Genomic DNA, 113,969 nt, shown 5'->3' on the forward strand with positions numbered 1-113,969 from the left:
CGCCGGTCGCGGGCGAGCCGGCGGTGGGCGCCGATGGCGCAACGCGGCGCGAGTCCGCCCCCGAAGAGATCACCGTCACCGGATCGCGTATCCGGCTTCCGAACGTCGAAGGCACCGTGCCGATCACGGTGATCAACAATCAGTATCTGTCCAATCGCGGCCTGACCAATGCTGCCGATGCGCTGAACGAGACGCCGGGCATTCGCGGCAGCATCACCCCCGCAGGCGCGCAGGGTTCGTTTGGCCAAGGCGTCAATTTCATCAACGGACTTGGCCTGGGTTCGAACCGGACGCTCACGCTGATCAACGGCCGCCGCTCGGTATCGTCCAACGTGACGACGATCTTCAACCAGGGCGGCGCGGGGACGCAGGTCGACGTCAACGTCATTCCGACGCTGTTGCTCGACCGTATCGAACAGATCTCGACGGTCGGGGCGACCACCTATGGTTCAGACGCGATTGCCTCAACGGTCAATTTCATTCTCGACACCCGCCTGAAGGGCGTCCGCTACACCGCATTGAGCGGTATCACGGAAGAAGGGGACGCATTCCGTTACAACCTAGCGCTGGCGGGCGGCTTCGACTTTGACGATGGCCGCGGTAACATCACGCTGGCCTATACGCGCGACTATCAGAAGGGTTTGCTGTACAATTCACGGGGATTTCTGCGCGACAATATCGGATCGGCCGACAATCCCTCGACAGCGCAGTCCGCACAGCTCGGCCGCCCTGCTGGTACGACCGCCGCAAATGACGGCCGGGTGAATACGGGAATCGGTTTCAATGATTCCGGAACTGACGGATTTCCCGGATCGATCCTGGTACGCGACCGGACGTTGCCGTTGCTGACCGGTGGAGGTCTGATCACGTCGGCCTTCGCCAACGCGAACGGGACCGGCTCAGTCGCGGCGGCAGTGCAGAATTATCAGTTCGACCGCAGCGGCAATCTCGTGCCCTTCAACCGGGGTATCCGGTTCGTGAGCGTCCAGCAGGGCAGCGGCGGCGACGGGTTCCGCTTCAACGATTATTCGCAGATCACCAGCGATCTGCGGCGCAACGTGTTCAACGGCTTTGCCGGTTACGACTTTTCCGATGCGTTCAAGGTCTTCATCGAGGCAACCTATTTCCAGTCGCGCGGTGACGAACTGGTTCAGCAGCCAACCTTCAACAGCAGCCTGTTCGGCGGTCTCAGCGGCGCGTTGACGTTCACGACCGCAAGCCCGTTCCTGACGGATCAGGCGCGTGCGCAGCTGACGGCGCTCGGCGTCCAGCGGTTCCAGGTCTCGCGTGCGTCGCTCGATCTGGCCGACCTGACGGGCTTTTCGACCAACAAGCAATATCGTGCCGTCGCGGGCGTCCGCGGCAATTTCAATGTTGGTGGTCGTCGTTTCAACTATGAAGCCAGCAGCAACATCGGTCGGGTCGATATTCGCGATACCCGACAGGACATCAACGCGCAGCGGTTCATCAATGCGGTGAACGTCACGCGGAACGCTGCGGGGCAGATCGTGTGCACGGCAACCCCGTTGGTGCAGGCCGCACCTGGCGGTACGCCAGTCGCAGACGCCGCCTGCGTGCCGCTCAACCTGTTGGGTGAAGGTCTTTCGAGCCCGGAGGCACGGTCGTACATCGTATCCGAGAACATCACGAGGAGCCGGCTCGAACAGATCGTTTACAACGTCAATGTCGGCGGCAGCCCGTTCGACCTGTTCGGCAACGAGACCGGCTTGAACCTGGGCTATGAGCATCGCGAGGAGCGCGGCAGCTTCACCCCCAGCACCTTCGAGCAACTGGGGCAGGGGCGTGCTGTCGCCATTCTTCCGGTCGCGGGACGATACAATGTCGACGAGGTGTTCGGCGAAGTCATCCTTCCGATCGTCACGGCGCAGAACGGGTTGTCGTTCCTGCATTCGCTTCAGCTGAATGCCAGCGGCCGTCACGTCAACAACACCGTCAATGGCGGTTTCACGGCCTATGCAGGCGGCGTGTCGTTCGCGCCGATCCGGGATATCGCGCTGCGCGGCAATTATACGAAGTCGTTCCGCGCGCCTGCCATCACCGAGTTGTTCTCCCCCGTTGCGAACGTGTTCACCACGGTTCCCGACCTGTGTTCGCCTGCCAACATCAATGCCGGTGCCGCGCCCGAAAACCGTGCCCGCAACTGCGCGGCCTTCCTGTCGGCATTCCCGAATGCCACGCCACTGGATGCCGCAGCCGCCACCGTCCCGGGACGCAACGGGGGCAATGTCGGGCTTGCGAATGAAGTGGCGAAGAGCTTCACCTACGGTGTCGTTCTACAGCCGCGTTTCATTCCCAACCTGACGCTGACGGTCGATTATGTGAACATCAAGATCTCGGATCCGATTGCCAGCCTGACGGTCGCGCAGATCGCATCGGCGTGTTTCGACAATTCGACGTTCAACGCCGCCGATCCGGCGAACGGCAATGCGTTCTGCTCACAGATCCGACGCTATGCACAGGGACAAGGCGGCGCATCGGCGAACGGTGGCAACAATGGTGGCCAGGTGGTCAACGACCCCCTAAACCCGGGTGTCGGAAGTGGTTTCGTCAACGGAAACAAGATCAAGTTCGAAGGGATCCAGTCCGAACTCACTTATAATCGTCCGCTGTCGGGTCTGGGCATTCCTGGCTCGGTCGGGATGCGGGGAAATCTTTTCGTCTCGCTCAAGCGCGTCAACGACATCACCGGCGTTGCCCCCGTGCGGACCGACGGAACGCTGGGCGATCCGACGTTTCAGGGCCAGTACAACCTCTCCTATTTTCATGACGACTTCGGCATCTCCACCTCGTTCAACTATACCGGCGAGCAGCTTTTCTCTCGCGTCAGCCGTGGTGCCGATCTTCGCGAAATCGACAAGCTCAAGGATTTCGTGACGGTCAATCCGAGCGTCTACATAAACGCAAGCGATCGTTTCCGGGTTACCTTTGCCGTGACCAACCTGTTCAACAGGGTCGGCGAAAAGTATAACGGGATCATCATCCCGGCCAGCTATAGTGATCTGATCGGTCGCCGGTTCGCGGTGAGCGTTGCCGGTAAGTTCTGACCGAGCGATAATATGAAAAAGGGGGCCGCTCGTCTTACCGAGCGGCCCCCTTTATTCGTTTGAGGCTTATAAGTGCGGCAACGGCAGTCTCACCGTTCGAGGCACATGGCGATTCCCATGCCGCCGCCGATGCAGAGCGTCGCGAGACCCTTGCGGGCGTCACGCTTCTCCATTTCGTAGATCAGCGTCGTCAGCACACGCGCGCCGCTCGCGCCGATGGGGTGGCCGATCGCGATCGCGCCGCCATTGACGTTGACCTTGTCGGCATCCCAGCCGAGCTCCTTGCCGACCGACAAGGCCTGGGCGGCAAATGCCTCGTTCGCCTCGATCAGGTCGAGATCGGCGATCGTCCAGCCGGCCTTCTCCAGCGCGCGGCGCGTGGCGGGGACGGGGCCGATGCCCATGATCGACGGATCGACGCCGGCCGAGGCCCAGCTGCGGATGGTTGCGAGCACCGGACTGCCGCGGCGCTCGGCCTCGTCACGGCGCATCAACACCAGCGCGGCGGCGCCGTCGTTTAGCCCGCTCGCATTCGCCGCGGTGACGGTGCCGTCCTTCTTGAACGCCGGCCGGACGCCCGACACGCTCTCGATCGTCGCGCCCGCGCGGATATATTCGTCATCGCTGACGATCGTGTCGCCCTTGCGGCCCTTGATCGTTACCGCGGCGATCTCGTCCTTGAATCGGCCCGATCCGCGGGCGGCCTCCGCCTTGTTCTGCGAGCCGACCGAGAAGGCGTCCTGTTCGCTGCGCGTCACCTGATATTGCTCGGCGAGATTTTCGGCGGTGATGCCCATGTGATAGCCGTTGAACACGTCGGTCAGACCGTCGCTGACCATCGTGTCGACAAGGCTGAGATTGCCCATCTTCTGCCCGCCGCGGATCGACTGGGCATGCGCGGACAGCGACATGGATTCCTGCCCGCCGGCGACGACGATCGTCGCATCACCGGTCTGGATCGCCTGGCACGCCAGCGCGACTGCGCGCAGCCCGGAGCCGCAGACCTGGTTGACGCCCCAGGCGGGCACTTCCTTGGGAACGCCCGCCGCCATCGACGCCTGACGCGCGGGATTCTGTCCCTGCGCAGCGGTCAGTACCTGGCCGAGGATCACTTCGGAGACATCGGCACCGTCGACACCCGCCTGCGCGAGTGCCGCCTCGATCGCGGTCCGGCCGAGTTCATGCGCGGGGACGGTGGCGAAGGCGCCTAGAAAGCTGCCGACCGGCGTGCGCTTGGCGGCGGTGATGACGATGTCGCTGGGGTGGGTGGCGGTCATGACGGGTCCTCTCGTTTTGCGGATCCAATACGCTAGCCGAGCGAATCTATCCAGTTCGCGAGCGGCTCCCAGAGCTGGGCGCGGGCACGGCTGCCGACGATCATGCCGACATGGCCGGCATCGACGTCGCGCCGGTCCGCCAGCCCGATCGCGGTGGCGGCGGGCACGATCCGGTCGTTGCGCGCGACGAACTCGACCGCGGGGCAGGACAACGCCCGCGGGGCGATCGGGCGACCGGCAATCTGCCACAGACCGCGTCCGGGGAGGTCCCGGGCGATCATGTCCCCGAACAGTCCGGCGGCGGCGGCAGCGGGGAGCGGCGCACCCGCATTCGCCCAGTCCTCCAGCCTGACGAACGCGCGCGCGCCGGGGCTGGTCGGATCGCGGTCGGCAAACCCCTCGTATTTCGCGATCGTCTGCGCGGGCGCGAGCTGCCAGAATCCACTTTGCAGCACTTCCATCGGCAACAGCCCCGTCTGGCGCGCAAACGGCGCACCGGCGCGCCAAAGTCGCGCCATCTCGGCACGCGCGGTCTCGCCATAGCCGGCGAAATGCCAAGGCGCCGCGATCGTCGCCAGCCCCGCGACCCGCGTCAAGGCGGCAGCGGCGACGGCGAGGGTGCCGCCCAGGCAATAGCCCACCAGGATCGGCGGGGTGGCAAACCCTTGCAGCAGGGGCAGGAGGATGCGCGCGACATGCGCGTCGAGGTCGAGGTCCCGATCCTCGGGCCCCGGCGTTCCCCAGTCGAGCAGGTGCGCATGATAGCCCCGCGTGGCCAGCCACTGCATCAGCGACGTGTCCGCGGAAAGATCGAGGATCGCCGCCGGGTTGATCAGCGAGGGTATAACGATGACCGCCGGCTTGCCCGTAGTGCCACCGCCATAGTCGCGCAGGACCGCCCGGCCGGCCGACGCGCGGATCGGGCGGGGCGGCAAAGGCAGGTCCCGGGGCGCGGCCTGATAGCGGTCGAGCCCGGCCAGCGCCCGTGCCCGGCGGTCGGGCGATGCTGCGGTTTCGTTGCGCAACATGGCGAGGAACAGCGGCAACGGCCGTGGACCATGTTGCGGCGCAATGTCAAAGCGCGTAGCGTTTGCCCCGGTCACGTGGAGGGGCTGCATATGAAGAAGCAAAGCACGGTCGACGGGCTTGTCATCATCAAGAAGTACGCCAACAGGCGGCTTTATAATACCGAAACATCATCCTACATCACGCTCGATCATCTCGCGACGATGACTCGCGAGGGCCGTGACTTCAAGGTCGTCGATGCGAAGACCGAAGAGGATATCACGCACAACGTCCTCACCCAGATCATCATGGAGGAGGAAAGCCGTGGCGAGACGATGCTGCCGGTCAATTTCCTGCGCCAGCTGATCTCGATGTACGGCGATTCGATGCAGAAGATGGTGCCCGGCTATCTCGAGGCATCGATGGACAGCTTCCGCCGCAATCAGGAACAGTTCAAGACCGCGGTCGAAGGGGCGTTTGCCCATTCACCCTTCGCCGACATTGCCAAGCGTAATCTGGCGATGTTCGACGTTGCAGCGCAGGCCTTTGCCCCCGGCAATGCTGCGGGTGCAGCATCCCCCGCACCAGCCGCCAGGCCGGCGGCAACGAAGGACGAGGAGATCGCTGCCCTGCGCACCGAACTCGCCAGCCTTCAGGACAAGGTGGAAAAGCTCGGGAGCTGACATGGCACCGTTGCTGTGGACGGTGAGCGGCGGCTTTGCGGCGCTCGCGATCGCATCGGGTCTGGGCGCCCGCCGTCGCCATCGGCGGCGCGATCCCGACGCGGTCGGCTGGGTCGACTGGCCGACCGTCCAGATGCTTTCGCTGATCGGGCTGGCGGTGACGATCGGGCTGGCGTTCAAGACCTAGCTGGCGGGGCGGCGCCGAGCCGCGGCCTCGACGTTCGGCCGTGCGCGGGCTAATATCCGCGCCAACCGTCAGGAGGGCAGGGCATGGACACGCTGGTGAGCACCGAATGGTTGGCGAACGCGCTCGAGACCAGCGTCCCGGGCGCTGGCGATCTGCGGGTCGTCGACGCGACCTATGCCGAGGGTCGCGACGCCGCGGCGGACTATGCGGCGGCGCATATCCCGGGCGCGGTGTTCATGAACCTCGCCGAGCTTCGCGACACCGACAGTGACCTGCCCAACATGCTGCCGTCGCCCGCCAAGTTCGCCAGCCGGATGCAGTCGCTCGGGCTCGGTGACGGCAGCCGCATCGTGCTGTACGACAGCTCGCCCTGGCGCACGGCGGCGCGCGCCTGGTGGATGCTGCGGACCTTTGGTGCGCACAATGTCGCGATCCTCGACGGCGGTCTGGCCAAATGGCAGGCCGAAGGGCGCGAGACGGAGTCGGGCAAGCAGGCGGTGCGGCATCGCCACTTCACCATCTGGGCCGACGACAAGGCTGTTCGCACGAAGGACCAGATGACCGCGAACCTGTCGAGCGGCGCCGAGCAGGTCGTCGATGCACGCTCCGCCGCCCGGTTCACCGGTGCCGAGGCAGATCCGCGACCCGGCACCGCGTCGGGGCATATCCCCGGATCCAAATCGCTGCCCTATGCCACGCTGTTCAACGCGGACGGCACGTGGAAGACCGGCGACGCGCTGCGATCGGCATTCGAGGGCGCGGGCATCGATCTGGCAAGGCCGATCATCACGACCTGTGGATCGGGAATCACCGCGGCGGTGCTGGCGTTCGGCGCGCATCTGCTGGGCAACGAGGCCGCGCTGTACGACGGCAGCTGGTCGGAATGGGGCGGCGATCCGTCGACTCCGAAGGCACTGGGTGCGAAGGCGACAGGAACGCAATGACCGAAACGACAAGGCCGGTCGGCGACGGCACCAAGGTGGTGCTCGCCGGTCGTCGCGCAGAATGGACTCGTGGTGTCGGGGAAGGGGCGATCGTCAGTCCGCCGGTCTGGCGGGCGTCGACGATCCTGTATGATTCCGTTGGCCATCTTCGCGACAGCGCGACCCGCGATACGCATCACCGGCTGTTCTACGGTCGCAAGGGCACGCCGACGCAGTGGAGCCTTGCGGATGCGCTGACCACGCTCGAACCCGGGGCGGAGGGCACGTTCCTCTATGGATCGGGCGTCGCGGCGATCGCGGCGGCTTTGCTCTCGGTACTGTCGCCGGGCGACGAACTACTGCTGGTCGACAGCGCTTATGACCCGACGCGCGGGATGGCGAACGGCCTGCTCAAGCGCTTCGGCATCACGACCCGCTTCTACGACCCGCTGATCGGTGCGGGGATCGCCGACCTGATCGGCGAGAAGACCCGCGCGATCTTCATGGAAAGTCCCGGCTCGCTCAGTTTCGAGGTGCAGGACATCCCCGCCATTGTCGCGGCGGCGCGCGCGCGCGGCGTGACGACCCTGCTCGACAATACCTGGGCCACGCCGCTGTTCTTTCCGGCGATCGGCCACGGAGTCGATCTGACGATCCTGGCGTGCACCAAATATGTCGTCGGCCATTCGGACGCGATGCTCGGGTCGGTGACGGCAGGGCCCGGCCATTTCAAGGCGCTGCGCGAGACGAGCTTCCAGCTGGGGCAGATCGCCAGTCCCGACGATTGCTGGCTCGGCAGCCGGGGGCTGCGGACGATGGCGGTCCGCCTCGCCCAGCACCAGTCGAGCGCGCTGGCGATCGCGCAGTGGCTGGAGGCGCGTCCGGAGGTGGCGAAGGTGCTGCATCCGGCCCTGCCCGGATGCCCGGGGCACGACCTGTTCGTGCGCGATTTCAAGGGATCGAGCGGGCTGTTCTCGTTCGTGCTGGACGGCGGTGACGAGGCGTCGCGGGCCGCGCTGATCGACACGCTCGAGCTGTTCGGAATCGGCTATAGCTGGGGCGGGTTCGAAAGCCTGGCGCTGCCGGTCGATCCGCACCGCTATCGCAGTGTCACCCGCCGCGAGGTTGCCGGGCCGATGATCCGTCTGCAGATCGGGCTCGAGGATCCGGCGGACCTGATCGCCGATCTCGACGCGGGGCTTGCTGCCTTTCGGGCGGTGCGCGGCTAGCGACCTTGCTCGCCGGCCGTGAGCGGGTACAGCGTGGCGATCATGCAGACAGAACCGCCCGACGCTGAAGGCCCGGTCTTTGGTACGGTGTTTCAGGCCAGGCTCGATATGCTGTTCCGCTGGCGCCGTGATGTCCGCCGGTTCCGGCGCGACGCGCTGCCCGCGGGCGCGGTCGACGCGCTGCTCGCGGTCGCCGACGCCGCGCCGTCGGTCGGGCTCAGCCAACCCTGGCGGTTCGTGACGATCGACGACTCCGCGCGACGCGACGCGATCCGCGCGGACTTTGCCGCCTGCAACGCCGCCGCGCTGGCCGGCCAAGACGAGACGCGTGCCGCGCTCTACGCCCGGTTGAAGCTCGCCGGGCTTGAGCAGGCGCCCGTTCACATCGCGGTTTTCGTCGAACCCGATCCGAGCCAGGGTCACGGCTTGGGGCGTCAGACTATGCCGGAAAGCGTCGCCTATTCCGCCGTGATCGCGATCCACACGCTGTGGCTGGCGGCGCGCGCGCAGGGGATCGGGCTCGGCTGGGTCTCGATCCTCGACCCCGCGCGGATCGCGCACATTGCGGGCGTGCCGGAGGGATGGCGGTTCGTCGGCTATCTCTGCCTCGGTTATCCAGAACGCGAGGCGGACATGCCCGAATTGGCGCGCGAGGGCTGGGAAGCGCCGCGTCGCACGCCGATCCTGCGTCGATAGGCCGGCGCGCACCAGAGCGTTGCAACCGAGACGGTGTGGCCGGTGCGCAACATCCATGGCGTCAACACCGCGCTTGGCGCAATAATCGCTTGTGCAGTGCATCAACGACTGTCATTCATTTGTCACCGCAGGAAAGACCGCGCTCGGAGGCCATGCCTCGATAGATGCGGCGTCCGCGGGTGCAGGCGGGGACATCGAATTTCCAGTTTCGAAAGGGAAACGATGCGCTTCTCCACTATCCTCTTCGGCGGCCTCGCGCTGGCTGCCGCACCCCCTGCGTTCGCGCAGGATACGGCGCCACCCAAGGACGTCACGGTCAGCGGATCGGTCGGACTTGTCAGTGACTATCGCTTTCGCGGCGTGTCGCAGTCGGACGAAAATCTCGCGGTCCAGGGCGGCATCACGATCGCGCACAAGAGCGGCGTCTATATCGGCACCTGGGGGTCGAACCTCGCCGGCTGGGGTACTTTCGGCGGCGCCAACATGGAGCTCGACCTGATCGCCGGGTACAAGCTTCCCGTCGGTGGCGGCACGCTCGACGTCGGCGCGACGTGGTACATGTACCCGTCGGGCTTCGACAATACCGACTTCATCGAGCCCTATGCCAAGCTCTCGGGCACCGCCGGCCCGGTCGCGCTGACCGCGGGCGTCGCCTATGCGCCCAAGCAGCAGGCACTGGGCCCCTGGTATTCGAACGGCACCTCGGCCGCCAACGGGGTCTATGACCGCGTCAACGCCAAGGATTCGAACCTGTATTTGTGGGGCGATGTCAGCAGCGGCATTCCTGATACCGGCCTGACCGTGAAGGCGCATGTCGGCTATTCGAACGGCAACAAGGGGCTCGGGCCATTCGCCACCAGCGTGTCGCCGACCGGCGAATATTTCGACTGGCTGGTGGGTGCCGATTACGTGATTCCGGGCACACCGCTGACCTTGGGCGTCGCCTATGTCGATACCGACATCAGCAAGGCGGAGTCGGCGTATCTCCAGCCGAGCTTCAGCCGCGGACAGGACGGCGTCGGTTCGATCGCCAACGGAAAGGTGCTGGCGTCGCTGACCGCCGCGTTCTGACGTAGCGCGGGTGCTGTCGTCGTCCTGGCGCTTGGCTGGGACGGCGGGAGCGCGCGCTTGCGGCATTTTGCACGGTCGCTTCCTGCCTCCCTCTCGTCACCCCAGCGGAAGCTGAGGTATCCTACGGAGCAGGGCGGGCGGGGTGGCCATCGACTGAACACGAAAAAGGGCGGCCCCCCTGCGGGAGCCGCCCTTTTTACGTCTTGCGGCAGCCGCTCAGTTGGCGGTGGCGCGCGCATCCTGGCCGTCGCCTTCGGGGGCGGCGACGATGTCGCGCGTGGTCGAGCCCTTGTCGATCACGGTCGTGCCGGGATCGCCCGCGCTCGACCGGATGCCGGGATCGGCGGCACTGGGGCCAGCTTCGCTCAGCACGCCGGCTTCGGCAGGGCTGCGCGCGGCGGTGCCGCCGAACAGCGCGTCGAGCGTCTGGGCGTTCGCGGCGGTATCCTGCGGCCGTGCGGCACCCGGCTGCGGCGGGACCAGCGCGAAATCGGGGGGAATGACCAGCGGAGCCTGGCGGGCGACGGCGAACTCGTCCGGCCGCGCACGATCGAGGCTCTTGCCGGCGCCACAGCCGGACAGCAACGCGACGCTCGCCAGACCGGCAGCCAGGGGCACAAACTTACGCATGGGAATTCTCCACAGGGGGCTTCTCGCGCACGAGCAGCGCCCGGACAAGCAGGACGAGCACGCCGACAGTAATCGCTGCGTCCGCGACATTGAAGACCAAAAACGGGCGCCACTCGCCGATATGCAGGTCGGCGAAATCGACGACATAACCGAGCCGGATCCGGTCGAGAATATTGCCGACCGCACCGCCGAGCACGAAGCCCAGCGCGATCTGATCCGCCCTGTTCTTCTCGCGCGTCATCCAGATTGCGACCCCGACCGAGATCGCCCCCGTCAGCAGCACCAGCGCCCAGCGCGTCAGATGGCCATCGGCGGGCAGCAACCCGAGCGAGATGCCGATATTGGGCACGAAGCGCAGGTCGAAGAACGACGTGATCGTCTGCGCATCGCCGAGCGAGTCGATCCCGAGCGGGCGCGTCACCGCCCATTTGCTGAGCTGGTCGGCGAGGAACAGCGCGATCGCCGCCCCGAAGCCGGCCTTTGGCAGGTTACGCATGCGCCACCACCTCTTCGCACCGGTCGCAGAGCTCGCCGTCGGTGGTCACCTCGGGAAGGTGACGCCAGCAGCGGCCGCATTTGTGGAAGTCGGTGCGCGTCACGGTGACCGCATCGCCCGGCGTGACCTTGGCGACGATGAACGCCTCGGCCAGCGCGGTGGCGTCGAGCAGCATCGCCGGGACGGTGATCTCGGCCTCGAGGCTGGACCGCACGGTCTTCTCGCGGCGCAACGGCTCGATCGCCTCGGTGACCGCGACGCGCAGCGCGCGGATTTCCTGCCACTTGGCGCCGACGACGTCGTCCGCGTCGAGCGACGGGAGCGACGGCCATTCGAGATAGTGGACCGAACTGTCGTCGCTCGGGAAGCGCGACTGCCAGACTTCCTCCGCGGTGAAGCACAGCACCGGCGCGGCGTAGCGGACCAGCGCGTGGAACAGCACGTCGAGGACGGTGCGGTACGCGCGGCGCTTCACGTCGCCGGGCGCGTCGCAGTAAAGCGAGTCCTTGCGGATATCGAAGAAGAACGCGGACAGGTCCTCGTTCGCGAAGTCCGTCAGCAGCCGCGTGTAGCGGTTGAACTCATAGCCTTCCGCCGCCTGGCGCAGCTCGGTGTCGATCATGCCGAGACGGTGGAGCACATAGCGCTCGAGCTCGGGCATGTCGGACACCGCGACGCGCTCGGACTCGTCGAAGCCTTCGAGCGCGCCGAGCATGTAGCGGAACGTGTTGCGCAGCTTGCGGTAGGAATCCGACGCGGTGGCGAGCACCTCCTTGCCGATCTTCACGTCGTCGAAATAGTCGGTCGAGGCGACCCACATGCGCAGGATGTCCGCGCCGCTCTCGCCGATGATCTTCAAGGGATCGACAACGTTGCCGAGCGACTTCGACATCTTGCGGCCCTGGCCGTCGAGCGCGAAGCCGTGGGTGAGGACCGCGTCATAGGGCGCGCGACCGCGAGTGCCGCAGCTTTCGAGCATGCTCGACTGGAACCAGCCGCGATGCTGGTCCGACCCTTCGAGATACAGGTTGGCGCGGGTGCCTTCGCCATAGCGTGCCTCGACGGTGAAGACGTGCGTGCAGCCCGAATCGAACCAGACGTCGAGGATGTCCTTAACCACCTCATAGTCGGCGAGCGCATAGTCGGGGCCGAGCAGCGCCTGGTGGCCGTCGGCGTACCACGCATCCGCGCCGTTCTGGCGGAAGGCTTCGACGATGCGCGCGTTGACCGCGGGGTCGTTCAGATACTGGCCGGTGGCGCGGTTGACGAACAGCGCGATCGGCACGCCCCAGGCGCGCTGGCGCGAGATGACCCAGTCGGGGCGGCCCTGCACCATAGACGTGATCCGGTTTTCCGAGCGTGCGGGGATCCAGGTGGTCGCGGCGATCGCGTCGAGCGCGATCTCGCGGAGGGTTGCGCCGTTGCTCGATCCAGGCCCTTCGACTTCGCTCAGGGCGAACGGGGGTGCGGCCGCATCCCCAACCCCGTTCGTGCTGAGCGAAGTCGAAGCGCCCTGGGTGCCGACCGACGTCGCCGCATCCATCGGGATGAACCATTGCGGCGTCGCGCGGAAGATCACCTTGGCCTTGGAGCGCCACGAATGCGGGTAGCTGTGCTTGAAGTCGTCGCTCGCCGCGAGCAGAGCGCCGGTCGCGCGCAGGTCCGTGCAGATCGGGCCGTCGGCGGCCACGAACTTCTTGTTGATGACGGACCCTTGCCCGCCGAGCCACGCCCAGTCGGCGCGGTACATGCCTGCGCCGTCGACCGCGAAGACGGGGTCGATGCCGTACTGCTTGCAGAGCTCGAAATCGTCCTCGCCGTGATCCGGCGACATGTGGACGAGCCCGGTGCCCGCGTCGGTGGTGACGAAGTCGCCGGGGAGGAACGGGCGGGGTTTTGCGAAGAAGCCGCCGAGTGCGTGCATCGGGTGGCGTGCGGTGGCGCCTTCGAGTTGCGAGCCCTTGCCTTGCCAGATCGCCCCGGCAAATTCCCACCCCATTCGATCGGCGAACTGCTCTACGAGCGGAAGGGCAATTAAAAGCGTGCGACTTTCGGGAAGTGATCCACCCTGCTCACCGGGCTGGACGAACGGCGCCATGCCCTTCGTTATAAACCGACCGACGACATACTCGATCTCAGGCCCATAGCTCAGCGCCTGGTTCACCGGGATCGTCCACGGCGTCGTCGTCCAGATCACCGCATGCGCGCCGACCAGTTCGGGCGCGTTCGGCGCGTCGACGATCTCGAACGCGACGTCGATCTGCGTCGAGACGATGTCCTCATACTCCACCTCGGCCTCGGCGAGCGCGGTCTTTTCGACCGGCGACCACATCACGGGCTTCGCGCCGCGATACAGCTGGCCGCTCTCGGCGAACTTGAGCAGTTCGCCGACGATCGTCGCCTCGGCATCGTATTTCATCGTCAGGTACGGATCGGCCCAGTCGCCCATCACGCCGAGCCGCTCGAACTCGCCCTTCTGCACGGCGACCCATTTTTCGGCATAGGCGCGGCATTCGGCGCGGAACTGGTCGACGGGGACGTCGTCCTTGTTCAGCTTCTTCGCGCGATACGCTTCCTCGACCTTCCACTCGATCGGCAGGCCGTGACAGTCCCAGCCGGGGACATAGGGCGCGTCCTTGCCCATCAGCGATTGCGAGCGGACGATGATGTCCTTCAGGACCTTGTTCATCGCATGGCCCATGTGGATGTCGCCGTTCGCGTACGGGGGGCCGTCGTGCAGGATGAACCGCTCGCGCCCGAGCCGCTGTTCGCGCAGCCGGTCGTAGATGCCGAGCTTTGCCCAGCGCTCGAGGATCGCCGGCTCCTTGGCGGCGAGACCGGCCTTCATCGGGAAGTCGGTCTTCGGCAGGAAGACGGTGTCGCGATAATCGCGCGCGGCGGGGGCGGTTGCGTCGGTCATAGGTGGGGCGGGCTGTAGCCGAGCCGGGGGCCCGTTGCCATCCCCCCTCCCGCACGCACCAGCAGTGGCGCAGTCAGCCCAGAATGGTGCGCGCGCGGTCGCAGTCGATGTCCATCTGCGCGATCAGCGCGTCGAGGCTGTCGAACTTCGCCTCGGGGCGCAGATAGTCGATCAGCGCGACCTCGATTGTCTGCCCGTACAGGTTCTCGGCGAAATCGAAGAAATGCGGCTCGAGCAGTTCCTTCGGCGGATCGAAGCTCGGGCGGATGCCGAGGTTCGCCGCGCCCTTGAGCACGCGGCCGTCCTCCAACCGCCCGGTCACCGCGTAGATTCCGTAGGCAGGGCGCAGATAGTTGCCCATGTCGAGATTGGCGGTCGGATAGCCGATCGTGCGGCCAAGCTTGTCGCCATGCTGCACCACGCCCTCGATCGCGAACGGACGCGTGAGCAGCCGCGTCGCGGTCGCCATGTCGCCGGCACGCAGCGCCTCGCGGATCCGGGTCGAGGACACCGTCTCGCCATCCAGCGCGACCGCGCCGACGGTTTCCGCGCGGAAGCCGTGGACCGGGCCGCGCGCGGCGAGCGTGTGGACCGTGCCGCTCTTGGCATGGCCGAAGGTGAAGTCCTCGCCCGTCACCACGCCGCCGATCCGCAGATTGCGTTCGAGCCGGTCGGCGACGAACTGCTCGGCGGTCAGCGCGGCGAGATCGCCGTCGAAGTGGAACACCACCATCGCATCGGCGCCAGCGTCTGCGAACAGCCGCTCGCGCTGGTCGAGCGTGGTGAGGCGGAAGGGGGGCGTATCGGGGCGGAAATGGCGGACCGGATGCGGATCGAACGTCGCCACCAGCGCGGGGCGACCCTCCGCCTTGGCCCACGCGATCGCGCGCGCGACCACCGCCTGGTGACCGAGATGAAATCCGTCGAAATTACCCAGCGCCACGATCCCGTCCGCCAGATGCGAAGGGATGGATGCGCCACCGTCAAGCCGTTGCATGCACGGGTCAGTACCCAGACGCCGCGGATGACGATAGTCCTTCCGTGTCGTTGTCTCCCGCGCCTCCTTGTTCTTCCGCGAAGGCGGGAGCCGGGTCCGAGCTCCCGCCTCCGCGGGGGGAACGGTCTTTACCGGCGGGTTAGGGTGACGAAGCTGTAGGGTGGACGCTGCTTTTCGCCCGGATGGTCTTCGCGGGCGATCTCGTGCCAGCCGTCAAACGCGGGGACGATGGCGTCGCCTTCGGGTTCGTCATGGACTTCGGTGAGCTCGATCCGGTCTGCATGGGGGAGCAGCTGCGCATAGATTTGCGCGCCGCCGATTACCGCGACGTCGTCGCCGGCCATCCCGAGCGCCTCGTCGATCGAATGCGCCACTTCCGCGCCGTCGGCGTGCCAGTGACCGCGGGTGAGGACGATGTGGCGGCGGCCGGGAAGGGGGCTCGGGAAGCTCTCGAACGTTTTTCGGCCCATCACCATCGGCTTGCCCATCGTCAGCGCCTTGAAGCGCTTGAGATCGGCAGGGAGGCGCCAGGGGAGCTGGCCGTCGCGGCCGATGACGCCGTTGCTGGCGCGGGCGAGGTAGAAGGTGATCATGCGGGTATCATGGCGGATATGGGGGCGGGGGGCTATGCTTGTATCACCACCCCGGCGAAGGCCGGGGCCCAGTTGGGGGACGTCGGTGGTGAAAGACGGCGCTCCGTTACGACCACCTTTCCACCTGGACCCCGGCCTTCGCCGGGGTGGTATAAAGCGGGTCAATCAGTTCGGGGCGTGTTCCTTGACGTACGCCTCGGGATCCTTCTCGACGACCTTCACGCCGTTCAGGTGGTTCGCCTCGAACGCCGCGAACCGGACGCCCAGCTCGTGCCGCTCTTCCAGCGTCGCATGCTTGCGGAAGTCGGTCAGGCCCTGGCGCTCTTCCTCGGCGAGGTGATCGCTGTTCGCCTTGTTGCATTCGCCGACCGCTTCGAACCACGCGTCCGAGCCGACCGGGTGCTTGTCGACCGCTTCGCCGGTTTCGCGGATGTCGTTGTGATCCTCGATTGCGTCCTCGGTCTCCTCGGCGGCCGAGTCGGCGTCGTTGCCGCCGGTGCCGATCTTCATCAGCCGCGGGTAGAAGAAGCGCTCCTCCGCCTCGGCATGCGCGTCGAGCAGGTTCTTGAGGCGGGTCCACAGTGCCGAAAGCGCCTCGGTGTCCTTGGCGTCGATGCTGTCGATCTGGGCGAACAGCGCGCGCTGCTGCGCGTGTTCGTCGAGGATGAGCTGGGTGATGTCCATGATGGCCTTCCGAATGGGTTCGGACGGTCAACCGCGCGGACGGCACCCGGTTCCTATTGCGATTCGCTCTCTGTTCAGACCGCGACGGGCGCCTTGATGTGCGGCTGCGCGACGTAATCGTGGAGCACGAAATCCTCATACTCATATGCGTCGATCGAGTCGGGCGTGCGCACGATCTCGAGCCGCGGGAGCGGGCCGGGGGTGCGGCCGAGTTGCAGTCGCGCCTGCTCGAGATGATTCGAATAGAGGTGGCAGTCGCCGCCGGTCCAGATGAACTCGCCGACCTCGAGTCCGCATTGCTGCGCGAGCATGTGCGTCAGCAGTGCGTAGCTGGCGATGTTGAACGGCACGCCGAGGAAGATGTCGCCCGAGCGCTGGTAGAGCTGGAGCGAGAGCTTGCCGTTGGCGACATGCGTCTGGAACAGGCAGTGGCAGGGGGCCAGCGCCATGGCGTGCAGATCGCCCGGGTTCCACGCGCAGACGATCTGACGTCGCGAGGCGGGGTTGGTCTTGATCTGGTCGACCAGCTCGGCGATCTGATCGATATGGCGACCGTCGCCGGCCACCCAGTCGCGCCATTGCTTGCCATAGACGGGGCCGAGATCGCCGCTCTCGTCCGCCCATTCGTCCCAGATCGCGACCTTGCGGTCCTGCAGCCAGCGAACATTGGTGTCGCCGCGCAGGAACCACAGGAGTTCGACGATGATCGAGCGCAGGTGAAGCTTCTTTGTCGTCAGCACGGGAAAGCCCTGCGCCAGATCGAAGCGCATCTGCGCACCGAAGACGCTGAGCGTGCCCGTGCCGGTGCGGTCCATCGTCTCGACTCCGGTCGAGAGCACGCGGTCCATGAGGTCTAGATATTGGCGCATCGCGACGGCCTAGCGGTGCGGGACGGATCGCTCAAGCGGATGCAGTTGTGGATGCGACAGGGGCGGCGATGCGACAGTCGAGGTGGTGCCCGCCTCGCCCGCCTCCGCTCCGATCATTGCCGACCTTGCAGCGGCGTGCGCGCTGTTCGCAAGGCTTGGGCATGCAGCGACCGAGGCGGTGGCGGTCGCCTATCTTGATCCGAATCGGAGGCTTTTGGGCATGCGGCATGTGGCGGGCGGGCGCGATCAGGTGCGGATCGCGGTACGCAGTATCGCTGCCGATGCGCTGGCGTTCGCGGCGCAGGGGGTGGTGATCGCGCACAATCATCCGAGCGGGGACGTGACCCCGAGTACCCGCGACGTGGCGTTTACCCGTGCGCTGGCGGCCGGGTTGCGGACCGTGGAGGTCGTGCTGCTCGATCACGTGGTGATCGCTGGCGACCGGGTGGCGAGCCTGCGCGCGATGGGGGTGGTCTGACGGTCCGGAGCAACACTTGCTCCACCCGGTGGCGCTATTTCGTCCGGCAGGCGCGGATCGCCTCGGGCGCGGGGCGCGGGCCGGTCGCACGGAACATGGCCATATAGCCGCCCGCCGACGGCATATCGTCCCTGTCGACCTGCGTATAGCCGACCGCCGCGAACTCGCATTTGAGCAGTGCGGGCGGCGTGCCGTGGTTGCGCGTCTCGCGATCGGCGTCGACGACGACGACCAGTCCGTCGGGTTTCAGCGAAGGACGAAGCCGCCACAGGAATTCATAGGGCTGCTCGATCTCGTGATACATGTGCACCATCAGCACGCGGTCGAAACTCGCCGGGGGCAGCTTCGGATCATTGGCTTCACCGAGTCGCACGCTGACATTGGTAAGATCCTCGCGCGCGACGCGCTCCGCCAGCTGGTCGCGCACGCTCGCGACGATGTCCTCTGCGAGAACGCGACCGTCCTTGCCGACCCGCGCGGCGGCGCGGATCGTGTAATAGCCCTCGCCTGCGCCGATATCGGCGACGGTCATGCCCTTGCGGATATCCGCCTTGGTCATGACCTCGCCCGCCTCGTTCAGCCGGTCGCGCGCCTCCTCGTTCGACCAGCGCGCGGAGACGATCGACGCGACCGGCCGGTCGGCGGCGGGGAAGGGGCCCGCATCCTTGGGTTCACGCTGGATCAGCGGTTTGCTGCCATCGCATGCCGCTAGCAGCCAGATCGGGGACAGCAGCAGGGCCAGGACGAGCGTCATCTTCAATCGACGTCCTCCACCTCGACCGCCTCGCCGGTCACACGCTGCGACAGCGCCGCGGCCATGAACGCCTCGAGATCGCCGTCGAGCACGTCCGACGGACTGGTCGAGACCACGCCGGTCCGCAGGTCCTTCACCATCTGGTACGGCTGCAGCACATAGGACCGGATCTGGTGGCCCCAGCCGATATCGGTCTTCGACGCATTCTCGGCATTGGCTGCCTGCTCGCGGATCGCGAGCTCGCGTTCATAGAGCCGCGCGCGGAGCTGATTATAGGCCTCGGCCTTGTTCTTATGCTGCGATCGCTGGTTCTGACACTGGACGACGATGCCGGTCGGGACGTGCGTGATGCGCACCGCCGAGTCGGTCGTGTTGATGTGCTGGCCGCCTGCGCCCGATGCGCGATACGTATCGATGCGCAGGTCGCTCTCGTTATACTCGACCTCGATATTGTCATCGACGACCGGATAGACCCAGACGCTGGCGAACGACGTATGCCGGCGTGCTGCCGAATCGTAGGGGCTGATGCGCACCAGCCGGTGCACGCCGCTCTCGGTCTTGGCATAGCCATAGGCGTTCTCGCCCTTCAGCAGCAGCGTCGCGGACTTGATCCCCGCCTGCTCGCCCGAATGCTGGTCGACCAGTTCGACCTTCAGCCCGTGGCGTTCGCCCCAGCGCGAATACATGCGGCTGAGCATGCCCGCCCAATCCTGGCTCTCGGTCCCGCCGGCACCGGCATTGACCTCGATATAGGTGTCGTTGGCATCGGCCTCGCCCGCGAGCAGCGCCTTGATCTTGTCCTTGTCCGCGCGGGCGGCGAGTTCGGCGAGCGCGGCGACGCCGTCCGCTTCCATCGCGGTGTCGCCCTCGGCCTCGGCCATTTCGATCAGCTCGGACGTGTCGCTGAGCTCGCTCTCGATCGCGCGCGTCGCGCTGATCGCCTCGTCGAGACGACGACGCTCGCGCATCACCTCCTGCGCAGCCTTGGGATCCGACCAGAGCGCCTGATCCTCGACGCGCGCGTTCAGCTCGTCGAGACGACGCAGTGCGCGGTCCCAGTCGAGAAAACGGCGCAACAACGCCAGCGCGTCCTTGATGGTGTCAACGTGAGCCTGCGCTTCGGCGCGCATGGGTATTCTCCAGTGTTGGGGTCGGCATGAACAGCCAGCCCCGGAATATGGGGACGGCTAGTAGATTCCGCCCTGTCTTTGCAAGAAATCGCTGTCGCGCGGAGCCTCTGCCTTGGGGGCGGCGGTCGGCGCGGTCGTGGTGGTGGTGGCGGGGCCGGCACGGCGCGCGGCACGCCGCGGTTCGCTTTCGGGCTTGAACGCTTCCCAAATGACGCCCGGCTTGGGATCATCGGTGTTCGGCCATGTCCCATAGACCGGGCGGCCGCTCCCCCGGTCGATCCGGACCATCCGGATGCCCGCGGGTGCGCGGAATGGCAGCTTGGGCAGATCGGCATAGGCCTTGACCGCGAACTGCTTGAAGATCGGCGCGGCCAGCGTGCCGCCCTGCGCTGCGCTGCCAAGGTTCCGCGGCGTATCGAAGCCGATATACAGGCCGCCGACATATTGCGGGGTTCCGCCGATGAACCAGACGTCGGTCGGGCCATTGTTCGTGCCCGTCTTGCCGAACATCGGCCGATCGAGATCGCGCAGCGTCACCGCGGTGCCGCGCTGGACGACCCCTTCGGTGATGTGGACCATCTGATAGGCGGTCATCGCGTCGAGCACCTGGCGCTGGCGCGCGACCGGACGCGGCATCGGCTTGCCGTCCCAGTCGGGGGCGTTGCACCGGTCGCAGGCGCGCCAGTTCTCGGGCCAGATCACCTTGCCGTGCCGATCCTGGACGAAGTCGATCAGCGACGGCGGCCCGCCCTTGCCGTTGTTCGCGAGGATCGAATAGGCGTTGACCATCCGCCCCACGGTCGTCTCGCCGGCACCCAGCGCGAAGGAAAGATAGGGCGCGTAATCGCCTACCCCCATCTTCTTGATGGTGGCAACGACCTTGGGCATGCCGGTCTGCGCGGCGGCGCGGACCGTCATCAGGTTGCGCGACTGTTCGATGCCCCAGCGCATCGTGTGCGGCCCGGCGCCGCGCGAATTGCCGAAGTTGCGGAAGCATTTCTGCCCCAGCCGCGCGCCCTGATAAACACAGAACGGCCCGTCGACGATGATCGAGGCGGGCGTCATGCCGTTGTCGAGCGCGGCGGAATAGACGATCGGCTTGATCGTCGATCCGGGCTGGCGCATCGCCTGGGTCGCGCGGTTGAACGCCTGCAACCGGTCGTCGAAGCCGCCCTGCATCGCAAGCACGCGGCCGCTGGCAGGCTCCTCGACGACGAACGCACCTGAAACCTTCGGGATCGCCCGGAGCGCGAACTCGCCGCCTTCGGGCGCGACCGCGATGATGTCGCCGGTCTTGATCGCCCCGAACGCATTGCCGCCCTTGCCGCGCACCGCCATCTGCGCGGCATAGCGCGGCAGCGTGCCGGTCTTTCCGGTGCGGAAGCCCAGGTTCCAGCTATTGCCGTCCTTGCCGGTCACGATCGCCGCGACCCAGTTGCGGTAATCGAGCGCGATATTGCTGTTGAGCAACGGCTGGAGCCAGTTGTCGTCCTCGATCTCGACATGGCGGATCGGCCCGTTCCAGCCGCGCCCGCTGTCGAAGCGGACCAGGCCATCACGCAAGGCTTGCTGCGCCAGATCCTGCAACCGCGTGTCGAACGAGGTCCGCACCCAGAGGCCGCCCGAGTAGACGCTGTAGGGACCGTCCTTCGCGCTTTCGCCAAACTTGGCCATAAGCTGGCGACGGACTTCCTCGACGAAATAGCCGCCGACGCTTTCAAACCGGGGCGTGCGTCGCAGCACGACGCCGAGCGGTTCGGCGTTCGCCGCGTCGAACTGCGTGCGATTGATGAAGCCGTTCTCGAGCATCCGGTCGAGCACATAGTTGCGCCGCGTCATCGCGCGGTCGTGAAAGCGCACCGGATCGTAATTTGACGGACCCTTGGGCAGGATCGCGAGATAGGCGATCTGTGCGAGATCGAGCTGGTCGAGGTCCTTGTCGAAATAGGCGTGGCTGGCGGCTTCGACGCCGAACGCGTTCCGGCCAAGCGCGATCTGGTTCAGATAGAGTTCGAGAATCTGAGGCTTGGTCAGCGTATCCTCGATCTTATACGCCAGCACCGCTTCGCGCAGCTTGCGCGTCGGCGAATATTCGTTGCCGATCAGAAGGTTCTTGGCGACCTGCTGCGTGATCGTCGATCCGCCGCGGGCGCGTCGGCCGCTGCCGATCTTCGAGACATAGTCAAAGACCGCGCCGGCAAGCCCCGGAAAGTCGACGCCGTGATGCTCGAAGAACGACTTGTCCTCCGCCGCCAGGAACGCATTGATCAGCATCGGCGGATATTCGGCGAAGCTGAGCTCGACGCGACGTTCGCGCGCATAGCTGTGGATCGGGGCCCCATCGATCCCGCGCACATTGGTCGGCAAGGGCGGTTCGTAGGTGCGCAGCGTATCGACCGAAGGAAGGTCGCGGACGACGATCAGCCAGAAGCCGAACAGCGCGATCAGCCCGAGGCCGAACAACGCGAGCGCCGCCTTGGTCCAGCGGCTCGCCCAGACGCGCGCGACACTGCCGCGCAGCCTGTCGGTGGTCCGGCGGGTCGCCGTCAAAGAGTTTGGGGAAGGATCGGACGCCATATTCGTGCCCCGCGTCTAGCAGGTTCGCGCGTCCTTGCCAGCCGCGTTCGGCGGGGTGGGGGATGGGCACGACGGTCGCGGTGGTGCGCGGACCTCTGAAAAGCGGTTGCGCCACGATCGATCTGTGGCAGCAGGCGGCGATGACCCCGCCGCCGCTACCGATCCTTGCCGTCCTGCCCGAACTGCTTACCGCGCTGCGTACGCGGTCCTCCGCCGTGCTCGTCGCGCCGCCGGGCGCGGGCAAGACGACCGCGGTCGCGCCTGCGCTGCTCGAGCAAGCCTGGTGCACCGGCGAGATCCTGCTGCTCTCACCCCGCCGACTGGCGGCGCGCGCCGCGGCGGAGCGCATGGCGGCGACGGCGGGCGAGCCGGTCGGGCGCACCTATGGCTATGCGACGCGGATGGACAGCAAGCGATCCGCGGCGACGCGCGTCACGGTCGTCACCGAGGGCATCTTCGTCGCGCGGATCCAGTCCGACCCGGAACTGGCGGGGGTGTCCGCGGTGCTGTTCGACGAGGTGCACGAACGCAGCCTCGACGGCGATTTCGGGCTCGCGCTCGCACTCGATGTGCAGGCGGGCTTCCGTCCCGACCTGCGACTGGTCGCGATGTCGGCCACGCTCGACGGCGCGCGGTTCGCAGCGGTGATGGACGACGCGCCGGTGATCGAGAGCGAGGGGCGGAGCTATCCGCTGACGCTGCGGCATATCGGTCGCTCGGCAGAGGCGCGGATCGAGGATGGCATGGCGGCAGCGATCCGCCGCGCACTCGGCGAGGAGCAGGGGGGCGTGCTCGCCTTCCTGCCCGGCGTCGCGGAGATCGAACGGACCGCGGACCGGCTTGCGAACCTGCCCGACGACATCGTGGTGCACGAACTTCATGGCAGCCTCGATCCGGCGGCGCAGCGTGCGGCGATCCTTCCCGAACCCGATGGCCGTCGCAAGGTCGTGCTGGCGACCAGCATCGCCGAGACCAGCCTGACGCTCGACGGGATCCGGATCGTCATCGATTCCGGTCTCGCGCGGCGCCCGCGGTACGACCGCGCGGCGGGCATGACCCGCCTCGTCACCGAACGCGCGAGCCAGGCCGCGGTCACGCAGCGCGCCGGCCGGGCCGCGCGTCTGGGCCCCGGCACCGCCTACCGGTTGTGGGAAGAGGCCGCGACCGCTGGGCTGCCGCGCTATGATCCGCCCGAGATCCTCGAGGCTGATCTGTCCGCGCTGGTGCTCGCCTGTGCCTTGTGGGGTGTCGCCGATCCCCGCGACCTGCGCTGGATCGATGCGCCGCCCGCTGCGGCGATCGACGAGGCGCTGCGCCGGCTGTCGACGCTCGAGGCGATCGATGCAGACGGTCGTCCGACGGCGCATGGCCGTGCGATCGCGAAGCTGCCGATGCCGCCGCGCCTTGCCCATATGCTGTTGCGCGCCGGGGAGCGGGGGCTGGCAGAGGTCGCCGCGCAGGTCGCGGTGCTGCTCGGCGAACGCGGGATCGGCGGCCAGGATGTCGATGTCGAAACCCGCCTGCGCCGCTGGAAGACCGAACGCGGCGCGAAGGCGCAGGCCACGCGCGGGATGGCCGAGCGGTGGGCCCGCCTCGCACCGTCGCGCAGGTCTCTCTCGCCGGCAGACGGGGGCGTCGCCACGTGCATCGCGCTTGGCTATCCCGACCGCGTCGCCCGGCGGCGTGACCCGTCCGGCGAAACCTGGGCATCGGTCGGCGGACGCGGGTTCAGGCTCGATCCGACCTCGCCGCTCGCCCGCGCGGAATGGCTCGCGGTCGCCGATACGCAGGGATCGGCGGCGGGCGCGCGGATCCTGTCGGCTGTCGTGATCGACCAGCCGACGGTCGAGGCGCTGTTCGCCGATCGAATCGAATCGCGCCGCACGGTCAGCTTCGACCCAGCGACCGGCGGCATCCAGGCGCTGCGCGACCGGCGGCTCGGCGCGATCCGGCTGTCGAGCGGTCCGGACAGCGGCGCCGATCCCGACGCGATCCTCGCCGCGCTGCTGGAGGCGGTTCGCGAGCACGGTCTTTCGCTGCTGCCGTGGAGCGACGGCGGGCAGGCGTTGCGCGACCGCGCCGCCTATGCAGGCGTGCCGCTCGACGATGCGGCGTTGCTCGACCGCATGGACGAATGGCTCGCGCCGATGCTCGTCGGAAAGCGCCGACTCGATGCGATCGCCCCGGGGGCACTCGTCGAGGCGTTGCGCAACCTGCTCGGCTGGGATGCAATGCAGACGATCAACCGCCTCGCGCCGCCCGATTTCACGAGTCCGGCGGGGAGCACGCACGCGATCGACTATGCCGCCGAGGGAGGGCCCCGTGTCGAACTGCGCGTCCAGGCGCTGTTCGGGCTCGGCGTGCATCCGACCATCGGCGAAGCGCGCGTTCCACTGGTGCTGAGCCTCACGTCGCCGGCCGGACGCCCGATCCAGACGACGCGCGATCTGCCCGGTTTCTGGGCGGGAAGCTGGGTCGCGGTCGCCAAGGAAATGCGCGGTCGCTACCCCAAGCATCCCTGGCCCGACGATCCCGCCGCGGCATCGGCGACGCTGCGCACGAAAAAGGCGGATGCAAGGGGCGCAACTTCGCGATAAGGGGAGCCCATGCCAACCGCCCGTATCTTCCAGCGCCCCAAGAACGCCATGCAGTCCGGCAAGCACCGGACCGACAGCTGGCAGCTCGAATTCGAACCCTCGGAGCCCAAGCGCCCCGACCCGCTGACCGGCTGGGCCGGCAGCGGCGACACGCGCGACCAGCTCCGCCTGTTCTTCCCGACCGCCGAGGCCGCGATCGCGCATTGCGAGCGTGAAGGGTTCGGCTACACGGTCGTACCGGCGCCGCAGAAGACGCTGAAGCTGCAGAGCTACGCGGACAACTTCAAATAAGCGACTACCCGACGCCGTTCCGGCAACGGCGTTGAAAACGGCTCAGCGCGAGCGTCGCTAGAGGATCGATCCCGCGAGGATCAGCAGCATCTTCGCGTCGATCGCAACGCCCGCCTCACGCTTTGCCGCGACGAAGGCGGGAATGTCGGCGAGTGGTACCCGGTGCACGGTGATGTTCTCGTCACCATCGCCGCCGCCATCGCCGACCCTGGTCAGCCCGGTCGCACGGACCAGCGTGAAGCATTCGGACGTCATCCCCGGCGACGAATAGAAGAGCCCCAGATTCTCGATCGCGGCCGCGCGGTAGCCGGTTTCCTCCTCGAGCTCGCGCCCGGCGGCGACCGCGACGCTCTCGCCTTCGGTCTCGTCACCCACCAGCCCGGCGGGCAGTTCGAGGCAGGCGCGGCCCAGCGGTACGCGAAACTGTTCGACCAGGATGACGTCGCCCGCGTCGATCGCAACGATCACGGCTGCCGCGATCTGCCCGCGACGTTCCACATATTCCCAGGTGCCTTCGGTCTGCACGGTCAGGAACTTGCCCGCCCATACGGTCGTGCTCATAATTCGATCAGCCTGTCGGGAAGTTCGTTGTTCGCCGCACCGGTTCGCGGGAAATGCTCGGCGAGCACCGTGCCGATCTGCGCGACGGCATCGGCCATGCCGTCCGCCGGCCGGTCGTCGCGCACCGCGGTGAGCACGGCCGCCATTGCCGCACCCCAGATCTCGTTCGGCACGCGCGAATGGATGCCCGAGTCCGCGACGATCTCCGCGCGGTGCTCGGCAAGCGACAGGTACAGCAACACGCCCGTCGCGCCCCGCGTGCGCTTTTCCGCGCCCGCCCGGAACAGCATCACCGCACGCCTGCGCACCCGCCGCGATTTCGTCGCGCCCGGCGTCAGCGCGAGTCGCAACGCGGGGATAGTGAGCAGCAGGCGCATGCCCAGGAACACCAGCGTCATCAGGACGAGCGCGATCGCGAACAACGCGCCCTGTGGTGCCGACTGCGCCCACGGATCGACGAGCCGCGCATAGATCTGGTCGGCCGCCACCGGGTGCAGCGCGAGCACCGCAAGGCTCAGCAGCATGGCAAGCACGGACCATTGCAGCGAGACGTCGTGATAGGCGTCGGACTGGCGCGCGACGATCGTGACGATCTCGCCCGTCGTCGTGGTTTCGGCCTGCGTCACAGCGGCGGTGACGCGGCCGTGATCGGCTTCGCTCAACCGCATGTCACCAACTCCCCGATGCGCCGCCACCGCCGGCAGAGCCGCCGCCGCCGCCGCCAAAACCGCCGCCCATCCAGCCGCCGCCGCCGCTGTCGCCGCCACCGCCGCCCCAGCTGCTACCGCCGCCGCCGCCGCGCCGTGACATCTCGTTGGCGATGCTCCACAGCACGATCGGCAGTGTCCCGTTGCCGCCGCCACCGCTTGAATAGCGGGTGCCACCGGCACGCCGCGAGATCATCGGAATGACGATCGCGGCGGCCACGATCCCGAAGATGATCAACCCGATCGGCACGCCGCCACCGTTGCCGGACGGCGCGCGGCGATGCGTCTTGTCATATTCCGCCGCCGCCGCGCCGACCTTCGCGCGGGCCTCGGCGTCGGGCAAAGCGAGCTGGTCCGCGACCGCATTCGTGCCCGCGACGATACCGCCGGTCATGTCCCCGGCCTTGAAGCGCGGCAGGATCTGCTGGTTGATCACGACGCTCGAAAACGCGTCGGTCAGGACCGGTTCCAGCCCATAGCCGACCTCGATCCGTAACTTGCGGTCGTTCGGCGCGACGAGCAGGATCGCGCCGTTATTGGCGTCCTTCAGCCCGACCCCCCAGTTCCGCAGCAGGCGATAGCCATAATCCTCGATCGGATAGCCCTGCAGATCGGCGATGGTCGCGACGACCAGCTGGTTGCCGGTCGCTTGTTGGAGATCGTCGAGTCGTTTGGTGAGCGCAGCCTCCTGCTCGGGCGGGATCACGTTTGCCGCGTCGACGACGAAGCCGGTGAATTTCGGAAAGGTCTGGGCGCCTGCGGTGCCGCTGCCGAGCAGCACCGCGAAGAGGAGCGCCGCGAGGACGCGGATCATGCCGCCGGCCCCGCGATCAGCTCGCGTTGCCGAAGTTCACCGTCGGTGCCGTCTCGGCCCCCGGCGTGGTCGCGGCAAACGGCACCATCGGCTTTGCGCCATAGAAGATCTTCGCGCCGACCGCGTCGGGGAAGGTGCGGATCTTGGTGTTATAGGCCTGGACCGCGCCGTTATAGTCGCGCCGTGCGATCGTGATGCGGTTCTCGGTGCCTTCGAGCTGGCTCATCAGCGTGGTGTAATTGGCCTGGCTCTTCAGCTCGGGATAGGCCTCCTGCAGTCGCTGCAGCGACAGCCCGACAGCACCCTGGACGCGCGAGAACTGCTCGATCTTCGCAGGGTCGGTCAGGTCGTCGCCAGAGACCTGCACCGTGCTCGCCGCGGCGCGCGCCTGCGTCACCTCGACCAGGATGCTCTTTTCCTGCGCGCCGGCCGCCTTGACCGTCGCGACGAGGTTGGGGATCAGGTCGGCGCGGCGCTGATAGTCGTTCTGCACATCGGCCCAGCGCGCCTTCACATTTTCCTCGGCGGTCGGGATGCTGTTGATCCCGCAGCCGCCAAGCGTCGCCGCGAGCGCAACGACGGCGGATCCGCGAAGAATCTGGGCATAGGACGACATCGGGGCTCTCCTGCTGGTCTGTATCACCCCCATAGGACAGCGGACCGGCTTGGCGAAACCGAAATCGATGGCTAGCGTGCGGGGGACTGGAAAAGGGGGCGCAAATGCTCAAGGAATTCAAAGCGTTCATCATGCGCGGCAACGTGCTCGATCTGGCTATTGCGGTGATCATCGGGGCGGCGTTCAGCAAGATCGTCACCTCGCTGACCGACGACGTGCTGATGCCGGTGATCGGCAAGATTTTCGGCGGGCTCGACTTTTCGAGCTATTTCTGGCGGATGGGGCCTGTCCCTGCAAACTATGCCGGTTCGCTCAGCGACTATGCGGCGCTGAAGAAGGCGGGGGTGCCGTTGCTCGGCTATGGCGCGTTCGCGACGCAGCTCGTCAACTTCGTGATCGTCGCCTTCATCATCTTCATGATCCTGCGCGTCGTGAACCGCGCGGCGGCGCTGATCGAGCGTGAAACCGCGCGGCTCAAGCGTGAGGAAGAAGCGACTCCGGTCGCGCCGGCGCCCGAGCCGGTCGAGATCGCGCTGCTGCGGGAGATCCGTGACGAGCTCAAGGCACGCGGCTGACCGTCCTGCCCCTCTCCCACGGGGGGAGGGGGAGATCAGGCTGCGGCCAGATCCTCGGCGTTGGCATCCGCCAGGCTCGTGCCGTCGAGGATCCGCGCAGTCTCGTCGCGGACGCGCATCATCGCAAAGCGGATCGCGCAGTCCGCCTCGCTCTTGCAGTCGAGGCAGGGCCGATAGGCCGTGCGGCTGACGCAGGGCACCAGCGCGAGCGGGCCCTCGATAATCCGGATGATCTCGCCGAGCGAGATCAGGTGGCTGGGGCGCGACAGGCGATAGCCGCCCATCTTGCCGCGATGGCTGTGCAGCAAGCCGGACTCGCGCAGGTCCGCAAGGATCAGCTCGAGAAACTTGCGCGGGACATTAGCCTCGGCCGCGATGCGGGTCATCGGGATCGGTGGACCACCGACCGGGGCGCCGCCAAGGAAGATCATCGCGCGAAGCGCGTAGCGAGAGCGCTGCGTCAACATAATACAGATTTCTATGCACGCGGTTTGTGGCGAGCGAAAGGCCGCAAAGGGCAAAATCACAGGCTTTTAATCGGCCGACCGCCGCTCTATATCACAAGCGTCATCGGGGGAATTCTCTCCTGGTGACTATGGCGATAAACCGTGGCGTGTCATAGACACAGCGGACCCGGGGGCAGTACCCGGCGACTCCACCACCGCCCTCTTCGCAAGAGGGGGACGATGACGGGGTCGAACTAGGATCGACGTGTGTTCAACGACGCTATGTTTCGCTCGGAATGGGACCACCGCAACGGCCCATACACAAGTGCCAACGATAACGAAGCACTCGCAATTGCCGCATAACTGACGGTCTAACGACCTAAGTTATACGGACGAAAGCGCGGTTCGGGCCACACCGGGCAACAGAAGTGGAAACCGGCGGTACGGGGGGCACCGAGCAACAGAAGCTCCCCACTCAAATTCTACTCAAGCGCGTGCCCGCCGTTAGGCGGCAAGTTGCGCGACCAGCTTGTCGAGCCGCGGGCTGAACCCGACGATGCCGATCAGCAGCTGGACGAGGGTCAGCATTCCCGCGCCCCACCAATAGGCTAGGTGCACCCGCCCGCGCAGTTGCGCATCGAACAGCATCGCAGCCCCCAGATAGACCATGGTGGCGACGAATATCGCCCATGTGCCGGACGGGCCCATGAGCGGCATCGGCAGAATGCGCCCCAGCGCCGGCGACATGATCAGAATCGTCGCGCACAGCATCAGGCGCTTGTGCCAGTCGGACCGGTGTCTCAACTGGATCGCCCAGCCCGCCAGGATCGCAAAGCCGATGATCTGAAGATCGAGCGCGAGGAAAAGGCCCGGCGTGAAGAAGGGCGGGACGCGGTTTAGCCGGACGGCCATGACCGTCGTCGCGACGCCCACCACGACCATGACCGGGACCAGACATGCGGTCGCGACGCCCAGTCGCCGGTGCATCGCGATCGATCCCCGGTCGACCAGCCAGTTCTGCGCGACGTAGAGGATGATCCAGCCGAAGAAAACGGCAGCGTGCAGATGGACCTGGGCGGGAAGCCCGACGATATTCCAGTCCGTCCGCTGCAGGTCCAGCCCGAACCCTGCGAAGACGGTGACCGCGATGATCGCAGCCAGCATGAGATAGAAACGCCGCTCGGCGGTGATCGCCGACACGCTGGTCGCCAAGGTTGCCATGATGCCCCCGCATCTCTGCTGCCTTGGCCGAGAATGCGCATGCAGGCTGGACCCCGCAAGCCGATAGCAACGTGTCCGGCCGTCATTCTCGTACAAATTGTAGAACGCGGATCCCGCGGCATCGCGCCTCTGGCTTCCGCAATCGCGATTACCACGAAAAAGGGGACCCGGTTGCCCGGATCCCCTTTCGCTAGTTGCCAGTCGGCAAGCTCGCTTAGTCGCGATCGCCCGTCAGGAACGCCGGAGCGAACTCGGGGGCCTTGTCGCCGTCCGAGCGCTCGGTGCGGGGAGCGCGCTCGCCGCCCTGGCCACCGCCGTCGCGACGCGGGCCACGGCCACCGCCGTTGCCGCCATCACGACCGCCATCGCCGTCACGACGCGGGCCACGGGGACCACGATCACCGCCGCCGCCTTCGCCGCGCGGGCCACGACCGCCACCGTTGTTACCGGCATCACGACCACCATCGCCATCGCGACGCGGACCGCGCGGACCACGGTCACCGCCTTCGCGCGGCTCACGGGCAGGACGCGTGTCCTCCAGCTCTTCGCCGGTCGTCTGGTCGACGACGCGCATCGACAGGCGAACCTTGCCGCGCGGATCGATCTCGAGGACCTTGACCTTGACTTCCTGGCCTTCGCTCAGCGCGTCCGAGACCTTCTCGACGCGCTCGTTCTTGATTTCGGACACGTGGACGAGACCGTCCTTGCCACCCATGAAGTTCACGAACGCACCGAAGTCCACCAGGTTGACGACCTTGCCGTCATAGACCTTGCCGACTTCGGCTTCCTCGACCAGGCCCTTGATCCACTTGATCGCGGCTTCGATCTGCGCAGGGTCGGACGACGACACCTTGATCACGCCCTCGTCGTCGATGTCGACCTTGGCGCCGGTCTGCGCCACGATCTCGCGGATCACCTTGCCGCCGGTGCCGATGACTTCACGGATCTTCGACTTCTCGATCGTGAAGGTCTCGATACGCGGTGCGTGTGCCGACAGCTCCTCACGCGTGTGGTCGAGCGCCTTGGCCATTTCGCCCAGGATGTGCGCACGGCCTTCCTTGGCCTGTGCCAGCGCCTTGCCCATGATCTCTTCGGTGATGCCGGCGATCTTGATGTCCATCTGCATCGTGGTGATGCCCTCGGACGTGCCGGCGACCTTGAAGTCCATGTCGCCGAGGTGATCCTCGTCGCCCAGGATGTCCGACAGAACCGCGAAGTTCTTGCCCTCGAGGATCAGGCCCATCGCGATGCCGGAGACGGGACGCTTGAGCGGAACGCCCGCATCCATCATCGACAGCGAACCGCCGCAGACCGTCGCCATCGACGACGAGCCGTTCGACTCGGTGATGTCCGACAGAACGCGGATCGTGTACGGGAACTCTTCCTTCGACGGCAGCACCGGGTGCAGCGCGCGCCAGGCAAGCTTGCCGTGGCCAACTTCGCGACGACCCGGCGCACCGAAGCGACCGACTTCACCGACCGAGTAGGGCGGGAAGTTGTAGTGGAGCATGAAGTTTTCGTACGACAGGCCGTTGAGGCCGTCGATCATCTGCTCTGCGTCGCGCGTGCCGAGCGTGGTGGTGCAGATCGACTGAGTCTCGCCGCGCGTGAACAGGGCCGAGCCGTGCGTACGCGGCAGGAAGTGGACCATCGCCTCGATCGGACGGATCTGCGTGGTGGTGCGGCCGTCGATGCGGGTGCCGTCCTTGAGGATGGCGCCGCGGACGATCTCCGCCTCCAGCTTCTTCATCAGCTTGCCGGCAGCCATCTGGTCCTGCGGGGTCGCATCGGCAAAGGCGGTCTTGCCCTTTGCGCGTGCGGCGTTCAGCAGGTCCGAACGCTTGGACTTGTCGGTCACCTTGTAGGCGGCCGCAATGTCCTTGCCGATCAGCTTCTTCAGCTTGTCCTTGGCGGTCGACAGGTCGGCCTGCTCGGCCATTTCCCAAGGATCCTTGGCAGCCTGCTCGGCCAGATCGATGATCAGGTTGGCGGCTTCGCGGCATGCCTTGTGCGCGAACTGGACCGCGCCGAGCATGATCTCTTCCGAAAGCTCCTTGGCTTCCGACTCGACCATCATCACGGCCTGGCCGGTGGCGGCGACGACGAGGTCGAGGTCACCCGCCTTGGCTTCGTCGAGCGTCGGGTTGAGGATGTAGGCGCCATCGACATAGCCGACGCGTGCTGCGCCGATCGGACCCATGAACGGCACGCCCGAGATCGTCAGCGCCGCCGATGCCGCGACCATCGCGAGGATGTCCGGCTCGTTCTCGCCGTCATACGACAGAACCTGGCAGATCACGTTGATCTCGTTGTAGAAACCCTCTGGGAAGAGGGGACGGATCGGGCGATCGATAAGACGGCTGGTCAGCGTCTCCTTTTCGGTCGCGCCGCGCTCACGCTTGAAGAAGCCACCGGGAATGCGGCCGCTTGCGGAGAACTTCTCCTGGTAATGGACGGTGAGCGGGAAGAAATCCTGCCCTTCCTTGACGGTCCGTGCAGCCGTGACGGCGCACAGAACGACGGTCTCGCCGAGGGTGGCGAGCACGGCGCCGTTTGCCTGACGGGCCACGCGGCCGGTCTCGAGCGTCAGCGTCTTGCCGCCCCACTGGGCGCTTACGGTTTTGGTATCGAACATTTCGTTTCCTTCACTCCGGCGGCCAGATGCCGACCGGGGCCTATGTGCGAGCTAAGCCGGCTCGCGGCGGTGTGGAGCGAGTTGTCGCTCCTTGCCAGTCCACCGAATTGCGTCCTGGCGTTTGCCTCCGCGCGCGATGGCGCGGAATCAAAGTCGTATATACAAAAACGGCCCCCCGAAGGGAGCCGTTCGTTTTACTTGCGGAGACCGAGCTTCGCGATCAGATCCAGATAGCGCTGGCCGTCCTTGTGACGGAGATAGTCCAGCAGCGACCGGCGCTTGTTGACCATCATCAGGAGACCACGACGCGAGTGGTTGTCCTTCTTGTGGCCCTTGAAGTGCTCGGTCAGGTTCTTGATCCGCTCGGTCAGGATCGCGACCTGGACTTCGGGCGAACCCGTGTCGCCGTCCTGGCGTGCGTGGATCTTGACCAGCTCGGTCTTGCGTTCAGCGGTAATCGTCATGAATTCTCAGTCCTTCGACATCACAGATTGAAACCGCGAACGACCCGGACGTCTCCGTCCTCGACCTCGACCAGCGCGACCGGGACAGCGTCCAGCTCGGCGAAGTATTGGCCATCGTCTGCGGCGATCCCGGCCAAGATACGCCCCTGTCGGAGCGCCCCTGCCTGGTCGGGGGTGAGGGAGAGAGCCGGGATGTCGTCCAGCGCCACCCTCAAGGGCAGTAGTACATCTTCAAGCGCGGAGGCCTTAGCGAGTTCGTCCAGTTTGTCCAGCGATATCGCCGATAAGAGGTCGAACGGACCGGCCTTGACGCGCCGCAGCATGGTGACGTGGCCGACGGTTCCGAGCGCCAGCGCGATGTCGCGTGCGAGGGAGCGGATATAGGTGCCTTTGGAGACGTGCGCGGTGAGGGTGACTGCCTCCAGTTCCTCCCCGACCTCGTCATCCAAAAGACGGGTGGGGTGGGTGGTGAGCGTGTGGATCGTCACGTTCCGGCTGGCGAGCACCACGTCCTGCCCGGCGCGGGCGAGGTCGTAGGCGCGCTCGCCATCAATCTTGAGTGCGGAATAGGCGGGGGGCACCTGCGCGATCGGGCCGGTGAACTGCGCCAGCACCGCCTCGACCGCTGCCATCGTCGGGCGCACGTCGGAGGTGGCGATGCTCACGCCCTCGGCGTCGAGCGTGTCGGTCTGGACCCCGAACATGATGGTGAAATCATAGATCTTGTCGCTGTCGAGCATCCGCCCGGCAAGCTTGGTCGCCTCGCCGACCGCAATCGGCAGCACGCCGGTCGCGAGCGGATCGAGCGTGCCGCCGTGGCCGACCTTGAACTTGCCATAGCCGCCGTTGCGCAACGCGCGCTTCACCGCGGACACGCCCTGCGTCGAGCCCAAGCCCAGCGGCTTGTCGAGAATGATCCAGCCATGCATGTCGTAGGATCCTTGAATATCGGGGGCTCGTCCGGCCCTCCCGTTCGTCCTGAGCGAAGTCGAAGGACATGAGGCAGAAGTGCTTCGACTTTGCTCAGCACGAACGGGTAGGGATAATGGGAAGGCCAGGGTTCAGCCCAGAGCCTCGGTGAAATGCCGTCGGCATAGCGCGACATAGCGGTCGTTGCCGCCGATCTCGGTCTGCTGCCCCTCGGCGATCGCGCGGCCGTTCGCGTCGACGCGCAGGTTCATCGTCGCCTTGCGCCCGCACATGCACACCGACTTGATCTCGACCAGCGAGTCGGCCAGCGCCAGCAGCCGCGCCGAGCCGGGGAACAGCGCGCCCTGGAAATCGGTCCGCAAGCCGTAGGCGAGCACCGGGATGCCGACCACGTCGCAGATCTGCGCGAGCTGGTCGACCTGAGGCGCAGTCAGGAACTGTGCCTCGTCCACCAGCACGCAGGAGATAGCATCCTCGGCGTGCTGCCGGGCGATGCAGGCTCCGATATCGGTCTCCGCGTCGAACGCGATCGCCGGTGCCTCCAGCCCGATCCGCGACGTGATCGTGCCCGCCGCAAAGCGGTCATCGATCGCGGCGGTGAACAGCATCGTCCGCATCCCGCGCTCGCGGTAGTTAAAGTCCGCCTGGAGCAGGTTGGTCGACTTGCCCGCGTTCATCGACGCATAATAGAAATACAGCTTGGCCATCGGCTCAACCCAAAGACGCGTCGCGCGGCGGCGTCAATCCTCGGACAGGTCACGCGCGATATGCGGATCGCGCAGCAGTGTGTCGATGTGCGTGCCCTCGTCGAAGCTCTCGTCGGCGACGAATTTCAGCTTGGCGGCATAGCGCGTCTGCACGCGGGTCGCGACTTCGCGCTGGAGATAGGCGGTGTTCGTCCGCAGCGCCTTCAGCACCTTTTCCTCGTCCTTGCCGAGCAGCGGTTTCACGAAGACGGTGGCGTGACGCAGGTCGGGGGACATGCGCACCTCGGTGATCGTGACGAGGTGCTTTTCGAGCACCGGATCATGCACGTCGCCGCGCGCGAGGATGTCGCTGAGCGCGTGACGCGCCTGCTCGCCCACGCGCAGCGCGCGGACGGTTTTGATCTCTGGGGTATCGGTCTTCATTCTTCTAACTCCCTCGCCCCTCCGGGGAGAGGGTGGGGATGAGGGGCGGCCGCAGGCGTTACCGCCCGGTACTGCCCCTCACCCAACCCTCTCCCCGAGGGGGAGAGGGTTTCAGTATTACAGCGTGCGGTCGCGCATCTCGACTTCGAACGTCTCGAGGACGTCGCCGGCCTTGATGTCGACGAAGTTCGACGTGAACGTCACGCCACACTCCAGCCCGGCACGGACTTCGGCGACATCATCCTTGAAGCGACGCAGCGATGCGATTTCGCCCTGGTAGATGATGACGTCGTTGCGCGTGATACGTGCCTTGAGCGCCTTGCGGATATTGCCCTCGGTGACGAGCAGACCCGCCGCCTTGCCATGCTTGCCCGCCGAGAAGACCTCGCGGATATCGGCACGACCGACGACCGTCTCGAACGCTTCCGGCCCAAGCTCGCCGGCCATGCCCGCCCGGATCTCGTCGATCAGGTCGTAGATCACGTCATAATATTTGAACGCGACCTTCTGGCGCTCGGCGATCTCGCGGGCCTTGGCGTTCGGACGAACGTTGAAGCCGATGATCGGTGCACCCGATGCCGCCGCCAACGTGACGTCCGATTCGGTGATGCCACCGACGCCCGAGCTCAGCACGCGCGCCTTGATCAGATCGGTGGAGATCTTGTTGATCGCCCCGACGATTGCCTCGACCGTGCCCTGCGTATCCGCCTTCACGACCAGCGGATATTCGATTGCCTGCTTTTCCTTCAGCGCCGAGAACATGCTCTCGAGGCTGGCCGGAACCGATGCGGTCCGCTTGTCGGTCTTCACGCTGCGACGATATTCCGCGACTTCGCGGGCCCGTGCCTCGTTCTCGACCACCTGGAACGGATCGCCCGCCGACGGCACGCCCGACAGACCGAGGACCTCGACCGGCATCGCCGGACCCGCTTCCTTGATCTGCTTGCCCTTGTCGTCGACCAGCGCACGGACCTTGCCGCTCTCGCCGCCGACGACGAAGATGTCGCCGACCTTGAGCGTACCACGATTGACGAGGATCGTCGCGACCGGGCCACGACCCTTGTCGAGCTTGGCCTCGATCACCGTACCCTCGGCCGCACGATCCGGATTGGCGCGCAGTTCAAGCAGTTCGGCCTGGAGCTGGATCTTCTCGATCAACGTGTCGAGACCGATCTTCTTGGTCGCGGAGACTTCGACGTCCTGGACGTCGCCGCCCATGTCCTCGACCACGATCTCCTCGCTCAGCAGGCGCTCGCGCACCTTCTGGGCATTGGCGCCCTCCTTGTCGATCTTGTTGATCGCGACGATCATCGGCACGCCCGCCGCCTTGGTGTGGGCGATCGCCTCCACCGTCTGCGGCATGAGGCCGTCGTCCGCCGCCACCACCAGGATGACGATGTCGGTGACATCCGCACCGCGCGCACGCATCTGCGTGAACGCCTCATGGCCCGGCGTGTCGAGGAAGGTGATCTTCGACTTGTCCTTCAGCGTGACCTGATACGCGCCGATATGCTGGGTGATGCCCCCCGCTTCGCCGCGCACCACGTCGGTGCCGCGCAGGGCATCGAGCAACGACGTCTTGCCGTGATCGACGTGACCCATGATCGTGACGACCGGGGCACGCGGACGCAGAGTCTCCTCGGCATCGTCAATCGTGTCGTTCGCCAGATCCTGGTCGACATCGCTGACCCGCGTCAGGTTGTGACCGAATTCGGTGACGAGCAGTTCGGCCGTATCCTGGTCGATCGTCTGCGTCATCGTGACGGGCATGCCCATCTTGAACAGAGCCTTGACGAGGTCTGCACCCTTCTCGGCCATACGGATGGCGAGTTCCTGCACGGTGATCGCCTCGGGGACGACCACGTCGCGGACCTGTTTTGCCTGCGGCTCGCGCGGACCACCGGTCCCACGACGCTCCTTCTCACGCGCACGCTTGAGTGCGGCGAGCGAGCGGGCGCGGGCGCCATCCCCATCGCCGAGGGCGCGGTTGACGGTCAGCTTGCCCGAGGTGCGACGATCGTCGCCCTTGCGGTCACGCTGCTGCGGCCGGGCTGGGGGTGCGTCGCGACGGACGCCGCCGGCCGGCGCGTTGGCACCGGTTGCACCAGGGCGCGCTGCGGTCGTGCCGGCATTGGCCGTCGTCGCCGGCGCTGCAGGTGCAGGTGCCGGGACGGGCTTCGGCGGCGGCGGAGGACGCTCGGGACGGGCAACCGGCGAGAACCGGCGTGGTGCCGGCATCGACGGATCGCGCGACAATTCGAGAATCGGCGGCGGGGCCGGCGGTGCGACGGGCGCGGGCGCCGGCTTGGGGGCCGGTGCTGGTGCCGCCACCGGTGCTGGCGCCTGGGTCGGCGCGGGTGCCGGGGCCGCAACGGGGGCAGGGGCCGCCGCAACGGGGGCTTCAACCGGCGCGGCCGCAGGCGTCGGCGCTACGACCGGCGCTGCTTCGACGACGGGTGCCGGTGCAGGTGCGGGCGCAGGCGCCTCGACGGGCTTCGGCGCAGGTGCAGCCTTGGCTTCCGCCTCGGCACGCGCGCGTTCGGCGATGCGGTTGCGCTCGTCCTCGGCGGCCTTGGCGCGCTCGGCTTCCTGGCGACGACGCCCCTCTTCGAGCGTGTTCATCCGCTGCTCTTCCGCCTCGCGGAGAAGCTTGGCCTGCCGCTCCTGCGGCGACAGGTTGCTCGGTGCCTGCTGGCGTACCGGTGCGGGGGCGGGCTGCGGCGCACGCGCCTGCGGAGCCGGTGCGGGGGCCGCAACCGGCGCGGGCGCGGCAACCGGCGCATCGGCGACCGGACCGTCGGGCTCGCCCGGACGGCGCAGGACGCGCGCACGCTTGGTTTCCACGATCACCGTATTCGATCGGCCGTGGCTGAAGCTCTGCTTCACCTGGCCGGTCTCGACCGTGCGCTTCACACCCAAAGGTGCGCGCATGCCAAGTTTCGGCTTCTCGTTGTCCGTGTCGCTCACTCAAATTCCTCAGTCATGTCCACGGCCGGGCTGTGTCCGGTCGATCCGGACGCCCCTGTTATGGGTGACGTCCCGTTTTGTTGAGACGCCGATGCGCCCTGCGAGGCCGTTTCGCAAGACACGGGAGAAGGTTCGGGGCCGATAAAATGCAGCCAACGGTCGAGCGCTTCGCTCACCCGCTTTGCTGCAGCGCGGTCAGTCAGGCCAATGTGTACCACATTCTCCCGCCCCAGCGCCAATGCCAATATGGTACGTGACGCAGGCAGTGCCAACCCCCGCAGGCCCGAGCCTTCGACATCGTTGCCGATGCGCCACGCTTGGTCGAGCTTGCGGTTGCCGTCCTCGGCCGCGTCGGACGCATGATACAGCGCCTTCAACTTGCCCTGGCGCGCATTCTGCTCGATCCGGTCCGAACCGATCAGCACGGTGCCCGAGCGCGATTCGAGGCCGAGACGGTCGAGTGCGTTGCGCTCAAGCGCGGCTTCGATCTGCGCGGGCAGTTCGGGGGGAATCGCGAACTCGCCGGTCTTGAACGCATGCGCGAGCGCGCCTTTCAGCTTGCCCTTCTTGATCGCAGCCTCGAGCTCGACGCGGGTGACGCCGATCCACGCACCGCGCCCGGGCGCCTTGGCGCGCACGTCGGGATGAATCTGCCCGTCGGGCGCAAGCGCGAGTCGCACGAGATGCGGCCGCACGTCACGCTCGCCGGACAGGATGCACTTGCGCACGGGCGAGTCTTCGTCCCCCTCCCGCATGCGGGAAGAGCCAGGGGTGGGCACGCGCTTTCCCCCATTGCCGCCATCGCCCTTGGCCGAAGCCGGGCGCCCACCCCTCGGTCCCTTCCCACTTGCGGGAAGGGAGGAAGGAAGGTCGTCGGTAGCGCCTAGCGCCTCATCGGGAGGGTTCCGCATGTGCGTCCTCCTGCGCCGGAGTCGTCTTCGGGGCGTCGCGGTCGACCAGCAGCTGGCCGCCCGCGCCGTAATTCTCGGTCGACACCTCTTCGATCACGATCTGCACCGCAGCCGGGTTCTTGCCCAGCCGCTCGACGAGCGACTGGGTGACGTCGGCGACGATGCCGGCCTTCTGGTCCTTGGTGGCGGACCCCGAAATGCGGATGCTGACGAACGGCATCAGGCCTTGTCGTCCTCGCTCTTCGCGTCGGTCGTGTCCGCGGCGTCATCCGCCGAGACGTCATCCGCCGCAGTGTCCTCAGCCGCAGTGTCCTCAGCCGCAGTGTCCTCGGCCGAGGCCTCTTCCACCGGAGCCTCGTCCGCCTCGACGGCGTCAGCCTCGGGGGCCTCGTCCTCGAACCAGTGCGCGCGCGCGGCCATGATGATCTCGTTCCCCTGCTCGTCGCTCAGACCATATTCCGCGAGAATCCCGCCCTTGGGCTCGGGACGCTTGGGCGCGTCGTCGTTGCGGCGGCGCGGTTCGGCGCGCTTCTTCTCGACGAGCTCGTCGGTCGCAAGATCCGCGAGATCGTCCAGCGTCTTGATGCCCGCCTTGCCGAGCGTGACGAGCATCGCCTCGTTCAGATACGGCATGTCGATAAGCGCGTCCTCCACGCCGAGCGCGGTACGCTCTTCGCGGCTGGCCGCGTCGCGACGCTCGAGCGCCTCGGTCGCGCGGTTCTGCAACTCGCCCGCCAGGTCCTCGTCGAAGCCCTCGATGCCGGCGATCTCCTCGACCTCGACATAGGCGACCTCCTCGAGGCTGGTGAACCCTTCGGCGACCAGCAGCTGTGCAAGCGTCTCGTCGACGTCGAGCTCCTTCTCGAACATTGCCGAACGCTCGACAAAGTCCTTCTGGCGCTTCTCGGACGCATCGGCCTCGGTGAGGATGTCGATCGCCTTGCCGGTCAGCTGCGACGCGAGGCGGACGTTCTGGCCACGACGGCCGATCGCCAGCGACAGCTGGTCATCGGGAACGACGACCTCGATGCGCTCTTCCTCTTCGTCGATCACGACGCGGCTGACCGAGGCCGGCTGCAGTGCGTTGACGACGAAGGTCGCGATATCGGGCGACCAGGGGATGATGTCGATCTTCTCGCCCTGCATTTCCTGCACGACGGCCTGCACGCGGCTGCCCTTCATGCCGACGCACGCGCCGACCGGATCGATCGACGAATCATGGCTGATGACGCCGATCTTCGCACGCGAACCGGGATCGCGGGCCGCAGCCTTGATCTCGATGATGCCGTCGTAGATTTCGGGGACTTCCTGCGCGAACAGCTTCTTCATGAAGTCGGGGTGCGCGCGGCTGAGGAAGATCTGGGGCCCGCGGTTCTCGCGGCGGACGTTCAGGATCAGCGAGCGGATGCGGTCGTTGACGCGCACCACTTCGCGCGGGATCTGCGCGTCGCGGCGGATGACGCCTTCCGCACGGCCCAGGTCGACGACGACATGGCCGAACTCGACGCGTTTGACGACGCCGGTGATGATCTCGCCTGCGCGGTCCTTATACTCTTCGAACTGGCGCTCGCGCTCGGCGTCGCGGACCTTCTGGAAGATGACCTGCTTGGCGGCCTGGGCGGCGATGCGGCCGAACTCGATCGGGGGCAGCGGATCGACGATGAAGTCACCGAGCGCCGCGTCCTTCTGGAGCTTCTGCGCGCCCTTGACGTCGACCTGCTTGAAATAGTCATCGACCGCTTCGACCACTTCGACGACGCGCCACAAGCGCAGATCGCCGGTGTTCGGGTCGAGCTTGGCGCGGATGTCGTTCTCGGCGCCGTAGCGCGAACGGGCGGCGCGCTGGATCGCGTCCTCCATCGCCTCGATCACGATCGCCTTGTCGATCATCTTCTCCGACGCGACCGAATTCGCGATCGCGATCAGTTCCGCGCGGTTTGCGGTGACTGCCGTGGCCATCAATGCTGTCCTTCTTCGGTCTCGACGCCGCGAGCATCAGGCTCATCGGACGTATCTTGATAGAAAACCTCGTCCGCGCCTTCGGTCGAAAGCGGCGCGGTCGCGGCGATGAGTCGGTCGGTCATGACGAGCTTGGCGTCGGCGACCTGGGCGAAGTCGATCGTCATGATCTTGTGCTTGTTCACGTCGACGGTGATCTTGGTCCCCTCGACGCCCATCAGGTTGCCCGAGATCTGCTTGCGATCCTCGAACGGCTCGACGAGGCGGATACGCGCCTCCTGGCCTTCCCAGTCGGCAAAGTCCTGGAGCCGGGTCAGCGGGCGATCGATACCGGGGCTCGATACCTCGAGACGATAGGCCTCCTCGCCGACCGGGTCCTTGCCCTCGGCCTCGAGCGCGTCGAACTTGTCCGAGATGCGGCGCGACAGTTCCGCGCAATCCTCGATCACCAGCTGGCGGGTGTCGGGCCGCTCGGCCATCACCTGCAGCGTCGGATCGGACTTGCCGCCCTGCATGCGCACGCGCACGAGGCTGAGCCCGAGCGCCTTGGCTTCGGGTTCGATCAATTCGGTCAACAGGGCGATATTCGCCATCGCAATTCCAAACAGGGCCAAAGCACAGGTGATCAGCGCCGCGGAGCGAACCCCGCAGCCTCTTCATCTGGCGATGTAGAGAAAGTAGGATCTCCATACCCGCGATGGCAACGCTTCGCAAGCGGGAGCAACCTTCGTTCGTCACGCCGCGTTGGCGCAGGGATTTCCGGGAGAAGATCATGATCCGTCGCACATTGGCCGCCACCGGCCTGATATCCGCCACTTTGCTCGCCGCCGCTGCCTGTTCCGCACAGCCCGCGGCGGGGGAAAAGCCGTTCAGCGAAACGGTCGTCGCCGATTTCGAGTCGCCCTGGGCGATGACGGTACTGCCCGACGGGCGGATGCTGGTGACGGAGAAGGCCGGCGGCATGCTGCTCGTCTCGGCCGATGGAAAACAGCGCCAGACGGTCGCGACGATCACCGTCGATTCGGCAGGGCAGGGCGGGTTGATGGACGTCGTCCTCGCGCCCGACTTCGCGACGAGCAACCGCGTGTATTTCAGCTATTCGTCGGCGGGTGCTGGCGGCAAGGGCGTGGTTCTCGCGCGGGGTCGGTTGCGGCCCGACGGTGGTGGGGGCGAGCGGCTCGGCGAGATCGAAGTGATCTTCAACGCGCGGCCGTTCGTCGAGGGCAATGGTCACTATTCAGGCCGCATCGCGTTTTCGCCCGACGGCAAATATCTATTCTTCACCAATGGCGACCGCCAGAAATTTACCCCGGCGCAGGATCCCAAGGTCACGCTTGGCAAGGTCCTTCGCCTGACGCTCGACGGCAAGCCCGCGCCCGGCAATCCGCTCGCGGCCAAGGGCTTTGCACCCGAGATCTGGAGCTATGGCCACCGCAACCTGCTTGGTATCGCATTCGACGCGCAGGGCAATCTCTGGGAACAGGAGATGGGGCCGAAGGGCGGCGACGAGGTCAATCTGATCACGCCCGGGCAGAATTACGGCTGGCCCAACGCGTCGAACGGCAGCCATTATGACGGGCGCGACATTCCCGACCACAAGCCCGGCGACGGCTATGCGGCGCCCAAGGTGTCGTGGAATCCGGTGATCTCGCCGGGCGGGCTGATGATCTATTCGGGCAGCATGTTCCCGCAGTGGAAGGGTGATGCGTTCATCGGCGGGCTGTCGTCGAAATCACTCGTCCGCGTCGACCTGAACGGCACCAATGCCGCCAAGGGCGACCAGTGGGACATGGGCGCGCGTATCCGCGAGGTGGAACAGGGCCCCGACGGCGCCATCTGGGTGCTGGAGGACGGTGGCGAATCGCAGGGACGGCTGATCAAGCTGACGGCGCGGTAAGGCTGTGCCGCCCCCCGCCCGCGGGCGGGGGGCGGGGTCAGTCGCGGACGATCAGGTAATTCATCCTCGCGGCCGCGATCGGCTTGTCGCGGTCGTCCTGCCACGCGGTCGCCTCGACATTGGCAACGCGCGTGCCGAGCCGGGTGACCACGCCCGCCGCGCGCGTCGGCTTGTCGCGGCCGCCCCGCATGAAATCGACGGTGACGGTCACCGGCTTGATCCGCACGCTGGCGTCGTCAGGCCCCTCGGTCTCGATCGCATGGTAGAGCGCCGCGATCGCCGCGACCTCGAGCAGCCCCGATATCGCGCCGCCGTGGAGGAACCCGGGGCGGCCGATCACGTCGTCGCCGAACGGCATCAGCAGCACCGGCCGACCCTCCGCGTCGCGTTCGATCTCGACGCCCAGCGTTGCGGCATAGGGTGGCAGCGTGCTCACCATGACCCGAGCACCATGAACGTGCCCGCGACATGCGCAAGCGGATCGGCGGGATCGCCGTCATGCGCCTGGCCGCGGACGAACGCGATCGACCGGGTGATCCGGTAGCATTCGCCGCGCCCGATTACCGTCTTGCCGGGCGTCGCCGGGCGCAGATAATCGACGCGCAGGTCGAGTGTCGCATGCGGCACGAACGCCGCGCGGCGGATCCAGATCGCGATGCTGGCGGCCATGTCCATCATCGTGATGATCGGCCCCGACGCGATCACGCCGCTGGCCGGATCGCCGATCAGCTTTTCGTCATAGGGCAGCGCGAGCTCCGCCCAGTCCGCGCCATGCGCATGATAGCGCATCCCGAGCGCGGCGCCGTGCCCGCCGAACCCGTGTCGTGTAAACCGCTCTGCGTCGAAGCCATCCATGCCCCGACCTCTACACGCCAGCGACCGCCACGCAACATTGCCGCACATGCGGGGCGGGGCTAGCATCGGGCGCAACGAGATCAGGAGAGAGGATCGCCATGAACGACCGGGTCACCATCGCCGTCGCGGACGGGATCGCCGATGTCCGCCTCAACCGCGCGGACAAGATGAACGCGATCGACCCCGCGATGTTCGAGGGGATCGCCGCAGCGATCGACCGGCTGGCGGGGATGGCCGAGGTGCGCGTCGTCGTGCTGTCGGGCGAGGGTCGTGCGTTCTGCGCCGGGCTCGACATGGCGTCGATGGCGGGCGGCGGGTCGGGCCTGTCGCTCGACGATCGGACGTATGGCGATGCGAATCTGGTGCAGCAGGTCGCCTGGGGCTGGCGGACGTTGCCGATGCCGGTGATCGCTGCGGTCCACGGCGTCGCGTTCGGTGGCGGGTTCCAGATCATGTCGGGCGCCGACATCCGCATCGCCCATCCGCAGGCGCGGTTCGCGATCCGCGAGACGCATTGGGGGCTGGTACCCGACATGGCGGGGATAGCGCTCTGGCGGACGCTGGCGCGCGACGACGTGCTGCGTGAGCTGACCTATACCGCGCGGGAGTTCGACGGGGCGGAGGCGCTGCACCACGGCTTCGTCACGCGGCTGGACGAGGATCCCCGCGCCGCCGCGATGACGATGGCCCGCGAGATCGCCGCGAAGAATCCGCAGGCGATCCGGGGCTCGAAGGCACTCTATGGCATAGCCGCGGATGCCGACGCCGCGGCGATCCTGCGCGCCGAAAGCGACGCGCAGGGGCAGGTACTGCGCAAGCCCAATCAGATCGAACAGGTCCAAGCCAATCTCGAAAAACGCGCGGCGGTGTTCGTCGACTAGGCGCTACTTCATCAGGACGAGCTCTTCCGCCATCGTCGGGTGCAGCGCGACAGTCGCGTCGAAATCGGCCTTGCTGAGCCCCGCCTTCACCGCCACCGCGGCGGACTGGAGGATCTCGGGGCAGTCGGGGCCGATCATGTGAATGCCGACGACGCGGTCGGTCTCGCCGTCGCAGATCATCTTGTAGAGCGAGCGCTCGTTGCGCCCCGCCAGTACGTTCTTCATCGGCCGGAAGTCCGAAGTGTAGACCTTCACCGAGCCCAGTGCCTGCTTGGCCTGCGATTCGGTCATGCCGACGCCGGCCATTGGCGGGTGGCTGAACACCGCGGCGGGGACGTTGGCGTAGTCGACGCGGGTCGGCTTGTTGCCGAAGAAGGTGTCGGCGAACGCCTGCCCCTCGCGGATCGCGACCGGGGTCAGCTGGATACGGTTGGTGACGTCACCGACCGCGAAGATGCTGTCGCAGCTCGACTTGTTGTCGTCATCGACCACCACCGCGCCCGCCGCGTCGAGTTCGACCCCGGCCGTCTCGAGCCCGAGGCCCTTGGTGTTCGGCAGGCGCCCGGTCGCGAACAGGACGAGATCGACGACGATCGGCTCGTGTCCGCTGGTATGCACGGTCAGGCAACCGTCCTCGCCCTTGTCGATCCCCTGGAACGCCGCGTTGAAGCGGAAGTCGATGCCCTTGCTCATCGAGATCTGGAGCAGCCGGTCGCGGATCGATTCGTCATAGCCGCGCAGGATCACGTCGGTCCGGTTGATCAGCGTGACGTGCGATCCGAACTGATGGAAGATGCCGGCGAATTCATTGGCGATATAGCCAGCGCCCGCGATCAGCACGCGCTTCGGCACGTCGTCGAGATGGAACACCTCGTTCGAGGTGATGCCGTGCTCGGCACCGGGGCAGTCCGGCACCAGCGGGTGCGCGCCGACCGCGATCAGGATTTTCGCCGCGGTCTTCTTGCTGCCGTCGGCAAGTGTGACTTCGTTGGGGCCCGAGACGACCGCGCGTTGGTGGATGATGTCGACATGGTTGTTCTCGAGCGTCTGGGTGTAGGCGCCGTTGATCCGGTCGACCTCCTCCATCACGTTGTCGCGCAGCGTCGGCCAGCTGAACGCGCAATCGTCGGGCACCTGCCAGCCGAAGCGCTTGGCGTCCTTCAGGTCCTCGGCGAAATGCGCGCCGTAGATCAGCAGCTTCTTGGGCACGCAGCCGCGGATGACGCAGGTGCCGCCGACGCGATATTCCTCGGCAACCGCGACGCGCGCGCCATGCGCGGCGGCAACGCGCGATGCACGCGTGCCGCCCGAGCCGGCGCCGATGACGAAGAGGTCATAGTCGAATTGGGTATCGGTCACGGGCTATCCTTGTACGTCGCGCTGCGGCTTTGGATGCCATCTGGGGCAGGGGGGATGCGCGGACAAGACCGGTGCGGCGATCAGGGTGATCGGCTGGCTCTATCGCCGACCCGCCCTGCGCATCGGCATCGCGTCGATCGTCCGCTCCAGCAGGGCGGCGGGGAAGGGGTGTGCGCTGCGCAGTTTCTCACCGCCATCTTTGCCGATGAGGATCGCGGTGAAGGTCCCGGGAAGGCGGAACTTGCGGCGCAGCGCGGGGGCGGTGTCGCCGGCGCCGCGAACCTGATCGCCGACGATTTCGACGACAGCGAGGTCGCGCTCGTCGCGTTTCGCAGTCCAATTGTCGAGGATGCGGCGCTGCTCGGCGAGTTCCGGGTCCTGCGGGGCGGGGGCCGCAACGATCAACACGCGGCGATCCCAGCGCATCTGCGCGAGGGTGGGAGAGGCGGCGAGCGCTACGGCGAGGAGGATGGGCATAGCGCGGTAACGCTCGAGGCGCGCGCACGGTCCTCCCAAATACCACCCCGGCGAAGGCCGGGGAGGCGGAGTGGGGTGGGGCGCACTCGGCGCACGCCCACCCCAAAAATCACCCGAAGGCGCGCTTGATCAAATCGTCGGTCGAAGGATCGAACGTCTGCCCGCCCTTCTCCGCGGCCTTCGCCATTTCCTTGCCCAGCTCGACCCCGAACTGGTCGAACGAGTTGATCCCCAGCAGCACGCCGTTCACGAACACGCGGTGCTCGTAGAACGCGATCAGCGCGCCGAGCGTGCGCGCGTCGAGATCGTCGAGCAGCAACGTCGACGACGGCCGGTCGCCCGAATAGCTGCGCGCCGGATCCTCGACCTGCTTGCCCGCCATCAACGCGGCACCCTGGGCAAAGGCGTTGAGCAACAGCGCCTTGTGATGCTCCTCGGGCAGCGTATCGCCCGCCTCGATCGACGCGACGAACTCGACCGGCACCAGATGCGTGCCCTGGTGGAGCAACTGAAACACCGCATGCTGCGCCTCGGTGCCGACACCACCCCAGGTGATCGCCGCCGACGGCCGCCCGAGCGGCTGGCCATCCGCGGTCACCGACTTGCCGTTCGACTCCATCTCCAGCTGCTGGAGATAGCTCGGCAGCAGCCGCAACCGCTCGTCATAGGCGAAGGTCGCGCGCGTCTCGGCATGGCGGATCTGCGTGTAATAGAGGTCGGCGAACGCGGCGAGCGCCGGCGCATTCTCGTGCAACGCGGCGAGGCGGAAATGGCGGTCCATCTCGGCCGCCCCCTCGAGCAGCTCCTCGAACCGATCCCAGCCGAGCGCGATCGCGGCCGGAAAACCGATTGTCGACCAGAGCGAGTAGCGCCCGCCGACGCTCTCGGCGAACGGCAGGATCCGCGTCTCGTCGACGCCCCATTCCATCGCCTTTTCGGGCGCCGCGGTCAGCGCGATCACGCGGCCGTACGGATCCTCGACATTATGCTCGTTCATCCACTGAAGCACCGCTTCGGCGTTCATCAGCGTTTCGGTTGTGGTGAAGGTCTTCGACGCGACCACCAGCAACGTCGCGGCCGGATCGAAGCGTTCGAACACGTCTTCCAGCGCGACGCCGTCGACATTGGCGACGATCCCGACATCATAACGCTTGTCGTCGCGCCCGAGCGAGTCGACCAGCAATTGCGGCCCCAGCGCGGACCCGCCGATGCCGACATGCAGGATATGCCGCACGGGACCGAGCGCATCCGCCTCGATCGCGTCGATCAGCGTGCGCATCCGCGAGTGGCTGGCCTGTGCGATCGCGACGCTCTCGGGCTTGCCCTCGCCGCGCTCGGCGGTGTGCTCGACCGCGCGGCCTTCGGTGACGTTGACGATCTCGCCCGCGAACATCGCCTGGCGCTTGCCCGACAGGTCCTGCGCCTTGGCCATCTCCTCGAACGCGCTGACCATGTCCGTGGTCAGGTGCGTCTTCGACCAGTCGAAGTGGATGCCTGCGACGTCGAGGCTCAGCTTGGACAACCGCTCAGAGTCGGCGGCGAACAGGTCGGTGAGTTTGGCGGCGGGCAGGGCTTCGAGTTTGGACCAGTCGGCGGTCATGCAAAGTCTCCGATTTGGAATTCGTGCGCACCGATACGGCGACGCGAGCAAGAACACCATAACGTCCCGGGAGGCGATTGGGTCTCCGGGGGTGTCCGGATCGTCTCCGGACATGGCGGATGCTGCATATGCTTGACGGCGCGCGCCGGTTGAGCAAACCCGCGGCCATGGCAAAAGACGCGAAGACCAAACCGGCCCGATCCGAAACCGCAGAGACGTTCCGCTTCCTGCTGAAGCTGGCGGTGGTCGTATTGATCCTGCGCAGCTTCATCTTCGCGCCGTTCAGCATTCCGTCCGAATCGATGCTGCCCCGGCTGCTGATCGGCGATTATCTGTTCGTGTCGAAGTGGAGCTACGGCTATTCGCGCTGGTCGCTGCCGGGTGGCGTGCCGTTGATCCCCGGACGGATCTTCGGCAGCACGCCGACGCGCGGCGACGTCGTTGTCTTCCGCGCCCCCGAAGTGCTCGATCACGACGTCATCAAGCGCGTGATCGGCCTGCCCGGCGAGACCGTCCAGATGCGGCAGGGGACGCTGTACCTGAACGGCACCGCGATCCCCAAGGCGCGGATCGCCGACTTCACGATCCCGCTGACCGCCAATTTCGATGCGGAGAAATGCGGCGCGCCGTTCGTCGACGTCGCCGACGGCGTCCAGATCTGTCGCTATCCGCGCTACCGCGAGACGCTGCCCGGCGGCCGCAGCTATTCCGTGCTCGACCAGGCGCAGCTGCCCGATCGCGACGACACGGGTGTCTATACAGTGCCCGCCGGCCATATCTTCGTGATGGGCGACAACCGCGACGACAGCGGTGACAGCCGGTTCCCCGCACCAAGCGGGATGGGCTATGTCCCGCTCGAGAATGTCGAGGGCAAGGCGGTCGTCAGCTTCTTCTCGACCGACGGTAATGCCGAATGGCTGAAACCCTGGACCTGGGTCAGCGCCGCGCGCTGGGAGCGGATCGGGGAAGGCTTTTGAGCGATCTCGGCGACTGGCTGGCGGGCGTATTCGGTCGCCGGCCGCGCGATCTGGCACCCTATGAGCGCGCACTGACGCATGGCAGCCAGGCGAAGGCGAATTACGAGCGGCTGGAATTCCTCGGCGACCGCGTCCTGGGGCTAATCGTCGCCGAATGGTTGTACGAACTGTTCGCGACTGATCCTGAAGGGTCGCTCTCGAAACGCCTGAACGCGCTCGTCACGGGCCCGGTCTGCGCCGAGGTGGCGCGTGAGCTCGGAGTGCGCGCGCATCTGAAGCTCGGCAAGCAGGCGCGCGACGACGGCGCCAGCGACAGCGACAATGTGCTGGGCGACGTGATGGAGGCACTGATCGGCGCCTGGTACCAGGAGGCCGGGCTCGACGCCGCACGTGCGTTCGTCCGCGGCGCATGGGGTGACCGCGTCCAGGCCGGCGCCAAGGCGCCGCAGCACCCCAAGTCCGCGCTTCAGGAATGGGCGGCCGCGCATAACCGCAAGCCCCCCGAATACACAGTCGTCGAACGCTCCGGCCCCGGACACGCCCCCAAATTCACGATCCTCGTCTCGATCGGCAAGCTCGCCGAAGCGACCGCCATGGGATCGAGCAAACAGGAAGCCGAAACCGCAGCGGCCAAGGCGCTGCTGGAGAAGCTGGGCTGACAAGAATGGTTCACGCGGAGCCGCGGAGGCGGCAGCGAGTGGAACTCCGATCTCGCTCCGAACGACTCCGAGATAATCGGCGGCGTATGATCGAAGCGGGCGCGATCCCCATCCACATCATCTCCGCGCCTCCGCGGCTCCGCGTGAACCAAACTGCCTTGTCGCGACGCGATGACGAACAGCCGTTTTCGCTGTACAGGTGTCCGCAACACCAGTTCGAAAAGAGCATATGTGACTGAAACGAATACCAAGCCCGATCCAAAGCATTGCGGCCTAGTCGCCATCGTCGGCGCCCCGAACGCAGGCAAGTCGACGCTCGTCAACGCGCTCGTCGGCCAGAAGGTCGCGATCGTCAGCCCCAAGGCGCAGACTACGCGCGCCAAGCTGATGGGCGTCGCGATTGAGGGCGACACCCAGATCCTGCTCGTCGACACCCCCGGCATCTTCGAGCCCAAGCGCCGGTTCGACCGCGCGATGGTCGCCGCCGCCTGGGGCGGCGCTGAGGGCTCGGACATCATCGCGCTGGTGGTCGACGCCAAGGGCGGGATCGGCGGCAAGGTCACGACGATCGTCGAGTCGCTGGTCGGTCGACCTGAGCCGATCTGGCTGATCCTCAACAAGGTCGATCTCGCCGACAAGACCAAGCTGCTGATCCACGCAGAAAAGCTGAACGCACTGCTTCCATTTGCCGAGACGTTCTTCATCAGCGCGGGGACCGGCGACGGCCTTGCGCACTTCAAGACGCAGCTCGCCAAGGCGATGCCCGAAGGTCCGTGGCATTATCCCGAAGACCAGGTGTCCGACTCGACCGAGCGCGCGCTGGCGTCCGAGGTCACGCGCGAGCAGCTCTATCTCCAGCTCCACGCCGAGCTCCCCTATGCGAGCACGATCGAGACCGAGCAGTATATCGAGCGCCAGGACGGGTCGCTGGAAATCCACCAGCAGATCCTCGTCGAACGCCCGACGCAGCGCGCGATCGTGCTCGGCAAGGGCGGCGTGCGGATCAAGGAAATCGGCGCGCGCTCACGGATCGAGCTCGCCTCGATCACGGGCAAGCCGGTGCATCTGTATCTGCACGTCAAGGTGAAGCCGGGCTGGGACGAAGACCGGGAAGTGTACCGCGATATCGGGCTAGACTGGGTCGACTGACCCGCGACCACCACGCTCCACCCCGGCGAAGCCCGGGGCCCAGTTGGGGGACGATGGTCACGACGGACAGCGCTCCGTTACTCGGGCCTTCCCAACTGGGCCCCGGCCTCCGCCGGGGTGGTAGTGTTCGATGCAAAAGGATGTTCCCCCGCGAAGGCGGTGGCCCAGACTGGACTCCCGCCTTCGCGGGAGAGCAGGCTTTGGCTCGGCACTGCGTCACACCGACGCCTATTGTACCAAACCCGCGACCTCCTGAAATCTATTGATGCTACCGTAGACCTCACCGGCTGACCCGGACGAGGACCACGCGATGCCGACCCTGATCGATGCGACGTCCGCGATCCGCTACGACCAGTTGCATCTGTCCCCGGTGGCGCTGGATTTCGGCCTGTTCCAGCTCCGATGGTACGCGCTCAGCTATATCGCGATGATCGCGCTGGGCTGGTCGTGTCTGCGGAGGATGCTCCGCCGGTCCGGTGCGCCGATGACGGCGGGGCATGTCGACGATCTCGTCTTCTACCTGACGCTGGGCATCATCATCGGTGGTCGGCTTGGCTATTGCGTGTTCTACCGGCCCGAGATCTGGCGCGCGCCGCTCGACGTGCTGAAGCTCTGGCAGGGCGGCATGTCGCTGCATGGCGGGTTCCTGGGGGTGATTGTCAGCCCGGTCCTGTTCACACGGCGTCATCGGCTGTCGCTGCTCCGGATGTGCGATTACGTCGCCTGCGCGACGCCGTTCGGCCTCGTGCTGGTGCGGATCGCCAATTTCGTGAACGGGGAGTTGTGGGGCCGGCCGAGTTCGCTTCCCTGGGCGGTGATCTTTCCGGGCACGCATGACGGCATCCCCCGGCACCCGAGCCAGCTCTACGAAGCCGCGCTTGAGGGCGGACTCAGCATGATCGTCCTGGCCTATCTGTTCTGGCGCACCGACGCGCGGCTTCGTCCCGGACACCTGCTCGGCGCGGGGCTGATCTTGTACGGCACCGCGCGGTTCCTGCTCGAATTCGTCCGCCAGCCCGATGCCGGGCTCGACCATCTGTGGTGGGGGCTGACGATGGGGCAGACGCTGAGCGTGCCGATGGTCGGCGCCGGCATCTGGTTCTACGTCCGGTCACTTAAGAGCGCGCGCGCCGCGGTCGTCCCTACCCCGTGACTATCGCCCCAGGACCTCATCGACCCACGCTGGCACCAGCATTCCGGCCGCGCCGATCCGCGTCTCCTCGAAAAATACGCTCCCCATCGAAGGGTCGAGATTCAGCTCCAAGGTAGCGGCGCCGTGATAGGCCGCGGTCTGCACGAAGCCGGCCGCCGGATACACCGCCCCCGACGTCCCGATCGACACGAAGAGATCGGCCTGCGCCAGTGCTGCCTCGATCCGCTCCATCTGGTACGGCATCTCGCCGAAGAACACGATGTCGGGCCGCAGCGCCGCCGACCCGCAGGCGCCGCATATCGACCCCTCCGGCAAGCTGCCGGCCCAGGACTCGCGCGCGCCGCAGACGGCACATAGCGCGGACAGCAGTTCGCCATGCATGTGCAGCATCCGCGTCGCGCCCGCGCGCTCATGCAGATCGTCGACATTCTGCGTGACGATCAGCAATCCGCCGCCCCATGCTTCGTCCAGCCGCGCCAGCGCACGGTGCGCGGCATTGGGCTCGACCGTCGCCAGCGCCGCCCGACGGAGATCGTAGAAGCGGTGCACCAGCTCCGGATCCGCGGCGAGCGCCTCGGGGGTACAGACATCCTCGACCCGGTGACCTTCCCATAGGCCGCCCGGCCCGCGGAACGTCGCGATGCCGCTTTCGGCGGAGATGCCCGCGCCCGTCAGAATGACAATGTTTCGTAGATCCTGCATCGTCACCCTCTACGTATGGCGCTGTCGCCAGGATAGCCGCAGTCACGCCGATATCTTGCGTCTCCGAGCATCGGGTCGGCGGGATGCGCCCGGTTGCTCGTTTACGGCGTTGAACCGAACCGACCATGTCTTTGTGGCCGGCCGCACTCCGTTCGCCGATGCCGTCATGGCACCGCGCGCCATGATATTCGAAGGATCCAATGCGATGGTGACGAAAAAACTGATGCTGTTGAGCGGCGTGATCGCGGTCCTTGGCGGCTGTGGCGACACGACATCGGCCGGCGCCAACACTGCCACCGTCAATACCAGCGCGGCGGCAAGCGCAGCGTCCGACGTCACTCGCGTTCGCGGCGTGATCACCGCGGTCGGCGCCGACGCGGTGACCGTCCAGACCTATGACGGCAAGTCGGTCAGCGTTCCGCTCGACGCCAAGACCAAGGTCGCCTGGGTGGTGAAGTCCGATCTGTCGACGCTGAAGGACGGCGACTTCATCGGCACTGCGACGACCGGACCCGACGACGCACTGCGCGCGGTCGAGCTCGTCATCTTCCCCGAGGCGATGCGCGGGACCGGCGAGGGCCATTATCCCTGGGACGTTCCCGGCGTGGTCGCGGCCGCTGGCGGCGGCGCGGCCGATGGGCAGAGTGCAATGACCAACGGCACCGTCGACGGGCAGAGCGCGATGACCAACGGCACCGTCGACCAGCAGAGCGGAATGACCAACGGGACGGTGACCGGCGGCTCGGGCAAGCCCGGCGAAACCAAGCTCAGCATCTCGTACAAGGGCGGCAAGGCGCAGGTCGTCGTGCCCGTCGGCACGCCGATCGTCCGGTTCGAGCCGGCCGAGCGTTCGATCCTCGCAAAGGGCCAGAAGCTGTTCGCGATCACCTCGGCCGGCGCGTCGGGGGCGAGGTCCGTCGCGGTCGGCAAGGATGGCCTGACGCCGCCGATGTAAGACTGCTGCACGTAATCACAGCCTGAGGGGCTGGAGTGGTGATGTGTCCACTCCAGCCCCTTTTGTTTGGAGAACCTCACACGTCGGACCTCGTGCAAGCGCGGACGTCGTGGCGGGTCGCGCGGCGATCGCCCGGCCGACCCTATCTTCATAAATCACCCGATCGCCGCTAAGACGCCTGCAAACCCGTATCCGTAAAGGCGCTGCATGACCGTCATCACCGAAGCCGACCTGATCGAAAGCGTCGCCGACGCGCTCCAGTTCATCAGCTACTACCACCCGATGGATTACATCCGTGCGCTGGGCGTCGCGTACGAGGCCGAGCAGAGCCCCGCCGCCAAGGATGCGATCGCGCAGATCCTGACCAACAGCCGGATGTGCGCCGAGGGCCATCGCCCGATCTGCCAGGATACCGGCATCGTCACGGTGTTCGTCAAATGGGGCCAGGACTGCCGCCTCGACTCGACCCGCTCCTTGCAGGAGGTCGTCGATGAAGGCGTGCGCAAGGCGTATCTCAACCCCGAGAACAAGCTGCGCGCCTCGATCCTCGCCGATCCCGCCTTCACGCGCCGCAACACCAAGGACAACACGCCGAGCGTGATGCATGTCGAGATGGTGCCCGGCAACACCGTCTCGATCGACGTCGCGGCCAAGGGCGGCGGCAGCGAGAACAAGTCGAAGTTCAAGATGATGAACCCGTCCGACTCGATCGTCGACTGGGTGCTCGAGATGATCCCGCAGATGGGCGCCGGCTGGTGCCCGCCGGGGATGCTCGGCATCGGCATCGGCGGCACCGCGGAAAAGTCGATGATCCTCGCCAAGCAGTCGCTGATGGGCGCGATCGACATGGCGCAGCTGAAGGAGCGGGGCCCCAGGAACGACATCGAGGCGCTGCGGATCGAGATCTACGACAAGGTCAACGCGCTTGGCATCGGCGCGCAGGGGCTGGGCGGGCTCTCCACCATCCTCGACGTCAAGATCTTCGACTGGCCGACGCATGCCGCGTCGAAGCCCGTCGCGATGATCCCGAACTGCGCCGCCACGCGCCACGCGCATTTCGTGCTCGACGGGTCGGGGCCGGTGTATCTGGAGGCGCCGAAGCTCGAGGAGTGGCCCGACGTCAACTGGACGCCCGACAAGGCCGCGATCCGCGTCGATCTCGACACGCTGACGCCCGAGGTCGTCCAGACGTGGAAGCATGGCGACCGCCTGCTGCTGAACGGCAAGATGCTCACCGGGCGTGACGCCGCGCACAAGCGGATCGCCGACATGCTGGCCAAGGGCGAGGAGCTGCCTGTCGATTTCCGTGGCCGCGTGATCTATTATGTCGGACCCGTCGATCCGGTCGGCGACGAGGTGGTCGGGCCCGCGGGCCCCACTACCGCGACGCGGATGGACAAGTTCACGCGCATGATGCTCGACCAGGGCCTGCTGGCGATGGTCGGCAAGGCCGAGCGCGGCGGCGATGCGACCAAGGCGATCGCCGAGGCCAAGTCGGCCTATCTGATGGCGGTCGGCGGTGCGGCCTATCTGGTTGCGCGCGCGATCAAGGGATCGAAGGTCGTCGGCTTCGAGGATCTGGGTATGGAAGCGATCTACGAATTCGAGGTCGCCGATTTCCCGGTGACCGTCGCGGTCGATTCGGCGGGCGAGAACGTCCACCAGCTGGCGCCGCTCGTCTGGCGCGAGAAGATCGCACGGGAGCGGTTGCTCGCGCCGGCGTGACTGCTCGTCCTGATGACGTGGAACGGGGAGGGCGGCCCTTCCGTTGAGCTTGCGAACCAGAGGAGTTTCGTATGTTCAAGCCCGCCAACCCCGTCGTCGCGATCGCGGTCGCAACATTGATGACGACGAGCGCCGTTGCCCAGAGCGAGGCACCCGCGCCCGCGCCCCGTACGTCCAGCGGGGGCCTCGGTAGCCTGGGTGACAGTCTTGGCGGGCTCGGCGGCGGACTGGGTGGCCTGCTTGGCGGTGGCGCGTCGGGCATTGGTTCGATCGGTGCGGGCAATGCGGCAGGTCTGTTAGGCTATTGCCTCAAGAACAACCTGCTCGGTCAGGGCGGCGCACTAGGCGCGTTAACGGGGCGGCAAACGGCGCCCCAGACCCGGACGCAATCCCCCGCGACGGGCCAGGCGGCAGGCGCGCATTCGATCCTGCAGCGGTTGACCGGGCGGCAGGGCGTGCGGACGTCGCCCGGCTTTGCTGCGGGACAGGCGGGGGAGCTTCAGTCGCCGAACGGTCAGGGGCTGTCGCTCGACAATCTCGGCGGACAGGTGAAGACGAAGATGTGCAGCCTCGTGCTCAACCGGGCCAAGGCGTTTCTCTAAGCGGCGCGCGGGCTAGGGCGGCTAGCCGTCGCCCGTCCCGTTATCCTGACGAAAGTCAGGATCCAGGGTAATTAGGGGCGACCTGCGTGGCTCTGGGTCCTGACTTTCGTCAGGATGGCGGAGGCGGTGGGGCGAGGGCAGTTCATCTCGCCGATGCGGGGCCACGCCCGCATTCCCAAACCAAATAGCCCAGAAATGAAAAGAGGTTGCCGGGGCGTCTCACGACGACCCGACAACCTCCTGACATGGTCAGCGGCCGGAGAGCTCCAGCCCGGAGGACCATGCGTACCACCTCATCCTGTGCCATGTGCGTTGATTGGAGGGCGATACCTCCCGCACATGCCGTCGGATATCAGTAGCGCGTCCCCCGAACGAACCGAACCGAACTCACTGCTGAACCATGAGACATCGGATCACCTCCTTTCGCTTGTTGAAAAAACGCGGCCAAGCCTGACCGCAACCGCAATGTGTGCCGGGTGCTCTGTTGATACAAGTCTTGTTTTGCAGAAGATTTCGCGCAATCCTCAAAGGCTGTGCGGCACGCTGGGCAAATGCCCGCCCTTACCCGCGACAATCCTCGGTCACGCGTTCGATCTCCGCCCATGAGGGGATGACGAGAGCGGGCTGACCCTGCTGGTCGATCACGAACCGACCGCGGCTGAACCCCATCGCTTCGAGCAACGGATCGCTGGCCGGCAGCGTCGCCGTCACGGTGCCGGGCGTGCTGCCGGGCTGGACTGACAGCGCGCGCGTGACGCTCGACGTGCGGATCGTCATCGGCGTGGCGGCCGCCGCAGTACGCGACAGATAGATTTGCCGTGTGCCGGTATCGCACTGGAGTGTCAGCGCGGGCAGCGCCGCCTGCGCTCCGAAACTCGCCACCGATCCGCGCGGATCGCGGCGATAGGTCCAGCTTCCCGGCGTATAGGGCCAGTCGCGCCAGTCGGCCGCGAGCGGGGCGGGGCGTGGGGCGGGGGCGGGCGCTTCGACGCGCGGTGGCGGCGGCGGCGGTTCGGCGCGGGGCGGCGCGACGCAACCGGCGATCAGCGTCAGCATGGCGAGGCCGGCGGCGATAGGCCAGCCGGCGGCGATAGGGGTGTGGGCGCGCATGACCCGCTATGCGGCACGCCCGGCGACCGCTCAAGGCGCGACAACCGCGGTCGCGTGGGAACCGGCGCACGCTGCTACCGGTTCAGCGACGGAACACTGTAAATCAGGAGACGATCCATGTCCGATACCGTTGCCCAGACCCCAACCCAGCTGCTCGTGCAGGCAAATATTTCGGGGACGATGAAGGTCGAGAGCCGCGATGGCGACGCGGTCGGGACGGTCTATGCGTTCATGGTGCACAAGGGTACCGGGCGCGCGACGCATGCCGTGCTGAGCCTTGGCGGGTTCCTGGGCATGGGCAAGAGCTTCTACCCGCTGCCGTTCGCGTTGCTCCAGTTCGACGCTGTGCGTGACCTGTATGTGGTGACGATCGACAAGCGCGTGCTGGAAGGCGGCCCGAGCTGGTCGAACAACGCGCCGGTCTTCGACCAGGCCTATGCCGACCGGGTGGCGAGCTATTACGGGTCGAGCAGCGAGGATCTGGTCGTCGGCTGACGCGAGCGCGGGCCGACCCCTCCGTCATCCTGACGAAAGTCAGGACCCAGAGTTGTTGACCGCAGCATCCGCGGCTCTGGGCCCTGACTTTCGTCAGGGTGACGAAGAGGGGAATGGGCGGCTCAGCGAGAGCGCGAGCCACCCATCCGCATCTTCTGGCTTTTCCCGTAGCGCGTTTTCCGCGTGCCTGGCTTGCCCTCGTTCGAACGGCCCATGACCGGCGCCTTCTGCTGGTCCACCGGCAGGCCAAGCTCCTCGTTCTCCAGCTGCCGGATCTCGTCTCGCAGCCGCCCGGCGGTCTCGAACTCCAGATCCGACGCGGCCTTGCGCATCTGTTTTTCCAGATCCTCGATATACGCACGCAGGTTATGTCCGACCATGTGCGGGCGGTCCTCGTCTATAGGGACGGTGACCTGATCCTGGCTGGCGACATGCGCGATGATGTCGCCGATGTTGCGGCGGATCGTCGTCGGCGTGATGCCATGTTCGGTGTTGTACGCAACCTGCTTCTCGCGACGCCGCGCGGTCTCGTTCATCGCGCGCTCCATAGAGCCCGTGACGCGGTCGGCGTACAGGATCACGCGGCCGTCGACGTTACGCGCCGCACGACCAATCGTCTGGATCAGCGAGGTTTCGGAGCGCAGGAACCCCTCCTTGTCGGCATCAAGGATCGCGACCAGCCCGCATTCGGGGATGTCCAGCCCCTCGCGCAGCAGGTTGATGCCGATCAGCACGTCGTACACGCCGAGCCGTAGGTCCCGGATCAGCTCGATACGCTCGAGCGTCTCGACGTCGCTGTGCATGTAGCGGACCTTGATCCCCGCCTCGTGCATATATTCGGTAAGATCCTCCGCCATCCGCTTGGTCAGCGTCGTGACGAGCGTGCGATAGCCGAGCGCGGTGGTCTTCCCGACCTCGACGATCAGGTCCTGCACCTGCTCCTCGACCGGCTTGATCTCGACGGGCGGATCGATCAGCCCGGTCGGGCGGATGACCTGCTCGGCGAACACGCCGCCGGTCTGCTCCATCTCCCAGCTGCCCGGAGTCGCCGAGACATAGGTCGTCGGCGGGCGCATCGCGTCCCACTCGTTGAAGCGCAGCGGCCGGTTGTCGATCGCTGAGGGAAGGCGGAAGCCATATTCGGCAAGCGTCAGCTTGCGACGGTGATCGCCGCGCGACATGCCGTTGATCTGGCCGATCGTGACATGGCTCTCGTCGACGAACAGCAGCGCATTGTCGGGCAGATATTCGAACAAGGTGGGTGGCGGCTCGCCCGGCATGCGGCCAGTGAGGAAGCGTGAGTAATTCTCGATCCCCGCGCAAGACCCGGTCGCCGCGATCATCTCCAGATCAAAGTTTGTGCGCTGCTCCAGCCGCTGCGCCTCGAGCAACTTGCCCTCGAGCACCAGTTCCTTCAGCCGTTCGGCCAGCTCGTGCTTGATCGCCTCGCCCGCCTGTTTCAGCGTCGGGCCGGGCGTCACGTAATGCGAGTTCGCATAGACGCGCACCGAGTTGAGCGACGCGACCTTCTTGCCGGTCAGCGGGTCGAACTCGGTAATCTCCTCGATATCGTCGCCGAAGAACGAGATGCGCCACGCGCTGTCCTCGTAATGCGACGGGAAGATCTCGAGCGTGTCGCCCTTCACGCGGAAATTGCCGCGCTGGAACGCCGCGTCGTTGCGCTTGTACTGGAGCGCGACGAGCTTGCGCACGATCTCGCGCTGGTCGACCGTCGTGCCCTTTTTCAGGTCGAAGATCATCGCCGAATAGGTTTCGACCGAGCCGATGCCGTACAGGCACGAGACCGACGCGACGATGATCACGTCGTCGCGTTCGAGCAACGCGCGCGTCGCCGAATGCCGCATCCGATCGATCGACTCGTTGGTCGAGGACTCCTTCTCAATATACGTGTCCGACCGCGCGACATATGCCTCGGGCTGGTAATAATCGTAATAGCTGACGAAATATTCGACCGCGTTGTCGGGAAAGAACGACTTCATCTCGCCGTAGAGCTGCGCCGCGAGGATCTTGTTCGGCGCGAGGATCAGCGCAGGCCGCTGCACGCGTTCGATCACACTCGCCATCGTGAAGGTCTTGCCCGATCCGGTGACGCCCAGCAGCACCTGATCCTTCTCGCCCTCGCCGATCGCCGAGACGAGTTCGGCGATCGCGGTCGGCTGGTCGCCCGCAGGCGCATAGTCGCTGACGAGCTTGAACCGCTTGCCACCCTCGACCTTTGCAGGGCGCGCGGTCGGGCGGTGCGGGACGAAGGTGTCGCCGGTTTCGGGTTCGGCGAGGCTGGTGCGGATCTGGATGGCCATCGAGGGGGAATATGGGGAACAGGTGGCACGACGACAACGCCGCCATTGCCGGCATTCGTCAATCCGCAAACCACCCGTCATCCCCGCGAAGGCGGGGATCCATAGCCTACGCCGTCAGCATTTTAAGGGAGAGCGCTGCCGGTATGGGCTCCCGCCTGCGCGGGAATGACGGACGTTCTAATGCGGCGGCCATTGTGCGGCCCCAAGCTTTGCTAATGTTGACCCACTGCACGCGCATCCATAATGCGACCGTTTCGCAAGCCATCGACCCGCCGGCGCGACTCCGCGCGGCCAAGGAATAGACGCATGACCGCCGAAACCCTCGAAACCCGCGCGCCCGTGCTCATCCCGGAGACCCCCGCGTTCCTCAACGCCAAGGTTCTGTGGGTGCGCCACTGGAACGAGCATCTGTTCAGTTTCGCGATCGAGCGCCCGTCGACCTTCCGCTTCCGCTCGGGCGAATTCGTGATGATCGGCCTTCCGCAAGAGGGCGGCAAGCCGATCATGCGCGCCTATTCGATCGCGAGCCCGCATTATTCGGAAGAGCTCGAATTCCTGTCGATCAAGGTCGAGGACGGTCCGCTGACCTCGAAGCTCCAGCTGATCCAGCCGGGCGACGAGGTGTATCTGGGCAAGAAGCCGACGGGCACTTTGGTGCTCGACGCGCTGCTCCCGGGCAAGCGGCTGTTCATGTTCTCGACGGGCACCGGCCTTGCCCCGTTCCTCAGCCTGATGCGCGATCCCGATGTCTATTCGGCCTATGAGCAGGTGATCGTCGTGCACAGCGTGCGCCGCGTCAGCGACCTTGCCTATCACGACGAGATGGTCGCCTTGCTCGCCGAGGATCCGCTAATCGCCGAGGAGGCGGCTACGCAGTTCCACTACATCCCGACCGTCACGCGCGAGCCGTTCCGCACCACGCGGCGGATCGGTGCGCTGATCGAGGACGCGTCGCTGTTCGGCCATCCGGTGCGCGGCGACCAGAAGCTGAACCCCGAGACCGATCGCGCAATGATGTGTGGATCGACCGAGATGATCAAGGAGTTCGCGGTGATGCTCGAGGCGCAGGGCTTCGAGGAGGGCGCGAATTCCAAGCCCGGTACGTTCGTGATCGAGCGCGCCTTCGTCGGCTGACCCGCCAGGGCGCTTGGCGCGCCGCCCGATCCCCGATAGCGTCCAGGCCAAAGGGGGACTGAAAATGCGCCAGATTATCACGGGGATCCTGCTCGCCACCGCCGCCATGCCATTGGCGGCGGTGGCAAAGACCGTCGCGGTCGAGGAACGCTCGATCGATCAGCTTCAGGCGAGCATGACGGCGGGGACGGCGAGCAGCGTCGATCTGGTCCGGGCGTATCTCGCGCGGATCGCGGCAATGGACCGCAAGGGGCCGACGCTGCGCAGCGTGATCGCGCTCAATCCCGATGCGCTGGCCCAGGCCAAGGCGCTCGACGCGGAGCGTCGGGCAGGGCGGGTGCGCGGGCCGCTGCACGGCGTGCCGGTGCTGATCAAGGACAATGTCGAGACCGCCGACGCGATGCCGACCACCGCGGGCAGCCTGGCGCTCAAGGACAATATGACGCGCCGCGACGCGCCCGTGGTCGCGCAGCTGCGCGCGGCGGGGGCGGTGATCCTCGGCAAGACCAACCTCAGCGAATGGGCGAACATCCGCTCGACCCGGTCGATGAGCGGGTGGAGCGCGGTCGGTGGGCTGGTCCGCAATCCCTATGCGCTCGATCGGACCGCATGCGGATCGTCGAGCGGGTCGGGCGCGGCGATCGCGGCGAGCTTTGCTGCGGCCGCGATCGGCACCGAAACCGATGGCTCGGTCGTGTGCCCGTCATCGATCAACGGGCTGGTCGGGCTGAAGCCGACGATCGGGCTGGTCAGCCGCACGCATGTCGTGCCGATCAGCCATAGCCAGGACACGCCAGGGCCGATGGCGCGCAGCGTGCGCGACGTGGCGACGATGTTCTCGGCGATGATCGCGGCGGACCCGGCGGATGCGGCGACCGCGGGGGCAGGCGCGTACAAGCGCGACTATGCCGCCGCCTTGTCGACGAGCGCGCTGTCGGGGTTGCGGATCGGGGTCGTCCGGCCCGAGATGACCGCGGACGTCGCGGCGCGGTACGAAGTCGCGCTGGGCATTCTAAAGGCCGCGGGCGCGGTGCTCGTCGAGGTCAAGCAGCCCAAGCTCGACGGGATCGGCGAGGCGGAGCTGCTGGTACTCCAGACCGAGCTGAAGGCCGATCTCGACACCTATCTGGCGACCACCCCGGCGGCGGTGCGGACCCGGACGCTCGACCAGGTGATCGCGTTCAATCGCGCCAATGAAGCAGCGGAGATGCCGTTCTTCGCGCAGGAGACGTTCGAGGCGGCGGCCAAGACCAAGGGGCTCGACGACCCGGCGTACAAGGCGGCCCGTGCGAAATCGCTGCGGCTGGCGGGCGCAGAGGGGATCGACGCGATGCTGACGACCGCGCGGGCGACGGTGCTCGTCGAGCCGACCTATGGTCCCGCCTGGCTCAGCGAGCCGGTGTACGGCGACCAATATGGCGGACCGAGCGCGAGCGAACTGCCCGCGGTCGCCGGCTATCCCAACCTGACCGTGCCGATGGGGCTTGTCCGCGGGCTGCCGGTCGGGCTGTCGTTCATCGCGACGCGCTACGGCGACGGCACCGTGCTGAACGCGGGCTATGCCTATGAACAGCGGGCCAACGCGCGGACCGCGCCGCGTTACCTGCCGTCGGCGGCGGTGGGCACCGGACTCGACGGGGCGCGCTGACCGGGGGCGACGAACATGCGGTCGTTGCGCAGATAGACGGCGCTGCGATCCTTCAGCCGGCGGGTGGTGAAGACGAGGCGATAGTCGCTCGCGAGCGTCGCCTTCAGCGCGCGCAGGCTGCCGACGTTCCAGATCGACAGGCGGCGCGTCGAGGTGACGATCACCGGCGGACGGTTGGCGAGGATGCGGCGGACCTCGGCCGCCTCGTCGATCCCGGTCGCGCCTTGCTCGGTCGACAGGCTGAGCAGGTTGGGAAAGGCGTAGGGCGTCGGCACACAGGTCCGCGCGAGCAGATAGGTGACGGTGTCGCCGCGGAACACATAGGGGCATTCGTCGCCGCTGTTCGCCTGGACGATGCGGGCCAGCGCATAGGCGCCGGCGGCGTCGTCGCGCCGGACGACGCGTTCGACCGCAAGGATCGTAAAGGGGACGATCAGCGCGATCGCTAGCAGCTTCGCATGGCGTGACAGCGCGGGCGCGGCGGCGATCGCCAGCGGAGCAACCAGCGGCAGGCCGTAATGATCGAAGAAGGTACCGATCGCGAGGAAGCCGAGCGACGCCGCGATCAGCCAGCCAAAGCCGAGCCGCGCGACCGCACGGTCGATCCCGAGATGCGCGCGGCGATGCCAGGTGATCGCGGCGGCGGCGATCAGCGGCAGCAGCTGGACGAGGATGCCGAGCAGTCGCGTCACCACCTGCGCGAGCGGATAGCCGGGGCGCAGGAAGATCGAGGTGACGTTGGCGAACCAGAAGGTCGCGAACAGGTCGTGCGCGGTGTACCAGCCAAGCGCGGCGAGCGACGGCGCGAGCCCGACGGCGATCCACAGCAGCGCCGCGCCCAGCGTCGCTGAGACCGGCGCGCCGGTGCGGCGGTGGAACCAGAGATGCGCCAGCCCGAAGAACGCGCCCTCGAAGGCGGGCGTGTATTTCATCTGGATCGCGATCCCGGCGAGCAGGCAGGCCAGCGCGCCGCCACGCACGATCGCGCGGCGGTCGTTCGCCGCCGCGAGTGCGGGCAGGCGGAAGGTCAGCAGCGCGGCGATGGCGATCGGCAGATTGTAGAAGACCGGTGCCTGCCCGCCGCCGCCGCTGAGCAGCGACAGCCCGGCCAGATAGGTCGCTCCTGCCGCCAGCGCACCACGCCGCGTCGCGCCGATCCGCATCGCGCCGTGATGAACGAGGACCGCAGTCAGCCAGGCGCAGCCGGTCGCGACGAGCTGATAGGCGAGGATCCCGTCGCCGGGGAGTAGCCGGATCGCCGCGAACAGCAGGAACAGCCCGATCGGCTTGCGATCCCAGATGTCGACAAAGGGGATCGCGCCGTGCAGCATCCGGTCGCCGACTAGCAGATAATATTGCTCGTCGACGGCAATCACCGGATTGCCGAAATCCCAGGCGCGGATCGCCAGCGCGATCAGCAGCAGGATCAGCGCAGGCGTCCAGCGGGATCCGGACGATGCAGTCGTGGACGATGTCATCAGTAGAAAGTCCTGAGCGTTAGCGTGCGCGTCGTCCCGTCGCACAGCCCGAGTCGGACGACGCTGCCGGGCGGGCGGATAGTCCAGTTCGCCAGCGGGCTGGCTGGATAGTCGCGGGGAATGGGCTGGCCGTCGATCGAACAGATCAGGTCGCCGACCTGCCACCCGGTCGCCTCGGCCGGGCCGCCGCGCATCACGTGCAGGACCTTCAGCCGGTTGCTTTCGACCCCCATCAGCAGGCCGCTGGTCGATCGGATGGGGCGGGGATCGGCGACGTCGCCGCGGCGCAGGACCATCCGCGCCGCGCTCGGGTCGAGCAGCACGCGATAATGTTGGAGAAACCCCGAGCCGAGCCGCCCGGCGGCGCCGATCGACTGTGAAAAGCCCGCCTCGGGCTCGATCCGCACCTCGGTGTCTCGCGCGACGAGCGTACCGACCCGGATCTCGGGGGCGATCGCGAGGCCGCTGACGACCGAGCCGCCGAGCCCATAGGCGATCGCGGTGGTGGTCGGCAGCCCCGGCGGCGCGGCACGGCGCCAGCCCGCCGCGGTCACGGTGATCGCCGATCCGTCGCCGGTATCGACGACGATCGGCGCCAGCGCGTGCGTGCCGATGCGGATCGCGCTTTCATAGACGCGCCGATCGGACGAGATCGTCAGCGGCGCGGTCTCGCCCGCAAAGGGCAGCCGCCCGGTCGGGATCAGCCGGAAGCGGCGCGCGGCATAATCGATGTCGAGCGCGTGCGCGGCGAGTAGGTCGCGCCCGACCAGCAGGTCGACCGCGGTCGCGCTGCCGGTCGCGAGCGCGGGGAGGGCGGCAACACTGACGCCGCCGCCGCTGCGCGTCAGACCGCCGAGCGTGATCGACCGCGTCGGCATCCAGCGCAGCGCAACCGACCCGCCGATCGCGCTCGCCCGCCCGCCGGGCTTCAGCGCGCGGCGGACGACCGCGGGGGAGGTGTCGGCGAGCAACGTATAACTGACCCCCGTATCGAGGATCGCGGTGATGCTGCGCCCGTCGATCTGCATCGCGAACCGGATCTGGTTGCCCGGCGTCAGGTCGAACGACACCCAGCGTGTTTCGGTATCGGCGGCAAGACGGGCGACGCCCTGATCGCGGTCGGCGGGCGAGGTGCTTGGGGTAGAGCTCACCTGGATGGGCGCGGCCACGGCCTGCGTTGCCGGCTGCCGCGTCGCGATGCTCAGGACCGCCAACAGCGGGACGATGGCGAGAATAAGCAAACGCATGTGAATCGTCCCTAGCGCGTTGGCGGGGCCTTACAAGCTAGGCACGCGGACGGTGGGGCAGATGGATTTGAAGGGAAGGAAAGCGGACTCACGGCTTTCGCGGCTGCGTTGTGGGAGACCCACCGCCGAACGAGCCCGCCAATGCATCAACTTTTTGCATCGGTGAGCGCCTACGTTTCCTGCCATTCCTTGGCTGATGCGAAATCTTTGATCGTTTACGTGGGGGGGTAGGCTTAGGATCGTTAGCGGCACCCGTATATCGACGCGTTAGGGCCAGACTAGTCTTATCCAAGCTACTTTTTGACCAAGCTTGCCTTCACCGATCAGCGTTAAAAAATAGGCTTGAGAATGAAGGTCGGACAGTTTTGAAATAGCTCCTAACCGGACGGGCAATGTTGCAAGGATAAGGAACCGTTTGCCGTCGAAGGCGACGACCCGCGACCGCTCTGCCAAGCCTTCGGCGTTCCATACCCCAATCCAAGTGTAGCTGTCCCTATGAACGTTGTCATCGGCTGCGACGAAACTGTATCCAACGATATCGGGGGTCACGGCAGGCCGCGCCGGGACAAAACCATCCACATAACCGCTCCTTCCGATGCCAGCGTTGGAAATGCCTGCAATACCGCTCTTCCCTTGGATGCTGGTCCATGAAAACCAGCATCCCGATGTTCGCGAGTGCACTGGGCCAGGAGAGAGGTCAAAGTCGGTGAAGCGTGGGTCATCCGAGCGCAGCATCACCGCCGAGCTATAGCGAAGCTGATCCACGCGTGCCTCACCGGGATGTGGCCAGCCGGGATGTGCCCGATAGCTGCCCCCCAGCATCTCGACTGTTAGGGGAGCGGCGTTGATCGCAACAGATTCCCCAAGGTGACCCGAGCACACCGGCTTTGGCATGATCGCGGTGGTGGAATCGGAGGTTTGTGCGGTCGCAGAGGCCCCGATCAGCCTGGCAACGATTATCAGTATAGCGCGAACAAGCATCGCAGTAGCCTAACACGCGTAGGCTCGTGCGCTAGAGGGTGTCACTCGCTCACTTACCATTGCTGTTTGAATGCAGAACTTTTGATTTTTTCATCAGGAATGTCCGGGGCGGAAAGGGACGCGGAAATGACGCCTACGGCACTAACCGCGAATTACGCCTTTGATTTCAACGTGTGGCTTGCTTCCCATTGAGGGCGAAGGAGCCGCATCACATATCCGCTTCCCGTCTATAACGACTGTCACCGCGCCCTGCATTTTGAGCTCAACCGAAACGTTGTGAAGGGCCTCAAACGCAACCTGCCAGCCGTCACGATCGGCTCCCGGTTGAAAGCATAATACAAAGGCAGATAAATTCGGTCCGTCCCAAGACGCTGTAGCATTGGCAATCACCCCCGGATCATCGAGCTCGCCTTTCCGGCCTATTCGAGCCAAAAACGGACCGGATATAGGGTCGTATTCAGCCGGGGGCGCAGGCGGCACCGATCTTTGGTCAAAATTTGGAAGTCGGGCGTCCGAGGGCACGCTTGATAGGAACAACCAAGCCGTGGCGATCGCGGCAACGCATCTTTTGGTTCGTACCATACCAGAGATGATAGATTTGATCCGAATGTCCGCAAATAGGCGTGAGCAGAATAGGAAGTTTTAGCACGGTCTCGACCACCTGCCGTTAGTGCAGTCGACGGGGGTCAGAGGCACGCCTCCAGATAGGCCTGGTCGAAGCCGAACTGCTTGGCCTTGTCGAGCGTGTAGGGGCGCAGGCCCATCGAGCGGTATTCGCCGAGGATCTTGCCGTCCGCGCTCTCGTCGAGATATTCGAACTTGAACAGCTCCTGCGTGACGATCACGGGGCCCTCCATGCCGATGACTTCGGTGATGTTGGTGACGCGGCGCGAGCCGTCGCGCAGGCGCTTCACCTGGATGATCAGCTCGACCGAATCGGCGATCTGACGCGAGATCGCCTCCTTGGGCACCTTGATGTCCGACATCATCACCATGTTCTCCATGCGCGCGAGCGCCTCGCGCGGGGAGTTGGCGTGGAGCGTACACATCGAGCCGTCGTGACCGGTGTTCATCGCCGCGAGCATGTCGAAACACTCGGAGCCACGGATTTCGCCCAGGATGATCCGGTCGGGGCGCATACGCAGCGCGTTCTTGACGAGATCGCGGATTGAGATTTCACCCTGACCCTCGAGATTGGCTGGGCGCGTCTCGAGCGGCAGCCAATGTGGCTGTTGCAGGCGAAGCTCGGCAGCGTCCTCGATCGTCAGCACGCGCTCGCCCGGGTCGATCATCTTCGACAGCGCGTTGAGCATCGTCGTCTTGCCCGAGCCGGTACCGCCCGAGATGACGACGTTGAAGCGCGATGCACCGGCGATCTTGAGCGCGGTCGCCATCTTGGGGCTCATGCTGCCGAACCCGGCCATCATGTCGAGCGTGATCGGCTTAGCCGAGAATTTACGAATTGAGATCGCGGTGCCGCGCAAGCTCAGCGGCGGCACGATCACGTTGACGCGGCTGCCGTCCTTGAGGCGGGCGTCGGCGAGCGGCGTGGTCTGGTCGACGCGGCGGCCGACCGAGTTCACGATCCGCTGCGCGATCTGAAACAGATGTTCCTCGTCGCGGAACTGGATCGGCGCGAGCTCGAGCTTGCCCTTGCGCTCGACATAGGTCTGTTCGGGGCCGTTCACCATGATGTCGGTGATGTTCGGATCCGCCAGCAGCTCTTCCAACGGCCCGAGCCCGAGCAGCTCGTCGACCAGCACCTTTTCCAGCGCGAACTGTTCGCGGCGGTTGAGCGTCAGCTTTAGCTCGGCGAGCACCTCGCCGATGATCGGGCGGAATTCCTCCGCCAGCTCGTCCTTGCCGAGCGTCGCCGCGGCCTCGGGATCGACGCGTTCAAGCAGGCGGGGGAGCACCTGTTCCTTGATCTTGTGGATCGACTGTTCGAAGCCCTCGACCTTGCTCGCGCCCGCATCGCCCGACGCGGCTTGGCGATCGGCGAGTCGCTGCATCGCGTCGACCTGACCGATCGGCACGCCGCCCTCGGTCTCGCCGGGCATCGGCAGGAGGGTGTCGAGCGCAGGGAATTGCGCGCCGCCCTCGGGATCGGGTCGCGGGGCGGGGCCACCGCCCTGCATCGGTCGCGCGACTCCGAACGCGGGCCGCGCTGCCGTTCCGCCACTCATCCCACTGCGTCGTCCGAACGCGCTCATGCACCAGTCCCTCGATCGTTAATGCCGGGGTTACCGGCGAAGCCTTGCCAATTCGCTAACCAATCGATCGGCGACCCGGTGCGGTCCTGAAACGGGTTCTGCCGCGGCGCGCGGGCGGATAAGGGGGGCGAATGCTGATCCGCCTGCTATCCCTGCTCGTCCTTCCGCTCGCCGCGCTCATCGGCATCACCGCCCCCGCCAGCGCCGACGACATCAGCGCGACCGGGCGAGGGGTCGTGCGTGTCGTGACGATCGCGGTGGTCGACGATCAGGTCGTCGGCTTCGGTCATGGCAGCGGCTTCGCGGTCGCGCCCAACCGGATCGTCACCAACGCGCATGTCGTCGAGCTGGCGGAACGCTATCCCGACAATGTCGTCGTCGGCGTCGTGCCGACCGAGGGGGACAAATCCTATCAGGGCAAGGTGATCGCCTATGACGTGCAGCGCGATCTGGCGCTGATCGAGTTCACCGGCGCGCGCCTGCCGCAGACCGCGCTGTATACGGGACCGATCGATGAGGGCGGGGCGGTGGTGTCGCTGGGCTTTCCCGGCAATGTCGACCTCGCCACCGCGCGCTCGGCCGCGGACTATATCCGGCCGACCAGCCCGGTGCGGTCGGAGGGCGTGTTCTCGGGCCGGCGCAGTCTGAGCGATGTCGAGGTGCTGTTGCACACCGCCAATATCGCGCGCGGCAATTCGGGCGGACCGCTGCTCGACCGGTGCGGGCGGGTGATCGGCGTCAATTCCGCGATCACCCGCGGCGAGGAGGGCGATTCGACGTTCGGTTTCGCGATTGCGGATACCGAACTCGCCGCGTTCCTGCGCGAGGCGAAGCAGTCCTATAGCGCGGTCGGAACGCCGTGCACCTCGATCGAGGAGCGGTTGCGGCAGGACGGCGACGCAGACGTGCGCGCTGCGGCCGATGCGGCTGCCGCGCGGCGCGATGTGGCTACGCAGGCGGCGCTGTCGCGTGAACGCGCGCTGGAACAGGCGCGGATCGAGGCGGAGCGCCGGCGCGAGAACGTCATGGCGATCGCGGGGCTGCTGCTGGTCGCAGGCGCGCTCGGGATCGGTGCAGCGGGGCTGCTCGAATCGCGCGGCCGGCGGCGTGCGGCGATCTGGACGGTCGCGGGCGGTGGCGTCGCGGTGGTCGCGGCGGTCGTCGTGTTCGTGGCCAGGCCGTCGGGCGCGGTCGACCTGCCCACGGCGTCGGCTGCGCGATCGGGGCCGGTGGTCGAGGACAAGGCGCTCGGCCGGCTAACGTGCCGGCTGATCCCCGAGCGGAGCCGGATCACGATCTCGTCGAGTGAAGACGTGCCGCTCAGCTGGGGCGCGGGCGGCTGCGTCAACGGCAAGACCCAATATGTCGCGGGCAATGGCCGGTGGGAGCGCGTGCTGGTGCCCGAGGCCGAACAGACGGTGTCGCTGCTGTCGTTCGACCCGGCGACGCGGACCTATGCCAATACGCGCTATCTGATGTCGGCGGCGGGGATGACCGCGGCGCGGGCGGCGCGTGGTGAGACGCCGGGGCAGTGCACGACCGATCCGGCGGCGATCACGCGGCTGGTCGGCCAGCAGTCCGCGGTCCGGGCCACGCTGCCGCCGCTGCCCAATGAGAAGCTCGTCTATTCCTGCACGTCGGCAGACTGATTGAATCTCGTTTACTCCCTCGGCACGCGTCGATCCGCATGGCAGGATGGCGGTGTTGAGGGGGATGGCGATGCGGGTAATGCACAGAGTTAGGCATGGGGTGGCGTGGAGCGTCACGATCATGGCGGGACTGGTCGGCGCCTGGACGCCGGCAGCGGCGAAATGGGCGCGCGCGACCTCCGATCATTTTGAGATCTATGCCGACATGCCGCCCGCCGCGCTCACGACGATGGCGACGCGGCTCGAGCAGTTCGACGGGGCGATCCGGCATCTCCATCGTACGCCGGAGGGCACCGGCGCGAAGGGCGCGAACCGCGTCACCGTCTATGTCGCGAACGACGTCGCGGCGATCCGCCGATTGTCCGGCGATCGCGGCATCGCCGGATTCTACCTTCCGCGCGCGAGCGGGTCGGTCGCCTTCACCCCGCGGATCGACGAGGGCGGGGACGGCAGCCGTTCGACGCGCGGCGGCGGGATTCCGCAGATCGTCCTGTTCCACGAATATGCGCATCACTTCCTGCTGGGCAATTACGCCGCCGCCTATCCGGCGTGGTTTTCCGAGGGCTATGCAGAGTTCGTCTCGACCGCCGCATTCGAGAAGGAGTATGTCCAGCTCGGCGGCGCGGCGCAGCACCGGGCGTACAGCCTGCTCGCGGCGAAGCCGGTGCCTGCGGCGACCTTGTTCGCGACCGGGCAGAAGCTGACCGACGAGCAGCGCGGGGTGATGTACGGGCGCGGCTGGTTGCTGACGCACTATCTCATGTTCGATGCGGCGCGCGGCCGGCAGTTCCAGCAGTATCTGACCGCGCTGAACGCGGGAACGCCGAGCGTTGCTGCGGCCACTGCGGCGTTCGGCGACTTGCGCGCGCTCGACAAGGCGCTCGATGCGTATCTGCGCCAGTCGCGCATCCCGGGGCTGCGGATCGCGTATGATAAGCTGCCCGTCGCGCCGGTGGCCGTGACGCCGTTGTCGCCGGGCGCCGCTGCAATGGTCGAGCTGCGGATGCAGTCAGAGCGCGGCGTCAACCGTGCCACCGCTACACCGATCTTCGCGCGCGCCGCCCGGATCGCGGCGGCCTATCCCGACGATGCGCTCGCGCAGGGCTGGCTTGCCGAGATGGCGTATGATGCGGGGCAGGACGATGCGGCACTGGCTGCTGCCGATCGTGCGCTCGCCGCCGATCCGACGTCGCGCCAGGCGATGCTGTACAAGGCGCAGGTGATGATGCGGCGCGCCGATGCGGCGACACCGCGCGACGCTTCAGCATGGGGTGCGGCGCGGCGCTGGATCGTCACGGCCAATCGCCAGGCGCCCGACGATGCCGAGGCGCTGTCGCTCTATTATGACAGCTTCGCCGCGGCGGGCGAGGCTCCCAGCGCGGCTGCGATCCTGGGGATCGGTCGCGCGCTCGAGCTGGTGCCGCAGGACCCGGCGCTGCGCTTCAAGGTCGCGGCGCAGGCGATCCTGGATGGTCAGACCGATGCTGCCCGACGCGCACTGCGCCCGCTCGCCTATGACCCGCACCAGTCGGCAGACAACCCGGCGGCGCGGCTGATCACGATCCTCGATACCGGCGTGACGGGGCCCGCGGCGATGCTCGCGCTTGCGAAGGCACGGGGGGAGACGGTGGCGGCGACGCCGTCTGGGCCGACACCGGCGAATTAGCGGCGAGGGCGCGGGCCACGACCGTCGTCACGATGTCGACGGTCGGGGATCGCCCGAATGTGCTGGCGACAGGGCGGGTTCGCGCGGCGCCTCTTTCGCCAGCAGCGCGCGTTTGCGGTCGAGGCCATAGGCGTAGCCGCCGAGTGTCCCGTCGGTGCGAAGCGCGCGGTGGCAGGGGATGAGGATGGCGATCGGATTGGCACCGCACGCACTGCCCACCGCACGGACCGCGGCCGGGGTGCCGGCGGCAGCGGCGAGTTGCGTATAGGTGCGCGTCTCACCCGCGGGGATGCGGGCGAGTGCCTGCCAGACCGCCTCCTGGAACGCGGTACCGCGGACGTCGAGCGGGAGGTCGTGCTGGCGCTCGGGTGATTCGACGCTGGCGACGACGCGCGCCGCGAGATCGGCGAGTGCCGTATCGCCGGGCGTGACGATCGCGCGGGGAAAGCGTTCGACGAGGGCGGCCGCGTCCTCGTCGAACGCCACGCGGCACAGCCCCGTATCGGTCGCGGCGATCAGCAGCGGCCCGAGGCTGGTCGCGACGACCGTCCAGCGGATCCGGACCCCGTCGCCGCCGCGCGCCCAGACACTTGGCGGCATCCCCATGCGCGACGCGGCGCCGGCATAGAAGCGACTCGGAGCGGCATAGCCCGCATCGTAGATCGCGGCTGCGACGTGGGCCTCCCGGGTCAGCGCGTCGGCGGCGCGTGCGCTGCGCAGGCCGCGGGCGTAGGCGGCTGGCGTGACCCCGGTCGCGCGCTTGAACAGTCGGTGGAAATGATGCGGCGCATAGCCCGCCTGCGCCGCGAGTCGGTCGAGCGAAAGGCGGTCGTCCGTGGCTTCGAGCAACGCGACGGCGGCGGCGACCGCGATCCGGTCGCGCCCCACCGTGTCCGGGGTACAGCGAAGGCAGGCCCGGAACCCGGCCGCTCGGGCGCTGGCCGGGTCATCATGGAAGACGACATTCTCGCGTCTGGGATGGCGAGCCGGACAGCTCGGCTTGCAATAGATACCGGTGGTCTTCACCGCGACGATGAACCGACCGTCCCACGCCCGGTCCCGGTTGGCAAAGGCGGTCCAGGCGGTGTCCGGATCTGGGGCGGTGTGTGTCATGGACAGGGTGTAGCGCGTCGGTCAGGGCGCTGCATCCCGCGGCTTGCGGTCAAACCGGGGAGCAGACGCCCGCGCTTCTCAGCCGCCGTTCGCGTGGAACAGCGCAAGCGTGCGTGCCTTCGCAAGATCGGCGCTCGGCTCGTGATAATCCTTGCGGCGATCCGAGTTGAAGCCGTGGCCCGCCTCGTAGACATGGACCGTCGCGTTCGGCCAGTCCTTGGCGATCACCTGCTCGACGCCCTCCATCGGAATGCCGTGATCGCGGCGGCCGAAATGGAGGATGACGGGGACCTTGGGCTCTTCGTCGGCCGCCGCCGGGATCATGCTGCCATAATAGCCGCTCGCGGCGGCCACGCCGGTGAGGCGGGTAGCGGCGAACCACGCGACCGACCCCCCATAGCAATAGCCGACGACGAACACGGGCCCGGCGGGGGCGAGCGAGTCGATGCAGGTCTGAACGTCGGTCAGCGACAGTTCGAACGGATGGAGCTGCCGCGCAAGCTCGATCCCGCGGGCGAGGCCGTCACCCGAATAGTCCGCCTCGAAGCCCGGATGCTCGCGGTCGAACAGGGCGGGTGCCAGCACTTCATAGCCATCGGCCGCATAGTCGTCGCACAGATCGCGGATATGGTCGGTGACGCCGAAGATCTCTTGCACGAGGACGAGACCGCCGCGACGGTCTCCCGTCGGCTGCGCATGATAGACCGCGATCGTCGCGCCGTCGGACATGGTCATCGTTTCCATCGTGCCGGTCATTCCGATTCCTTGTCGTGTGATCCTGTTCGGGCCATTATCGTCATTCCCGCGGAGGCGGGAGCCCATAGTGGCAGGCCCTGCGATGAATACGCTGGGTCCGGAGGATATGGATCCCCGCCTGCGCGGGTATGATGAAGAGGGCGAGGTGGGGCCTTCCAACCATCTGCCGATGACAAAACAGTCACAAACCAGTCGTCTCGGCCGCCCGCCCGGCTTGCCAATGGTGGAACCCGATGCTACCCGCGCCGCGTCCCGGTAGAGGTGCTTTCGCGCCCTCTTCCCTTGTGGGACGGCGACATTCGGTTTCAGACGAGGATTGACAGGTCCGTGGAGACACTTCCCGGTAACGGCGGCGGCGCTATCCAGGCGAGCTTAGGTGGGCGTTATGCGCTCGCCCTGTTCGAACTGGCGCGTGACGCCAAGACGATCGACGCGGTCGAGCAGAGTCTGTCGACCGTGCGCGACGCGCTGGCGCAGTCCGACACGCTCCGCGACCTCACGACGAGCCCGATGGTATCGCGCGGCGCGGCGGTGAAGGCGATCTCCGCCGTCGCCGACGAACTCGGCGTCGATGCGACCACGAAGAATTTCCTGGGCGTGCTGGCCGAGAACCACCGGCTCGGCGCGCTGGCCAAGATCATCAAGGCGTATCGCACGCTTGCTGCGCAGCATCGCGGCGAGATCGCAGCCGAAGTGACCTCCGCGCATCCGCTGTCCGAAGAGCAGGTGATCGAGCTGAAGCATCAGCTCCGCCAGCGGGTCGGCCGTGAAGTTTCCGTCGACCTCAACGTCGACCCATCGCTGCTGGGCGGACTTGTTGTCCGCGTCGGCAGCCAGATGATCGATTCGTCGATCCGCACCCGTTTGAACACGCTCGCGCAGGCGATGAAAGGCTGACCATGGATATCCGCGCCGCAGAAATCTCGAAGATCATCAAGGATCAGATCGCCAATTTCGGCACCGAGGCCCAGGTCAGCGAGACCGGCCAGGTGCTGAGCGTCGGCGACGGCATCGCGCGCATCTTCGGCCTCGACAACGTCCAGGCCGGCGAGATGGTCGAATTCTCGAACGGCGTGCAGGGCATGGCGCTTAACCTCGAGGCCGACAATGTCGGCGTCGTGATCTTCGGGTCTGACTCGGAGATCAAGGAAGGCGACATCGTCAAGCGCACCGGCACGATCGTCGACGTGCCGATCGGCAAGGAGCTGCTCGGCCGCGTGGTCGATGGCCTCGGCAACCCGATCGACGGCAAGGGCCCGATCCACACGACCGAGCGCAGCCGCGTCGAGGTCAAGGCACCGGGCATCATTCCGCGCCAGTCGGTTAGCGAGCCGGTCCAGACCGGTCTCAAGGCGATCGACGCACTCGTTCCCGTCGGCCGTGGCCAGCGCGAGCTGATCATCGGCGATCGCCAGACCGGCAAGTCGGCCGTCGCGATCGACGCGTTCATCAACCAGAAGACCGCGAACGCGGGCGACGACGAGTCGAAGAAGCTGTATTGCGTCTATGTCGCGATCGGCCAGAAGCGCTCGACCGTCGCGCAGCTCGTCAAGACGCTCGAAGAGAATGGCGCGATGGAATATTCCATCGTCGTCGCAGCCACCGCGTCGGACCCCGCACCGCTCCAGTATCTCGCGCCCTATACCGGCGTCGCGATGGGCGAGTATTTCCGCGATCGCGGCATGCACGCGCTGATCTGCTATGACGATCTGTCGAAGCAGGCCGTCGCTTATCGCCAGATGTCGCTGCTGCTGCGTCGTCCGCCGGGCCGTGAAGCCTATCCCGGCGACGTGTTCTATCTCCACAGCCGCCTGCTCGAGCGTGCAGCCAAGATGTCGGACGCGAACGGCGGCGGCTCGCTGACCGCGCTGCCGATCATCGAGACGCAGGCGGGCGACGTTTCGGCGTACATCCCGACCAACGTGATCTCGATCACCGACGGCCAGATCTTCCTCGAAACCGACCTGTTCTTCTCTGGCGTGCGCCCGGCGATCAACGTCGGTCTCTCGGTCAGCCGCGTCGGCTCGGCCGCACAGACCAAGGCGATGAAGAAGGTGTCGGGCTCGATCAAGCTCGAGCTCGCGCAGTATCGCGAGATGGCGGCGTTCGCGCAGTTCGGGTCGGATCTCGATGCGTCGACGCAGAAGCTGCTCAACCGCGGTGCGCGTCTGACCGAACTGCTCAAGCAGGCGCAGTTCTCGCCGCTGCCGTTCGAGGAGCAGACCGTTTCGATCTTCGCCGGCACCAGCGGTTTCCTCGACAAGGTGCCCGTCGCCGACGTGACCCGTTACGAGCAGGCACTGCTGGCCGACATGCGTGCGAACCATGCCGATGTGCTCAAGCTGATCCGCGATACCCGCGATCTGGGTAACGAGGCGAAGGACAAGCTGAAGGCAGCGCTCGAGGCGTTCGCCAAGACGTTTGCATAAGTAGAACATGCCCCCGCTGACGCGGGGGCAGGCTGGGCCTCCGCCTTCGCGGGGGAACAAAGGGACGTAGATGGCGAGCCTCAAGGCACTCAAGATCCGTATCGGCTCGGTGAAGTCGACACAGAAGATCACCAAGGCGATGAAGATGGTCGCCGCTGCGAAATTGCGCCGTGCGCAGGACGCGGCGGTTGCCGGCCGGCCCTATGCCGAGCGGCTCGAAGCGGTGATGGCGAGCCTTGCCGGGCGCGTCGGCATCGCGCCGGGCGCATCGCCGCTGCTGGCCGGGACCGGCAAGGACCAGGTCCATCTGATCGTCATTGCGACGTCGGAGCGTGGTCTGGCCGGTGCGTTCAACACCAACATCGTCCGTGCGGCACGCCGCAAGGCCGAGGACCTGATCGCGGCCGGCAAGACCGTGAAATTCTATGTTGCCGGCAAGAAGGGGCGTGTGATCAAGCGCTTCTTCCCGAACGACATTCTCGCCGATCACGAGATGGGCGGAATCAAGAAGCTCGCGTTCAGCGACGCGCAGGCGATCTCCGAAGACCTGATCAAGCGCTTCGGCGAGGGTCAGTTCGATGTCGCGCATCTGTTCTACGCCAAGTTCGTCTCGGCGCTGGTGCAGGTGCCGACCGGCATCCAGATCGTTCCCGTGCCGCTCTCGACAATCCCCGGCGCAGAGGCAAAACCCAACGCACCTGCGGAAGCCGTGGTCGAGTATGAGCCCGACGAGGAAGCGATCCTGGCCGATCTGCTGCCGCGCAACGTCGCGATCCAGATCTTCCGCGCGCTGCTCGAAAACGCAGCGTCGGAGCAGGGCAGCCGCATGAACGCGATGGACAACGCCACGCGCAACGCGGGCGACATGATCACGCGCCTCTCGATCCAGTATAACCGTACACGCCAAGCCGCGATCACGACCGAGCTGGTCGAAATCATCTCGGGCGCCGAAGCGCTCAAGTAAGCCCAAGGAAGCAGATAATGGCAACCGCCCCAGAGACCATCGCCCCAGTGGCGGCAACGAACAACACGGGTCGCATCTCGCAGGTGATCGGCGCGGTCGTCGACGTGCATTTCCCCGACAACCTGCCCGCGATTCTGTCGGCGCTCGAAACCGACAATAACGGCAACCGGCTCGTCCTCGAAGTCGCGCAGCATCTCGGCGAGAATACCGTCCGCACGATCGCGATGGACGCGACCGAGGGTCTGACCCGCGGCCAGACCGTCACCGACACCGGCTCGCAGATCCGCGTGCCCGTCGGCCCGAAGACGCTCGGCCGCATCCTCAACGTCATCGGCGAGCCGATCGACGAGCGTGGCCCCGTCGGCGCAGAGCAGACCGCCCCGATCCACGCATCGGCGCCTTTGTTCGTCGACCAGTCGACCGAGAGTGCGATCCTGGTCACGGGCATCAAGGTCATCGATCTGCTCGCACCCTATGCAAAGGGCGGCAAGATCGGCCTGTTCGGCGGCGCCGGCGTCGGCAAGACCGTGCTGATCCAGGAACTGATCAACAACATCGCCAAGGGCCATGGCGGCACCTCGGTGTTCGCTGGCGTCGGCGAGCGTACCCGCGAGGGTAACGATCTGTACCACGAGTTCCTCGACGCGGGCGTCATCGCCAAGGATGCCGACGGCAATCCGCAGTCGGAAGGCTCGAAGGTCGCGCTCGTATTCGGCCAGATGAACGAGCCGCCGGGCGCACGCGCACGCGTCGCGCTGTCGGGTCTGACGATCGCCGAATATTTCCGCGACGTCGAAGGCCAGGACGTGCTGTTCTTCGTCGACAACATCTTCCGCTTCACGCAGGCGGGCGCAGAAGTGTCGGCACTGCTCGGCCGCATTCCGTCGGCCGTGGGCTATCAGCCGACGCTGTCGACCGACATGGGCGCGCTGCAGGAGCGCATCACCTCGACCAACAAGGGGTCGATCACCTCGGTGCAGGCCGTGTACGTTCCCGCGGACGATCTTACCGATCCGGCACCGGCAACGTCGTTCGCGCATCTCGATGCGACGACCAACCTCAACCGTGCGATCTCGGAGCTGGGCATCTATCCGGCAGTCGATCCTCTCGACTCGACCTCGCGTCTGCTCGAACCACGCGTCGTCGGCCAGGAGCATTACGACACCGCGCGTGCGGTCCAGTCGACGCTGCAGAAGTACAAGTCGCTGCAGGACATCATCGCGATTCTCGGCATGGACGAGCTGTCCGAGGAGGATAAGCTTACCGTGCAGCGTGCGCGCAAGATCCAGAAGTTCCTGAGCCAGCCGTTCCACGTCGCGGAGGTATTCACCGGCATCAGCGGCAAGTTCGTCCAGCTCGAGGATACCGTCCGTTCGTTCAAGGCGGTGGTCGAGGGTGAGTATGATCACCTGCCCGAGAGCGCCTTCTACATGGTCGGCGGCATCGACGAAGCCGTCGCCAAGGCCGAGAAGATGGCTGCGGAGGCGTAAGCTTCTGCTGCTCCCTCTCCCCTCGGGGGAGAGGGAGAAGGCAAACAAGATGCTGCATTTCGAACTCGTCACGCCAGAAAAGCTCGTCCGGTCGGAGGAGGTCTATATGGTCGTCGTCCCCGGCACCGAAGGCGATTTCGGCGTGCTGGAAGGCCATGCGCCGTTCATGTCGACCGTCCGTGACGGAAGCGTGCAGGTGCATCGGACGCAGAACAGCACGCCCGAGACGATCGCGATCCGCGGTGGTTTCGCCGAGGTCAACGCCAAGGGCCTGACCATCCTCGCCGAGCAGGCGGGCGAGTAAACCGCCTCAGGCGAGCGCCGCGTCGGTAGCGACGGGCGCTGCCGCCTTGCGCGGCCGGGCTAAGACCTGCAGCAGCGGCCGTTCGATCCAGCGGTGGACGATGAGCCCCGCGACCGTCGACAGTGTCACGACTAGCGCGACGAAGACCAGCGCCGGGCATTCCGGCAACATCCCGCCGATGCGCCACAGCAGCGCGATCAGGCAAGGGTGGACGAGATAGGTCGAATAGGAGGCGTCGCCGATCCGCGCGACGATCCGGTCGAACCGGCCGCCACCCGGCGTGTCGATCACCCCGAGCAGGACGAGCGCCCAGGGCAGCCCCCAGGTCCAGCTGCGTGCGAGACCGGAGGTGCCGGCGACCGCCGCCTGGACATCGCCCGAGACCGCGGGACCAAGCCCGACGGCTATGCCGATAGCGAGCAGCGCGATCCCCAGCACCGTGGCCATCGCCGCGACGGGTGCGGTGATGCCCCGTTGCCAGGCGATCCAGACGAGCAGGCCAAACGCGAATTCCAGCTGCATCGGGTTGAAGAGCAGCCGCGCCGGCGCCCAGCCGGGCTGGACGGTGCAACCGACCAGTGCAACGGCCAGCGTCGCGATCAGCAGCCACCAAGTCCTGTGGTGGCGGGCGGTCATCGCGAGCGCGACGAGCGCGTAGAAGGCGAATTCGAACCCCAGCGTCCAGCCGACATAGAGCGAAGGCTGATGATAACTAGCGCCATCAAGCAGCGGGAGGACGGTGATCGACATCAGCATCGCCTTGACCGGCTGCGGCTCGGTTGCGACGAGGATATAGGCGATGCTGGCGAGCGCGAAGAGCGGGACGATCCGGCGCCAGCGCTGGACGAGAAAGCCCCAGGGATCGCGTGGTGCGGTCGCGAGCGACTGCGCCATCACGAAGCCGCTGATGACGAAGAAGAGATCGACGCCGCTGATGCCGACCACCGCGAGATTGGGCACCGACGGGATGAACGCGCCGGTGATCCGGACCGGACCCGCATCGACCAGGTTCGCTGCATGCGCGGCAACGACGATCGTTGCAGCGAGCGCGCGCAGCCATTGGACCGGGGTGACACGCTGCGCCGACATCCACCCTGGATAGCGTGCAAGCGGTTAAGCGTCGGTTGCTGTCGTATCAGAGAAAATTATAGGGATCGACGTCGACGGTGACGCGTACCTTGGACGGCCAGTCGAGTGCGCCGAGCCATGCACGGATGACGTCCTGTACGTCGAGCGCGCGCTTTGCATGGACGAGCAGGCGGTAGCGATGCCGGCCGCGCAGCATTGCGAGCGGCGCGGGCGCGGGGCCGTAGACATGCATCCCCTCGACCTGCGGTGCGCTTCGCCCGACGAGATTGGCGGTGTCGTGCGCACAACGCTGATCCTCCGAAGACACGACGATCGCGGCATAACGGCCAAAGGGCGGCGCGCCCGCATCCTTGCGCGCCTCGGTCTCGGCCGCATAAAAGGCGTCGGCGTCGCCGGTGATCAGCGCCTGCATCACCTGCGCGGCGGGGCTGTGCGTCTGGATGAAGACATGGCCGGGCTTCTCGCCACGACCGGCGCGCCCCGACACCTGGCGAATCTGCTGGAAGGTGCGCTCGGCCGCGCGCAGGTCGCCGCCGTCGAGCCCCAGATCCGCATCGACGACGCCGACCAGCGTCAGATTTGGGAAGTGATAGCCCTTGGTCACCAGCTGCGTGCCGACGACGATGTCGATATCGCCCGCCTCCATCCGGTCGACGAATTCCGCTGCCTTGGCAGGCGACCAGATCGTGTCCGACGTGACGACCGCGGTCTTCGCCTCGGGAAACAGCGCGGCGACCTCGTCCGCGATCCGCTCGACGCCGGGACCGCAGGCGACGAGCGTATCCTCACCCTGGCATTCGGGACAGACGCGCGGCGTCGGCTCGGCATGGCCGCAATGATGACAGGCGAGCCGCCGCGTCAGCCGGTGCTCGACCATCCACGCGGTGCAGTTCGGACACTGGAACCGGTGCCCGCAGGTGCGGCACAGCGTCAGCGGTGCATAGCCCCGGCGGTTGAGGAACAGCAGCGCCTGTTCGCGCTTCTCCAGTGTCGCCTGCATCGCCTGAACCAGCCGCGGGGCGAGCCAGCGACCGCGCTCGGGCGGCTCCTTGATCAGGTCGATCGGCTCGATCGTCGGCATTTCCGCCACGCCGAACCGGCCGGGCAGCTTCAGTTCGGCATAGCGGCCGGTCGCGACCTGCTGGCGGGTCTCGATCGCGGGGGTGGCGGAGGCGAGGATGACCGGGCACCCCTCGAACTTGCCGCGCATCACCGCGACGTCGCGCGCATGATAATGCACACCCTCTTCCTGCTTGAAGCTGGTCTCGTGCGCCTCGTCGACGACGATCAGGCCAAGATCGCGATAGGGCAGGAACAGCGCGGATCGTGCGCCGACCGTCACCAGCGCTTCGCCGCTCGCGATCGCACGCCACGCGCGCCTTCGTTGGGTCGACCGCAGCCCCGAATGCCACGCGATCGGCTCGCAGCCGAACCGGTCGTGGAAGCGCTTGAGGAAGGGCTCGGTCAATGCGATCTCGGGCAGCAGCACCAGAGTCTGGCGGCCGTCGCGGATCGCCTGCGCGACCGCCTCGAAATAGACCTCGGTCTTGCCTGAACCGGTCACGCCGTCGAGCAAAGTCGGCGTGAAGATGTGGTCGGCGACGCCTTTGACGAGCGAGTCCGCCGCCGCGCGCTGATCGGGCGACAGCGTGGGAACGTGATGCAGCGGGTCGGGGACAGGATAAGGGCTGTCGATATCCACCTCGACCGCTTCGATCCCGCCGACCTTGACGAGGCCGCGAATGACCGCGTCGCTTACCTCGGCGAGCTGCGCCAGTTCACGGATCAGGCCCTGGCGATCGCCGATCCGTTCGAGCGCCTGTTCGCGTTGCGGCGTCAGGCGCGGGGGGATCGTGCCGGTCGCGCGATATTCGGTCGCGGTGCGCGCGCCCTCGAGCGCGGAAGTCGAGGCGAGCGACATCCGCAGCACCGAGGCGGGGGGCGCCAGATAATAATCGGCGGTCCATTCGATCAGCCGGCGAAGCGGCGCACCGAGCGGCGGTACGTCCGCAACCGCGAGCAGATTGCGCAGGCGGTTGTCGCCGACCTCCGCATCGGACGGCATCCGCTCCGCCTCCCACACCACGCCGAGCAGCTGGCGCGGGCCGAGCGGCGCGACGACGATCGAGCCGGGCGCGACGTCCATGCCCGCGGGCACGCGATAGTCGAGCGGCCCGAGGGCGGCGTTGAGGATCAGGACACGGGCGCGCGACGACATGGCCGACGCATATGGGGGCAGATCAACTCGACGGAAACCTTTTAGCGGCGTGTGGTCGTTGTCGCGGCGCCCATCGGGCTGAACCCGATCAGGCGGCGCGGCGCCGTTCGCCGATCCGTTCGCGCTTGGCGCGGTAGAGGACGATGTCGACGCGGTGCACGAAATCGCGGACCGTCTGGCAATCGGGTTCGAGCGCGGCGATGCCGACGGTGCCCGCGCTGATCATCGCCAGGCCGTCGACCGAAACCGGCACCTGCAACGCCTCCTGCAGCCGGCTGATGATCTCCTCAGGTGCACCGACCAGCGCCGGGTCGTCGACGATCACCGCGAACTCGTCACCGCCGAGCCGCGCGGCAACGCTGCCGCGAAGCCATGGCGCCTGCAGGATCTGGCCGACGCCGCGCAGCACGTCGTCGCCTGCGTTATGGCCAAGCGTGTCGTTGATCGCCTTGAACCCGTCGAGATCGACCAGCGCGAGCAGCAACGGCGATGCCGCTGTACGCGCGCGCGTGATGGCCGCGTCGAGTGCCCGGTCGAAGGCGGCCCGGTTGGCGAGGCCGGTGAGCGCATCGGTTTCGGCCGTGCGTCTCAGCGTGAGTTCGAGCGCGTGACGATCGGTCACGTCCTGGAAGATGCCGACGATCGCGACGGGACCGTCTACGTTCCGCTGGGCCTCATGTTCCAGCTCGCCCTGCACGCGCACCCGTCGTGGATTGCCCAGCGCAGTGGTGAAGTCGAGTTCGAGATCGATCGGGACGCCGGTGCGGATGACGTCGGTGAGCGCCTGCGCGATCTGTTCGCGGGCATGGGGGGGATAGTGATCGATCGCCTTCGACGGGTCGGGTTGCGCGCCCAGCGGCAGCTCGTGGATCCGGAAGACGCCGTCGGACCATTCGAGCGGACCGTCGGGCCACAGCACGCGCCACGATCCGATCGCCGCCATCCGCTCGGCCTGGCGGAAGATGCGGTCCTGGCGAGCGAGAACGGACGACTGGCGATCCGCGGTCACCGCGATCGCCAGCGCCTGCATTGCCGCGGTCCGCGCGGCGATCGCCGCTTCGGCAAGCGTGGCGAGATGCACAAGCGCTTTCCGGCCTGCCGCGTTCAGGCTGCGCGGATGGGTGTCGAGCACGCACAGCGCGCCGATCGGGTGACGTCGTCCGTCGTCGGCGATCGCGTGGATCGGGGCACCGGCATAGAATCGCACCCCGTCGGATGCGGCAACCAGGGGGTTGGCAGCGAATCGCGAATCACCCGACAAATCCTCCACGACCAGCGGCGCCGAGCCCTGAATGGTGACGTTGCACATCGTCACGTCGCGCGCGATCTCGCCGCGTTCGCCGTCATTGGCCGCCTTGATCCACAACCGGTCGCGATCGATCAGCGTCATCATCGCGCTGGGGCAGTCGAGCATTTCGGCTGCCAGCGCGACGAGCGCGTCGAATTCGCGTTCTGGTTCGGTATCGAGCAGCGCGAGCGCGTTGAGCGTCGCCACCCGGCGTTCCTCGTCGGCCGAGGCAAAACGCGATGGTGATCCGGGCATTTCGCGAGGGGCGGACTCGGGGAGCGACATGTCTTCGAATAGGCCTGCGTTAGTTAATTTTCTTTGTCGTTCAAACGCTCTAGCATGCCGGAATGACCTCACCCGACACGCTTCCCCCGTCGATGCTCTGGGCGACGCATCTGGCGCGGGACCGGATGCGGTCGGTGCACACGGTCCGCGCCTATCGCGCGGTTGCCGAGCGGTTGACGGCGTTCCTGGTAGGGCACTGGGCGGGGGCGGTCGATCGCGCGGCGCTGGGCCGGACGAGCACGGCGGATCTTCGCGCCTATCTGGCCTATCGGCGCGGGCAGGGGCTGGGGAATGCATCGGCGGCGCGCGAGCTGTCCGCGGTGCGCGGTTTCCTCGCATGGGCGAATGCGGATGCCGAACCGCCGCGGCTGAAGGGGCCGCGGGTCCAGCGCGGCGTGCCGCGCCCGATCTCGCCGGCCGAAGCGGTGGCGCTGGCCGGGGAGGTCGCCGACGACGCTGCCGAGCCGTGGATCGGCGCTCGCGACTGGGCGGTGCTGATGCTGCTATACGGCGCGGGGCTGCGAATCGGCGAGGCGCTGCTGCTTACGCCGGCGATCCTGCCGCTCGGCGAGACGCTGTCGGTGACCGGCAAGCGCGCCAAGACGCGGATCGTGCCGCTGTTGCCACAGGTCCGTGACGCAATCGAGGCCTATGTCGCGCTATGCCCCTGGGCGCTGGCACCGTCGGAGCCACTGTTCCGGGGGGCAAAGGGTGGCCCGCTCGCACCTGCGATCGTGCGCCGCGCGGTCCGCGGGGCCCGCGGGCGGCTCGGGCTTGGCGAGCGGACGACGCCGCACGCACTGCGCCACAGTTTTGCGACGCATCTGCTGGGACGCGGGGCGGACCTGCGCGCGTTGCAGGAGCTGCTCGGCCATGCGAGCCTCAGCTCGACGCAGATCTATACGCAGGTCGATGCGGCGCATCTGATGGACGTGTACCGCAACGCGCATCCGCGGGCGTAGCGCAGGGTCAGCCTTTCGGCTTCCATGTCAGCACGCGCCAGCCATAGGCGAGTGCGATGATGACGAACGTCGCGACCGACACCGGGCCGACATAGCGGTCGAGCTGCTGGAAGCGCGAGCCGAGCAGGATGCCGGCATAGGCGAGCACGGTGTTCCAGATCGCGCTGCCCGCAGCGGTCCAGATCACGAACTTCCACAACGGCATGTACGTCATGCCGGCCGGGAGCGAGATGATCGTCCGGAAGGTCGGCATGAAGCGGAAGACGAAGATCACCCAGCCGCCGCGCTTCACGAAGAACCGGTGGACCTTCTCGATATCCGACCATTCGATCGTCAGCCAGCGGCCATGCCGCTCGACGAACGGACGGAAGCGCTCGTAGCCGATGTTCCGGCCGATATAATACCAGAAGTAATTGCCCGCGACCGATCCGACCGTCCCCGCGGCGATCAGCGGGACGACCGCCATATGGCCGCGCGCGACGGCAATGCCACCGAGCCCCATGATCACCTCGGACGGCACGGGGGGCACGATATTCTCGAGCGCCATCAGCAGGAAGATGCCGAAATAGCCGCCCCAGGCGATCAGGTTGATGATGAATTCGGTCATGGCTAACCGATACTTCCGGGGGGCCACATGTGTTCCCTCGACAGTATGGTCGCACCATCCCGGCCTGAGCCGGGATGGTGGTTTTCCTACCGCGCCGCGACCTTCGCCTCGATCGCGTCCCAGATCATCGCGGAGACGTCGGTGCCGTCGAACCGTTCGATCGCGACGATGCCGGTGGGCGAGGTGACGTTGATCTCGGTCAGCCACTTGCCGCCGATCACGTCGATGCCGACGAACAGCAGCCCGCGCTTCTTGAGTTCAGGCCCGAGGACCGCGCAGATCTCGCGCTCGGTCGGGGTCAGCTCGGTCTTTTCCGCCGAGCCGCCGACCGCGAGGTTGGAGCGGATCTCGCCCTCGCCCGGCAGGCGGTTGATCGCGCCGGCGACTTCGCCGTCGACCAGCACGATGCGCTTGTCACCCTTGGCCACGTCGGGAAGGAACGCCTGGACCATGTGCGGCTCGCGCCACGTCATGTTGAACACCTCGATCAGCGCGGACAGGTTGGCGCCGTCCGATTCGACCTTGAAGATCGCCTTGCCGCCATTGCCGTGGAGCGGCTTGATCACGATCGCGCCGTGCTCGGCCAGGAAGGCGCGTGCCTCGTCGAGGCTGCGCGTGACGAGCGTCGGCGGCATGAACTGCGGATAGTCGAGCACGAACACCTTTTCGGGTGCGTTGCGGACCTGTGCGGGGTCGTTCACGACCAGCGTCTTGCCGGCGATCCGCTCGAGCAGATGCGTCGCGGTGATGTAGCCGAGATCGAAGGGCGGGTCCTGCCGCATGAGCACGACGTCGGCCTCGTCGCCGAGATCGAGGTTCACCGGCTCGCCGACGCTGAAGTGATCGCCGGTCACGCGCTGCACGGTGACGGGGTGCGCCTTCGCCCAGACCCGGCCGTCGCGGTAGTTGAGATCCTCCGCGGCATAATGGAACAGCCGGTGTCCGCGCTCCTGTGCGGAGAGCATCAGCGCGAAGGTCGAATCGCCCGCGATATTGATGCTGTCGAGCGGGTCCATCTGGACGGCGACGGTGAGGCTCATGCGTCTTCCTTCTATACGGTCGAGCGCATGTAGGTGCGCGCGGGCCGCAAGTCACCCGACCCGCTCAGCCGATCCATGCATTCTCGATATGGCGGGGGCGCGTGCCGGGCGCGAGCAGGATGACGTCGACGCGAATGTCGTCGCCGGGCCCGGCATAGCGCGGCATCAAAAACTCTGCCGCCGCGGCGACCCGCGCGAGCCGCCGCTCGTCGATCGCGAAGTCGAGTTCGGCGGCGGTCGCGCGCGTCTTCACCTCGACGAACGCGATGAGCGTCCCCTTGCGCGCGACGATGTCGACCTCGCCCGCAGGCGTCCGCACGCGGCGGTCGAGGATGCTCCAGCCCTTCAGTCGCAGCCACCAGCCGGCCAGCCGCTCCCCGCGGCGCCCCGCAGCTTCCGCGACCTGTCGATCGGCGGTGCTCGCCGTCCGCCTGCGCGAGGGGCGCGGGGCGGGGAGGGTCACCCCTTCGCCTTTAGTTCGAGCGCGCGGGCGTAGAGCGTCTTGCGGTCGAGCCCGAGTGCCTTGGCGACCTCGCTCGCGGCCTGGCCCGTGGAGAGGCGGGTCAGCGCGTCGGCGAGTGCCGCGTCGGCATCCGCCGCGCTGGCCGGGGGGGCGTCGCCGGGGGGCGCGATGACGATGACGATCTCGCCACGCGGCGGGGCGTCGGCGTAGCGGGTGGCGAGGGTCGTCAGCGTACCGGTCACCGCCTCCTCGAACCGCTTGGTGATCTCGCGCGTGACCGCCGCCTCACGGTCGCCGAGTCCTTCGGCGAGCGCGGCAAGGCTGGCACCGAGCCGCGGACCGGATTCGTAGAGCACCAGCGTCGCGCGGATCGTGGCGATCTCGGCGATCGCCTCCGACCGGGCATGCGCCTTGGACGGCAGGAAGCCGACGAACAGGAAGCGATCGGTCGGCAGGCCAGCCAGCGTGAGCGCGGCGACCGCGGCGCAGGGGCCGGGGATCGTCACCACGAGATGCCCCGCCGCGCGCGCGTCGCGCACCAGCTTGAATCCGGGATCGGAAATCAGCGGCGTGCCCGCGTCGGACACCAGCGCCACCGCCTCGGTCGCCATCCGCGCGATCAGCGCGGGGCGGACGCCCTCGGCGCTGTGATCATGATAGGGGACCATCGGCGTCTTGGTACCGACATGGCGGAGCAGACCGGCGGTGACACGGCTGTCCTCGACCGCGACGACGTCGGCACGCGCTAGGATGTCGGCGGCACGCGGCGACAGATCACCGAGATTGCCGATCGGCGTCGCGACGATGTAAAGGCCGGGGTTCAGTGGAGTTTCAGGGTTCATGGGGATTGTCATGGCAGACGCAGCGACGATAGGGCAATCGGCCCGGCACCGGATGCGCGCGTTTGGGCGCTCGGCCGCGCTCACGATGGCCTGCCTGCTGGGCGCGTGCCAGACGATCGTCCCGCGCGGTCCCGTCGAGCCGTCGCAGCAGCGCCCGACCACCCGTCCTACCGACACGCCGACGATCGGGGTCGAAACCGGCATCCCGCGCGATGCCGAGCGCAACCGCGTCGCGCTGCTCGTGCCGCTGTCGGGAAGCAATGCGGGGGTCGGCACGTCGATCGCCAATGCGACGATGATGGCGCTGCTCGACACGCAGAACCAGCGCGTGCGGATCACCAATTACGATACCGCGACGGGTGCCGCGGCCGCGGCCCAGCGCGCGATCGCAGAAGGCGCGCAGCTGATCCTCGGGCCGCTGCTGTCCGAGGACGTGCGGACGGTCGCACCAATTGCGCGCGCGGCGGGCGTGCCGGTGCTGAGCTTCTCGAACGATCTCGGGGTGGCCGGCAACGGCGCCTATCTGATGGGCTATGTGCCGACCCAGTCGATTTCGCGCGTCGTCGATTTTGCGCGCGAGCGCGGCGTGTCGAACTTTGCCGGGCTGGTCCCGAACGGGCTGTATGGCGAGCGTGCCTCGACCGCATTCCTCCGCGCGGTCGAGGGGGCGGGCGGCCAGGTCGTGTCGCTCCAGACCTATGGCCGGACCGCCGGTGGCGTGTCGGGGGCGGTCACGCGGCTCGCGGCGAAGGCACCCTATGATGCCGTGCTGATCGCCGACAGCGGTTCGACCGCGGCGGGGGCGGCGGCGCTGGTGAAGCGCGGGGCGGGCGCATCGACCCGGATCCTCGGCACCGAGCTGTGGAATTCCGAATCGAGCGTCGCCGCCAAGCCGGCATTGAACGGCGCCTGGTATGCTAGCGTGTCGGATACGCTGTACCGGCAATATGCCGCCAAATACCGTGCACGCTTCGGCAGCGGACCCTATCGCCTGTCGAGTCTCGGCTATGATTCGGTGCTGCTGACGGTGCGGATCGCGCGCGACTGGAAGCCGGGGACGGCGTTCCCCGTGTCGCGGCTGCGCGATGGCGACGGCTTTTCGGGCATCGACGGCGCGTTCCGCTTCGGCCGCGACAATGTCGCCGAGCGTGCGCTGGAGGTGAAGGAAATCCGCGGGGGGACCACCACTGTTGTCTCGCCCGCGCCGAGCGGCTTCGGCGGCTGACGCCGACTCCGTTCGTCATCCCCGCGGAGGCGGGGATCCATACGGATGATCGGTTGCGATTCAAGTCGCGCGGCTAGCCAGTCTGGCTTCCCGCCTCCGCGGGAATGACATGGGTGGGGGCGTTACGCCGTCACGATCTCCGGCAGGATCGCGTCCAGCAGGAGCGCACCCGCATCGGTCACGCGCAGCCGGCCCGGCGTGTGGGCGATCAGTCCGAGCGCTTCCAGCCGCGCCACCGCGGCGAGATCGACCGGCATCGCGCCGCCATTGAGCCGCGTAATCCGGTCGAGATCGACTCCCTCGGCCAGGCGCAGCCCCATCAGCAACGCCTCGGTCGCGCGCGTCGAGGGGGTGAGCGGGTCCTCGACCTCCATCCCGTGGCCGTTGCGCTCGATCGCGGCGAGCCAGTTTTCGGGCTTCTTGCGACGCACCGTCGCCAGGCCACCGCGGCGGCCATGCGCGCCGGGACCGATCCCGGCATAATCCTGATAGCGCCAGTACGCCAGATTATGGCGACTCTCCGACCCCGGCCGCGCGTGGTTCGAGGTTTCATAGGCTGGGAGCCCGGCGGCTTCGGTGTCGGCGCGCGTCGCCTCGAACAGGTCCGCCGCGCTGTCGCCGTCGGGAATGACGATGCGCCCCGCGAGCGCCTCGGTCGCGAACCGCGTGCCGGGCTCGATCGTCAGCTGATAGAGCGACAGATGCTCGGTCCCGAAGCTCAGCGCGCGCGCGAGCTCGGCCCGCCAGTCGGCAAGCCGCTGGCCGGGGAGCGCATAGATCAGGTCGAAACTCACGCGCGGAAAGACTCTCTGCGCGGTCGCCAGCGCCGCCTGCCCCTCGTTCACGTCATGCGCGCGGCCGAGGAATTTCAGAGCCTGATCGTCGAGCGACTGAAGTCCCAGCGACACGCGGTTGACGCCCGCGCTGGCAAGATCGGCAAAGCGCGCGGCCTCGACCGAGGAGGGATTGGCCTCGAGCGTGATCTCGATCCCCTCGGCAAAGCCCCAGGCGCGTTCGGCGGCGTCGAGGATCGCGGCGACCGTTGCGGGCGGCATCAGCGAGGGCGTGCCGCCGCCGAAGAAGATCGACTGAAGCTTGCGTCCCGGCAGCACCGACGCTTCGTGCGCGAGGTCGGTGAGCAGCGCCGCGCGCCACGCCGCCTGGTCGACGCCATCACGGACATGACTGTTGAAGTCGCAATAGGGGCATTTCGACACGCAGAACGGCCAATGGACGTAGAGCGCGAGGTCCCCCGAAGGCGGCGGGGCGGGGCTTGGCGTTTCGATCGGGGGCATTATCTCGCGCATATGGTCGCACGGAGCGACAGAAGGAAGCGCAATGACGGTTCGGTTGGGTCTGGCAGTTGCGGCGGCGTTGTTCGCCGGCGCTTGCGCGCAGGGGCCGGAACGCGTCGTGGAGCGGCGCGAGACACAGGCGCCGGCGCCGCGCGGGCCTGCTCTCCTCAAGGCGGCGATGATGGACGGGCACAACGCTGCGCGGGCGGCCGTGGGTGTTCGGCCGCTGGTATGGAGCGAGACGCTGGCGACCACCGCGCGCGCCTATGCCGAGGAAATGGCCAATACGCGCAAATTTGCGCATGCGCATCAGGTTCAGGGGCCCGGCCGCGAGGGCGAAAATCTGTGGACCGGCACGCGCTATGCCTATGCCTATCCCGAGATGATCGGCCACTGGGTCGCCGAACGGAAGGATTTCGTCAACGGCGTGACGCCCGCGTTCAGCCGGACCGGCAAATATGAGGATGTCGCGCACTACACGCAGATCGTCTGGCGCAATTCGACCGCGGTGGGATGCGCGATGGCGAGCAACGAACGCGACGATTATCTGGTGTGCCGCTATTCGCCGCCGGGCAATGTGGTGGGCGAGCGGAGCTACTAGGCACCCGAGATCGCCGGACCGTCACCCGGGGGTGACGGTCCGGCGACGTTTCAGAACACGGCGGCCTTCAGCAGCTCGAACGCCTCGTTCCTGTGGCTGATTGCGTTCTTCGTCTCGTGCGGCAGTTCCGCATAAGTCTGGTCGTGGCCCAGCGGCACGAACATCGGGTCATAGCCGAAGCCGACCTTGCCGCGTGGCGGCCAGATGAGCGTACCCTCGGCGCGGCCTTCGAACCATTCGACATGGCCGTCGGGCCAGGCGAGCGCGAGCACGCTGACGAAATGCGCGCCGCGGGTCGCGTCGGGACCCTTGGCGGCGAGCGCGTCCTCGACCTTCTGCATCGCCATCGACCAGTCGCGACCGTTCGGGGTCTCCGCCCAGTCGGCGGTGTACACGCCCGGATCGCCACCCAGCGCATCGACGCACAGCCCGCTGTCGTCGGCGAGCGCGGGATAGCCCGACAGGTCGGCGGCGGAGCGTGCCTTCAGCTCGGCATTGGCGAAGAAGGTCGTCCCCGTCTCGACCGGCTCGGGCAGATCGAGATCCGCCGCCGACACGACGTCGAACCCGCGCCCTGCGAGCAGGTCGGCGATCTCGCGGACCTTGCCCTTGTTGTGGCTTGCGATGACGAGCTTGCCGGGCTGGAGCTTGCGGATGGCCTGGGGGGTGCCGCCTTCGCCGCTCACTTGGCGACCGCCTTGGCCTGTGCCGCGAAGATGTCCGCGCAGCCGATCCGGGCGAGCCGCAACAGGCGCAGCAGCGCCTCCTCGTCATAGGTCGCGCCCTCGGCCGTCGCCTGCGCCTCGGCGATGTTGCCGTTTTCGAGCAGGACGAAATTCGCATCCGCGTCCGCACCCGAATCCTCGATATAGTCGAGGTCGAGCACCGGATTGCCCTGATAGATGCCGCAGCTGATCGCGGCGACCTTCTGCGTCAGCGGGTCGGCGGTCAGCTTGCCGCTTTCCAGAAGCCCGTCGATCGCGAGCCGCAGCGCGACCCAGGCGCCCGAGATCGAGGCCGTGCGCGTGCCGCCGTCGGCCTGAAGCACGTCGCAGTCCAGAACGATCTGGCGCTCGCCGAGCAGCTTAAGGTCGGTGACGGCGCGGAGCGAACGGCCGATCAGGCGCTGAATCTCCTGCGTGCGGCCCGACTGCTTGCCCTTGGCCGCCTCACGATTGTTGCGCGTGTTGGTCGAGCGCGGGAGCATGCCGTATTCGGCGGTCACCCAGCCTTCGCCCTTGCCGCGCAGGAACGGCGGGACCTTTTCCTCGATGCTGGCGGTGACGAGCACCTTGGTGTCGCCGAAGCCGATCAGGACGGAGCCTTCGGCATGCTTGGTGAAGCGGGGTTCGATCGTGATGCTGCGCATCTGGTCTGGGGCACGGCCGGATGGGCGCATGATGTATTCCTTCGTCAAGGTCCGTGGAAAACTGCCGTTCGTCCCGAGTAGTCATCGAGCGTGTCGAGAGGACGTATCGAAGGAGATGTACCTCGATACGCGGTCTCGACTTCGCTCGACCGCTACTTGGCACGAACGGGGAAAGCGGCTGCCTAGCCTTTCGTTTGGTCGCTCGCCAGCCTAGATCAGCCGCATGGCCACGCCCCCCGTCACCGAACTGACCGACCGCGCGCGCGATATTTTTCGTGCGGTCGTCGACAGCTATCTCGCCAGCGGCACGCCGGTGGGATCGAAGACGATCGCGCAGCTGGCCGGGCTCAGCCTGTCGCCCGCCTCGATTCGCGGGGTGATGGGGGAGCTGGAGGGGCTGGGGCTGCTCGCCAGTCCGCATACGAGCGCGGGGCGGATGCCGACCGATCGCGGCCTGCGGCTGTTCGTCGACGGGATGATGCAGGCGATGGAGCCGTCGTTCGAGGAGCGCCAGACGATCGAGGCGCGCGCCGGTGTCGGTGGTCCGGTCGAGGAGGCGCTCGCCGCCACCACGCTTGCATTGTCGGGGCTGTCGGCATGCGCGGGGCTGGTGATGGTGCCGAAGCGCGAGATGACGCTGCGCCAGATCGCGTTCGTCGCGCTGTCGCCCGATCAGGCGCTCGCGGTGCTGGTCAGCGAGGATGGCTCGGTCGAGAACCGCGTGATCGCGCTGCCCAAGGGCATGTCGCCGTCGACCCTGGTCGAGGCGGGCAATTACATGTCGGCGACGCTCGGCGGGCTGACGCTGGCCGAGGCGCGGCTGCGGATCGAGCGCGAGCTGGCGGACGGGCAGGCGGCGCTCGACGGTGCGGCGCGGATGCTGGTCGAGGGCGGGATCGCGGTGTGGAGCGAGGATGCGGATCGCCGCCCGGTGCTGATCGTCCGCGGGCAGGGGCGGCTGATCGATGCGGCCGCCGCAGCCGATCTCGACCGGGTCCGCGACCTGCTCGACGATCTCGAGGGAAAGCAGGAGGTCGCATCGCTGCTCGACAGTGCACGGGCGGGTGATTCGACGCGGATTTTCATCGGTGCGGAGACCAAATTATTCGCCCTGTCCGGCTCGTCGGTGATCGCGCGGCCGTTCCGCGGATTGGACGGGCGGGTGGTCGGCGTGGTGGGCGTGATCGGCCCCACGCGGTTGAACTATGCGCGCGTCGTGCCCATGGTGGATTTCACGGCTGCAACGCTCGCCCGGTTGATGGGTTGAGCCGGCCCAACTTATAGGGAAAACAATGTCCGATATCGATCAGAACACGCCTGCCGACCTGCGCGAAGAGACCGCCGAAGCCGCACCCGAAGTGGCCTCGAACGATCGCGTCGCCGAGCTGGAGAACCAGCTTGCCGAGGCCAAGCAGAATGTCCTCTATGCGCAGGCCGAGGTGCAGAATGTCCGCCGCCGCGCCGAGAAGGAAGCGCAGGACGCGCGCGCCTATGCCGCCACCGCGTTCGCGCGCGACGTGCTGTCGGTTGCCGACAACCTTGCGCGCGGCCTGTCGGCGATTCCGGCGGATCTGCGTGCGGACGACAAGATGAAGGGCCTCGTCACCGGGCTGGAAGCCACCGGTCGCGAGCTGGAGAGCGTGTTCCAGCGCCACGGCATCACGAAGATCGCGGCCGAGGGCCAGATGCTCGACCCGAACAAGCATCAGGCGATGCTGGAGATCCCGAGCGACCAGCCGGCCGGCACGATCGTCCAGGAAATGCAGGCGGGCTATATGATCAAGGATCGCCTGCTGCGGCCTGCGATGGTGGGCGTCGCCAAGGCGGGGTGAGCCTGTCGGGCTGGTGTTCTCTCGCGAAGGCGGGAGCCCAGGGTTCCAAACGCTGTCGCCTGTAAGCCTGGGCCCCCGCCTTCGTGGGGGAACGGCTAGCGACGGCGCCCAACTTTCTGCCTCGCCGGGATGACGCCATGAACGAGAACCTGACCACCGATCGCGAGACGTTCGTCACGCATCTCGAATGTTCGATCACCGGCGAACGCTATGAGGCGGACCAGCTTCATGGCCTTTCACGGGCGGGCAGGCCGTTGCTCGTCCGCTACGACCTCGACGCGGTGCGCTCGGCGATTTCGCGCGACACGATCGAGGCGCGGCCGACCGATCTGTGGCGGTGGCGCGAGCTTCTGCCCGTGCGCCAGACGTCCAATATCGTCAGTCTCGGCGAGATCGAGACGCCGCTGGTGCCGATCCCGAAATCCGGTGGCCCCAACGTCTTCGTGAAGGACGAAGGGCGTTTGCCGACCGGCAGCTTCAAGGCGCGCGGGCTGGTCATGGCGGTGGCGATGGCGAAGGAGCTCGGCGTCACGAAGATCGCCATGCCGACCAACGGCAATGCCGGCGCGGCGCTGGCCGCCTATGCCACGCGTTGCGGGATCGAGACGATCGTGCTCTGTCCCGACGACACGCCCGAGATCAACGTCCGCGAGATCGCGATGCAGGGCGCGCGCGTCTGGCGCGTCAACGGGCTGATCGACGATTGCGGTGCGATCGTCGGCAAGGGCGCCGCCGAGGGGCGCTGGTTCGATTTCTCGACGCTGAAAGAGCCCTATCGAATCGAGGGCAAAAAGACGATGGGGCTGGAACTGGCCGCGCAGTTCGGCTGGAAATTGCCCGATGCGATCTTCTACCCGACCGGTGGCGGCACGGGTCTGATCGGCATGTGGAAGGCGTTCGACGAGCTCGAGCAGCTCGGCTGGATCGGGTCGGAGCGGCCAAAGATGTTTGCGGTGCAGGCGAGCGGCTGCGCGCCGATCGTCCGCGCGTTCGAGGCAGGCGAGGAGCATGCTGAGCGCTGGGAGGATGCGAGCACCGTCGCAGCGGGCATTCGCGTGCCGAAGGCGGTCGGCGACTTCCTGATCCTGCGCGCGGTCCGCGAGAGCGGCGGGCAGGCGATGGCAGTCGGCGATCCGGCGATCCTCAAGGCGGTCGAGGCAGCGGCCAAGCAGGACGGGCTGTTGCTGTGTCCCGAGGGTGGCGCGACGCTCGCGGCCTATCGACAGGCGCTGAACACCGGTCTGGTCGACGAAGACGACCGCGTCGTACTTTTTAATTGTGCGACCGGACTGAAATATCCGATGCCCGAAGCGCCGCAAGCGCTTGATAGAACACAAGCTATCGATTTCGACGCATTGTAGGATGGGAATCGCCACCGGCCGGGCTCGCCTTCCGGTGGTTGATATTAATCCATGTTATCTGCAACGGGGCGCCCTTCATCACGAAAAGGGCGGAAATGCAGAAGATTCTTCAGGTCGTGTGTGTCGTGCTGGTCGCGGCGGCGGTCATGTTCGGCGGGCGATGGTACATGTATGTCGCGCGCGGCGAGACCCCGTATGACGAGGTCGGCATCGCGCTGAACGGCTATGCGCCCGCGCCGCTGCGCGCCTGGGGCTGTCACAAGATGCAGGAGCGGTTCTTCGGGCAGTTGCCGCCCTATGGTTGTGCTGGGCCGGATGGGCGCAGCTGGCTCTGACAGTGCACTAACCCACGTCATCCCAGCGTTCGCTGGGGTGACGGTTTGGGGAGTGGCGGACTAGGCCGACACCCGCGGCTTGAACGGAAGCAGCGTCTCGTACTGCGCGAGCGGCGGGGCGCCTGCGATCGTCGCGCCGGCACGCAGCAGGAAGGCATGGCGGACGATCTCGCCCTGCTGCTCTATACCGTAGCGGTGCAGCCCGACGCCGGGACGCAGCGCATAGTCGTAGCGGCACCACGGATGCCGTACGAGCGGGAGGAAGATACCGCGCTGGTGTTGCCAGATATGCGTCATCTCGTGGATGAACAGCCCCTGCAGCGTCAGATGGGCGTGCGCGAAATCGTCGCACCACAGATCGCCCTTGGGGTGGAAATGGATGCACCCGCGCGGCGCCATCACCGTGTCGCGCGGCTGGAAGAACGCCCATTTACGGCGTGCCAGCCGCACCGGCGCATAGTCGATCGCATCGCCGAAGACCGAAGCGGCAAGCCTCGTCTCGGCCGGGGTCAGCGCTCGCGTCGACCGATCGCGAACGCTCACTTGGTTCCGGTGTCGCCGGCGCCGACGACGGCTGCGTTCTGCAGGATTCTGGTGCCGTCGGCGAAGGTGAGGGTGAAGGTGATGGTGCGTTCACCGGGCTTGATGCCGGGATTTACGTCGAACAGCATCACGTGACGGCCGCCCGGCGCGAACACGACATCGGTCTTGGCCGGGATCTCGACGCGCGCGATCGGTTTCATCGACGACACGCCGCCGGCCGACATGCTCTCGTGCATCTCGCTCCGGATCGCGACATCGGTAGTGACGTTGATCAGCGTCGCATCGCTCGGCCCGCCATGGATCGTGAAATAGCCTGCCGCCGGTCCACCCTTGACCGCCGCGAGCCGGACCCACGCCTTCTCGACGGACAGCTGTTGCGGCTGTGCACAGGCCGCCACCCCGACCAGGGCCGTCACGGCAAAAATACCACGCATCGTCATCATCGCCACTTCATACCCCTCTTGCGATCTCTACGGGCCGTACAATCTTGCGGCAAGCGCGAGCCAACCTATATCGCGCCCATCAATCGAAAGGTTCCACTGCCGTAACGGGGTGGAGCCCGAGACTTTTTTACGATGTGTGAGGGGCTATTTAAACTCATGGCTAAAGTAATCGGTATCGATCTCGGCACGACCAACAGCTGCGTTTCCGTCATGGAAGGCGGCAAGCCCAAGGTCATCGAGAATTCCGAAGGCGCGCGCACCACGCCGTCGATCGTCGCATTCGCCAAGGACGGCGAACGACTGGTCGGCCAGCCGGCCAAGCGCCAGGCAGTGACCAACGGCGACAACACCATCTTTGCGGTGAAGCGTCTTATCGGCCGTCGTTTCGACGATCCGATCACCAAGAAGGACACCGAGCTGGTCCCGTACAAGATCTCGCGCGGGCCGAACGGCGACGCATGGGTCTCGGCTGGCGGCAAGGATTACTCGCCCTCGCAGATCTCGGCGTTCACGCTGCAGAAGATGAAGGAAACCGCGGAGTCGTATCTCGGCGAGACGGTCACGCAGGCGGTCATCACCGTTCCCGCCTACTTCAACGACGCACAGCGCCAGGCGACCAAGGACGCCGGCCAGATCTCCGGCCTCGAAGTGCTGCGCATCATCAACGAGCCGACCGCGGCGGCGCTGGCCTACGGCCTCGACAAGCAGGACGGCAAGACGATTGCGGTCTATGATCTTGGCGGCGGCACGTTCGACATCTCGATCCTCGAGATCGGCGACGGCGTGTTCGAGGTGAAGGCGACCAACGGCGACACCTTCCTGGGCGGTGAGGATTTCGACAACAAGATCGTCCAGTTCCTCGCCGACGAGTTCAAGAAGGCGGAGGGCATCGACCTCGCCAAGGACAAGCTGGCGCTGCAGCGTCTGAAGGAAGCGGCCGAGAAGGCAAAGATCGAGCTCAGCTCGGCGCAGTCGACCGAGGTCAACCTACCCTTCATCACCGCGGACCAGAACGGCCCGAAGCATCTGGTGAAGTCGATCACCCGCGCCGATCTGGAGCGGATGGTCGAGGACCTGGTCAAGCGCACGCTCGACCCCTGCAAGAAGGCGCTCGCCGACGCCGGCCTGAAGGCCGACGACATCTCCGAGGTCGTGCTCGTCGGCGGCATGACGCGCATGCCGCGCGTCCGTGAAGTTGTGAAGCAGTTCTTCGGCAAGGAGCCGCACACCGGCGTCAACCCGGACGAGGTCGTCGCGATGGGCGCCGCGATCCAGGCCGGCGTGCTGCAGGGCGACGTCAAGGACGTGCTGCTGCTCGACGTGACGCCGCTGTCGCTGGGTATCGAGACGCTGGGTGGCGTGTTCACCCGGATGATCGATCGCAACACGACGATCCCGACCAAGAAGTCGCAGACCTATTCGACCGCGGACGACAACCAGGGCGCGGTGACGATCCGCGTGTTCCAGGGCGAGCGCGAGATGGCGGCCGACAACAAGATGCTCGGCAATTTCGATCTCGTCGGCATCCCGCCGGCGCCGCGCGGTGTGCCGCAGATCGAGGTCACGTTCGACATCGACGCCAACGGTCTCGTCAGCGTCTCCGCCAAGGACAAGGGCACCGGCAAGGAGCAGCAGATCCGCATCCAGGCCTCGGGTGGTCTTTCGGACAGCGACATCGACCAGATGGTCCGCGATGCCGAGACCTTCGCCGAGGAAGACAAGAAGCGTCGTGCCGGGGCCGAGGCGAAGAACAACGCCGAGAGCCTGATCCACACGACCGAGCGTCAGCTCGCCGATAACGGCGACAAGGTCGACGACGCGCTCAAGACCGAGATCCAGGCCGCGATCGACGCGACCAAGGCCGCGGTCGAGGGCGGCGATGCGGACGCGATGACCGAGAAGAGCACCGCGCTCGCCCAGGTCGCGATGAAGCTCGGCCAGGCGATCTACGAGAAGCAGGCTCAGGCGGATGCCTCGCCGTCGGCTGATGGCGATTCGGCGAAGAAGGACGACGACGTCGTCGACGCCGAATTCTCGGAAGTCGACGAGAACCCGAAGGCGTAACTGAAACTCCCTCTCCCCAGGGTCCCATGAAAGTAATATTTTCATGGGTGCCCGGTCGGGGAGAGGGCCGGGGTGAGGGGCAGTTCCGCGCACTGTCGCGCGGAACTGCCCCTCACCCAACCCTCTCCCCGGAGGGGAGAGGGCTAAGAGGGCCGCTATGAGTACCCAGACAGACTATTACGAACTGCTCGAGATCGAGCGGACCGCGGATGCGGGGACGATCAAGTCGTCCTACCGCAAGCTCGCGATGAAATATCACCCGGACAAGAATGCCGGTTGCAAGGATTCGGAGGCCCAGTTCAAGGCGGTCAGCGAGGCCTATGACTGCCTCAAGGATCCCCAGAAGCGCGCGGCCTATGATCGCTTCGGCCATGCCGCGTTCCAGAATGGCGGGGGCGGCGGTCATGGCGGCGGCGCGCAGGATTTCGGCGGCTTCAGCGACATTTTCGAAAGCGTCTTCGGCGAGTTCATGGGCGGCGCGCAGCGCGGCGGTGGTGGCCGATCGTCGGCACGTCGCGGCGCCGACCTGCGCTACGACATGGAAGTCAGCCTGGAAGAGGCGTTCCACGGTAAGGCGACCGAAATCACCGTCGATGTCTCGGCCGTGTGCGACACGTGCGACGGGTCGGGCGCGAAGGCCGGTACGCGGGCCAAGACCTGCCAGCATTGCGGCGGTCACGGCAAGGTCCGCGCGCAGCAGGGCTTCTTCGTGGTCGAACGCGCCTGCCCGGTCTGCAACGGCGCGGGTCAGGTGATCGCCGATCCATGCCCCGATTGTCGTGGCGAGGGCCGGGTCGAGAAGACCAAGACGCTCAGCATCAACGTGCCGCCCGGTGTCGATGAAGGTACGCGGATCCGGATGACGGGCGAGGGCGAGGCCGGCGCGCGCGGTGCACCGGCGGGCGACCTCTATATCTTCCTCCACGTCACCAAGCATAATCTGTTCGAGCGCGAAGGTACGACGCTGTTCGCGCGCGCACCGATCAGCTTCACGGTCGCCGCACTAGGCGGATCGCTGTCGATTCCCGGCCTCGACGGGCGCACGCACGAGGTGAAGATTCCGGCGGGCATCCAGTCGGGCAAGCAGCTTCGTCAGCGCGGTGCCGGCATGCCGGTGTTGCAAGGGCGTGGTCATGGCGATCTGGTTGTGCAGATCGACGTCGAGACTCCGACCCGTCTGTCGAACCGGCAGAAGGAACTGCTCGAGATGTTCCGCGAGACCGAGACCGGTGACGAATGCCCCGACAGTCAGGGGTTTTTCGCCAAACTGAAGGGCGTCTTCGCCGCGGAATAGGCCGCGCTGCTTGGCGCGCGCGACAGGGGGATAGTGTGGCGGCAATCGGTGTGACGTTTCTCGCTTGCTGGCTGCTGATGCTCGCGGTGCCCACGATCCCCCTGTCTCGGTTCCTCCGCATGCTTCTGGTCGAGGCGCCGGTCAGGCGGGTGGCGCGGCTGACGCGCGGCGACGTCGCGGTCGGTCTGGTGGTGATTGCGGCAGCGTGCGTCATGATGTTCGCCGATGATGGCGACAGGGTCCGGGTTGCCATGATGGGCGCGCCCGACATTGCGATCTGGCTGACGTCGTTCGAAGTTTCGGCGTATCTGGACGTCGCGATCGGGGTGATCGGCGCTGCGTGGAGCCTGCGGATCCGGGGTTTGCCGGCTCGGCTGGCGGCGGTTCTACGACGTGGGCGGCCGGTGGGTGCAAACCGCCGTGCGATACGCGTGCGCAAACCCGATGCGCCTAGTGGCGCCAACGATGACGATCATCGACGGGGTTTAGCGCTAGCAGCCTGAAGGCGGGAGCCTGCGACCCTAGCCGCGCCCCTCCTTGGAGGGGCGGGCGGGCCGATGGATCAGAGGGTGGAAATGACCACCCCGACCACCAGCGCTTGAGCCGCGATCGCCAGCATCGAGCTGGTCACGGTTTCGAACATGCGCATGGGTAGGTCTCCGATGCCGGAGTAATATCCGGCATAGGCGATATGGCGGTAGTTGCGAGTTGTCGCAATTTTGTAACATGAAATCGTAATTGCGTTGCGTGCACTTTGGTGGGTTTCGCTTCTCCCCCCTCGCCATCCTGACTTTCGTCAGGATGACGGGTGGGTTAGTCTAGCTCCCGCCGTCAGGCGGCGCCGAACACCCGGGCGAAGATCGTGTCGACGTGCTTCAGGTGATAGCCAAGGTCGAACTTGTCCTCGAGCTCGGCATCGCTCAGCGTCACTTCGGGATCGGCCTTGAGCAGGTCGAGCAGCGAGAGTGCACCGTCCGAATCCCACACCTTCATCGCGTTGCGCTGGACGAGGCGATAGGCGTCCTCGCGGCTCACCCCCGCCTGCGTCAGCGCGAGGAGGACGCGCTGCGAATGGACGAGGCCGCCCATCTTGTTGAGGTTCTTCTCCATCCGTGCCGGATAGACGACGAGCTTGTCCATCACCCCGGTGAGCCGCGCGAGCGCGAAGTCGAGCGTGATCGTCGCGTCGGGTCCGATGTACCGCTCGACCGACGAGTGCGAGATGTCGCGCTCATGCCACAGCGCGACATTCTCGAGCGCGGGGGTGACATAGCTGCGGACCATGCGCGCGAGGCCGGTCAGGTTCTCGGTCAGCACCGGGTTGCGCTTGTGCGGCATCGCCGACGAGCCCTTCTGACCGGGCGAGAAATATTCCTCCGCCTCGAGCACTTCGGTGCGCTGGAGATGGCGGATCTCGGTCGCGAGCCGCTCGATCGAGCTGGCGATCACGCCGAGTGTCGCGAAGAACATCGCATGGCGATCGCGCGGGATCACCTGGGTCGAGACGGGCTCGACCGACAGGCCGAGCTTGCCCGCGACATAGTCCTCGACGAACGGGTCGATGTTGGCGAACGTGCCCACCGCGCCAGAGATCGCGCAGGTCGCGACGTCGGCGCGCGCCGCCACCAGTCGGGCGCGGTTGCGCGCGAATTCGGCATGCGCCTGCGCCATCTTGAGGCCGAAGGTGACGGGCTCGGCATGGATGCCGTGGCTGCGGCCGATCGTCGGCGTCATTTTGTGCTCGCGCGCGCGGCGTTCGAGCACGACCAGCAGCGCGTCGAGGTCGGCGATCAGGATGTCGCTCGCCTTGGCCAGCTGGACCGCGAGGCAGGTGTCGAGCACGTCGGACGAGGTCATGCCCTGGTGCATGAAGCGCGCCTCGGGGCCGACATGCTCGGCGACGTTGGTCAGGAAAGCGATGACGTCATGCTTGGTCTCGCGCTCGATCTCGTCGATCCGGTCGACCTCGAACGCGCTCTTTTCCCAGATCGCGGCCGCGGCCTCTTTCGGCACGACGCCGAGTTCGGCGAGCGCGTCGGTGGCGTGCGCCTCGATTTCGAACCAGATCTTGAAGCGCGCTTCGGGCGTCCAGATCGCGACCATGTCGGGGCGGGAATAGCGGGGGACCATCGGGATTTCCTGTGGCTGGGGAGAGGGGGCGCGACGCGCGCCCCGGCGGGACCCACGGCGGCGATCGCTCGCGCGGTAGCAGGCCGGACGGCAAGGTTCAAATCCAGCCCCGGGGCGATCGGGCGAGGCCAACGGAACCCTGCGCGGCAGTCATGCATTGGTGTCGCCTACTATCCGAACGAACGACCTTCGCGATTGGAAAGTCGCCACCTAGGTCGCAGCAGGAGAGAAGACATGCTGAAATTTACTCTACTTATCGGTGCGATTGCGCTTGCGACGCCGACATCGGCTCAGACCATGCCCGGCGGGGCGCCCAACTCACCGGCGCAGCCCATGGCGCAGACGGAATCTTCGCTGCAGTCGCCGTCATCTTCGACGATGCAGGGCAATCCTGCGGGAGCGACTGCACAGCAGCCGGTGACGGGGGCGCAGGTGGCGCAGGTCGTCGATGCGGAATTTCCGGGATATGACAAGAATGGCGACAATCTGCTGAGCACGTCCGAATTTGGCGCCTGGATGGTCGCCTTGAAGACGCAGTCGGACCCGACGACGGTCGCGGCCGCGCCCGAGACGCGCAAATGGGTCGATGGTGCGTTCGCGCAGGCGGATGCCGACAAGAACAAGATGCTGACCAAGACCGAGCTGACCAGGTTCCTGACCCAGGCCGGCTGAACCACGCGCGCGGGAGGATCCTCGCGACCTCAAGGCCGCCGGCTGACCCCGGCGGCCTTTTCGTGTCATGCGTCCGTCAGATCAGTCCTTGCGCGCGGAGGCTCACATGCCCGGCGGTGCCGATGACGATGTGATCGTGTACGGCGACTCCCAGCCGCTTGCCCGCCTCCGCGATCGTGCGGGTAATCTCGATGTCCGCGCGACTGGGGGAGGGGTCGCCGCTGGGATGATTGTGGACAAGGATGATCGAGGCCGAGCCGAGATCGATCGCGCGGCGGATCACCTCGCGGACATAGACCGCGGCCTGGTCGATCGAGCCCTCGCTCATCACCTCGTCGCGGATCAGCATGTTACGCGTGTTGAGATGCAGGACGCGGAACCGCTCGATGGCGTGGTGGGCCATGTCCGCACGTAGATAGTCGAGCAGCGCCTGCCAGTTGGCGAGCACCGGCCGCTCGCCGACGCGCGCCTGCAACAGGCGAAGCGCGGCGGCGTGCGCGATCTTGACCGCGGCGGTCGAAATCTCGCCCATGCCATCGACACGCGCGAGCGCCGCCGGATCGGCGGTCAGCACCCCACCAATGCCCCCGAATTCGCGCATCAGCGCCTTGGCGAGCGCCTTGGTGTCGGCACGGGGAATCGCGACGGCGAGGAGATATTCGATCAGCTCGTGATCGAGCAGCGCCTCTCCACCGCCCTCGAACAGCCGCTTGCGCAGCCGCGCCCGGTGCCCCTTGCGCTCGTCGACTATATCGTCTGCCCCCGCCATGGCCGGATGCTAGCACATCCAGCCGCAATTGCATGACGCCCCCGCTACCGCCTATGCAGGCCGGGAAAGCGTGACGGAGTAAGCGGTTGACCGAGACGAGCGAGACAGGGCCCGACCCTCGCCGTCACGCGCCGGCCCGCCGTCGCGGCGGACTTGCGCGGATTCAGCGAATCGTGCTGGTCGTAGCGCTCCTCCTGCTCGCCCTGCTCATCGGGGTCTGGGTACTGCGCAAGCAGATCGCTACGAGCTTCATCGATCGCGAACTCGCGCGGGCCGAGGTGCCTGCGCGCTACGAGATCGCCGATCTGGCGCTTGGCGGGCAAAGGCTGACCAATGTCGTGCTTGGTGATCCGGCCGATCCCGATCTGGTCGCGGACTGGGTCGAGACGCGGACCGGGGTCGGGCTGTCGGGTCCCTATCTGGAGGCGGTGCGCGCAGGGCGGGTGCGGCTGCGTGGGCGGCTGGTCGACGGACGGTTGTCGCTGGGGGCGATCGACCGCCTTCTGCCCGCACCCTCGGGCAAGCCGTTCGCGCTGCCCGCGCTCGACGCGACCGTCGACGATGCGCGGATGCGGCTGGAGACGCCTTACGGGCTGGTCGGGTTGAAACTTTCCGGGACGGGGAAGCTCGATAACGGTTTCAGGGGCTCGCTTGCTGCGGTCAGCGACCGGCTGAGCGTCGGCGGCTGTACGGGCGACCGCCTTGCCGCGACGGTTCGCGTGCGGATCGATGCGGCGAAACCGATCCTGAAGGGTCCGGTGCGGCTGGGGCGGCTGGCGTGCGGCGAATCGCGCGCGGACAGCGTCGTCGCGACGCTCGACCTGACGCTCGGTGCGGCGCTCGATCGCTGGCAGGGGCGGGCCGCGCTGGCGACCGGACCGGCCATCCTGCCCGGTGCGACGTTCGCCGCGGCCAAGGGCGACGTCAACTTCGCGGGCACTGCTGCGGGAACCTCGGGCAAGGCGGATATCGCCGCGCAGACCGTGCGGACGGCCGAGGGCCGCGCACGCCGTGTGGCGATCGCAGGATCCTACCGTCTTGGTGAGGTTATCGCGTTCGAGGGCCGTGTTCGCGCGGCGGGTGCCGCGATCGCCCCACGTCAGCTTGCCGGGGTGGAGGCGTTGCAGGGATCGGCGGCTGGGTCGCCCGTCGCGCCCCTCCTGAACGCCGCGGTGCAGGCCGTAACGCGGGCCGCAAAGGGCTTTGCGGCGGATGCGGTGATCGCTGTTCAGCAGCGCGGCGGGCGCGGCGAGGCCGTGCTGTCACGCCTCGCGCTCGCATCGGCGAGCGGCGCGAGGATCTCGCTTGATGGCGGGGAGGGGCTCCGGTTCGCATGGCCCGGACGCGGTGCGTCTGGCGGAGGCGTCACGCTCGACACGACGCTTGCGACGCGGGGTGGCGGGTTGCCCGAGGCGCGTATCGCGCTCGCCCAGGCCCGACCGGGTGCGCCGGTCCGCGGCGTCGCGACGGTCGCGCCTTATGTCGTGGACGGCGCGCGGCTGGCGGTGACCCCGGTACGGTTCAGCGCGACGCCCGGCGGGGCGACCGCGATCACGACGCGGGTGACACTCGACGGTCCGATCGGCAACGGACGCGACGGAAATGCGAACCGGGTGGAAGGCCTGTCGATGCCGATCGATGCCCGCTGGGACGGGAAGACGCGGCTCGTCGTCAACACTGGCTGCACGCCGCTCGCGGTCCGTCGGCTGGCGGTGTCGGGGCTGGTGCTCGACCCTGCGCGGCTGTCGCTGTGCCCGATCGACGGAGCGCTGGTGCAGACCGATCGCGGACGTCTGCGCGGCGGTGCGCGGATCGCCGCGGCCGCGCTGTCGGGGCGGCTGGGGCGGACGCCGCTGACGCTGAACGCGAGCGGAGTGACGCTGCGGCTGGCCGACCGGGGCTTTGCGATCGACGGCGTGCAGACCCGGATCCGCGCGCCCGAGCGGGTCACGCGGCTCGACTTCGCGACGATCACCGGGCGGATGACGACGCAGGGAATCGCCGGCGCGTTCACCGGCGGGGCGGGGCAGATCGGCAATGTGCCGCTGCTGCTGAACGAGGCGGCGGGCGACTGGACGCTGATCGGCGGTGCGCTAGCGCTCGACGGCACGATGGGTGTCAGCGACGCCGCCGCCACCGCGCGGTTCAAGCCGGTCGCGGCGCGCGGCGTGATGCTGTCGCTGGTCGGCGGCACGATCACCGCGGCGGGAACGCTGTTCGAACCGGTCAGCAGCACCAAGGTCGCCGACGTCACGCTCGTCCACGCGCTGAGCACGGGCATCGGCCGCGCCGACCTGCTGGTGCCGGGGATCGTGTTCGCCAAGGACGCGCTGCAACCCGAGGCGCTGACGCCATTGACGTTCGGCGTGATCGCCGACGTCAATGGATCGGTCAGCGGCGACGGACACATCGCGTGGACCCCCGACGGCGTGACGAGCACCGGGGTGTTCCGGACCGCGGGCACCGACCTTGCCGCCGCGTTCGGCCCGGTGACCGGGATCGCGACCGAGATCCGCTTCACCGACCTGCTCAATCTGCAAAGCGCACCGGGGCAGGTCGCGACGATCCGCACGCTCAACCCCGGCATCCCGGTCAGCGACGGGACGATCCGCTATCAGACCCTGCCGGGTGCGCGCGTGCAGGTCGAGGGCGGGGCGTGGCCGTTTGCGGGCGGATCGCTGACGCTCGACCCGACGCTGCTCGATTTTTCCGCGCAGAGCGAGCGGCGGATGACGTTCCACATCGCCAACATGGCCGCGGACCAGTTCCTGCAGCAGTTCGATTTCAAGAATCTCGACGCGACGGGGATCTTCGACGGCGTGCTGCCGATGATCTTCGACGAGACGGGCGGGCGGATCGAGGGCGGCGACCTGCGCGTCCGGCCGGGCGGCGGGACGCTCGCCTATGTCGGCGATCTCAGCCAGAAGGATCTCGGTATCTGGGCGAACATCGCCTTCCAGGCGCTCAAGTCGTTGCGCTACCAGTCGCTCCGCGTCGGCATGAACGGGCCGCTCGCGGGCGAGATGGTGACCGACGTGCGCTTTGCCGGGATCAGCCAGGGCGAGGGGGCGAAGTCGAACTTCATCGTCCGCCGGCTGCAGAAGCTGCCCTTCGTGTTCAACATCCGGATCAAGGCGCCGTTTCGCGGACTGCTCGATTCGGCGCAGAGCTTCTATGATCCGAAGCGGCTGATCGAGCGCAACCTGCCCGCGCTGATCCAGCAGCAGTCCGCGCCGCCATCCCCCGGGCCTGCCGTTCCCGCAGCCCCATCCATTCAGCCCGCCGAAAGCAGGATCGTGCCATGACCGAAACAGGATTGAACAAGCTGGAGCAAAGACCGATCTTGCACAGGATGAGGACGATCGTCTTTCTGGTCACGACCGCCGCCGCCCTGCCGGGCTGCATCAACGTGTCGGCGCCGGACAAGCCGATCGAGATCAACCTCAACATCAATGTGACGCAGGAAGTGGTCTATCGTCTCGATGGCGAGGCGAAATCGCTGATCCAGCAGAATCCGGGGATATTCTGAGATGAAGATCAAGGCTTTGACGATGATAGCGGCGGTGGCGGTGCTTGGCGGCCTGTCGGTCGCCGCGTCGGCGCAGCGTGACCCCGCCTATGCCGCGGCGCGCGCGGGCGGCGAGGTCGGCGAGCAGCCCGACGGCTATCTTGGGCTGGTCGGCGCGGCGAGCGGCGATTTGCGCGCGCTGGTCAACAGCATCAACATCCAGCGCAAGTCGGCCTATACCGCCAAGGCGCAGGCAAGCGGCGCGACGGTCGAGCAGCTGGCGTTCACCAGCGGTTGCAACCTGATCGCGGGGACCAATCCGGGCGAGAAGTACAAGACGCCGGGTGGTGTGTGGAAGACGCGCACCGCTGCCGCGCCGGAGCGTGATTCGCGCTGCGTCTGATCATGCTGTTCTGATGCCCTCCGTCATCCTGGGCTCGACCCAGGATCCAGAGCCACGCACGGTCCGCCTGAGGCTCTGGATCCTGGCTTTCGTCAGGATGACGGATGGGAGAGGGCGTAACGCGCCGCGCAGTCACCACATTGATGACGATACTGTCACACCGGTTGACTTGGCCCCCCCCCTTTTCTAAACGGACCGCGCCTTGGCGGGATCGCTCGTCGCTGCGTATATCTCCCCGGTGTCGTATCAGGTGGAGAGCATGTCGTGGCGGAGATCGAACCCGGACAGGACCCCTACGGTGTTGAAGATCCGCGACTTTCCGCGCTCGATGAGCGATTGAGGGAGGTCAAGGCTCGGGAGACGCTGAAAAAGGGGCAGGGAGGGCCGGATGCCGAGCGGGGTTACTCGCAGGGCAATCGGGTCATCTCCGCCCTGATCGGGAGTCTCGTCGGCAGTGCGCTGATCGGATGGTTGATAGACCATTGGGTCGGCACTGGGCCTTGGGGTCTGATCGTGTTGCTGTTCCTCGGAATTGCGGTCGCGTTCAGGCAAATCATTCGAATTTCAGGCGAACGCCCGGAGTAGCCGGGCGTTTGTCGTTTCAAGACGGCAGGGATTCCACGTGGCGGCAGAACAGGGCGGCAAGATCGATCCGATGCACCAGTTCCTGATCGAGCCGGCGTTCGGCTCGCACTGGATCGTAGGTGGTTACGACCTGTCCTTCACCAATTCCGCGATGTGGATGGTGGTGACGCTGGTCGCACTTTGGGCCTTCATGATCGGCGGGATGAAGCGCGAGCTCGTCCCCGGTCGCTGGCAGGCCGCGGTCGAGGGCTTTACGGGCTTCATCTCGGGTATGCTCGAGCAGAATGTCGGGCCCGGCGGCAAGCGCTTCATCCCTTACGTCTTCTCGCTGTTCATGTTCATCCTGTTCGCGAACATCATCGGCCTGATGCCGTTCGGTATCGTGCCGGGTGTTCACCCGTTCACCGTGACCAGCCACATGACCGTCACCGGCGTGCTGGCGCTGATCAGCTTTGCGATCGTCCTGATCGTCGGCTTCGGCAAGCATGGCTTCCACTTCTTCTCGCTGTTCGTGCCGAGCGGCACGCCCGCGCTGATGATCCCGCTGATCTTCGTCGTCGAGCTGATGTCGTTCCTGGTGCGTCCGTTCTCGCTGGGTCTGCGACTGTTCGTCGCGATGACCGCGGGGCATATCCTGCTCAAGGTGCTGGCGGCGTTCGTGATCAACGGCATCAACCTGGGCGGCGTCTATATCGGTCTCGTGACCGCGCCGAGCATGCTGCTGATGATCGGCATCACGCTGCTCGAGCTGCTGGTCGCCGCGATCCAGGCCTATGTGTTCGCGCTGCTGACGTCGGTCTATCTGAACGACGCGGTCAACCTTCACTAAGTTTTCTTTCGAACCACTACTGATTTTCCAAGGGAGTTTTAACATGGACGTCAACGCAGCAAAGATGATCGGTGCCGGCCTCGCAGCGATCGGCATGGGCCTCGCCGCACTCGGCGTGGGTAACGTCTTCGCCCAGTTCCTCGCCGGCGCGCTGCGCAATCCGGGCGCTGCCGACAGCCAGCAGGGCCGTCTGTTCATCGGCTTCGCGGCTGCCGAGCTTCTCGGTCTGCTCGCATTCGTCACGATGATCATCCTGGTGTTCGTCGCCTAACATGCGCTGATCTGGCCGGGCGATATCCCGTCCGGCCGTATCACGAAGGACTGCCATGCCCCAGATTGCCCAGATAGCCGCCACCTACGCTTCACAGATCTTCTGGCTGCTCCTCACCTTCGGGATCCTGTATTTCGGGATCGGCAAGGGGATGGTGCCTAAGATCGTGTCGACCGTGGACGCGCGTGAAGGCCGAATCGCGGGCGATCTGGCAGCGGCAGTCGCTGCACGGGCGCAGGCCGACACGGTCCAGGCGACCTGGCAGGCCGAAATGGATGCGGCCCGCGTCGCGGCACAGGCCGAGACCGCGGCCGCGGCCAAGCGGGCGGCAACGGCTTTCGAGCAGCAGGTCCATGCGGCCGATGCCGAAATCGCCGAGCGTCTGGGTCATCACGATCTCGCCGTGGCGAATGCGAAGGCGCAGGCCCTCGCCAATCTTCAGAATGTCGCAGCCGAAGCGGCACAGCAACTGGCCGACAAGGTTGCCGGACTTCAGGTGAGCCTGGACTCGGCGAGCGATGCGGTACGCAGGACGATGGCTCATGGCTAATACCCCCGCCACCAACCCGGACGCACCGGCCAAGGTGATCTCGGCCGAGGGCATGGCGCCCGAAGGCTCGATCGACAATCAGGGGTTGCAGGGTCACACCGTCGCGCCCGGTACCGTCGAGCATGTCGTCGACCCGACCGCGCTCGGCGTCAACTCGACCGGCTGGGTCGCGATCGCGATGATCATCGTCCTGGCGCTGATGGTGTGGAAGAAGGTCCCCGGCATGATCGGGCGGTCGCTCGACGCCAAGATCGCCGGGATCCGCACGCAGCTCGACGAGGCCAAGGCGCTGCGCGCCGAAGCCGAGGCGATCCGTGCGGAGTATGAGGCCAAGGCCAAGACCGCGCATCTCGAAGCCGAAGCGATGAAGGCGCATGCGCATACCGAAGCCGCGGCGATCATCGCCAAGGCCAAGGCGGGTGCCGAGGATTTGATGACGCGTCGCGCCAAGATGGCCGAGGACAAGATTGCCGCCGCAGAGCGCGCCGCGATCGCCGAGGTCCGTGCGCGGGCCGCCGACGCCGCTGCCAAGGCAGCCGGTATTCTGATCGCCGAGCATCACGATGCCGCCGCCGACCGCGCGATGGTCGATCGGTCGATCTCGGGGCTTGGCCGCCTGAACTAATCGTCTGTTCCCCCGCGAAAGCGGGGGGCAGATTCTCACGACACCGCGCCCGCAACTCTGGACCCCCGTTTCGACGGGTGAACAGTCGTTCGCTTGGCGCCTTTTTCGTTTTGTAACAGGCGGCCGTCTCTTCCCGGGTTTCCGGCGGCTGCGTCTCCAATCTGAGCCCGTTGGAGATACTATTATGTCCTGGCTCATCCTCGGCGTTGCCGTGATCACCGAAATCACCTGGGCGCTCAGCCTCAAATGGGCGGCGACCGTTGCCACGTGGCAGGCGTCTTCGGTTCCGATCGTGCTGAGCTTCGTCAACATGGGCCTGCTCGCGCTCGCCATGCGTGGGCTGCCGGCGGGTACGGCGTATGCGATCTGGACCGGCGCTGGGGCGATCGGCGTGATCATCGGTGGCGTGATCCTGTTTGGCGACAAGGTCAGCGGCGTGCAGGCGTGTTTCATGGCGCTGACCGTCATCGGGATCGTTGGGACCAAGGTGTTTGCGCAAGCCTGATCGTCTGCCGTTGCCCGCAGGGCATGAAGAAGACTGCTCACGCGAAAGCGCGATGGCGCGAAAAGAAGGAAAATTAGTTCGCGCAGAGGCGCAGAGAGCGCGGAGGCGTGGCGCTTGGGATGGATCTTCCGACTGCCACACGGGCCATGAGCCTCCGGCGGTTCGAGGACAGATGCCAACCCTAATCGCTTCTTCTCTCTGCGTCCTCTGCGCCTCTGCGCGAAAATTCTCTACTCTTCGCGCCATCGCGCCTTCGCGTGACCATCAAGTCCTCGGCTGGCATAACCCCCTTCGACTCCCTAGATTCCCCAGCGATGTCCTCCCCCAATTCCCCCGACCGTTTCAACGAAGACAAATCCACCTTCGCCGTCCGCGGTGGCGGCGAGGCGCCCGATCTTGCGGCGGGCGTCGCGGCGATCCGCAACGTGCTCGACACGCTGCCGATCCGCCCCGGCGTCTACCGGATGCAGGATGCGCGCGGCGACGTGCTCTATGTTGGCAAGGCGCGCGCGCTCAGGAACCGTGTCGCCAACTATGTCCAGGTCGAACGCCTGACCAAGCGGCTGCAGCGGATGGTGTCCCAGACCCGGTCGATGACGATCGTCACGACCAACAACGAGGCCGAGGCGCTGCTGCTCGAATCGCAGCTGATCAAGCGCTATCGCCCCGCCTACAACGTGCTGCTCCGCGACGATAAGAGCTTCCCCTTCATCCTGCTGCGCGACGATCACGATTTCCCGCGCGTCCAGAAGCACCGCGGCGCGCGGCGTGCGAAGGGCAATTACTACGGCCCGTTCGCCAGCGCCGGATCGGTCAACAACACGCTCAACGCGCTGCAGAAGCTGTTCCTGCTGCGCAGCTGCACCGACAGCTTCTTCAAGACCCGCGACCGGCCGTGCCTGCTCTACCAGATCAAGCGCTGCTCCGCGCCGTGCGTCGGCCGGATCGACGAGGGTGCGTACAAGGAGCTGGTCGAGGACGCGAAGAGCTTCCTCGCGGGCAAGTCGACCGGCGTGCAGGCCAAGCTCGGCGCGCAGATGCAGGCTGCCGCCGAAAACATGGACTTCGAACTCGCCGCGCTGCTGCGGGACCGGCTGAAGGCGCTGACGTTCATCCAGGGCACGCAGGCGATCAACGCGGAAGGGGTGGGCGACGCCGACATTTTCGCGATGGCGTGCAAGGACGGGCTGATCGGCATCCAGGCCTTCTTCATCCGCGGCGGCCAGAACTGGGGGCATCGCAGCTTCTTCCCGCAGCACACCAACGACGTGCCCGAGGACGAGGTGCTCACCAGCTTCCTTGGCCAGTTCTACGAGGACGTGCCGCCCGCACGACAGATCCTGCTCGACCGCGAGCTTCCCGAAGGCGCGCTGCTGGTCGAGGCGCTGGGCGAGCGCGCGGGCTACAAGGTTGCGGTGCAGGTGCCGCAGCGCGGCGATCGCCGTCGCCTGATGGACCAGGCCAAGCGCAATGCGGTCGAGGCGATCGAGCGACGTCAGGCCGAGTCGACGACTCAGGCCAAGCTGCTGCGCGAGGTCGCCGACCTGTTCGACCTGGCCGAGCCGCCGCAGCGGATCGAGATCTACGACAACAGCCATATCCAGGGCACTGCCGCGACCGGCGCGATGGTGGTCGCCGGCCCAGAGGGCTTCCGCAAGGGCCAGTATCGCAAGTTCAACATCAAGAACAAGGAGACCATCCCGGGCGACGATTTCGGGATGATGCGTGAGGTCTTCACCCGGCGGTTCGCGCGCGCGCAGGCCGAGGATCCCGATCGCAATTCGGGCGAATGGCCGGATCTGGTGCTGATCGACGGCGGCAAGGGGCAGCTCAATACGGTGAAGGCCGCGCTCGAGGAGCTCGGCGTCGAGGACGTGTGCCTGGTCGGGATCGCCAAAGGGCCGCAGCATGGTCGTGACGGGCGCGAGGTATTCCACATGCTCGACGGGCGCGAATTCCAGCTGCCCGTCAACGCGCCGGTGCTGTTCTACCTTCAGCGGCTGCGCGACGAGGTCCACCGCTTCGCGATCGGCGTCCACCGCGACAAGCGCAGCAAGGCGATCGGCGCGAGTCCGCTCGACGAGGTTCCGGGCATCGGCCCGGCGCGCAAGAAGGCGCTGCTGATGCATTTCGGCACCGGTCGCGCGGTCCGCAACGCCAGCCTGCAGGATCTGCAGCAGGCGCCGGGGGTATCGGCAGCGGTCGCACAGCAGGTGTACGACTTTTACCATTCAAGGTAATTCAGTTTAATAATGTTGATCAATCGTCAGCTGGGGCCGATAGATTGCGGAGGTCGGGTCACGCCTGTCTCGTAGGCGGAAACCTTATCTTCACCACGGGACACTAGGCCAGTGACGTGACCACGGCAGTTTTCCTGACGATCGACACCGAATTTGCCTGGCGGCACCACCGCGAGGGGCTTTGTAGCGATGCGATCTACCACCGGTCGGTCGAGCCCGCGGGGGTCGGGATCAGCTATCAGCTCGACAAGCTGGCGCGGTACGGGCTGAAGGCCTGTTTCTTCGTCGACCCGATGCCCGCGCTGACCTTCGGGATCGAGCCGGTCCGGCGGATGGTCGCAACGATCCTCGACGCGGGGCAGGAGGTTCAGCTGCATCTCCATCCCGCCTGGACCGCCGCAATTGCCCGGGACCGCGGCGCGAATCACGCGAAGTTCGACCTGTCCGACTATCCGCTGGCCGAACAATACGCGCTGATCCTGCGCGCCACCGAACTGCTGATCGACGCGGGTGCGCCCGACCCGATCGCGTTTCGCGCGGGCAGCTATGCCGCGAACGACGATACGCTCGCCGCGCTCGCTGCGCTGGGCTTCGCCTATGACAGCAGCCATAACGGTGCGGCGTCATGCGATGCGAGCAGGATCTCGCT

General features: G+C 66.7%; 108 protein-coding genes and 1 other RNA gene (1 of these 109 running past the window's edge). 53 read left to right on the forward strand and 56 right to left on the reverse strand.

The annotated features are described in order from the left end of the window. Positions 1-3,065, forward strand: a 3,065-nt coding sequence (locus sphst_RS18100; RefSeq protein ID WP_107045954.1) for a TonB-dependent receptor domain-containing protein, incomplete at its 5' end; no start/stop codon positions are given. A gap of 89 nt (positions 3,066-3,154) precedes the next feature. On the opposite strand, the gene sphst_RS18105 is transcribed toward sphst_RS18100, so the two are convergent. Continuing rightward, positions 3,155-4,342, reverse strand: a complete 1,188-nt coding sequence (locus sphst_RS18105) for an acetyl-CoA C-acetyltransferase (protein ID WP_107045955.1) — start codon at positions 4,340-4,342, stop codon at positions 3,155-3,157. A gap of 32 nt (positions 4,343-4,374) precedes the next feature. Then, the gene (locus tag sphst_RS18110) at positions 4,375-5,370 is read right to left on the reverse strand and encodes an alpha/beta fold hydrolase (RefSeq protein WP_107046017.1); all 996 of its coding nucleotides are present in this window, start codon (positions 5,368-5,370) and stop codon (positions 4,375-4,377) included. 90 nt (positions 5,371-5,460) lie between these two features. Between sphst_RS18110 and phaR the strand changes: the two genes are divergently transcribed. From phaR to sphst_RS18140, 6 genes are all read left to right on the forward strand, one after another. After that, entirely contained in the window at positions 5,461-6,030 is a 570-nt protein-coding gene (gene phaR, locus sphst_RS18115; RefSeq protein ID WP_031394934.1) for a polyhydroxyalkanoate synthesis repressor PhaR, read from the forward strand. A gap of 1 nt (position 6,031) precedes the next feature. Next, positions 6,032-6,217 (forward strand): hypothetical protein, encoded by a 186-nt coding sequence (locus sphst_RS18120; protein ID WP_031439999.1) that lies wholly within the window; start codon positions 6,032-6,034, stop codon positions 6,215-6,217. Between the two features lie 83 nt (positions 6,218-6,300). Next, positions 6,301-7,161, forward strand: coding sequence for a sulfurtransferase (locus sphst_RS18125; RefSeq protein ID WP_031396425.1), 861 nt, complete (start codon positions 6,301-6,303; stop codon positions 7,159-7,161). After that, complete coding sequence (metC, locus tag sphst_RS18130) at positions 7,158-8,369, forward strand: cystathionine beta-lyase (protein ID WP_107045956.1); 1,212 nt, start codon at positions 7,158-7,160, stop codon at positions 8,367-8,369. The genes sphst_RS18125 and metC overlap by 4 nt, the downstream gene beginning before the upstream one ends. 42 nt (positions 8,370-8,411) lie before the next feature. Beyond that, positions 8,412-9,065: a 5,6-dimethylbenzimidazole synthase gene (bluB, locus tag sphst_RS18135; protein ID WP_107045957.1), complete on the forward strand. Its 654-nt coding sequence runs from the start codon at positions 8,412-8,414 to the stop codon at positions 9,063-9,065. Between the two features lie 222 nt (positions 9,066-9,287). Beyond that, positions 9,288-10,136, forward strand: a complete 849-nt coding sequence (locus sphst_RS18140; RefSeq protein WP_031395899.1) for a TorF family putative porin — start codon at positions 9,288-9,290, stop codon at positions 10,134-10,136. Positions 10,137-10,352: 216 nt separating this feature from the next. Here the strand turns inward: sphst_RS18140 and sphst_RS18145 are convergent, their stop codons facing one another. The 7 genes from sphst_RS18145 to sphst_RS18175 form a co-directional block, all read right to left on the reverse strand. Continuing rightward, entirely contained in the window at positions 10,353-10,766 is a 414-nt protein-coding gene (locus sphst_RS18145; RefSeq protein WP_031440002.1) for a DUF3035 domain-containing protein, read from the reverse strand. Next, a complete protein-coding gene (gene lspA / locus sphst_RS18150) occupies positions 10,759-11,262 on the reverse strand; it encodes a signal peptidase II (protein WP_031395901.1) in 504 nt (167 codons plus the stop codon). Before lspA ends, sphst_RS18145 begins: the two co-directional genes overlap by 8 nt. Beyond that, the gene (ileS, locus tag sphst_RS18155) at positions 11,255-14,182 is read right to left on the reverse strand and encodes an isoleucine--tRNA ligase (RefSeq protein WP_107045958.1); all 2,928 of its coding nucleotides are present in this window, start codon (positions 14,180-14,182) and stop codon (positions 11,255-11,257) included. Before ileS ends, lspA begins: the two co-directional genes overlap by 8 nt. A gap of 73 nt (positions 14,183-14,255) precedes the next feature. Continuing rightward, on the reverse strand, positions 14,256-15,179 hold the full coding sequence (locus sphst_RS18160; protein ID WP_031395904.1) for a bifunctional riboflavin kinase/FAD synthetase: 924 nt from the start codon (positions 15,177-15,179) through the stop codon (positions 14,256-14,258). Between the two features lie 128 nt (positions 15,180-15,307). Next, a complete protein-coding gene (locus tag sphst_RS18165) occupies positions 15,308-15,772 on the reverse strand; it encodes a dihydrofolate reductase (RefSeq protein WP_031395905.1) in 465 nt (154 codons plus the stop codon). Between the two features lie 165 nt (positions 15,773-15,937). Beyond that, positions 15,938-16,456 (reverse strand): hemerythrin domain-containing protein, encoded by a 519-nt coding sequence (locus sphst_RS18170; RefSeq protein WP_031395906.1) that lies wholly within the window; start codon positions 16,454-16,456, stop codon positions 15,938-15,940. Between the two features lie 74 nt (positions 16,457-16,530). Then, positions 16,531-17,325, reverse strand: a complete 795-nt coding sequence (locus sphst_RS18175) for a thymidylate synthase (protein WP_056405265.1) — start codon at positions 17,323-17,325, stop codon at positions 16,531-16,533. 85 nt (positions 17,326-17,410) lie between these two features. On the opposite strand from sphst_RS18175, the gene sphst_RS18180 reads away from it, so the two are divergent. After that, positions 17,411-17,803, forward strand: a complete 393-nt coding sequence (locus sphst_RS18180; RefSeq protein WP_192099318.1) for a JAB domain-containing protein — start codon at positions 17,411-17,413, stop codon at positions 17,801-17,803. A 34-nt stretch (positions 17,804-17,837) separates the two neighbouring features. On the opposite strand, the gene sphst_RS18185 is transcribed toward sphst_RS18180, so the two are convergent. Genes sphst_RS18185 through sphst_RS18195 form a run of 3 tightly spaced genes read right to left on the reverse strand, consistent with a single transcriptional unit; the run spans position 17,838 to position 22,264 of the window. After that, complete coding sequence (locus tag sphst_RS18185) at positions 17,838-18,557, reverse strand: class I SAM-dependent methyltransferase (RefSeq protein WP_031394839.1); 720 nt, start codon at positions 18,555-18,557, stop codon at positions 17,838-17,840. Positions 18,558-18,559: 2 nt separating this feature from the next. Continuing rightward, on the reverse strand, positions 18,560-19,687 hold the full coding sequence (gene prfB / locus sphst_RS18190; RefSeq protein ID WP_031394840.1) for a peptide chain release factor 2: 1,128 nt from the start codon (positions 19,685-19,687) through the stop codon (positions 18,560-18,562). A 57-nt stretch (positions 19,688-19,744) separates the two neighbouring features. Continuing rightward, positions 19,745-22,264, reverse strand: a complete 2,520-nt coding sequence (locus sphst_RS18195) for a transglycosylase domain-containing protein (RefSeq protein ID WP_031394841.1) — start codon at positions 22,262-22,264, stop codon at positions 19,745-19,747. A 140-nt stretch (positions 22,265-22,404) separates the two neighbouring features. Here sphst_RS18195 and hrpB point away from each other — a divergent pair, with 140 nt between their 5' ends. Both hrpB and sphst_RS18205 read left to right on the forward strand, forming a co-directional pair. Next, the gene (gene hrpB / locus sphst_RS18200) at positions 22,405-24,861 is read left to right on the forward strand and encodes an ATP-dependent helicase HrpB (RefSeq protein ID WP_107046018.1); all 2,457 of its coding nucleotides are present in this window, start codon (positions 22,405-22,407) and stop codon (positions 24,859-24,861) included. Between the two features lie 9 nt (positions 24,862-24,870). After that, on the forward strand, positions 24,871-25,152 hold the full coding sequence (locus sphst_RS18205; protein WP_031440756.1) for an ETC complex I subunit: 282 nt from the start codon (positions 24,871-24,873) through the stop codon (positions 25,150-25,152). 57 nt (positions 25,153-25,209) lie between these two features. On the opposite strand, the gene sphst_RS18210 is transcribed toward sphst_RS18205, so the two are convergent. The 4 genes from sphst_RS18210 to sphst_RS18225 are packed head-to-tail and all read right to left on the reverse strand — an operon-like array spanning position 25,210 to position 27,850. Beyond that, the gene (locus sphst_RS18210) at positions 25,210-25,713 is read right to left on the reverse strand and encodes an NUDIX hydrolase (RefSeq protein ID WP_442800414.1); all 504 of its coding nucleotides are present in this window, start codon (positions 25,711-25,713) and stop codon (positions 25,210-25,212) included. After that, positions 25,710-26,381: a TPM domain-containing protein gene (locus sphst_RS18215; protein ID WP_031394831.1), complete on the reverse strand. Its 672-nt coding sequence runs from the start codon at positions 26,379-26,381 to the stop codon at positions 25,710-25,712. Before sphst_RS18215 ends, sphst_RS18210 begins: the two co-directional genes overlap by 4 nt. 1 nt (position 26,382) lies before the next feature. Continuing rightward, positions 26,383-27,234 carry a TPM domain-containing protein gene (locus tag sphst_RS18220; protein ID WP_107045960.1) on the reverse strand — a complete coding sequence of 284 codons (852 nt, stop codon included), beginning with the start codon at positions 27,232-27,234 and terminating at the stop codon, positions 26,383-26,385. Between the two features lie 16 nt (positions 27,235-27,250). Next, on the reverse strand, positions 27,251-27,850 hold the full coding sequence (locus sphst_RS18225) for a LemA family protein (protein ID WP_031394860.1): 600 nt from the start codon (positions 27,848-27,850) through the stop codon (positions 27,251-27,253). Between the two features lie 104 nt (positions 27,851-27,954). Here sphst_RS18225 and mscL point away from each other — a divergent pair, with 104 nt between their 5' ends. Continuing rightward, on the forward strand, positions 27,955-28,425 hold the full coding sequence (mscL, locus tag sphst_RS18230) for a large conductance mechanosensitive channel protein MscL (RefSeq protein WP_031394859.1): 471 nt from the start codon (positions 27,955-27,957) through the stop codon (positions 28,423-28,425). Positions 28,426-28,460: 35 nt separating this feature from the next. Here mscL and sphst_RS18235 read toward each other — a convergent pair whose 3' ends face one another. Then, positions 28,461-28,892, reverse strand: a complete 432-nt coding sequence (locus tag sphst_RS18235) for an RrF2 family transcriptional regulator (protein WP_031394858.1) — start codon at positions 28,890-28,892, stop codon at positions 28,461-28,463. 60 nt (positions 28,893-28,952) lie between these two features. On the opposite strand from sphst_RS18235, the gene ssrA reads away from it, so the two are divergent. Continuing rightward, positions 28,953-29,308, forward strand: a transfer-messenger RNA (tmRNA) gene (gene ssrA / locus sphst_RS18240). Between the two features lie 67 nt (positions 29,309-29,375). Here the strand turns inward: ssrA and sphst_RS18245 are convergent. The 11 genes from sphst_RS18245 to rimP all read right to left on the reverse strand — a co-directional run bounded on the left by sphst_RS18245 (position 29,376) and on the right by rimP (position 41,681). After that, positions 29,376-30,092, reverse strand: a complete 717-nt coding sequence (locus sphst_RS18245) for a hypothetical protein (RefSeq protein ID WP_031394857.1) — start codon at positions 30,090-30,092, stop codon at positions 29,376-29,378. A 214-nt stretch (positions 30,093-30,306) separates the two neighbouring features. Then, positions 30,307-32,727 (reverse strand): polyribonucleotide nucleotidyltransferase, encoded by a 2,421-nt coding sequence (pnp, locus tag sphst_RS18250; RefSeq protein ID WP_107045961.1) that lies wholly within the window; start codon positions 32,725-32,727, stop codon positions 30,307-30,309. 194 nt (positions 32,728-32,921) lie between these two features. Beyond that, complete coding sequence (rpsO, locus tag sphst_RS18255; protein ID WP_031394369.1) at positions 32,922-33,191, reverse strand: 30S ribosomal protein S15; 270 nt, start codon at positions 33,189-33,191, stop codon at positions 32,922-32,924. Positions 33,192-33,211: 20 nt separating this feature from the next. Then, complete coding sequence (gene truB, locus sphst_RS18260) at positions 33,212-34,120, reverse strand: tRNA pseudouridine(55) synthase TruB (RefSeq protein WP_107045962.1); 909 nt, start codon at positions 34,118-34,120, stop codon at positions 33,212-33,214. 132 nt (positions 34,121-34,252) lie between these two features. Further along, positions 34,253-34,828, reverse strand: a complete 576-nt coding sequence (locus sphst_RS18265) for a thymidine kinase (RefSeq protein ID WP_107045963.1) — start codon at positions 34,826-34,828, stop codon at positions 34,253-34,255. Between the two features lie 33 nt (positions 34,829-34,861). Next, on the reverse strand, positions 34,862-35,251 hold the full coding sequence (rbfA, locus tag sphst_RS18270; RefSeq protein ID WP_031396110.1) for a 30S ribosome-binding factor RbfA: 390 nt from the start codon (positions 35,249-35,251) through the stop codon (positions 34,862-34,864). 117 nt (positions 35,252-35,368) lie between these two features. Beyond that, the gene (infB, locus tag sphst_RS18275) at positions 35,369-38,218 is read right to left on the reverse strand and encodes a translation initiation factor IF-2 (RefSeq protein ID WP_107045964.1); all 2,850 of its coding nucleotides are present in this window, start codon (positions 38,216-38,218) and stop codon (positions 35,369-35,371) included. Continuing rightward, the gene (locus sphst_RS18280; RefSeq protein WP_031392999.1) at positions 38,215-38,973 is read right to left on the reverse strand and encodes a DUF448 domain-containing protein; all 759 of its coding nucleotides are present in this window, start codon (positions 38,971-38,973) and stop codon (positions 38,215-38,217) included. Before sphst_RS18280 ends, infB begins: the two co-directional genes overlap by 4 nt. 136 nt (positions 38,974-39,109) lie before the next feature. After that, the gene (locus sphst_RS18285; protein WP_031392998.1) at positions 39,110-39,349 is read right to left on the reverse strand and encodes a tautomerase family protein; all 240 of its coding nucleotides are present in this window, start codon (positions 39,347-39,349) and stop codon (positions 39,110-39,112) included. Beyond that, positions 39,349-41,088 carry a transcription termination factor NusA gene (gene nusA / locus sphst_RS18290; protein WP_081877399.1) on the reverse strand — a complete coding sequence of 580 codons (1,740 nt, stop codon included), beginning with the start codon at positions 41,086-41,088 and terminating at the stop codon, positions 39,349-39,351. The genes sphst_RS18285 and nusA overlap by 1 nt, the downstream gene beginning before the upstream one ends. Continuing rightward, a complete protein-coding gene (gene rimP / locus sphst_RS18295; RefSeq protein WP_031392996.1) occupies positions 41,088-41,681 on the reverse strand; it encodes a ribosome maturation protein RimP in 594 nt (197 codons plus the stop codon). Before rimP ends, nusA begins: the two co-directional genes overlap by 1 nt. Before the next feature lie 179 nt (positions 41,682-41,860). On the opposite strand from rimP, the gene sphst_RS18300 reads away from it, so the two are divergent. Next, positions 41,861-42,985 (forward strand): PQQ-dependent sugar dehydrogenase, encoded by a 1,125-nt coding sequence (locus tag sphst_RS18300; RefSeq protein ID WP_031392995.1) that lies wholly within the window; start codon positions 41,861-41,863, stop codon positions 42,983-42,985. Positions 42,986-43,022: 37 nt separating this feature from the next. On the opposite strand, the gene sphst_RS18305 is transcribed toward sphst_RS18300, so the two are convergent. Further along, the gene (locus tag sphst_RS18305; RefSeq protein ID WP_056405287.1) at positions 43,023-43,424 is read right to left on the reverse strand and encodes a PaaI family thioesterase; all 402 of its coding nucleotides are present in this window, start codon (positions 43,422-43,424) and stop codon (positions 43,023-43,025) included. Continuing rightward, complete coding sequence (locus sphst_RS18310) at positions 43,418-43,840, reverse strand: PaaI family thioesterase (RefSeq protein WP_031440034.1); 423 nt, start codon at positions 43,838-43,840, stop codon at positions 43,418-43,420. Before sphst_RS18310 ends, sphst_RS18305 begins: the two co-directional genes overlap by 7 nt. A gap of 98 nt (positions 43,841-43,938) precedes the next feature. On the opposite strand from sphst_RS18310, the gene sphst_RS18315 reads away from it, so the two are divergent. After that, on the forward strand, positions 43,939-44,721 hold the full coding sequence (locus tag sphst_RS18315; protein ID WP_107045965.1) for a crotonase/enoyl-CoA hydratase family protein: 783 nt from the start codon (positions 43,939-43,941) through the stop codon (positions 44,719-44,721). A gap of 3 nt (positions 44,722-44,724) precedes the next feature. On the opposite strand, the gene gorA is transcribed toward sphst_RS18315, so the two are convergent. The 3 genes from gorA to pgi form a co-directional block, all read right to left on the reverse strand. Then, a complete protein-coding gene (gorA, locus tag sphst_RS18320; protein WP_107045966.1) occupies positions 44,725-46,080 on the reverse strand; it encodes a glutathione-disulfide reductase in 1,356 nt (451 codons plus the stop codon). Between the two features lie 99 nt (positions 46,081-46,179). Then, positions 46,180-46,557: a DUF4174 domain-containing protein gene (locus sphst_RS18325; RefSeq protein WP_031395169.1), complete on the reverse strand. Its 378-nt coding sequence runs from the start codon at positions 46,555-46,557 to the stop codon at positions 46,180-46,182. 109 nt (positions 46,558-46,666) lie between these two features. Then, positions 46,667-48,157, reverse strand: a complete 1,491-nt coding sequence (gene pgi / locus sphst_RS18330) for a glucose-6-phosphate isomerase (protein WP_031395170.1) — start codon at positions 48,155-48,157, stop codon at positions 46,667-46,669. Positions 48,158-48,324: 167 nt separating this feature from the next. Here pgi and lepB point away from each other — a divergent pair, with 167 nt between their 5' ends. The 4 genes from lepB (at position 48,325) to lgt (ending at position 52,095) form a co-directional block, all read left to right on the forward strand. After that, complete coding sequence (gene lepB, locus sphst_RS18335) at positions 48,325-49,134, forward strand: signal peptidase I (protein WP_031395171.1); 810 nt, start codon at positions 48,325-48,327, stop codon at positions 49,132-49,134. Then, positions 49,071-49,793 carry a ribonuclease III gene (gene rnc, locus sphst_RS18340; RefSeq protein WP_081877668.1) on the forward strand — a complete coding sequence of 241 codons (723 nt, stop codon included), beginning with the start codon at positions 49,071-49,073 and terminating at the stop codon, positions 49,791-49,793. The genes lepB and rnc overlap by 64 nt, the downstream gene beginning before the upstream one ends. 231 nt (positions 49,794-50,024) lie before the next feature. Beyond that, positions 50,025-50,942, forward strand: a complete 918-nt coding sequence (gene era, locus sphst_RS18345) for a GTPase Era (RefSeq protein ID WP_031395173.1) — start codon at positions 50,025-50,027, stop codon at positions 50,940-50,942. 310 nt (positions 50,943-51,252) lie between these two features. Further along, entirely contained in the window at positions 51,253-52,095 is an 843-nt protein-coding gene (gene lgt / locus sphst_RS18350; RefSeq protein WP_031395174.1) for a prolipoprotein diacylglyceryl transferase, read from the forward strand. On the opposite strand, the gene sphst_RS18355 is transcribed toward lgt, so the two are convergent. Then, positions 52,096-52,797 (reverse strand): NAD-dependent deacylase, encoded by a 702-nt coding sequence (locus tag sphst_RS18355; protein ID WP_031395175.1) that lies wholly within the window; start codon positions 52,795-52,797, stop codon positions 52,096-52,098. It lies immediately after the preceding gene. Between the two features lie 205 nt (positions 52,798-53,002). Between sphst_RS18355 and sphst_RS18360 the strand changes: the two genes are divergently transcribed. From sphst_RS18360 to sphst_RS18370, 3 genes are all read left to right on the forward strand, one after another. Next, the gene (locus sphst_RS18360; RefSeq protein WP_107046020.1) at positions 53,003-53,752 is read left to right on the forward strand and encodes a hypothetical protein; all 750 of its coding nucleotides are present in this window, start codon (positions 53,003-53,005) and stop codon (positions 53,750-53,752) included. Between the two features lie 207 nt (positions 53,753-53,959). Next, complete coding sequence (locus sphst_RS18365; RefSeq protein ID WP_031395177.1) at positions 53,960-55,477, forward strand: fumarate hydratase; 1,518 nt, start codon at positions 53,960-53,962, stop codon at positions 55,475-55,477. 71 nt (positions 55,478-55,548) lie between these two features. Then, positions 55,549-56,079, forward strand: a complete 531-nt coding sequence (locus sphst_RS18370; protein WP_051916485.1) for a DUF2501 domain-containing protein — start codon at positions 55,549-55,551, stop codon at positions 56,077-56,079. A gap of 561 nt (positions 56,080-56,640) precedes the next feature. On the opposite strand, the gene sphst_RS18375 is transcribed toward sphst_RS18370, so the two are convergent. After that, positions 56,641-57,189, reverse strand: a complete 549-nt coding sequence (locus tag sphst_RS18375; RefSeq protein WP_107045967.1) for a hypothetical protein — start codon at positions 57,187-57,189, stop codon at positions 56,641-56,643. Between the two features lie 117 nt (positions 57,190-57,306). Here sphst_RS18375 and sphst_RS18380 point away from each other — a divergent pair, with 117 nt between their 5' ends. Further along, entirely contained in the window at positions 57,307-57,684 is a 378-nt protein-coding gene (locus sphst_RS18380; protein WP_031395809.1) for a PRC-barrel domain-containing protein, read from the forward strand. Positions 57,685-57,806: 122 nt separating this feature from the next. Here sphst_RS18380 and uvrB read toward each other — a convergent pair whose 3' ends face one another. Next, positions 57,807-60,005: an excinuclease ABC subunit UvrB gene (gene uvrB / locus sphst_RS18385; protein ID WP_031395810.1), complete on the reverse strand. Its 2,199-nt coding sequence runs from the start codon at positions 60,003-60,005 to the stop codon at positions 57,807-57,809. A 306-nt stretch (positions 60,006-60,311) separates the two neighbouring features. On the opposite strand from uvrB, the gene sphst_RS18390 reads away from it, so the two are divergent. Together sphst_RS18390 and sphst_RS18395 are read left to right on the forward strand one after the other, a co-directional pair. Further along, complete coding sequence (locus tag sphst_RS18390) at positions 60,312-61,139, forward strand: ferredoxin--NADP reductase (protein WP_031395811.1); 828 nt, start codon at positions 60,312-60,314, stop codon at positions 61,137-61,139. Between the two features lie 64 nt (positions 61,140-61,203). Beyond that, the gene (locus sphst_RS18395; RefSeq protein ID WP_056405302.1) at positions 61,204-62,787 is read left to right on the forward strand and encodes an amidase; all 1,584 of its coding nucleotides are present in this window, start codon (positions 61,204-61,206) and stop codon (positions 62,785-62,787) included. Here the strand turns inward: sphst_RS18395 and sphst_RS18400 are convergent. The 4 genes from sphst_RS18400 to sphst_RS18410 form a co-directional block, all read right to left on the reverse strand. Further along, positions 62,739-64,265: a hypothetical protein gene (locus tag sphst_RS18400; RefSeq protein WP_051916448.1), complete on the reverse strand. Its 1,527-nt coding sequence runs from the start codon at positions 64,263-64,265 to the stop codon at positions 62,739-62,741. The two genes, sphst_RS18395 and sphst_RS18400, sit on opposite strands and share 49 nt — an antisense overlap. Beyond that, complete coding sequence (locus tag sphst_RS18405) at positions 64,265-65,512, reverse strand: PDZ domain-containing protein (protein ID WP_159043704.1); 1,248 nt, start codon at positions 65,510-65,512, stop codon at positions 64,265-64,267. Before sphst_RS18405 ends, sphst_RS18400 begins: the two co-directional genes overlap by 1 nt. A 267-nt stretch (positions 65,513-65,779) precedes the next feature. After that, the gene (locus sphst_RS20785; RefSeq protein ID WP_159043705.1) at positions 65,780-66,493 is read right to left on the reverse strand and encodes a hypothetical protein; all 714 of its coding nucleotides are present in this window, start codon (positions 66,491-66,493) and stop codon (positions 65,780-65,782) included. A 686-nt stretch (positions 66,494-67,179) separates the two neighbouring features. After that, the gene (locus sphst_RS18410; RefSeq protein WP_166746812.1) at positions 67,180-68,706 is read right to left on the reverse strand and encodes a CpaF family protein; all 1,527 of its coding nucleotides are present in this window, start codon (positions 68,704-68,706) and stop codon (positions 67,180-67,182) included. A gap of 131 nt (positions 68,707-68,837) precedes the next feature. Here sphst_RS18410 and sphst_RS18415 point away from each other — a divergent pair, with 131 nt between their 5' ends. After that, positions 68,838-70,355, forward strand: coding sequence for a S1C family serine protease (locus sphst_RS18415; RefSeq protein WP_107045968.1), 1,518 nt, complete (start codon positions 68,838-68,840; stop codon positions 70,353-70,355). Positions 70,356-70,455: 100 nt separating this feature from the next. After that, entirely contained in the window at positions 70,456-72,021 is a 1,566-nt protein-coding gene (locus sphst_RS18420; protein WP_234387741.1) for a hypothetical protein, read from the forward strand. 27 nt (positions 72,022-72,048) lie between these two features. On the opposite strand, the gene sphst_RS18425 is transcribed toward sphst_RS18420, so the two are convergent. Together sphst_RS18425 and sphst_RS18430 are read right to left on the reverse strand one after the other, a co-directional pair. Further along, positions 72,049-73,134, reverse strand: a complete 1,086-nt coding sequence (locus tag sphst_RS18425) for a bifunctional transcriptional activator/DNA repair enzyme AdaA (protein ID WP_051916678.1) — start codon at positions 73,132-73,134, stop codon at positions 72,049-72,051. A 78-nt stretch (positions 73,135-73,212) separates the two neighbouring features. Continuing rightward, on the reverse strand, positions 73,213-73,890 hold the full coding sequence (locus tag sphst_RS18430; RefSeq protein ID WP_056405309.1) for a dienelactone hydrolase family protein: 678 nt from the start codon (positions 73,888-73,890) through the stop codon (positions 73,213-73,215). Between the two features lie 327 nt (positions 73,891-74,217). On the opposite strand from sphst_RS18430, the gene sphst_RS18435 reads away from it, so the two are divergent. The 5 genes from sphst_RS18435 (at position 74,218) to sphst_RS18455 (ending at position 79,077) form a co-directional block, all read left to right on the forward strand. Beyond that, entirely contained in the window at positions 74,218-74,787 is a 570-nt protein-coding gene (locus sphst_RS18435) for a F0F1 ATP synthase subunit delta (RefSeq protein WP_031394433.1), read from the forward strand. 2 nt (positions 74,788-74,789) lie between these two features. After that, entirely contained in the window at positions 74,790-76,319 is a 1,530-nt protein-coding gene (atpA, locus tag sphst_RS18440) for a F0F1 ATP synthase subunit alpha (RefSeq protein WP_031394432.1), read from the forward strand. Positions 76,320-76,389: 70 nt separating this feature from the next. Continuing rightward, entirely contained in the window at positions 76,390-77,283 is an 894-nt protein-coding gene (locus sphst_RS18445; protein WP_031394431.1) for a F0F1 ATP synthase subunit gamma, read from the forward strand. Positions 77,284-77,300: 17 nt separating this feature from the next. Further along, positions 77,301-78,773: a F0F1 ATP synthase subunit beta gene (gene atpD, locus sphst_RS18450; protein ID WP_037530472.1), complete on the forward strand. Its 1,473-nt coding sequence runs from the start codon at positions 77,301-77,303 to the stop codon at positions 78,771-78,773. Positions 78,774-78,822: 49 nt separating this feature from the next. Beyond that, a complete protein-coding gene (locus sphst_RS18455; RefSeq protein ID WP_031394429.1) occupies positions 78,823-79,077 on the forward strand; it encodes an ATP synthase F1 subunit epsilon in 255 nt (84 codons plus the stop codon). A gap of 6 nt (positions 79,078-79,083) precedes the next feature. On the opposite strand, the gene sphst_RS18460 is transcribed toward sphst_RS18455, so the two are convergent. From sphst_RS18460 to sphst_RS18470, 3 genes are all read right to left on the reverse strand, one after another. Continuing rightward, complete coding sequence (locus tag sphst_RS18460; RefSeq protein ID WP_031394428.1) at positions 79,084-80,166, reverse strand: acyltransferase family protein; 1,083 nt, start codon at positions 80,164-80,166, stop codon at positions 79,084-79,086. A 46-nt stretch (positions 80,167-80,212) separates the two neighbouring features. Next, positions 80,213-82,384 carry a primosomal protein N' gene (locus sphst_RS18465; RefSeq protein ID WP_031394427.1) on the reverse strand — a complete coding sequence of 724 codons (2,172 nt, stop codon included), beginning with the start codon at positions 82,382-82,384 and terminating at the stop codon, positions 80,213-80,215. A gap of 88 nt (positions 82,385-82,472) precedes the next feature. Beyond that, a complete protein-coding gene (locus sphst_RS18470) occupies positions 82,473-83,879 on the reverse strand; it encodes a sensor domain-containing diguanylate cyclase (RefSeq protein ID WP_234387742.1) in 1,407 nt (468 codons plus the stop codon). A gap of 140 nt (positions 83,880-84,019) precedes the next feature. Here sphst_RS18470 and sphst_RS18475 point away from each other — a divergent pair, with 140 nt between their 5' ends. Then, positions 84,020-84,919: a tyrosine recombinase XerC gene (locus sphst_RS18475; protein WP_183935193.1), complete on the forward strand. Its 900-nt coding sequence runs from the start codon at positions 84,020-84,022 to the stop codon at positions 84,917-84,919. A gap of 7 nt (positions 84,920-84,926) precedes the next feature. Here the strand turns inward: sphst_RS18475 and sphst_RS18480 are convergent, their stop codons facing one another. The 4 genes from sphst_RS18480 to rsmI all read right to left on the reverse strand — a co-directional run bounded on the left by sphst_RS18480 (position 84,927) and on the right by rsmI (position 87,871). Then, complete coding sequence (locus sphst_RS18480; RefSeq protein WP_031394365.1) at positions 84,927-85,526, reverse strand: DedA family protein; 600 nt, start codon at positions 85,524-85,526, stop codon at positions 84,927-84,929. 86 nt (positions 85,527-85,612) lie between these two features. After that, positions 85,613-86,566, reverse strand: coding sequence for a glutathione synthase (gshB, locus tag sphst_RS18485; protein WP_031394366.1), 954 nt, complete (start codon positions 86,564-86,566; stop codon positions 85,613-85,615). A gap of 64 nt (positions 86,567-86,630) precedes the next feature. Next, entirely contained in the window at positions 86,631-87,029 is a 399-nt protein-coding gene (locus sphst_RS18490) for a YraN family protein (protein ID WP_107045970.1), read from the reverse strand. Further along, positions 87,026-87,871, reverse strand: coding sequence for a 16S rRNA (cytidine(1402)-2'-O)-methyltransferase (gene rsmI / locus sphst_RS18495; protein ID WP_234387743.1), 846 nt, complete (start codon positions 87,869-87,871; stop codon positions 87,026-87,028). The genes sphst_RS18490 and rsmI overlap by 4 nt, the downstream gene beginning before the upstream one ends. 10 nt (positions 87,872-87,881) lie before the next feature. Here rsmI and sphst_RS18500 point away from each other — a divergent pair, with 10 nt between their 5' ends. Next, positions 87,882-89,096: a penicillin-binding protein activator gene (locus tag sphst_RS18500; RefSeq protein WP_056405327.1), complete on the forward strand. Its 1,215-nt coding sequence runs from the start codon at positions 87,882-87,884 to the stop codon at positions 89,094-89,096. A gap of 122 nt (positions 89,097-89,218) precedes the next feature. On the opposite strand, the gene hemW is transcribed toward sphst_RS18500, so the two are convergent. Beyond that, positions 89,219-90,391: a radical SAM family heme chaperone HemW gene (gene hemW / locus sphst_RS18505; protein WP_031393317.1), complete on the reverse strand. Its 1,173-nt coding sequence runs from the start codon at positions 90,389-90,391 to the stop codon at positions 89,219-89,221. Between the two features lie 43 nt (positions 90,392-90,434). Between hemW and sphst_RS18510 the strand changes: the two genes are divergently transcribed. Then, positions 90,435-90,992, forward strand: coding sequence for a CAP domain-containing protein (locus tag sphst_RS18510; RefSeq protein ID WP_031393316.1), 558 nt, complete (start codon positions 90,435-90,437; stop codon positions 90,990-90,992). 50 nt (positions 90,993-91,042) lie between these two features. Here the strand turns inward: sphst_RS18510 and rdgB are convergent, their stop codons facing one another. After that, positions 91,043-91,678 carry an RdgB/HAM1 family non-canonical purine NTP pyrophosphatase gene (rdgB, locus tag sphst_RS18515; RefSeq protein ID WP_031393315.1) on the reverse strand — a complete coding sequence of 212 codons (636 nt, stop codon included), beginning with the start codon at positions 91,676-91,678 and terminating at the stop codon, positions 91,043-91,045. Then, a complete protein-coding gene (gene rph, locus sphst_RS18520) occupies positions 91,675-92,391 on the reverse strand; it encodes a ribonuclease PH (protein WP_031393314.1) in 717 nt (238 codons plus the stop codon). Before rph ends, rdgB begins: the two co-directional genes overlap by 4 nt. A gap of 193 nt (positions 92,392-92,584) precedes the next feature. Here rph and hrcA point away from each other — a divergent pair, with 193 nt between their 5' ends. From hrcA to sphst_RS18540, 4 genes are all read left to right on the forward strand, one after another. Next, entirely contained in the window at positions 92,585-93,628 is a 1,044-nt protein-coding gene (gene hrcA, locus sphst_RS18525; protein ID WP_031441504.1) for a heat-inducible transcriptional repressor HrcA, read from the forward strand. 25 nt (positions 93,629-93,653) lie between these two features. Beyond that, positions 93,654-94,193, forward strand: a complete 540-nt coding sequence (grpE, locus tag sphst_RS18530; protein ID WP_031394645.1) for a nucleotide exchange factor GrpE — start codon at positions 93,654-93,656, stop codon at positions 94,191-94,193. A 137-nt stretch (positions 94,194-94,330) separates the two neighbouring features. Further along, positions 94,331-95,554 (forward strand): threonine synthase, encoded by a 1,224-nt coding sequence (locus tag sphst_RS18535; RefSeq protein ID WP_031394646.1) that lies wholly within the window; start codon positions 94,331-94,333, stop codon positions 95,552-95,554. A gap of 95 nt (positions 95,555-95,649) precedes the next feature. After that, positions 95,650-95,889 (forward strand): hypothetical protein, encoded by a 240-nt coding sequence (locus tag sphst_RS18540; RefSeq protein ID WP_031394647.1) that lies wholly within the window; start codon positions 95,650-95,652, stop codon positions 95,887-95,889. Positions 95,890-95,949: 60 nt separating this feature from the next. On the opposite strand, the gene sphst_RS18545 is transcribed toward sphst_RS18540, so the two are convergent. Beyond that, complete coding sequence (locus tag sphst_RS18545) at positions 95,950-96,432, reverse strand: hypothetical protein (protein WP_031394648.1); 483 nt, start codon at positions 96,430-96,432, stop codon at positions 95,950-95,952. Further along, positions 96,429-96,875 (reverse strand): copper chaperone PCu(A)C, encoded by a 447-nt coding sequence (locus sphst_RS18550; RefSeq protein ID WP_031394649.1) that lies wholly within the window; start codon positions 96,873-96,875, stop codon positions 96,429-96,431. The genes sphst_RS18545 and sphst_RS18550 overlap by 4 nt, the downstream gene beginning before the upstream one ends. 156 nt (positions 96,876-97,031) lie before the next feature. Here sphst_RS18550 and dnaK point away from each other — a divergent pair, with 156 nt between their 5' ends. The 3 genes from dnaK to sphst_RS18565 all read left to right on the forward strand — a co-directional run bounded on the left by dnaK (position 97,032) and on the right by sphst_RS18565 (position 100,736). Further along, positions 97,032-98,939: a molecular chaperone DnaK gene (dnaK, locus tag sphst_RS18555; protein ID WP_031394650.1), complete on the forward strand. Its 1,908-nt coding sequence runs from the start codon at positions 97,032-97,034 to the stop codon at positions 98,937-98,939. Positions 98,940-99,096: 157 nt separating this feature from the next. Next, the gene (dnaJ, locus tag sphst_RS18560) at positions 99,097-100,233 is read left to right on the forward strand and encodes a molecular chaperone DnaJ (RefSeq protein ID WP_031394651.1); all 1,137 of its coding nucleotides are present in this window, start codon (positions 99,097-99,099) and stop codon (positions 100,231-100,233) included. Between the two features lie 35 nt (positions 100,234-100,268). Continuing rightward, positions 100,269-100,736: a hypothetical protein gene (locus sphst_RS18565; protein WP_159043706.1), complete on the forward strand. Its 468-nt coding sequence runs from the start codon at positions 100,269-100,271 to the stop codon at positions 100,734-100,736. Between the two features lie 328 nt (positions 100,737-101,064). Here sphst_RS18565 and purB read toward each other — a convergent pair whose 3' ends face one another. Continuing rightward, the gene (purB, locus tag sphst_RS18570; protein WP_031394653.1) at positions 101,065-102,363 is read right to left on the reverse strand and encodes an adenylosuccinate lyase; all 1,299 of its coding nucleotides are present in this window, start codon (positions 102,361-102,363) and stop codon (positions 101,065-101,067) included. 234 nt (positions 102,364-102,597) lie between these two features. Here purB and sphst_RS18575 point away from each other — a divergent pair, with 234 nt between their 5' ends. Next, on the forward strand, positions 102,598-103,035 hold the full coding sequence (locus tag sphst_RS18575) for a hypothetical protein (protein ID WP_031394654.1): 438 nt from the start codon (positions 102,598-102,600) through the stop codon (positions 103,033-103,035). Between the two features lie 76 nt (positions 103,036-103,111). Here sphst_RS18575 and radC read toward each other — a convergent pair whose 3' ends face one another. Beyond that, complete coding sequence (gene radC, locus sphst_RS18580) at positions 103,112-103,804, reverse strand: RadC family protein (RefSeq protein ID WP_031394655.1); 693 nt, start codon at positions 103,802-103,804, stop codon at positions 103,112-103,114. 173 nt (positions 103,805-103,977) lie between these two features. On the opposite strand from radC, the gene sphst_RS18585 reads away from it, so the two are divergent. The 11 genes from sphst_RS18585 to sphst_RS18635 all read left to right on the forward strand — a co-directional run. Then, positions 103,978-107,109: a YdbH domain-containing protein gene (locus sphst_RS18585; protein WP_234387744.1), complete on the forward strand. Its 3,132-nt coding sequence runs from the start codon at positions 103,978-103,980 to the stop codon at positions 107,107-107,109. 47 nt (positions 107,110-107,156) lie between these two features. Then, positions 107,157-107,333, forward strand: coding sequence for a YnbE family lipoprotein (locus tag sphst_RS18590; protein WP_081874129.1), 177 nt, complete (start codon positions 107,157-107,159; stop codon positions 107,331-107,333). A gap of 1 nt (position 107,334) precedes the next feature. Further along, positions 107,335-107,715, forward strand: coding sequence for a YdbL family protein (locus tag sphst_RS18595; protein WP_031439562.1), 381 nt, complete (start codon positions 107,335-107,337; stop codon positions 107,713-107,715). A gap of 264 nt (positions 107,716-107,979) precedes the next feature. Further along, positions 107,980-108,300 (forward strand): AtpZ/AtpI family protein, encoded by a 321-nt coding sequence (locus sphst_RS18600; RefSeq protein ID WP_031394298.1) that lies wholly within the window; start codon positions 107,980-107,982, stop codon positions 108,298-108,300. Positions 108,301-108,370: 70 nt separating this feature from the next. Continuing rightward, positions 108,371-109,129, forward strand: a complete 759-nt coding sequence (locus tag sphst_RS18605) for a F0F1 ATP synthase subunit A (RefSeq protein WP_031394299.1) — start codon at positions 108,371-108,373, stop codon at positions 109,127-109,129. A gap of 43 nt (positions 109,130-109,172) precedes the next feature. Further along, the gene (locus sphst_RS18610; RefSeq protein WP_031394300.1) at positions 109,173-109,400 is read left to right on the forward strand and encodes a F0F1 ATP synthase subunit C; all 228 of its coding nucleotides are present in this window, start codon (positions 109,173-109,175) and stop codon (positions 109,398-109,400) included. A gap of 55 nt (positions 109,401-109,455) precedes the next feature. After that, positions 109,456-109,950, forward strand: a complete 495-nt coding sequence (locus sphst_RS18615; RefSeq protein WP_031394301.1) for a F0F1 ATP synthase subunit B family protein — start codon at positions 109,456-109,458, stop codon at positions 109,948-109,950. Then, positions 109,943-110,575 carry a F0F1 ATP synthase subunit B family protein gene (locus tag sphst_RS18620; protein ID WP_043156982.1) on the forward strand — a complete coding sequence of 211 codons (633 nt, stop codon included), beginning with the start codon at positions 109,943-109,945 and terminating at the stop codon, positions 110,573-110,575. Before sphst_RS18615 ends, sphst_RS18620 begins: the two co-directional genes overlap by 8 nt. A 184-nt stretch (positions 110,576-110,759) precedes the next feature. Beyond that, the gene (locus sphst_RS18625) at positions 110,760-111,080 is read left to right on the forward strand and encodes a DMT family transporter (protein ID WP_031394303.1); all 321 of its coding nucleotides are present in this window, start codon (positions 110,760-110,762) and stop codon (positions 111,078-111,080) included. A gap of 314 nt (positions 111,081-111,394) precedes the next feature. Continuing rightward, positions 111,395-113,320, forward strand: coding sequence for an excinuclease ABC subunit UvrC (uvrC, locus tag sphst_RS18630; RefSeq protein ID WP_031394304.1), 1,926 nt, complete (start codon positions 111,395-111,397; stop codon positions 113,318-113,320). A gap of 116 nt (positions 113,321-113,436) precedes the next feature. Beyond that, positions 113,437-113,969, forward strand: the 5' portion of a protein-coding gene (locus sphst_RS18635; protein ID WP_031394305.1) for a polysaccharide deacetylase family protein. The gene runs 421 nt beyond the window's last position; the window shows 533 of its 954 coding nt (coding positions 1-533); its start codon is at positions 113,437-113,439; the stop codon falls past the right edge of the window.

It is taken from the genome of Sphingomonas sp. STIS6.2 (genome assembly GCF_000732685.2).
Classification (GTDB): domain Bacteria; phylum Pseudomonadota; class Alphaproteobacteria; order Sphingomonadales; family Sphingomonadaceae; genus Sphingomonas; species Sphingomonas aerolata.

Coding starts and splice junctions, on each gene's coding strand:
- sphst_RS18620 (WP_043156982.1), top strand. CDS start 109,943: ATGGCTAATACCCCCGCCACCAACCCGGACGCACCGGCCAAGGTGATC.
- sphst_RS18410 (WP_166746812.1), bottom strand. CDS start 68,706: ATGAGCGCGTTCGGACGACGCAGTGGGATGAGTGGCGGAACGGCAGCG.
- sphst_RS18390 (WP_031395811.1), top strand. CDS start 60,312: ATGACCGCCGAAACCCTCGAAACCCGCGCGCCCGTGCTCATCCCGGAG.
- radC (WP_031394655.1), bottom strand. CDS start 103,804: ATGGCGGGGGCAGACGATATAGTCGACGAGCGCAAGGGGCACCGGGCG.
- sphst_RS18315 (WP_107045965.1), top strand. CDS start 43,939: ATGAACGACCGGGTCACCATCGCCGTCGCGGACGGGATCGCCGATGTC.
- sphst_RS18160 (WP_031395904.1), bottom strand. CDS start 15,179: ATGCAACGGCTTGACGGTGGCGCATCCATCCCTTCGCATCTGGCGGAC.
- sphst_RS18175 (WP_056405265.1), bottom strand. CDS start 17,325: ATGCGCCAATATCTAGACCTCATGGACCGCGTGCTCTCGACCGGAGTC.
- atpD (WP_037530472.1), top strand. CDS start 77,301: ATGGCAACCGCCCCAGAGACCATCGCCCCAGTGGCGGCAACGAACAAC.
- sphst_RS18590 (WP_081874129.1), top strand. CDS start 107,157: ATGAGGACGATCGTCTTTCTGGTCACGACCGCCGCCGCCCTGCCGGGC.
- hemW (WP_031393317.1), bottom strand. CDS start 90,391: ATGCCCCCGATCGAAACGCCAAGCCCCGCCCCGCCGCCTTCGGGGGAC.
- sphst_RS18425 (WP_051916678.1), bottom strand. CDS start 73,134: ATGACACACACCGCCCCAGATCCGGACACCGCCTGGACCGCCTTTGCC.
- sphst_RS18265 (WP_107045963.1), bottom strand. CDS start 34,828: ATGGCCAAGCTGTATTTCTATTATGCGTCGATGAACGCGGGCAAGTCG.
- sphst_RS18105 (WP_107045955.1), bottom strand. CDS start 4,342: ATGACCGCCACCCACCCCAGCGACATCGTCATCACCGCCGCCAAGCGC.
- sphst_RS18220 (WP_107045960.1), bottom strand. CDS start 27,234: ATGATCCGCGTCCTCGCGGCGCTCCTCTTCGCGGTGCTGCTCGGCAGC.
- sphst_RS18305 (WP_056405287.1), bottom strand. CDS start 43,424: ATGGTGAGCACGCTGCCACCCTATGCCGCAACGCTGGGCGTCGAGATC.
- sphst_RS18375 (WP_107045967.1), bottom strand. CDS start 57,189: ATGCGCGCCCACACCCCTATCGCCGCCGGCTGGCCTATCGCCGCCGGC.
- mscL (WP_031394859.1), top strand. CDS start 27,955: ATGCTCAAGGAATTCAAAGCGTTCATCATGCGCGGCAACGTGCTCGAT.
- sphst_RS18395 (WP_056405302.1), top strand. CDS start 61,204: ATGCGCCAGATTATCACGGGGATCCTGCTCGCCACCGCCGCCATGCCA.
- sphst_RS18605 (WP_031394299.1), top strand. CDS start 108,371: ATGCACCAGTTCCTGATCGAGCCGGCGTTCGGCTCGCACTGGATCGTA.
- sphst_RS20785 (WP_159043705.1), bottom strand. CDS start 66,493: ATGCTTGTTCGCGCTATACTGATAATCGTTGCCAGGCTGATCGGGGCC.
- sphst_RS18210 (WP_442800414.1), bottom strand. CDS start 25,713: ATGAGCACGACCGTATGGGCGGGCAAGTTCCTGACCGTGCAGACCGAA.
- sphst_RS18285 (WP_031392998.1), bottom strand. CDS start 39,349: ATGCCGTTCGTCAGCATCCGCATTTCGGGGTCCGCCACCAAGGACCAG.
- nusA (WP_081877399.1), bottom strand. CDS start 41,088: ATGGCCACGGCAGTCACCGCAAACCGCGCGGAACTGATCGCGATCGCG.
- rpsO (WP_031394369.1), bottom strand. CDS start 33,191: ATGACGATTACCGCTGAACGCAAGACCGAGCTGGTCAAGATCCACGCA.
- sphst_RS18405 (WP_159043704.1), bottom strand. CDS start 65,512: ATGCGTTTGCTTATTCTCGCCATCGTCCCGCTGTTGGCGGTCCTGAGC.
- ileS (WP_107045958.1), bottom strand. CDS start 14,182: ATGACCGACGCAACCGCCCCCGCCGCGCGCGATTATCGCGACACCGTC.
- sphst_RS18455 (WP_031394429.1), top strand. CDS start 78,823: ATGCTGCATTTCGAACTCGTCACGCCAGAAAAGCTCGTCCGGTCGGAG.
- lepB (WP_031395171.1), top strand. CDS start 48,325: ATGGCAAAAGACGCGAAGACCAAACCGGCCCGATCCGAAACCGCAGAG.
- truB (WP_107045962.1), bottom strand. CDS start 34,120: ATGCATGGCTGGATCATTCTCGACAAGCCGCTGGGCTTGGGCTCGACG.
- sphst_RS18360 (WP_107046020.1), top strand. CDS start 53,003: ATGGTGACGAAAAAACTGATGCTGTTGAGCGGCGTGATCGCGGTCCTT.
- sphst_RS18185 (WP_031394839.1), bottom strand. CDS start 18,557: ATGACGCTCGTCCTGGCCCTGCTGCTGTCCCCGATCTGGCTGCTAGCG.
- sphst_RS18415 (WP_107045968.1), top strand. CDS start 68,838: ATGCTGATCCGCCTGCTATCCCTGCTCGTCCTTCCGCTCGCCGCGCTC.
- sphst_RS18460 (WP_031394428.1), bottom strand. CDS start 80,166: ATGTCGGCGCAGCGTGTCACCCCGGTCCAATGGCTGCGCGCGCTCGCT.
- sphst_RS18325 (WP_031395169.1), bottom strand. CDS start 46,557: ATGCCCATCCTCCTCGCCGTAGCGCTCGCCGCCTCTCCCACCCTCGCG.
- sphst_RS18550 (WP_031394649.1), bottom strand. CDS start 96,875: ATGATGACGATGCGTGGTATTTTTGCCGTGACGGCCCTGGTCGGGGTG.
- sphst_RS18510 (WP_031393316.1), top strand. CDS start 90,435: ATGACGGTTCGGTTGGGTCTGGCAGTTGCGGCGGCGTTGTTCGCCGGC.
- prfB (WP_031394840.1), bottom strand. CDS start 19,687: ATGCGCGCCGAAGCGCAGGCTCACGTTGACACCATCAAGGACGCGCTG.
- sphst_RS18235 (WP_031394858.1), bottom strand. CDS start 28,892: ATGTTGACGCAGCGCTCTCGCTACGCGCTTCGCGCGATGATCTTCCTT.
- sphst_RS18610 (WP_031394300.1), top strand. CDS start 109,173: ATGGACGTCAACGCAGCAAAGATGATCGGTGCCGGCCTCGCAGCGATC.
- rbfA (WP_031396110.1), bottom strand. CDS start 35,251: ATGAAGACCGATACCCCAGAGATCAAAACCGTCCGCGCGCTGCGCGTG.
- sphst_RS18380 (WP_031395809.1), top strand. CDS start 57,307: ATGTCCGATACCGTTGCCCAGACCCCAACCCAGCTGCTCGTGCAGGCA.
- dnaJ (WP_031394651.1), top strand. CDS start 99,097: ATGAGTACCCAGACAGACTATTACGAACTGCTCGAGATCGAGCGGACC.
- sphst_RS18225 (WP_031394860.1), bottom strand. CDS start 27,850: ATGTCGTCCTATGCCCAGATTCTTCGCGGATCCGCCGTCGTTGCGCTC.
- sphst_RS18465 (WP_031394427.1), bottom strand. CDS start 82,384: ATGTCGTCGCGCGCCCGTGTCCTGATCCTCAACGCCGCCCTCGGGCCG.
- rsmI (WP_234387743.1), bottom strand. CDS start 87,871: ATGAACCCTGAAACTCCACTGAACCCCGGCCTTTACATCGTCGCGACG.
- sphst_RS18535 (WP_031394646.1), top strand. CDS start 94,331: ATGAACGAGAACCTGACCACCGATCGCGAGACGTTCGTCACGCATCTC.
- dnaK (WP_031394650.1), top strand. CDS start 97,032: ATGGCTAAAGTAATCGGTATCGATCTCGGCACGACCAACAGCTGCGTT.
- sphst_RS18575 (WP_031394654.1), top strand. CDS start 102,598: ATGCTGAAATTTACTCTACTTATCGGTGCGATTGCGCTTGCGACGCCG.
- sphst_RS18170 (WP_031395906.1), bottom strand. CDS start 16,456: ATGGACATCACCCAGCTCATCCTCGACGAACACGCGCAGCAGCGCGCG.
- sphst_RS18205 (WP_031440756.1), top strand. CDS start 24,871: ATGCCAACCGCCCGTATCTTCCAGCGCCCCAAGAACGCCATGCAGTCC.
- sphst_RS18370 (WP_051916485.1), top strand. CDS start 55,549: ATGTTCAAGCCCGCCAACCCCGTCGTCGCGATCGCGGTCGCAACATTG.
- gshB (WP_031394366.1), bottom strand. CDS start 86,566: ATGAGCCTCACCGTCGCCGTCCAGATGGACCCGCTCGACAGCATCAAT.
- lspA (WP_031395901.1), bottom strand. CDS start 11,262: ATGCGTAACCTGCCAAAGGCCGGCTTCGGGGCGGCGATCGCGCTGTTC.
- atpA (WP_031394432.1), top strand. CDS start 74,790: ATGGATATCCGCGCCGCAGAAATCTCGAAGATCATCAAGGATCAGATC.
- bluB (WP_107045957.1), top strand. CDS start 8,412: ATGCAGACAGAACCGCCCGACGCTGAAGGCCCGGTCTTTGGTACGGTG.
- sphst_RS18365 (WP_031395177.1), top strand. CDS start 53,960: ATGACCGTCATCACCGAAGCCGACCTGATCGAAAGCGTCGCCGACGCG.
- sphst_RS18280 (WP_031392999.1), bottom strand. CDS start 38,973: ATGCGGGAGGGGGACGAAGACTCGCCCGTGCGCAAGTGCATCCTGTCC.
- sphst_RS18195 (WP_031394841.1), bottom strand. CDS start 22,264: ATGGCGTCCGATCCTTCCCCAAACTCTTTGACGGCGACCCGCCGGACC.
- sphst_RS18480 (WP_031394365.1), bottom strand. CDS start 85,526: ATGACCGAATTCATCATCAACCTGATCGCCTGGGGCGGCTATTTCGGC.
- uvrB (WP_031395810.1), bottom strand. CDS start 60,005: ATGGCCATCCAGATCCGCACCAGCCTCGCCGAACCCGAAACCGGCGAC.
- sphst_RS18215 (WP_031394831.1), bottom strand. CDS start 26,381: ATGCGGTTGAGCGAAGCCGATCACGGCCGCGTCACCGCCGCTGTGACG.
- hrpB (WP_107046018.1), top strand. CDS start 22,405: ATGACCCCGCCGCCGCTACCGATCCTTGCCGTCCTGCCCGAACTGCTT.
- sphst_RS18625 (WP_031394303.1), top strand. CDS start 110,760: ATGTCCTGGCTCATCCTCGGCGTTGCCGTGATCACCGAAATCACCTGG.
- sphst_RS18475 (WP_183935193.1), top strand. CDS start 84,020: ATGACCTCACCCGACACGCTTCCCCCGTCGATGCTCTGGGCGACGCAT.
- phaR (WP_031394934.1), top strand. CDS start 5,461: ATGAAGAAGCAAAGCACGGTCGACGGGCTTGTCATCATCAAGAAGTAC.
- rph (WP_031393314.1), bottom strand. CDS start 92,391: ATGCGCCCATCCGGCCGTGCCCCAGACCAGATGCGCAGCATCACGATC.
- sphst_RS18120 (WP_031439999.1), top strand. CDS start 6,032: ATGGCACCGTTGCTGTGGACGGTGAGCGGCGGCTTTGCGGCGCTCGCG.
- sphst_RS18310 (WP_031440034.1), bottom strand. CDS start 43,840: ATGGATGGCTTCGACGCAGAGCGGTTTACACGACACGGGTTCGGCGGG.
- sphst_RS18245 (WP_031394857.1), bottom strand. CDS start 30,092: ATGGCAACCTTGGCGACCAGCGTGTCGGCGATCACCGCCGAGCGGCGT.
- sphst_RS18595 (WP_031439562.1), top strand. CDS start 107,335: ATGAAGATCAAGGCTTTGACGATGATAGCGGCGGTGGCGGTGCTTGGC.
- sphst_RS18145 (WP_031440002.1), bottom strand. CDS start 10,766: ATGCGTAAGTTTGTGCCCCTGGCTGCCGGTCTGGCGAGCGTCGCGTTG.
- uvrC (WP_031394304.1), top strand. CDS start 111,395: ATGTCCTCCCCCAATTCCCCCGACCGTTTCAACGAAGACAAATCCACC.
- rnc (WP_081877668.1), top strand. CDS start 49,071: ATGGCTGAAACCCTGGACCTGGGTCAGCGCCGCGCGCTGGGAGCGGAT.
- sphst_RS18430 (WP_056405309.1), bottom strand. CDS start 73,890: ATGACCGGCACGATGGAAACGATGACCATGTCCGACGGCGCGACGATC.
- sphst_RS18500 (WP_056405327.1), top strand. CDS start 87,882: ATGGCAGACGCAGCGACGATAGGGCAATCGGCCCGGCACCGGATGCGC.
- sphst_RS18615 (WP_031394301.1), top strand. CDS start 109,456: ATGCCCCAGATTGCCCAGATAGCCGCCACCTACGCTTCACAGATCTTC.
- metC (WP_107045956.1), top strand. CDS start 7,158: ATGACCGAAACGACAAGGCCGGTCGGCGACGGCACCAAGGTGGTGCTC.
- purB (WP_031394653.1), bottom strand. CDS start 102,363: ATGGTCCCCCGCTATTCCCGCCCCGACATGGTCGCGATCTGGACGCCC.
- sphst_RS18165 (WP_031395905.1), bottom strand. CDS start 15,772: ATGATCACCTTCTACCTCGCCCGCGCCAGCAACGGCGTCATCGGCCGC.
- lgt (WP_031395174.1), top strand. CDS start 51,253: ATGCCGACCCTGATCGATGCGACGTCCGCGATCCGCTACGACCAGTTG.
- sphst_RS18300 (WP_031392995.1), top strand. CDS start 41,861: ATGATCCGTCGCACATTGGCCGCCACCGGCCTGATATCCGCCACTTTG.
- grpE (WP_031394645.1), top strand. CDS start 93,654: ATGTCCGATATCGATCAGAACACGCCTGCCGACCTGCGCGAAGAGACC.
- sphst_RS18140 (WP_031395899.1), top strand. CDS start 9,288: ATGCGCTTCTCCACTATCCTCTTCGGCGGCCTCGCGCTGGCTGCCGCA.
- rimP (WP_031392996.1), bottom strand. CDS start 41,681: ATGGCGAATATCGCCCTGTTGACCGAATTGATCGAACCCGAAGCCAAG.
- sphst_RS18125 (WP_031396425.1), top strand. CDS start 6,301: ATGGACACGCTGGTGAGCACCGAATGGTTGGCGAACGCGCTCGAGACC.
- sphst_RS18355 (WP_031395175.1), bottom strand. CDS start 52,797: ATGCAGGATCTACGAAACATTGTCATTCTGACGGGCGCGGGCATCTCC.
- sphst_RS18400 (WP_051916448.1), bottom strand. CDS start 64,265: ATGACATCGTCCACGACTGCATCGTCCGGATCCCGCTGGACGCCTGCG.
- pnp (WP_107045961.1), bottom strand. CDS start 32,727: ATGTTCGATACCAAAACCGTAAGCGCCCAGTGGGGCGGCAAGACGCTG.
- pgi (WP_031395170.1), bottom strand. CDS start 48,157: ATGACCGCCGACTGGTCCAAACTCGAAGCCCTGCCCGCCGCCAAACTC.
- sphst_RS18445 (WP_031394431.1), top strand. CDS start 76,390: ATGGCGAGCCTCAAGGCACTCAAGATCCGTATCGGCTCGGTGAAGTCG.
- sphst_RS18540 (WP_031394647.1), top strand. CDS start 95,650: ATGCAGAAGATTCTTCAGGTCGTGTGTGTCGTGCTGGTCGCGGCGGCG.
- hrcA (WP_031441504.1), top strand. CDS start 92,585: ATGGCCACGCCCCCCGTCACCGAACTGACCGACCGCGCGCGCGATATT.
- sphst_RS18110 (WP_107046017.1), bottom strand. CDS start 5,370: ATGTTGCGCAACGAAACCGCAGCATCGCCCGACCGCCGGGCACGGGCG.